Below are 85,544 nucleotides of genomic sequence, written 5' to 3'. Positions count from 1 at the left end.
TTACCGCTCGACTTGCATGTGTTAAGCACGCCGCCAGCGTTCGTCCTGAGCCAGGATCAAACTCTCCGTAAAAGACTCTCGATCAACAGCCGAAACTGCAAATCAGTCATAAACATAAAGAGTCAAATCACTAGCAAAAAAACTCAACTAGCATTTCAAACAACACCCGACAACAACCACCACAAGCGGATGGCTGATACATCGAATGCTTTCACCAAAATAAATTCGGCACTGACATTCATCGACACACTGTTGAGTTCTCAAAGAACACGCACACACTCTCACCCCACGAACACGCAGTCCGTCGGCCTCGAGGGCAACTGTTCCAGCGTATCCCAGCTTGGTCTCGGACACAAGGCCCGACTCTTGGGGGACACAACCTGCCGAGCCACACGTCCAACCTCGTTCACCCAGTCCGTGAAGACCGGGTCGGTGTCCGTCGCTCTGACTCGACAAAAGTTACGCCACCAACCACACCAACGCAAATCGGCAGGTCGACCGACGGTCTTGGGGCATTTACGCAGCTCGACCTCGTAGCGTCACGTCATCGGTCCCGCCTCGCGCTGCAACAGCCGCATGTGATGACAGCCACAGCCCGATCTGCCTCTCCTGCAACAGCGTTCACCGCCGAAATGCGTTCCGGCCCAGAGCATCTACATGGTCCGGCACCGGTATTTCTTCCGCGAGATCCTCGGCAGGTTCGGCGTCACCGAGCGCCTCCCACACCGGGACGACGCCCGCCCACACGTCGCTCTGTCGAATGTCGCGGTCGTCGTCGACGGGTCCACCGGTCCGCGATTTCACCGACGCCTCGTACATCGGAAGCGCCAGTACCGCGGTCGCAGCAAGCTCCTTCCTCGTATGCGAACGCAGATGCGCGCTCCTTCCGGGGACCACCTGATCGACTATCGCGTCCAGCGCCCGAATCCGTTCATCGGCGTCCTCCACTCTGCGGGGCCGGCCGACCACGACGGCACTTCGGTAATTCATCGAATGGTGGAATGCCGATCGAGCAAGGACGAGTCCGTCGACGACGGTCGTAGTGACGCAGATGTCCTGCTCGGGAGCATCGATCATGCTGCGTGATGCCACTGACCCGTGGAGATACAGCGTGCCCTCCCTGTCCGGACCGTTGGGATCCACGCCGAACACCGTCGGTACGACGCGAGGCAATCCAGCCACGACCACGCCGACATGACAGATGCGCGCCGAGCGTAGGACGTCGAGCAACGTTGCCCGTTCGAGGCTGGCACGGTTGCTACCCCGCATCACCACGGTTCGCGCTGTCGGGGAAAGAGGCACGTCGTCGACTGTCATGATTCACAGGATGCGGGACAAGTGGCCTTCTGTCATGGTCCAATCAAGGCAAACTTGTTCAGGCCACTTTGTCGAGAAAGCCAAGGGATACCGAAGCTCCATGCTCCCGATCTCTCTGTCGATCACCATCGACCGCGCCGACTCTCGGACGCTTCCCGTCCAATTGGCCGATCGCATCCGATCCGCGATCGACGACGGAGAGCTGCAACCCGATTCTCGATTACCCAGTACCCGAGCACTTTCCGTCGATCTGGGCATTGCGCGTGCGGTCGTGGAGAAGGCTTACGAACAGCTCGTCGCGGAAGGATGGCTCGATCCCCGGCGCGGTTCGGGCAACTATGTCCGACGTATTCCCCGCGCAGGTCGGTCGGTGGCGGTGTCGCCGAGTGCACAAGCACCACCACGAACTCCCCCGCGCATATCGCTCCGTCCGGGAATCCCGTGGACTCCACCCTCGGCGTCGGATGCCTGGAAGCGTGCATGGCGCGACGTCGGCAGCACACCGCCTCCGGGCGACTATCCCGATTCTGCCGGCACGCTCGAGCTCAGAACTCGCGTCGCCGAGCTTCTGCGCCGCGCACGCGGTCTTCACACCACCCCGGCGTCGATCGTGATCACGACGGGCAGCATCCATGGTCTCGATCTCGCCCTGGGTGCGCTTTCGGTTGCCGAGTCGATCGAACATGTTCTGGCACTGGAGAATCCGGGCTACAAGTCCGCTGCTGCGCTTGCGACGCACCGCGGATGGTCGGTACACGACGTTTCCGTCGACGGAGCCGGCCTGATCGTCGAACAGCTCGGCTCGGCTCCCCCGCGGACACCAGCGGTGTACGTCACGCCGTCGCACCAGTACCCGACCGGGGCCTTCATGCCCATCGGTCGCCGGCGCGCCTTGGCAGACTGGGCCCGCGACAACGATTCGATGATCATCGAGGATGACTACGACTCCGAATTCCGTTACGGTGCAGCACCTTTACCCACTGTGGCCGAATTGGCACCCGACCGAACCGTCTACCTCGGCACCGTCTCCAAGACCCTCGGTGCCGGGATACGTCTCGGCTGGATGGTGGCACCCCGGTCGATGGTCGACCGCATCTCGGCAACGCGCCGCGCAATCGGCGATCTTCCATCGGTTCCCGTTCAGCAGGCAATGACGTCGATGCTGCGGGACGGCGAATGGGACAGAGCCGTTCGAACGGCGCGACGGCTCTATCGCACCCGCGACCGCATGGTCGCCGCAGCGCTGGCCAGGTTCGGCGAGCTCCGGGGAGTAGGAGCCGGACTGCACACGGTGCTGGTACTCGATTCCGACGCAGCCCGTACCGTCGCTTTGTCCTGCGCCACGAAGGGTGTGGACGTACCGACGCTCGAGCACTCGACCCGCTCGCCCACAGCGCGCGGTGGAATCGTCGTCGGATACGGCTCCGTCTCCGACGACGAATTGGATTATGCCATCAGCATATTGGTCGAGGCGCTGGAAGCCGCGCTACTCAGCTGACGCGCTCGATGCTGCCACCGAGTGCACTCAGGTTCTCCACGAATCTCGGATAACCGCGATCGATGTGAAACACGTCGTGCACCTCCGTCGTGCCGTCGGCCACCAATCCCGCGAGCACAAGACCCGCTCCGGCTCGGATATCGGAGGACCACACCGGCGCACTGGACAGCTGCGGCACACCGCGAACCACCGCATGGTGTCCATCGGTACGCGCGTCGGCCCCCAGCCTGATCATCTCCTCGACGAACCGGAATCGAGCCTCGAAGACGTTCTCGGTGATCATCGACGTGCCGTCGGCGACGGTGGCAAGCCCGATGGCCATCGGCTGCAGGTCGGTCGGGAACCCTGGATACGGAAGCGTCGCGAAATTGACCGCCCGCGGCCGCTCGCGCTGAACGACGCGGAAGCCGTCCGGCTCGCTGGTGACCTCGGCACCGGCAGATCTCAGCTTGTCCAACACCAACGACAGGTGCTTGGGGTTGACACCACGGACTCGCACATCCCCACGCGTCATGGCAGCGGCGATTCCCCAGGTCGCGGCCACGATGCGATCGCCGATCACCCGATGGGTCGTCGGCTTCAGCGCGCTCACACCACGGATGGTCAAGGTCGACGTGCCGGCACCGCGGACGTCGGCACCCATCTCGTTGAGCATGTTGCACACGTCGACGATGTCCGGCTCACGCGCGGCGTTGTCGATGACCGTCTCCCCGGTGGCCAGGACTGCGGCCATCAGGATGTTCTCGGTGGCACCGACGGACGGAAAAGCCAGTCTGATGTTCGCGCCGCGCAATTCGTCTGCTTCGGCGACGACACACCCGTGCTGAATCTCGCTGCGCGCCCCGAGCAATTGAAGACCCGACTGGTGCATGTCGAGGGGACGCGACCCGATCGCGTCACCACCCGGCAGTGCCACAACTGCTCGCTTGCACCGCGCAACCAGCGGTCCCAACACGCAGACCGACGCGCGGAACTGGCGGACTGCCGCGAAATCGGCGTGATACTTCGGCATGGCAGGCGTGGTGATGTGAACGACCGATCCCTCCAACTCGACCTCACAGCCGAGCCCGCGCAACACCTCTGCCATCAGTGGCACGTCCAGGATGTCGGGGCAATTGGTGATCGTGCTCGTACCCTCTGCCAGCAGCGCCGCCGCCATCAATTTGAGGACGCTGTTCTTCGCACCACCGACCGCCACCTCACCGACGAGGCGATTACCACCGTTGACCAAAAAGCGTTCACTCACGTCGACAGCGTAGCCAGCGGGACCGGCCGACACCCGCGCGGTACCGTAGCGCGCATGGCCGTCCACCTCACCCGCATCTATACGAGAACCGGCGACGACGGGACCACCGGGCTGAGCGATTTCTCGAGGGTGTCCAAGAACGACGAACGACTGATTGCCTACGCTGACTGCGACGAGACCAACGCCAGCCTCGGTGTGGTTCTCGCACTGGGCAACCCGCCCGAATCGGTCCACTCGGTGATCCGCACGATCCAGAGCGATCTTTTCGACGCGGGCGCCGATCTGTCGACTCCGGTCGTCGAGAATCCGCAGTACCCGCCACTGCGCATCGATCAGAGCTACGTGGACCGCCTCGAAGGGTGGTGCGACGAGTTCAACGAGGATCTTCCTGCACTGACGTCGTTCATCCTGCCCGGCGGAACGCCGCTGGGAGCGCTGCTTCACGTATCGCGAACGGTGGCCCGACGCGCGGAGCGGTCGGCGTGGGCTGCTGTGCACGCAAGCCCGGAGACAACGAGTGCCTTGCCTGCGAAATACCTCAACCGACTCTCGGACCTACTGTTCATTCTGAGCCGCTACGCCAACCCCGAAGGCGACGTCCAGTGGGTCCCCGGATCGAGCCGCACGCCGGGTGAACCGGCTACCGACGAGAGCTGATCAGGCCGCAGGCCTGCGGCGACGCGAGCGGCCGGAGGGCCGAGACTCGACCCAGGACAGGAAAGCGGTCAACGCACTTCTGTCCAGGGCGATCTCGAAATATTTTCCGTTGTCGGACAGTTCCAACACCGCGATGTCGGGAGTCATGATGTCGAACTCGGTGTCCCGTGGGGCTCGTCGATCACCCACGTGAATGTCCTGCCGACCCAGGCGGTGATCAGGGCCGGGGCGAAGACTAGACAGCTTGAAGAAGACGAGCGTGTTGTCGCCGTACCGGATGATGCCGTGACGCCAACCTGCGCCGCCGTCCGACGGCAACACCCGCATGATCGCCGCGGTTCCACCGCGGCGAAGAACCATCAGACGGTACGCGAAAGCCGCGACGAGCCCTGCGAGCAGCACAACCAGAATGATCAGAACAATCAATCCGTAGTGCATCGCAGGTCTCGTCGCGGCTTCTCGTGAACCTAGGACCGCTCGACAGCGCGGATACGACCCTTGGCCACCGCAATGGCCTCGACGTCGTCGCCGTTCTCTGCCACTACAGCCCGTGCCGCCTCGACATCGATGTCGTCGGCGAAATCGGCCGATTCTGCCAGCACGGTGACCGTCTTGCCCGTCACCGACAGGAATCCACCGTGGACGGCCGCGATGAGCTTCTCGCCGTCCGTGGTCGTGATCGACACCGTGCCACCCTCGATCAACTGACCGAGGACGGGCTCGTGGCCCAGCATGATGCCGATCTCACCTTCGGTGGTCTGGGCGCTGACGATGGTCGCGGTACCGGACCACAGCTTTTGCTCCACAGCGACCAGGGAGACCTCCATGCCGCTCTTCTCGGAAGAAGTCACGTCGGTCTACTTTCCGGCCATCTTCTTCGCGGCTGCCTCGACATCGTCGAGACCACCACAGCTGTTGAAGGCCTGCTCGGGAAGGTGGTCGTACTCACCCTTGGTGACCTTGTCGAATGCCTCGATGGTGTCGGAGAGCGACACGACCGAACCGGCCTCGCCGGTGAACTTCTCGGCAACGATGAAGTTCTGGCCGAGGAACTTCTGGAGGCGACGTGCGCGGCCGACCAGAACCTTGTCCTCTTCCTGAAGCTCGTCCATACCGAGGATGGCGATGATGTCCTGCAGTTCCTTGTACTTCTGCAGGATCCGCTTGACCTCGTTGGCGACGCGGAAGTGCTCCGCGCCGACGATGCCGGGCTCGAGGATGCGTGAGGTGGAGCTCAGCGGGTCCACAGCGGGGTAGATACCCATCTGCGAAATCGGACGCGAGAGCTCGGTGGTCGCATCGAGGTGCGCGAACGTCGTGGCCGGGGCCGGGTCGGTGTAGTCGTCGGCGGGAACGTAGATCGCCTGCAGCGAGGTGATCGAGCGTCCACGGGTCGAGGTGATGCGCTCCTGGAGCTCACCCATCTCGTCCGCCAGCGTGGGCTGGTAACCGACGGCCGACGGCATGCGACCGAGAAGGGTCGACACCTCCGAACCGGCCTGGGTGAAGCGGAAGATGTTGTCGATGAACAGAAGAACGTCCTGTCCCTGAACATCGCGGAAGTACTCCGCCATGGTCAGCGCCGACAACGCCACGCGCATACGCGTGCCGGGCGGCTCGTCCATCTGGCCGAAGACGAGGGCGGTGTCCTGGAGGACGCCCATCTCTTCCATCTCGAGGTGAAGGTCGGTGCCCTCACGGGTGCGCTCGCCGACTCCTGCGAACACCGAGGTGCCGGAGAACTCGCGTGCGATACGAGTGATCATTTCCTGGATCAGAACGGTCTTGCCGACGCCGGCACCACCGAACAATCCGATCTTTCCGCCCTTGACGTACGGGGTCAGAAGGTCGATGACCTTGATGCCGGTCTCGAGGATCTCTGTCTTGCCCTCGAGCTGATCGAAGGCTGGTGGCTTCCTGTGGATGCCCCACTGCTCGCCGTCGCGGCCGAGTCCGGGGGTGTCCAGGCAGTCACCGAGGGCGTTGAACACGTGGCCCTTGACGACGTCACCGACGGGAACCGAGATCGGCTTGCCCGAATCGACGACTGCAGTGCCGCGGACGAGTCCGTCGGTGGGCTGCATCGAGATGGTGCGAACCAAGTTGTCGCCGAGGTGCTGTGCGACCTCGAGCGTCAGGGTCTTGGCCACGGTCGGCAGAGTGATCTCTGCGTTGAGGGCGTTGAACAGTGCGGGAATCGAGCCGCGCGGGAACTCGACGTCCACAACGGGGCCGATGACCCGAACGACACGGCCGGACTGTGTGTCCGCTCCGCTCGCGTTCTCTTGGGCTACTGCTGCGGTCATTGCTTAGTCACTTCCTGCGCTGTCGGCCAACGCGTTGGCGCCACCGACGATTTCGCTGATTTCCTGGGTGATCTGGGCCTGCCGAGCCTGGTTGGCCTGGCGGCTCAGGGTCTCGACCAATTCGTTCGCGTTGTCCGTCGCTGCCTTCATGGCGGTACGACGCGCCGCGGACTCCGACGCTGCTGCGTCTAGCAACGACGCGTAGATCCTGGTGCTGATGTACTTGGGCAGCAGCGCCGAGAGCAGAGTTCCTGCTTCCGGCTCGAACTCGTACTGTGCCTGCACATCTGCGTTCGGCGAGTCGCTCAGCGCATCTGCTCCCATCTCGAATTCCTCGTCGGTGTACGAGATTTCGAGCGGTGCCATACGGCGAACTTCGGGCTTCTGCGTGAGCATCGACACGAAGCGGGTGTAGACGATGTGCAACTCGTCCACGCCCTCGACGGTGCCTTCACCGTTGGGAGCGTCGACCTCGGTGCCCGAGCCGGCCATGAACAGCTCGACCAGGTGCCTGCTCGCCTTGGCCGCGTCGGCATAGCCGGGCTCCTGTGAGAAGCCCGTCCAGGCACCCTTCACATCCCGCTCGCGGAATGTGTAGTAGCCCAGGCCTTTTGCGCCGAGGACGTAGATGACCGGATCCTTGCCCTCGGAACGGAGCAGCTGGAACAGCTCCTCCGTTTCCTTGAGCACGTTGGAGTTGTAGCCGCCGCACATACCGCGGTCACTGGTCACGACCAGAACCGCAGCACGCTTGGGCTCGGGTCGCTCGTTGAGCAGCGGGTGATCGAGCGAGCTCGATGCACTCGCCAACGCGGAGAGCACCTTGGTGATCTCTTCCGCATACGGCTTCGATGCGGCAACGCGGGCCTGAGCCTTGGTGATTCGCGATGTCGCGATCAACTCTTGTGCTTTGGTGATCTTCTTGGTCGAGTTGACCGACTTGATGCGGGAGCGAAGCTCGAGAATGCTTGCCATCTAGCTGTTCACGCTCCCTTCTGTACTCGTCTTGTCACCTGTCATCGCCGGCCTACTTGCTGACTGTCTTGCGGGTGACGTTGACCTGCTCCTGGCTGACCTCATCGGCGTTCAGAGTGTCGGCCTCCGCTTCGTTGACGACGCGGTTGCCGTCCGAATCGACGAATCCGGCCTTGAACTTCTCCGTCGCCTCGGTCAGTGCCTTCTGGTTGTCCTCGTCGAGGGCCTTGCCGCCGGCAATGCTGTCGTAGACGCCGCCGGCGTTGCGGTGCAGATCCTCGAGCAGCTCGGTCTCGAAGCGACGGACGTCGCCGACGGGCACCGAGTCGTACGTACCCTGGCCTGCGAGCCAGATCGAGACGATCTGATCTTCGACCGCAACCGGGGCGTACTGATCCTGCTTGAGCAGTTCGACCAGACGAGCGCCGCGCTCGAGCTGTGCCTTGGAGGCCGCGTCGAGGTCGGAAGCGAACGCCGAGAAGGCTTCCAGCTCGCGGAACTGAGCGAGCTCGAGGCGAAGAGATCCGGAGACCTTCTTCATGCCCTTGGTCTGTGCCGCGCCGCCGACTCGGGACACCGAGATGCCGACGTTGATCGCGGGACGGACGCCCTTGTTGAACAGGTCCGATTCCAGGAAGACCTGGCCGTCGGTGATGGAGATGACGTTGGTCGGGATGTACGCCGAGACGTCGTTGGCCTTGGTCTCGATGATCGGCAGAGCCGTCAACGATCCGCCACCGAGCTCGTCGGACAGCTTCGCCGAACGCTCCAGCAGACGGGAGTGCAAGTAGAAGACGTCACCGGGGTATGCCTCGCGGCCCGGCGGGCGACGCAGCAGCAGCGAGATGGCGCGGTACGCCTCGGCCTGCTTGGTCAGGTCGTCGAACACGATGAGGACGTGCTTGCCCTGGTACATCCAGTGCTGGCCGATGGCCGAGCCGGTGTACGGGGCGAGCCACTTGAAGCCGGCCGAATCGGACGCGGGAGCCGCGACGATGGTCGTGTATTCGAGTGCGCCCTGCTCTTCGAGTGCAGCCTTGACGCCTGCGATCGTGGAGCCCTTCTGGCCGATGGCGACGTAGATGCAGCGAACCTGCTTCTTCTCGTCACCGCTCTCCCAGTTGGCCTTCTGGTTCAGGATCGCGTCGATGCAGACCGCGGTCTTGCCGGTCTTGCGGTCGCCGATGATGAGCTGACGCTGGCCGCGGCCGATCGGGGTCATGGCGTCGATCGCCTTGATGCCGGTCTGCAGCGGCTCCTCGACGGGCTGACGCTCGAGCACCGAGGCAGCCTGCAGTTCGAGGGCGCGGGTCTCGGAGGACTCGATGTCGCCGAGGCCGTCGATGGGCTTGCCCAGAGGATCGACGACACGGCCGAGGTAGCCGTCGCCCACGGGGACCGACAGCACGTCTCCGGTGCGCTTGACTTCCTGGCCTTCTTCGATGTGCTCGTAGTCACCGAGGATGACGGCACCGATCTCGGTGGCATCCAGGTTCAGCGCGACACCGAGGACTCCGCCGGGGAATTCCAGCAGTTCGTTGGACATCGCCGACGGCAATCCGGACACGTGAGCGATTCCGTCGCTCGTGTCCGTAACCGTGCCGACCTCCTCGCGGGAAGACTCCGGTGAGTAGCTCGCGGTGAAGTTATCGATCGCGCTACGGATCTCGTCGGAGGAGATCGTCAGCTCCGCCATAGTGTTTCCTGCTCTTCCTTCAAATGATCGCGGGGTGAAATGTCTCGAAAGTCGAGACGCTTCTTCTCGTTACTGTGTCCGTGTCGGACTATTTGAGCGTCTTTCGCAATGCAGCGAGGCGGCCTGCCCCGCTACCGTCGATGACCTCGTCGCCGATACGAACGACAAGTCCGCTGAGCAGTTCGGTATCGACCTCGACATGCACCGTGACCTGCTTGCCGTACGTGCGGGTCAAGGTGGCCGTCAGCTTCTCGAGCTGACTGTCGCTCAGTGGTGCTGCGCTCCGGACGTGTGCCACCGCGCGGTCGCGCTGTTCGGCGGCCAGATCGGCCAGACCGTTGAGTACGTCGGCGGGGGCCGCCTTCCGCGGACGCGTCACAGCCTGCACTGCGAGCGCCTCGGTGACCGCGGTGACCTTGCCGTAGAGCAGACGACCGAGCAGTTCGCGCTTGGCCTGCGAAGGCTTCGAGCGATCCGACAGGGCCTGCTCGAGCTGCGGGTTGGCAGCGATGATCCGTCCGAGCCGGAACAGTTCGTCCTCGACCGTGTCCAACTGATCCTGATCGGCCGCGGCGCGAAGCAGAGCTTCACGACCCAGCTCGACCAGCGAGTTCAGCAGGTCACGGGCGTTGGACCAGCTTTCGCCTGCCGCGGCCTTGACGATCGTCGCCGTTGCACTCGACACCTGGCCGGAGAAGACCTCTCCGGCCAGATCGCTTCGCCGAACGCCCTCGACCGACGAATCGGCAAGAGCGGTACGCAACGTGCGCTGCGCGTCGAGAGTCTCGACGACGGCGAACAACTCGGCACCGGTCTGAGCAGCGACGGCTGTTGCCTCGCCTGCCGACGCGGACCCCAGAGCTTCGTGGGCGACCGACCGCGTGCGGGCGAGTGCCTCACGAGAAGTTGCGTACATGGTTCGACTCACTTTCCGGATGCGGAGTCCGCGGTGACGGAATCCAACTCGTTGAGGAAGCGATCGATCGAACTGGAACGCTTCGCGTCGTCGGACAGCTGCTCTCCGATGACCTTCTCGGCGAGTTCGACGGCCGTGCGTCCGAGGTCGCCACGAAGTTCGGTGACGATCTGCTGACGCTGAGCAACGAGCTGATTGTGACCTGCAGCCACGATCCGGTCGCTTTCTTCCTGCGCCTTTTCCTTCATCTCGGCGAGAATCGCCTGCCCCTGGGTGCGCGCTTCCTCACGGATCTGCGCGGCCTCGGAACGGGCGTCGGCCAGCTGAGCGTGGTACTGCTCGAGTGCAGCCTTGGCTTCTGCCTGTGCCTCTTCGGCCTTCTTGATTCCGCCTTCGATGAGCTCGGAACGCTCAGCGAGAACCTTGGTGAAGCGCGGCACCACGTACTTCCAGAATAGGAAGCCGATTGCCGCGACACAGACGATCGACCAAACGATGTCGTAGGTTGCGGGCAGAAGAGGGTTGTATTCCTCCCCCTCCGCCGCCAGCAACGTAATCGCGTTTGTCATCGCGCTCTCAGAGAATGAAGCCGGCGACGAGGCCGATCAGGGCGAGGGACTCGGTGAATGCGATGCCGAGGAACATGGTGGTACGGAGCTGACCGGCCAGCTCGGGCTGACGAGCGGTCGCTTCCATGTTCTTGGCGACGACCAGGCCGAGGCCGATGCCACCGCCGATCGCTGCGAGGCCGTAGCCGATGGCGCCGTATCCGCTTGCGGTGATTTCCTGCGCCTGGGCCAGAACTTCAAGGCTCATTGGGTTTTCCGTTCCCTTTCTTCGGTCCACATCCGGGTGTCGGAAGTGGCGGTGTAGCTGGTTCGGTCAGTTGGTCGGTCAGTGCGAGTCGGCGTGCAGCGACAGATCGATGTAGATCGCCGTGAGCAGCGCGAAAATGTAGGCCTGGAGGAAGATCACCAGCATCTCGAACATCGTGAACAAGAAGCCCATGATGAGCGAGGGTGCAGCGAAGATCTTCAGCCCGGCCGACGCCTCGAAGAGGAAGAACTGGGTCGCGCTGAAGAACAGCACGAGCATGATGTGGCCGGCCAGCATGTTGGCGAGCAGACGCACCGTCAGAGTGAACGGACGGAGTACGAAGTTCGAGACGAACTCCAGCGGGATCAGCAGCACGTGCATCGCGGGAGGAATGCCCGGGATGACGATGGTGCCCTTGACGAACTTTCCGACTCCGAACTTCTTGACACCTGCGTAGATGAACGCGACGTACGCGACCGCGGCAAGCACGATCGGTAGACCGATGCGGGCATTCGACGAGATGTTCAGAAACGGAATGACGGCGCTCGCGTTCACCGCGAACACAGTGAAGAAGATGGTCATGATGACGGGCAGGAACCGACGACCCTGTTCTTTACCGAGCACATCTTCTGCGACGTGGATCCGAACGAAATCGAGAGCGATCTCTCCGACGTTCTGAAGACCACGCGGAACGATCTTCGGGCTGCGGAGGGCAACCACCATGAAGATGATCAGAATCGCCGACATCAGGATGCGGATGAGCATCAGCCTGTCGAGCTCGAACGGGGTCCCCTCGAACAGCACCGCGGGAGGAAAGAAATCGGATAGTGACGGCGGACTGTATTCCGCAGCCAGGGTGGTGACGCTCAGCGGTCTCTCCCGTGTTCGGGCCGCAGCCGGGTAGCGACTGCGGTTCGATCGGACAATGACGATCTATCAAGTCGACGAAAATCGGCTCGCAATCGTCAGAGGCTGAGGCCCGGTCTTCATCGGCCAAGCGTCTGTCGGGTGTCGGCGACTCACGTCGACTCGGCAACTCTCAGGGCGGAACCTTACGTTGCCGAAGTCGATGACTCCGGGCCTACTGTAAGGAAGCTCACGCTGACTGCTACCTGCGGGGGTCGAGTCCGGGGAAAAAGTCTCTTTCGTCCCGGTCTTGCCCGCCGCTTGATGCAAACTTTATCAACAGAACTACGACGTTGTGTAGGCGGCCCTCAGCTTAACCGATTACGACAGGCTGTCGTACTACCGATCGTCGGTCTCGTCCTCGGCGGGGACGCTGTCCACGTAGGCCACCTTGGTCTTGACGACCCCGAAGACCTCCGCACCGAGAACGACGACGAGTGCTCCCAGAATGGTCAGTCCCAACGAGTAACGGTTGTAGAAGTCGGCATCCTTGAGTGCGACCAGCACGATCAGGGCGATCACCATCTTCACCAACCAACCGCCCAACAACAGGGCTCCGACCGCCGAGGCCGGGAAACGCGTGGTCAGAGCAACCGACAACGCCGTCGTGATGACGAAGCCTCCGCCGATGGCCACACCGATGATCGATCCCCACAGGCCGGGCGTTCCGGCCGCGGCCACGGATATACCCACACTCACCACGGTCAGCACCACCAGTCCGATGAGTCCGTATCGGACTGCGGCGCGCAGCGGCGCGAATTGATCGGGCATGGACTGCGGAGTGAAGGTCACAGTTGTCGAGGGTACCCAGCACGCGACCGCGAACAGCCGACGGGATCAACCGCCTCGTCGAGCGCTTCGTACCCGCGACCCATGCGATCGATCCACCCTCAGTGTCGGTACAGCGGTGACGACCAGCGCGAACACCAGGCCGGCCGCGACCAGGAGCACCACGATTCGCCGATCCAACAGGGACGACCCCACCGCCCCGAAAGCGAGGACACCGACCCACAGATAGATCACCAGCACCACCCGGCGGTGCGAATGTCCGATCTGGAGCAGCCGATGATGCAGATGCATCTTGTCGGGACTGAAGGGACTCCGCCCTGCTCGGGTGCGGCGGATGACAGCCAGCAGCAGGTCGAGGATCGGAATGAGCATCACCGCCCCGACCAGCAGCAGCGGCGACAGCAAACCCAACAGATCTCGTGGACCGTATGCCGTCAGCGGGATCCGCCCCGAGGCGCTCGTCGAGATCGTGGCCAGCGTCAGCCCGATGAGCATGGAGCCCGAATCTCCCATGAAGATGCGCGCGGGCTGAAAATTGTGCGGCAGGAACCCCAGGCACGCGCCCGCCAGCGCCGCTGCGATCAGCGCCGGTGGGTAGACGCCGACGTCGCCTCCCTGCTCTTGCAGCAACCCCACCGAGAAGATGCAGATGGCCACCGAGGAAATGAGCCCGAGACCGGCCGCCAGACCGTCGAGACCGTCGACGAAGTTCATCGCATTGACGATCACGACGGTGATCAGAACCGTCACCAATCCGGCTTGCAGTTGATCGAGAACCAGGGTGCTGCCCGGCTGACCGGGCTCGCCTCCCCACGGCTGATACAAGACGACCCAACTGACACCCATGATCACCAGCACGCCCGCTGCCGTCACCTGGCCGACGAACTTGGTGAGGGCGTCCAGACCCCATCGGTCGTCGATGACGCCGACGAGCACGATCACGAAGCCCGCGACCAGCGCGGCCGGGATGTCGCGGTTGTAGGCGACATCGAATCCACGTGCCAGAGCGGGCAGCTGCGACGCGAACAGCAGCGCAGCCAGCATGCCCACGTAGATGCCCACTCCCCCGAGCCTCGGGGTCGCCTGTACGTGGACGTCACGATCACGTGGAACGGCGACGGCCCCGAACTTGACGGCGGCTACGCGGACCCCGCCGGTGGCGAAGAACGTGACCACTGCGGCAGTGAGAAAGACCAGCAGCAGTTCGCGAATCGGAACACCTGCACCCAGGTTCGACTGAGCCAGCATTTCGACGCTCATGCGGCGCGGACAGGCATGTCAGGACGCTCCCGGGACCAGGCTTTCGGCGGTGACACCGAGAACCTCGGCAATCTTCTCGGTGGGGATTGCACCGACCCGCAGAATTCGAGCTCGATCGCTCGTCAGATCGATGATGGTCGACGCCACCGCGTGATCGGCCGGTCCCCCGTCCAGATAGACAGCGGCCGAGCCGCCCAGTTGTTCTCGTGCCTCCGTCACGGTGGTGGCGGGTGGACTGCCGGAGATGTTGGCGCTGGACACCGCGAGTGGGCCGACCTCGCGCAACAGCTCGAGTGCAACCGGGTGCAGCGGCATCCGCAACATGACGGTGCCCTGGGCGTCGCCCAGATCCCAGGCCAGGGATGGAGCCTGCTGCACGACGATGCTCAGTGCGCCGGGCCAGAAGGCACGAATGAGATCTCGGGTGCGTGGTCGGACGCTCTGGACCAGTCCGTCGATGGTGTTCCACGATCCGACGAGCACGGGCACGGGCATGTCGCGTCCCCTACCCTTCGCGCGGAGCAGATCCGTGACGGCGCTGCCGTCGAATGCATCGGCGGCGATCCCGTACAGGGTGTCGGTAGGCATCACGACGAGTCGGCCGGACTTGAGGGCACCGCGGGCAGCGGTCAATCCGGCAGCGCGCGCGTCGGCTTCACGGCAGTCGTAGACGGTACTCACGGCACCTATCCTTCCACCTTCGATAACGAAGTGATGTCAGGTGTCGCCCGCCTGCCGTTCCCGTCGTCAGGCCGAGGCCGGGTGTGCCCGTGCGGCGACGACGAACCGGGGCCTACCCGCCAGATCCGGATGCGCGGTGACCTCGGTGAACACTCGTCGCCTGGACAGCAACGCCGCAACCTCGCTGCCATTGGAGTCGTCGTGTTCGATCGCGACGCCACCGCCGATCCGAAGCCAGCGGGCGATGTTGGCGATCATCGGTTCGATGACCGACAGTCCGTCCGCACCGCCGAACAGCGCCATGTGTGGATCGTGGTCGATCACCTCGGGATCGAGTTCTGCCCCCTCCGGGATGTAGGGCGGGTTGGCGACGATCATGTCGACTGCACCGTCGAGCTCGGTCAACAGGTCACGGGCCGTGACGTCGCCGTGGTGCAGTGTGATCGGGGTATCACCGAGGCCACTGCGCAGATCGGCATTGCGCCGGGCCCACGCCAATGCCGACGGGTCGAGTTCGACGGCATGGACGACGGCGTCGGGCCGAGCGTTTGCGATCGCCAGTGCCAATGCCCCCGAGCCCGTGCACAGATCGAGAATCACCGGCGGGTGGTGGTCGACGTTTTCGAGGAACGCCAGAGCCCAGGCCAACAACAATTCGGTTTCCGGTCGGGGCACGAACACGCCGGGTCCTACTTCGACGTCGATGTTGCCCAGCGACGTGGTTCCCGTGATGTATTGCAGCGGAATGCGTTTCGCGCGTTGCTCGACGGTTCGGAAGTACGCCTCGACGAGCTCGGGTTCCACGAGCGGCACCAGACCGAGACGGCCGCGATCGACTCCGACGAGGTGTGCGGCGAGCAGCTCCGCATCGACCCGTGGGCTCGGCACACCGGCAGCATCGAGCATCGATGTTGCTTCGAGGATGGCCAGACGTAGCGGCTTTCGGCTCACTCGTACAGACTGCCACGAGGCTCCGACAGCCCGGTCACAAGCGCCCCAGCAACTCCGACTTCTTGGCGTGGAACTCGTCGTCGGTCAGGAAGCCTTTCGCGTGCAGACCCGCCAGCGCCTCGATCGCCGCCGTGATGTCGGAGATGTCAACACCCGACGAGTTGCTCCGGAGCGATTGGTTCGAGGAGGGTTCCGAGGACGACGCGTACGCGTGGGGCGGCGAGGCGGATTGCGGTGCCGGCTGGTTCTGCGAGTTCGTTCCACTCGACTGCTGGTCGACGCGAGGCAGGCTGCCGGCGGTGAACGTGCCGTACTGGCTGGTGAACTCCAGCGAGCCCGGTCCACCGCCCTGCTGTTGCTGAACCCCGCCGATGGAGTGATCGAGAGTGTCGTACACGGCCAGTTCGCCGCCGACCGACACGGCGAGGCGTCGAGAACCCGGGAACACGGCGTACTGCGAGCCGTTCTGACCACCGCTCGAGCTCGGCGTACCGAGATCCGACGGCCACCACGAGCCGCCGCCGAACGAGTTGCCACCGAACGAGCCGCTGCCGGTCTCTCTGGGTGGGTACACCTGATGCTGCGAGAGCACGGCAGACAGATCGCGGCAGAGGCCGTCGACCCGGCTCTTGAGTCCGTGATCGAACATGTTGCCTACCATGGTCATTCCGCCGCGCATCCATTGCCCACTGCCGCCGAGCTCGGGAATGTTGAACTGCGCCATGCTGCCGCGGCCGTTGTTGACGGCGTCGAGCATGGTGCGGACGGCGTCGGTCGAGACGCCGTAGCGCGCCGACAGCTCGGACACGGCGTTCTCGCCTGCGGGGGTCAGGGCCTGGTTCATCTCTGGTGTGCCTCTCGGGCGCTGTTACGGGGTCGAACCTGGCCGCCAGGGTAACTTACCGATCCGTGAATCAGCCCGGCGAAATCTGTAAAGCTTTGCGCCGCAGTTACTCTGCTTGCATGCGCGCATCGCGGTCTGCCTTGGCGAGCGCGTCGAGCAACGCATCCATTTCCCCGTCGAGCAGAGCGTCGAGGTTGTGTGCCTTGAAGCCGATGCGGTGATCGGTGATGCGGTTCTCGGGGTAGTTGTAGGTTCTGATCCGCTCCGAGCGGTCGACGGTACGCACCTGGCTGGCTCGACCGGCCGAGGCCTCTTCGTTGGCCGCTTCCTCCGCGGCCGCCTGTAGGCGAGCGGCGAGAACCTGCATCGCGCGCGCCTTGTTCTGCAGCTGCGAGCGCTCGTTCTGGCAGGTGACCACGATGCCCGTGGGCAGGTGCGTGAGCCGGACTGCGGAGTCGGTGGTGTTGACGCCCTGTCCACCCTTGCCCGACGAGCGGTACACGTCGATACGCAAGTCGGACTCGTCGATCTGTACCTCTTCGACCTCGTCCGGTTCGGGGTACACCAGGATGCCTGCCGCAGAGGTGTGTACACGCCCCTGCGATTCGGTCACCGGTACCCGTTGGACGCGGTGGACTCCGCCCTCGAACTTCAGCCGTGCCCAGACGCCGTCGAGGGGATCCTTGGTCTTGATCGACAACGTCGCGTCCTTGTACCCGCCAAGGTCGGAGACGTTCGCGTCGAGCACCTCCACGCGCCACCCGCGGCGTTCGGCGTAGCGCACGTACATCCGCGCGAGATCGGCCGCGAAGAGCGCCGACTCCTCGCCGCCCTCACCCGACTTGACCTCCATCACGATGTCGTCGCCGTCGTGCGGATCGCGCGGTGCCAGCAGGTCGGTCAGAGTCTGCTCGAGCTGCAGCACCGTCGCTTCGAGGTCGGGAATCTCGGCCGCGAACGACGAATCGTCGGCCGCCAACTCCCGTGCGGCTTCGAGGTCGTCCTGCGCGGAGGTCAGCTTGGTGTGCGCGGACATGATGGGGGCCAGTTCGGCGAATCTCTTGCCCGCTCTGCGGGCCGCGGACGGATCGTTGTGCAGAGCCGGGTCGGCGAGTTGCTGCTCGAGTCCGGAGTGTTCGGCGAGGATGTCGTCGATGGCCGAAGGCTTGTCTGTTCTCGCCATGGTGGTGACTCACTCTCGAACGCGGGTGCAACTGAATGTGGACACAAAAAAGCCGACGCCCGCCCTGTGATGCACAGGACGGGCGTCGGCGAAACAGCTAGCTGTCTGCGTCGGCCTTCTTGCCGGCGCGCTTGCCGTAGCGAGCCTCGAAGCGAGCGACGCGGCCGCCGGTGTCGAGAATCTTCTGCTTGCCGGTGTAGAAGGGGTGGCACTGCGAGCAGACCTCGACGCTGATGCGCTCTTTGTCGGTGGTGCTTCGGGTCTCGAAAGTATTGCCGCAACCACAGACGACTGTCGTCAGTGTGTAGTCGGGGTGAATTCCTGCCTTCATGGTGTCCTTACCGTTCTCTCTAGTGGTCGCCGGGTCGTCTTCGCCGATCGAAGACGTGAACCGGAACCGGACTCGGCCGTTGATTATGCCAGAGCGTGCATCTGACCTGCTAATCGCCGGTACTTCTGTGCCGACAGATCCTTACAACGCGCGCACCTGTCGGCTTGTTCCCCGGACGCGACGTCCGGGGAACAACCGTCAGTCGTTCGCCCCGCCCGGCGCAGTCTTGGAGACTTCCATCAGGAACTCGAGGTTGTTCTTGCTCTTCTTCAAACGGTCGACCAGCAGGTCGATGGCCTGATGCGAGTCCAGTCCGGACAACACGCGCCGCAGCTTGTGCACGACGGCAGCCTCGTCGGGAGCAAGGAGCAGCTCGTCGTGGCGGGTGCTCGACGGGTTGATGTCCACTGCCGGGAACACGCGGCGTTCGGCGATCTTGCGATCGAGCTTGAGCTCGGCGTTACCGGTGCCCTTGAACTCCTCGAAGATCACTGTGTCACCGGTGGATCCGGTTTCGACCATTGCGGTGGCGATGATCGTCAACGATCCGCCGTGCTCGATGTTTCGAGCCGCACCGAGGAATCGCTTCGGCGGGTACAGCGCGGTCGAGTCGACACCACCGGACAGGATTCGGCCCGATGCGGGCGAGCTGTTGTTGTACGCACGTCCCAGACGAGTGATCGAGTCGAGCAGAACCACCACGTCCTGGCCGGCCTCGACCAGACGCTTGGCCCGCTCGATCGCCAACTCGGCCACCGCGGTGTGGTCGCCCGGCGGCCGGTCGAACGTCGAGGCGATGACCTCGCCCTTGACGGAGCGCTGCATGTCCGTCACTTCCTCGGGACGCTCGTCGACGAGGATGACCATCAGGTAGCACTCGGGGTTGTTGATCGCGATCGCGTTGGCGATGGCCTGCAGAACGCTCGTCTTACCTGCCTTGGGCGGGCTGACGATGAGTGCGCGCTGGCCCTTGCCGATCGGCATCACCAGGTCGATGATGCGCGTGGTCAGGATGTTCTGCTGCGTCTCGAGGCGCAGTCGCTGATTGGGGTACAGCGGGGTGAGCTTGCCGAATTCCGGACGCTTGCGCGCGGCCTCGACCTCTCCCCCGTTGACGGTGTCCAGTCGCACGAGCGGATTGAACTTCTGCCGCTGGCTCGACTGCTCGCCTTCGCGTGCCACGCGAACCGCACCGGTGACCGCGTCACCGCGTCGAAGGCCGTTCTTGCGGACGAGGTTCATCGAAACGTAGACGTCGTTCGGTCCGGCCAGGTAGCCGGAGGTCCGGACGAACGCGTAGTTGTCGAGAACGTCGAGGATGCCGGCTACCGGCTGAAGAACGTCGTCCTCGCGGATCTCGGTGTCGCGCTCGCGGCCACCGCCACCGTCGTTGCCGTCGCCACGGTCGCGACCGCGACGGCGTTCGCGGAACCGACGTCCCCGACGTCCGCGGCCTTCGCCGTCGTCGTCCTGGTTGTTGTCGCGGTTGTCGCGCGGGCCGTTGTTGCGATCCTCGTTGCGGTTGTCGTTGCGACCGTCGCCCTGATTGCGATTGCGCCCGCCCTGATTGCGCCCGCCGCCGTCACGGTTGGAATTGTCCCGATCACCCTGATTGCGGTTTCCGTTGTCTCGGTTGCCGTTCTCGCGGTTGGAGCCGTCCCGGTCGCCTTGATTCCGGCTTCCGGAGTCACGGTTGGCGTTGTCGCGGTTGCCGTCGGCGTCACGCGGTTCGCGCTCCGACCCGTCCTGGCGGTTGCGTTCGCCGCGACTACGACGGGGGCGCTCGGTGGCGGCGTTGTCCCCGGTCTCGTCCGGCTTCTCGGCCTGCGGCGCTGCTGCAGCCGAATCGGCGGCCGCGGGAGCGGATCCGGCCGAATCGTTGCTGTCGTCGAGTGGCAGTTGATCGGGGGCACCTGCGCGGCGACCCGCGGCCCGACGGCCGCGGGTGCGGCGACCCGTCTCGGGGGCGGAATCGGCAGCATCGCCCGATTGCGTCGCGGGTGCGTCCGCGGACGGCGCTTCGGGAGTCGACTGCTTCGGTGCCGCCTCCACTGCAGGCCGATCTTCGACGGCAGGCGCGGATGCAGCGGCACGACGCGACCTCGGTGCGTCGGACTTCGGTGCATCGGATTTCGGCGCGTCCGACTTGGCCGGTGCACTGCCCGACTGACGCTCGGAGATCGCAGCGATCAGATCGCCCTTGCGCATGCCGGAAATGCTCTTGATGCCCAGTTCACCAGCGAGGCTGCGCAGCTCGGTGAGAACCATTCCGGACAGGCCTGCACGTCGGCGTGACGTTTCGGGCGCAGAGATAAGTTCCGTATCGGTCACGGAGGTCCTTTCCTTCCCTCGCTCGCTCGATGCGCAGCCGAGGGTTCGTTCCGCAGTTCGGCGTTCTGCCGAACTCGGATATTGCCGTTCATGTTCGACGCACTCCGTCGACGACACCATCGATCCTCGACCGCAGAGAACCACGGGGAGGATCGAGTCAGGAGCGTCACATCACTCGGACGTTTGAATCCCCCGAATACAGCGACCTGATTGCCCTGACGAAACCGGCGTCTGAAGCGCACGATGTACGGACAGGGTTCACCATAGCGCCGTTGTCCCCACTCGGCAAGAACCCTACTCGGTGTTCGTCACGCGACGGTGACTCCGTCGGCCACGTCGAGGTCGAGCACTCGCCACCCCTCGGCCGACGCGGCCTCGCGCAGATCGGCCGGAAACTCGTCGGTGCACAGCGCCATGACCGTCGGGCCCGCGCCGGACACCACGGCTGCGATGGACCGCGCGCGCAAGGTGGCGATCCAGCGCGTGGTGTCGGGCAGCGCCTGAGCACGCTGACCTTGATGCAGCAGGTCCTCCGTCGCGGACATCAACAGATCCGGACGCTCGGTCAGCGCCACCACCGCGAGTGCACTTCGGCTGACATTGAAGGCCGCGTCGCGATGGGGCACCAACTCGGGCAACAGTCCCCGGGTGTGCGACGTCGACGAGCGCTCGGACGGTACGAGCACGACGACCTTGATGCTCGGGTGCACCTCGAGCCGAACGGCCGCGTACTTGCGCGCCGTCACACTGGCATTGGGCGGTTCGCTCCACGACACGACCGCACCGCCGAGGCAACTCGCGGACGCGTTGTCGGGATGACCCTCGAATTCCGACGACAGCTGGACGAGCTGGCCCTCCGACAGCGCGAGCGACCGATCCACCTTCGCAGCGAGCGCATTGGCAGCCGCCAGGCCCCCGACCACAGCCGACGCCGAGGATCCGAGCCCCCTCGAATGGGGAATTACGTTGCGGCAGTGCACATCCAGGCCGTCGGCCCACACTCCGGCCGCTTCGAGTCCCCGCTCGATGGCGCGCACCACCAGATGCGTCGGGCCCCACGGCACGTCCGCCGAACCCTCACCGTCGACGTGAATCCGAAGTCCCGACGCGGTGGTCTTGACCTCGATCTCGTCGTACAGCCCCAAAGCGATTCCGAGACTGTCGAATCCGGGCCCGATGTTGGCACTCGACGCCGGGACGCGCGCGGTGACCGTCAGCCCGATGGGCAGTGTCGTCGTCATGGCCGGAGATTCCGTCAACTCAGGCCAGCTCGAGCGCAGCCGCGACAGCGACGGGATCAACCGAAATCGGCTCTACAACAGGCATTCCCGACAGCGCAGTGTCGGGATCCTTGAGGCCGTTTCCGGTGACCGTGCACACGACGGTCAGGCCCGGCTCCAGCCAGCCTTCCTTTCGAGCTGCCAGGAGTCCGGCGACACTGGCCGCGGAGGCGGGCTCGACGAACACACCTTCGGTCTTCGCGATCAACCGGTACGCCTCGAGGATCTCCTCGTCGGTCGCTGCGCGGAATGCTCCGTTCGACTCTTCCTTGGCATTGACGGCACCGTTCCAGGACGCGGGCGAACCGATCCGGATTGCGGTGGCGATCGTTTCCGGATCCTTCACCGGCGCACCGTGAACCAGAGGAGCCGCGCCCGCGGCCTGGACTCCGAGCATCCGCGGCTTGCGCGTGGTGAGACCGTCACGGAAGTACTCCGAGTAGCCACGCCAGTACGCGGTGATGTTTCCCGCGTTGCCGACCGGCAGTGCATGGATGTCCGGTGCGTCGCCGAGGGCGTCGCAGATCTCGAAGGCTGCGGTCTTCTGCCCTTCGATGCGGACGGGGTTGACGGAGTTGACCAAGCCGATGGTCGGGAACTCGGCCGTCGTCTTGCGGGCCAGTTCGAGGCAATCGTCGAAGTTGCCCTGCACCTGGATGATCTTGGCTCCGTGCATGACTGCCTGAGCGAGCTTGCCCATGGCGATCTTGCCCTGCGGAACCAGCACGGCACAGCTCATTCCGGCCTTGGCCGCGTACGCTGCCGCGGAGGCCGAGGTGTTGCCGGTCGAGGCGCAGAGAACGGCTTCCTGGCCTCGGGCGAGCGCGTCGGTGACGGCCATGGTCATCCCTCGGTCCTTGAAGGAACCGGTGGGGTTGAGTCCCTCGACCTTCAGATGCACTGTGCACCCGGTCAGTTCGGACAGGTGCCCGGCAGGCAACAACGGCGTTCCGCCCTCGCGCAGCGTGACGGTCTTCCAGTCCGGGCCGATCGCCAGACGGGAGCGGTATGCCTCGATCAGACCGGGCCAGGGGGTGTGGACGCTCATACGGTGGTGCCTTCCAATCGGAGAACGCTGGCGACGTTGACGACGACGTCGAGCTGCTCGAGGGATGCAACGGTGTCGGACAGTGCGGAATCGGCCGCGAGGTGCGTGACGACGACGAGCCTGGCTCCGTCACCCGAGCCCTGCTGACGCACCGTGGAAATGCTGACGTCGCGCTTGGAGAACTCGGCCGCCACCGTGGCGAGAACGCCCGGCTTGTCCGCGACCTGCATGCTGACGTAGTAGCGAGTGAGGATGTCACCCATGGGGGCCACCTTGAGCTTGGCGTACTTGGATTCGAGTGGGCCCCGTCCGCCGTAGAACTTGTTGCGAGCGGCCATCACCAGGTCGCCGAGTACCGCGGACGCGGTCGGCGCACCGCCTGCACCCTGGCCGTAGAACATCAGGCGGCCGGCCGCCTCTGCTTCGACGACCACGGCGTTGAACGCACCGTTCACCGCTGCCAACGGGTGGTTCAGCGGAACGAGCGCTGGGTAGACCCGAGCCGAAATTCGCTCCTTGCCCTTGGGCGTGACGATTCGCTCGCAGATGGCCAGCAGTTTGATGGTGCAGTCCAGGGATTTCGCGGTCTCGAGATCGTCCGCGGTGATCTTGCTGATGCCCTCGCGGTAGACGTCACCGGCCGTGACCCGCGTGTGGAACGCGATGGACGCCAGGATCGCGGCCTTCGATGCAGCGTCGTAGCCTTCGACGTCGGCGGTCGGGTCGGCCTCGGCGTAGCCCAGACGCCCTGCCTCGGCGAGGGTCTCGGCGTAGTCCGCTCCGGTCTCGTCCATGGCCGAGAGGATGAAGTTGGTGGTGCCGTTGACGATGCCGGCGACCTTGTTCACGCGGTCACCTGCGAGGGACTGCATCAGCGGGCGAACCACGGGAATGGCTCCGGCCACGGCGGCCTCGAAATACAGGTCGGCGCGCGACTTCTCGGCCGCGTCGGCCAGTTCTCCGGTGTACTCGGCCAGCAGGGCCTTGTTGGCCGTGATGACGGACTTACCCTTCTCCAGGGCAGAGAGCACCAGCTTGCGGGGAATGTCGATTCCACCGAGCACCTCGACGACGATGTCGACGTCGTCGCGGCCGACGAGTTCGGCCGGATCGTCGGTGAGCAGCTCGGGCGCAACTCCACGATCACCGTCGACCCGACGCACAGCGATGCCCCGAATCTCGAGTGGCGCACCGATTCTCGCCTCGAAGTCCTCGGCGTTCTCGGTGAGGATTCGAACGACCTCGCTGCCGACGTTTCCGAGTCCGAGTACGGCGACGCCTATCGGCTTCGATGTCATGGCTGAACCTCCAAGCTGAGCAGATCTTCGATGGTTTCCCGCCGCAGGATCAGGCGCGAATGCCCGTCCTTGACCGCAACCACAGCGGGCCGCGTCAGCAGGTTGTAGCGACTGGACATGGAGTAGCAGTAGGCCCCGGTGGCCGCTACCGCGAGCAGGTCACCCGGGCCGACGTCCGCTGGCATCCACGTGTTCTTGATGACGATGTCGCCACTCTCACAATGCTTTCCGACCACCCGAGCCACGAGCGCCTCGGCTTCGCTCGTCCGCGAGACCAGCCGGCAATCGTATTCGGCCTGATACAGCGAGGTTCGGATGTTGTCGCTCATGCCGCCGTCTACGCTGATGTAGCGCCTGCGCGTCGTCTTGTCGACGGTGACGTCCTTGATGGTGCCGACCTCGTAGAGCGTGACGGTGCCCGGTCCGGCGATGGCGCGGCCGGGTTCCACGGCGATCGTCGGGACAGGCAGTCCCACCGCGGCGGATTCCGTCTCGACGATGGCGGTCAACTTCGCCGCGAGTTGCTTCACCGGCGGCGGGTCGTCGGTCGGCACGTACGAAATGCCCATGCCGCCACCGAGATCCAGCGTCGAGATCTGGGAGGTCTTGTCGACGCCGAACTCCGAGACGATGTCTCGGAGCAGCCCGATGACCTTGTGCGCTGCCAGCTCGAAGCCGTCGACCTCGAATATCTGCGAACCGATGTGACTGTGCAGTCCCACGAGGCGAAGGTTGTCGGCAGCGAACACGCGCCGGACGGCGTCGAGCGCCGAGCCGTCGGCGAGCGAGAAGCCGAACTTCTGGTCCTCGTGCGCGGTGGCGATGAACTCGTGCGTATGCGCTTCGACACCGACGGTGATGCGGATCAGCACGTCCTGCACCACGCCGGCCGCTCCGGCGACGTCGTCGAGTCGATCGATCTCGATGTTGGAGTCGAGTACCACATGTTCGACGCCTGCGCGCACGCCCGCCTCGAGCTCAACGACCGATTTGTTGTTGCCGTGCATGGCAATTCGATCGGCCGGGAATCCGGCAGCCAACGCGATGGCCAACTCTCCCCCGGAGCAGATGTCGAGCGAGAGTCCTTCGTCGGCCACCCAACGTGCGATCTCTCCGCACAGGAAAGCCTTGGAGGCGTAGTGAACTCGTTCGGGTGCCCCGAACGCCGCCGCCATTTCACGGCAGCGCGAACGGAAATCGTCTTCGTCGACGACGAACAACGGTGTGCCGTACTGCTCTGCGAGCTCGGTGACCGACACTCCGGCGAGACGGACGGTGCCGTCCTCACCGCGCTCGGCGTTGCGGGGCCACACCTGCTCGGGCAGCGTCGTCATCTCCGACGCGTCGGCCGGGCGATGGGACATCGACTCTTTCGCGGGGGAATCGGCATGTTTGTGTCCTGCCGGATGTGCGCTCACATGCGCTCCGGTGCGCTGACGCCGAGCAGTTCGAGGCCGTTGGCCAGGACCTGCCGGGTCGCGTTCCCCAACGCCAGTCGTGCGGTGTTCACAGGTCCGGGCTCCTCGTCTCCTTGTGGAAGTACTCGACACGCACCGTAGAAGCGGTGGTACGCCCCCGCCAGCTCCTCGAGGTAGCGGGCGATCCGGTGTGGTTCGCGTAGTTCGGCGGCGCTGGCCACCACTCGTGGATACTCGCCGATCGTCCTGATCAACTCGCCTTCCTGCTCGTGGGTGAGCAGGCTCAGATCCGGCTGCTGAGCGCTGATTCCCAGTTCGGCGGCATTGCGTGCGAGCGAGGCAAGGCGGGCGTGGGCGTACTGGACGTAGTACACCGGGTTCTCGTTGCTCGCGCTCGCCCACAGCGCGAGGTCGATGTCGATGCTCGAGTCGACGGACGAACGGATCATCACGTACCGGGATGCATCGACGCCGATGGCTTCGACCAGGTCGTCGAGGGTGATGACGGTTCCGGCACGCTTGCTCATCTTCACGGCCACGCCGTCGCGGACGAGGTTGACCATCTGGCCGATGAGCACCTCGACGGTCTCGGGGTCGTCTCCGAACGCAGCCGCGGCCGCCTTGAGCCGTCCGATGTACCCGTGGTGGTCTGCTCCGAGCATGTAGATGCACAGGTCGAAGCCGCGCTGCCGCTTGTTCTGGAAGTAGGCGATGTCGCCGGCGATGTAGGCGGCGTTGCCGTCGCTCTTGATGACGACGCGATCCTTGTCGTCACCGAAGTCGGTGGACCGCAGCCACCAGGCCCCGTCCTTCTCGTAGAGGCTCCCCGAGGTCTTGAGGTATTCGACCGACTTGTCGACGGCCCCGGACTCGAAGAGCGAGTTCTCGTGGAAGTAGACGTCGAAGTCGACACCGAACTCGTGCAGGTTCGCCTTGATCCGATCGAACATCAGCTCGGTGCCGATGGACCGGAACGCCTCCTCCCTGGCCTCGGTGTCCAGTGCGAGCGCGTCGGGTCGCTCGGCCAGCACGTGCGCTGCGATGTCGGCGATGTACTCACCCGCGTAGCCGTTGTCGGGTGCAGGCTCACCCTTCGCTGCGGCGATGAGCGAGTGAGTGAAGCGCGCGATCTGAGCGCCGTGATCGTTGAAGAAGTACTCGCGGGTGACCTCTGCTCCGTGGGCGGTCAGGATGCGGCCGAGTGCATCGCCGACGGCGGCCCACCGGGTACCACCGAGGTGCACCGGGCCGGTCGGGTTGGCCGAGACGAACTCGAGGTTGACCTTCTTGCCTGCCATCGTGGAACCGTTGCCGAATGCCGCACCTGCGGCGAGTACGCGGGCGACGATCTCGCCCTGCGCTGCGGCGGCCAGCCTGATGTTCAGGAATCCGGGCCCTGCGACGTCGGCATCGGCGATGGCGGCGTCGGCGGCGAGAGCCTCGGCGAGCCAGCCGGCGAAGTCGCGGGGATTGGCTCCGGCCTTCTTCGCGACCTGCAGTGCCACGTTGGTTGCGTAGTCGCCGTGCTCGGGATTTCGGGGACGCTCGACGGTCAGCTTCGCAGGCAGGACGGATGCATCCAGGCCGCGGTCGGCAAGCACCTTCGCGGCGGTCGCGTGAAGCAGTTCGGCAAGATCGGCGGGAGTCACAGGTAGCTATCCTATTGGCTGGTGCGCGGCGTCCTCGCATCCACTGCCCGTCTGCCCGCGAGCAGCCTCGGCCGACGCGGTCCACGCAGGCTCTGAGCACGCTCTCAGGCAGAGAACGTACAGTGAGGACGCTCTGCGCCGACGCTCATCCAATGATGCCGTCACCAGCAGATACGCAGCACCAGCGCAACCGACCACCACCTTTCCTCGACTGAGAGAGCAACTACAGCGATGCCAACGGGTCCCGACAAAGGCAGTCAGAACAAGTCGGCTGCGAAGGCAGACAAAGCCATCAATGCAGCCAACAAGAAGTCAGCTCGCAAGAAGAAGGGCGGTGTGCCCACCGCCACGGGCAGGCAGATTCCCTGGCTGACGGTTGCCGGTGTCGTCGTTGTCGTCGGTCTCGTAGCGGGCCTCGGGATCAATCTGTATCCGAAGTACCAGGACCGAGCCGAGGCGCAGAAGTTCGCACCCAGCGAGGCCAATCAGGATCCGTCGACGGGCATCGAGGGTGTGACCGTGCAGGAGTACCCCGCGGCTCTACACGTCGGGCGCACGCAGCGGGTCGCCTACGACCAGTCGCCGCCGTTCGGTGGACCGCACGATGCCGTGTGGGCCACCTGCACGGGAATCGTCTATCCCGAAGCCATTCGCACCGAGAATGCCGTGCACTCGCTCGAGCACGGTGCCGTCTGGGTCACCTACAACCCCGACGACCTGAACGCGGACCAGATCCAGTCGCTGGCCGATCGCGTCGACGGTGAAACGCAGATGATGATGTCGCCGTACCCCGGCCTCGACTCCCCGGTCTCGCTGCAGTCGTGGGGCCACCAGCTCAAGCTGGACAGCGTGGACGACGAACGCATCGGACAGTTCATCTCTGCACTTCGACTCAACCGCTTCGCCTACCCGGAGGTCGGTGCCAGTTGCGCGTCCGTCCCGAACACCAGCGGTGACGGCTTCGATCCCGACAACCCGCCGCTGTTCGATGCCTCCGCTCCCGGCGCGGACGCGGTGCCGATGGACGGTGCCGGGATCACTCCCGACGCCAGCGAGGCCGGTGGCGCCGGCGGGATGCAGCTGCCCAGCGATCTCCAGATCCCCGCGAACTGATGACCGCACCGACACCGACCGAGAATGCGGAGGCCACCACGTCCGCGACCAAGCCGAGCCAGCGCACCGCGCTGGTGGCCCTCGCGCTGATCGCCGTCCTCGCGATCGGCTTCGCCGTGGGCTTCCTGGTGCAGAGTCCACTGGGCGGCGACGACAGTGCACCGGCCGCGGACTCGGTCGATGTCGGCTTCGCTCAGGACATGACCGTGCACCACAACCAGGCCATCGAGATGGCCGCGGTGGCGCTGACCAACGCCTCCGATCAGGCCGTCAAGAACCTGGCGTTCGACATGCTGACCTCGCAGCAGAACCAGGTGGGACAGATGCAGGGCTGGTTGGCCCTGTGGGATCGCGCACCGATCTCGACCGACGGCTACATGACCTGGATGGCCGAGGACGACTCGCACGGTCACTCGATGGGCGGGATGTCCATGGATCCCGGATCCTCTGATCCCACCCGGGCCATGCCGGGAATGGCCAGTTCGGCCGAACTCGCCGCGCTTCGCCAAGCCACCGGCTCGGACGTCGACGTGATGTTCCTCCAGCTCATGCTGCGCCACCACGAGGGCGGCCTGGCGATGATGGAGTACGCGCAGACGCACGCGCAGTCACCTGCGGTGATCAATCTGGCGAAGTCCATGGTTGCCACCCAGACCAGCGAGTCGACGCTGATGAAGCAGATGCTCGCCGAGAAGGGTGCGCAGCCGCTGCCCGAGGGGTGATTTCGACTCGCGTCCCGGATGCGCTAGTCTTTCGTACAGCCCAACAGGCACACCGGTTCGCCGGTGCGCCCCCGTAGCTCAGGGGATAGAGCGTTCGCCTCCGGAGCGAAAGGCCGCAGGTTCGAATCCTGCCGGGGGCACACATCTTTCACGCAGTTCACTGTCGTACGGTGGCTGCTCGAACGAGACGGTGGACTTCGATGTCCGAGGATCTCCCCCACATCGACACCGTCGTCGACGATCTGTATTCGCTCCCTCCCACCGATTTCGTCTCGCACCGCACCGCATACGTTTCCCGCTTCAAGAAGGCCGGCGACAAAGCCGGTGCCACCCGCATCGGTTCGCTCCGCAAGCCCACGGTCGTGGCGTGGTTGGTGAACACACTCGCTCGGCGAGACGAATCGGCTCTGGCCGAACTGTTCGATCTGGGCGAGCAACTCGAACGAGCCCAGCAGCGCGGCGACGGCCCCCGGCTGCGTGAATTGTCCACTGCTCGAAGCACTTCGATACGCGCCCTGACCGATCGTGCAGTCTCGCTGGGACGCGAGACCGGGACCACCGTCGGCGACAACGCTGCCCGCGAGATCTCCAACACCCTGAACGCAGCGATGGCCGATGCCGAGATACGCGACCGCGTGCGTGCCGGCCGAACCGTAGTGGCCGAAACGTACAGCGGCTTCGGACCTGCGCTGCTCTCCCTCGTTCCCGACCCGCCCGACGAGAATGACGGTGCCGAGTCCGACGAGTCCGACTCGCCGTCTTCGGAGATCGAGGACGACCGTCAGGAAGCGGACGAAGCCGAACGGAACCGGCTGCTCGCCGAACTCGAGTCGGCCGAATCCGATCTCGATGCCGCACGAACCGAAGCCGAGGACGCCCGGGCCGACACCGAACGAACGGCGTCCGAATTACACAGTGCTGCAGCGGAAGTAGAGCGAATCGAGTTTCAGTTGGAGGCCGCAAGGGCCACAGCGCAGGCTGCGCGAGAAGCGAACGAGGCCAGTGTCCTACAGGCGGAGTCGACGGCGGAGGTACTCGAGGCGGCCCGCGCTCGCGTCGCCGAAGCCCAGTCCGCCCTCGAGGAACTGAGCTGACCTACGCTGACGGGGTGACCACACGCTGGCAGGCCGAGAACTCCGCAGACGATTCCGCACGCTACATCGAGCGTTTCGACCGCCTGGCCGAACGCGGTGTGGATCTGCACGGCGAGGCCCGCATGGTCGACGCGGTGGTCTCCCCCGCGTCGAGCATTCTCGACGCAGGATGCGGCACCGGCCGACTCGGCGCGGAGTTGGCCCGACGCGGACACCGGGTGACCGCAGTGGATCTCGATCCGGTTCTGGCCGAGGCAGCGCGCGCACATTCCGAACTCGACGTGCACGTCGCCGATCTGACGACGCTGGATCTCGGCCGGACCTTCGACGCGGCCGTGGCCGCGGGCAACGTACTGGTCTTCATGAAACCCGGAACCGAACGCGCAGCGCTCGAACGCATCTGGGCACACCTGACCGGTGGCGGGGTGTTCGTCGCCGGATTCGCCACCGATCGGGAGTACACCGTCGACATGCTCGACGCGGATCTGGCGGCGGCCGGCTTCGTCCTCGAACACAGATTCGCGACCTGGGATCTGCGGCCCTGGCACGACGACGCGGACTGGGCCGTCACCGTGGCACGCAAGCCCGCTCTGCTGGCCTGATGCGAAACGAATCGAGACCGACCATTGCTGGTCGGCCTCGATCGAACAGAGCGAGCGACGGGATTCGAACCCGTGTGAACGGCTTTGCAGGCCGGTGCCTAGCCACTCGGCCACACCCGCATCACCGATGACGATGCCGTATCGAGTGGGCGCGGCCCACAGTTTCGATCGCCGTGATTCGAACCCCGAGGGTTGGTTCGGACGCCCAGGGGAAGACTGTGCGTCATGAAGGAACACTTGGCCAAGCTGCGAGAATCGTTCTGGTTCATTCCTGCCGTCCTCGGAGTTGTCGCACTCGTGCTCGCGCAGGCACTGGTGAGTCTGGATCGCTACCTGCTGGACACCCGCGTGGATCTGACGGGCTCGCTGCTCTATCACGTGGGTGCCAGCGGTAGCCGCGACATCCTCGGTGCGATCGGCGGGTCGATGCTCGGCGTGGCGGCGACGTCGTTCTCCATCACCATCTCGGTACTCGCCACCGCCAGCTCCTCGTACGGCCCCCGCCTGGTGCGCAACTTCATGGCCGATCGCGGGAACCAGGTGGTGCTCGGCATCTTCGGTGCCACGTTCCTGTACTCGCTGATGGTGCTGCGGTCGATTCGCTCGATCGAATCCGACGGGTCGGTCTTCGTGCCGGACATCGCCGTCAACGTCGCGGTGGCGCTCGCGGTGGTCGACGTGGGTGTGCTCGTCTACTTCATCCATCACATCGCGCAGTCGATCCAGGTGGCGACGCTGTCCGCCCGCGTCCGGGACGAACTGTCCGAGTCCGTCGACGCGCTCTACCCACCCGAGCAGCCCGCCGATGCGGCATCGGCGGAGGGCATCGTCAAGCCGCCCGTCTACACGACGGTGTTGGCCGAGGAGTCCGGGGTGATCATCGACATCGACGAAAACGGCTTGTTGGACATCGCTGCCGACACCGACACGTTGATCGACATTCATCGAGTACCCGGTGACCATGTCGTTGCCGGTGAACCGCTCGCCGACGTCCTGGCAGATCGCTCGGCAGACATCTCGGCGGACGCGATCGGACGAGTTCGAGGGTCGTTCGACATCGGCACCAGTCGAACACCCCGACACGACATCGCTTTCGCCGTCGAGCAGATGACCGAGATGGCGGTACGCGCTCTGTCGACGGGGGTCAACGATCCGTACACGGCACGCAATGCCATCGACGATCTCACGGTCGGGCTCGTCGCAGTCGTCCAGCGCCCCATGCCCTCTCGTGCTCGTCGCGGCTCCGACGGCACCGTGCGGGTGATCACCCGCCGCGTTGCCGTTCCGTCGTTGATCGACCATGCCCTCGATGCCGTGCGGATCTACGGCACCGGCAGCCCCATGGTGGTGCAGGCAGGCATACGTCTGGCCGAACGAGTGGGTCGCGCGGCACAGTCCTCCGAGAACGTCGATGCCGTACTGACCCAGCTGGACCTGCTGGACCGCGCACTGGCATCCGGCGACACCGACACCGCCCGCACAGTCGAAGCCCGAGAGCAGATCTCGCTCGCCCGCGTGGCGATCACGGATCGAGTTCCGCTCGCAGTACCTCGCGTCGTGATTCGGTAGACGCCGGAAGCGGGCACCGTGGGAGGATGGTCGGTATGCCAGCACCGTCCCCGCTTCCCCTCGATCCCATTGCAGAGGCACACCGCCAGTGGACCAAGCACGGCTGGTCCGAGGCCGCCGACGGTATGGCCGCGGTGACGTCGTTGATGCGTGCGCAGCAGATCATGCTGGCACGGGTCGAGGAAGCGTTGAAGCCGACGGGACTGACCTTTTCGCGCTACGAATTGCTGACGTTGTTGACCTTCACCAAGAACGGCGCTCTTCCGATGGCGAAGGCAAGCGCACGTCTGCAGGTGCATCCCACGAGCGTGACCAACGCTGTCGATCGCCTCGAGTCGGTGGGATACGTTCGACGCATCCCGCATCCGAGCGATCGGCGCACCACGCTGGTCGAAATCACCGAGCAGGGACGCACGTTGGCGGTCGAGGCCACCGAGCGCCTGAACTCACTGGTGTTCGCACGCCCCGGGCTGGCGCGTGACAAGTTGATGGCGCTCGTTCGGATCCTGGCGGAACTGCGTTCGGATGCAGGCGATTTCGACAGTGATGACATAACCACATCGTTCTGAGTTCGATGGTGACTCGTCACAAGACAATGGCACACCCGTACCGTTCGTGATCCAATTGCACTGGGAACAGGGCGGAGTCGAGCTGCTGAAGGGCGGGGCGGGGTGCTGGTGTTGGGGGTCGGGGCGGGTGCGCACGGTGCACGCGCAATTCTGACGTATCTGGACAGTCCCCATCGAACCCCCATCGTGTCGCGGACGGTGCGCCGCACGCCCGGGCAGTCGCTGTCCACCACGATCGCCACCGGTGTCGACGCCATCCACTCGATCGCAGCGACTATGTCGCTGCCGGTGCAGTTCTCGGCCATCGCCTATCGAGTTGCCACCGATCCAGGCGCAGTCGCCACCCGAGGTACGGCCCGCACCGCGTCGCTCGTGCCGGAAACTGCTGCGCAAGTGCGGTATCTGCGTTTCATCGGGCTGGTACCCAATCACGGCGTCACCGTGTTGTGCGATATCGGTAGCACCGGCACCACGGTCACCGTCATCGATCTCGCGTCCACTCGCACTCTCATGACGCGGCGCACTGCCACGTTCTGCGGCGACGATCTCGATCACTCGATTCGCAGGCTGCTCTCGTCCAACGGCGTTCGCGTCGGAATCGACGCCAGCCGGTCCATCAAGGAGCAGTTGAGCGTGGACTCCGTCGTCAGCACCACCGATCCGTCCGGTACTGCGCGGCATGTGCTCACTCGGCGCGACTTCGACGATCTGATCGCAGGACCGGTGCGGTATGCGGGCATGCTGGTGGAGCAGACCATCCAATTGTCCGGTGCCAGACCGCAGTCCATCGTCGTGGTGGGCGGCGGTGCGAACATCACCTCGATTGCGCGTTCTCTCGAGCTGCGTACCGGTCTGACGACGCTGGTGCCGTCGATGCCGGAGCTGGTCTCGGCCCGCGGGGCCGCCCTCCTGTCCCCCGACAGGTAGGACGGCACCGAGAGTGGAGCCCGCCGCTACCGGTGCTGGAAGTTCGGCGTCCGCTTCTCGATGAAGGCCGACATACCTTCCTTCTGATCCTCGGTGGCGAAAGTCGAGTGAAACACGCGGCGCTCGAACAGAACACCCTCGCGCAGACTGGACTCGAACGATCGGTTCACCGCTTCCTTCGCCATCTGGGCAACCGGTAGCGACATCTCGGCGATGGTGGTCGCGGTCGCGATGGCGTCGTCGAGCAGATCGGCAACCGGCACGATGCGCGAGACCAGTCCGGCTCGCTCGGCTTCCTCGACCTTCATGTTGCGACCGGTCAAGCACATCTCCATGGCCTTGGCCTTGCCCACCGCTCGCGTCAGGCGCTGCGACCCGCCGATTCCCGGGATGACGCCGAGCTTGATCTCGGGTTGTCCGAATACCGCGGTGTCCGAGGCGATCAGGACATCGCACAGCATCGCGAGTTCGCACCCGCCGCCGAGCGCGTAACCGGAGACCGCTGCGATCAACGGCGTCCGAGCCGACGCAAGTCGATCCCACGCCGCGAAGAAGTCGTCGAGGTACACGTCCATGTAGGACTTGGGCTGCATCTCCTTGATGTCGGCGCCGGCCGCGAAGGCTCGCTCGGAGCCGGTGATCAGGATCGCACCGATGCCGGAGTCGGCGTCGAGTTCTTCGACCACCGAAACCACTTCGCGCATCAGCTCGGAGTTGAGCGCGTTCAGCGCCTTGGGACGATTGAGTGTGATGATGCCGACGCGTCCCCGACGCTCGAGCAGAATCGTCTCGTAGTCACTCACTGGCCTGCTCCGTTCGAGCGCTCGCGGATGTCGTTGATGATGCCGGAGAAGTCGACATCGGTGCCGCCCCCGGATGTTTCCTTGAACCGAGAGTACAACTCGGCCGCCCGTAGGCCGAGGACACCCTCGACACCGTTGTCGCGCAGTGCATTGGCAGCCAGACCCAGGTCCTTGTCCATGAGAGCCGCCGCGAAGCCGGGCTTGTACTCGTTGTTGGCAGGGCTCGTCGGGACCGGTCCTGGCACCGGGCAATTCGTCGTCAGTGCCCAACATTGACCCGACGCAGTCGACGCCACGTCGAACAATGCCTGATTGCTCAGCCCCAGCTTCTCCCCCAGCACGAAGGCCTCACTGATGGCGATCATCGACACTCCGAGAATCATGTTGTTGCAGATCTTGGCGGCCTGGCCGTTGCCTGCTGCACCGCAGTGCACCACCTTGCGACCCATGACGTCGAGAACCTCTGCAGCAGAGGCGAAATCCTCCTCGGAACCGCCGACCATGAAGGTCAGTGTTCCTGCGGCCGCTCCCCCGACTCCGCCGGAAACCGGCGCGTCCAGACTGCGGTGTCCTGCCTCGTGCACCAGCTTGTGGGCGGTGTGCGCATCGGCGACGTCGATGGTCGAGGAATCGATGAACAACGTACCCGGCGCGGCAGCGGGCAGCAGGTCCGCGTACAACCCCAGTACCAGTCTGCCGTTGGGTAGCATCGTGATGACGATGTCGGCATCGGCGACGGCGGCCACGGCCGATTCCATCACGGTGACGCCGTCCTTCGTGGCCTGCTCGAGCGCGGCGGGAACCAGGTCGAAGCCCTGCACCGTGTAGCCGGCCGCCACCAGATTGGCGGCCATCGGTCCACCCATGTGGCCGAGGCCGATGAAGCCGATCGTCTTCTCGCTCATGACTGCTCACCTTCTGTGTGTGCGTTCGACAGGCCCAGCTCCGCGTCCCCGAGGGGCGCGAAGTACCGGTCGACGTCCTCGGGCGTGACGTCTGCCAACGTACGCGGTTGCCATTGCGGATTGCGGTCCTTCTCGACCACCTGTGCTCGGATTCCCTCGACGAGGTCGTGGCTGCTCAGCGACGCGACCGACACGCGGTACTCCTCGTCGAGTACCGACTCCAGCGTCGGCAGCGTCGCGGCGCGCCGCAGCGATCTCAGTGTCACTGCCAGCGACACAGGTGATTTGGACGCGATGTCCTGCGCCGACTTCTGCGCCTCGGGCACAGGGCTGGCGGCCAGAGCGTCCACGATGCCCTGAACGTCGTCGCCGGCGTAGCACTCGTCGATCCATTCCTGCTGACCGACAACTGTGGACTCCGGTGCCGGCTCGCTGAACGTCGCGACGGCCTCTCCGACGCTGACCGTCTCGAGTGCCGAGTAGAAATCCTCCAGCTTGTCGGACGGGATGTAGTGATCGGCGAAGCCGACCGCTATTGCGTCGGCAGCATTCATCCGCGCCGTGGTGAGCGCGAAGTGAGTGCCGATCTGGCCCGGTGCACGCGAGAGCAGGTACGTGCCACCCACATCGGGAACGAATCCGATTCCGACCTCGGGCATCGCGATCTTCGATCGTTCGGTGACGATGCGAGTGTTGGCATGTGCCGAGAGTCCGACGCCTCCGCCCATGACGATGCCGTCCATGATGGCCACGAACGGCTTGGGGAATCGAGCGATCGCGGCGTTGAGGATGTACTCCTCGCGCCAGAAGTCCTTGCTACCGCTGCCGCCGTCCTTGGCGTCGTGGTAGATGGAGACGATATCGCCGCCTGCACACAGTCCGCGCTCACCTGCTCCGGTCAGCAGGACGACGTCCACAGCGTCGTCGGTTGCCCACTGCGCCAACGCCGGTGCGATCTGGCGAACCATTGCATGATCGAGCGCATTGATGGCTTTGGGGCGGTTCAAGGTGATTCGACCTATACCGCCGGAGACCTCGAGGATCACGTCGCTCATGCGGCACCCACGATCGACCGAGCGACGACCACCCGCATGATTTCGTTGGTCCCTTCCAGAATCTGGTGCACCCGAAGGTCACGAACGATCTTCTCGACGCCGTATTCGCTGAGGTAGCCGTAGCCGCCGAGCAGTTGCAGCGCCCCGTTGGCGACCTCGAATCCGGTGTCGGTTCCGAAACGCTTTGCCATGGCGCACATTTCGACCTTGTCCGGCGCGTCGTTCTGCAGCGCGTCGGCGGCCCGCCACAGCAGCGTACGGGCGGCTTCGAGTTCGGTCTTGAAATCGGCGAGTCGAAACTGGAGCGCCTGCGCATCGAGCAACCGCGCCCCGAACGCCTTGCGCTCGGCGAGGTAGGCAACGGCCTTGTCGAGAGCGGACTGCGCGCCGCCGATCGAACATGCCGCGATGTTGATGCGCCCTCCGTTGAGTCCGTTCATCGCGATACGGAACCCGTCGCCCTCGTTGCCGAGCAGGTTCTCGGCCGGGATGCGGACTCCTTCGAGAACGACCTGCCGGGTGGGCTGGGCATTCCAGCCCATCTTCTTCTCGTTGGCTCCGAACGAGAGTCCCGCGGAGTCCTTCGGCACGATGAACGCCGAGATGCCGCGCGGCCCTGGTGCACCGGTGCGCGCCATCACGACGTACACCTCGGATGTGCCTGCGCCGGAGATGAATTGCTTGACGCCGTCCAGCACATATTCGTCACCGTCACGCACAGCTTTGGTGCCGAGCATCGCGGCGTCGGATCCCGCGCCCGGCTCGGTGAGGCAGTAGCTCCCCAGCTGATCCATCGCGCACAGGCCCGGGAGCCAACGCTGCCGTTGCTCGTCGTTGCCGTAGGTGTCGATCATCCACGCGACCATGTTGTGAATGGAGATGTACGCCGCGATGGACGGATCACCGGTGGCCAACTGCTCGAAGATCCGCACCGAATCGACTCTGGTCAGACCCGATCCACCCACATCCTCGCGAATGTAGATGCCGCCCATTCCCAGTCCCGCTGCCTTGCGCAGCACGTCCACCGGGAAGTGTTTCTGCTGATCCCATTCGATGGCATTCGGTGCCAGGAACTCGTCGGCGAATTCGCGAGCGGTGTCGTTGATCGCTCGCTCGTCCTCGTTCAAGGTGAACATCGCCGGATCAGTCCATGTTCGGAATGACGAAGTGATTCTGTGCAACTGCTTCTTTGGTGCCCGACGGCCAGCGCTGGGTGACCGTCTTGGTCTTGGTGTAGAAGCGGATCGAATCGGGTCCGTGCTGGTTCAGATCGCCGAATCCCGAACGCTTCCAACCACCGAACGTGTGGTACGCGATCGGTACCGGGATCGGCACGTTGACTCCGACCATGCCCACCTGGACGCGCGAGCAGAAGTCGCGAGCGGTATCGCCGTCACGGGTGAAGATCGAGACGCCGTTGCCGTACTCGTGCTCGGTGGGCAGGCGCAGCGCGTCCTCGTAGTCCTTGGCGCGGACGACGATCAGAACAGGTCCGAAGATCTCCTCCTTGTAGATCCGCATGTCGGTGGTCACCTTGTCGAACAGTGTTGCACCCGCGAAGAATCCGTTCTCGTGGCCGGCCAGGCTGAAACCGCGCCCGTCCACGACGAGCTCGGCACCCTCGTCCACACCGATCTGGGTGTAGTCGTTGACCCTCTTCAGCGCATCGCTGCCCACGAGCGGCCCGAAGTCCGCGCTCTCGTCGTCGCTGCGGCCGATCTTCAGCTTCGCCACTCGCTCGGTCAGTTTGGCGACCAACGCGTCGGCAGTCTCCTCCCCGACCGGTACCGCGACGGAGATCGCCATGCAACGCTCACCTGCCGAACCGTAGGCGGCACCGAGCAGTGCGTCGGCGACCTCGTCGAGATCGGCGTCGGGCATCACCAGGGCGTGGTTCTTGGCTCCACCGAAGCACTGCGCTCGCTTGCCGTGTTGGGCTGCCGTCTCGTAGATGTACTGCGCGATGGGGGTCGAACCGACGAAGCCGATCGCCTTGACGCGGTCGTCGGTGAGGAGCACGTCGACGGCATCCTTGCCGCCGTTGACGACGTTGAACACACCCGGCGGAAGTCCTGCCTCGAGGAAGAGTTCGGCGAGCTTGAGTGGAACGGACGGGTCACGCTCGGAGGGCTTGAGAATGAACGCGTTTCCGCAGGCGATGGCCGGGCCGGCCTTCCACAGGGGAATCATCGCGGGGAAGTTGAACGGGGTGATTCCGGCTACGACGCCGAGTGGCTGACGCATCGAGTAGACGTCGATTCCGCCGCCCGCACCTTCGGTGTACTCACCCTTGAGCAGGTGTGGGACACCGACGGCGAACTCGACGACCTCGACGCCGCGCTGAATGTCGCCCTTGGCGTCGGCGATGGTCTTACCGTGCTCGGAGGAGAGCAGACGAGCGAGCTCTTCGGTGTCGCGCGTGACCAGCGCGAGGAATTTCATCAACACTCGGGCGCGACGCTGCGGGTTCCAGGTTGCCCATTCACGCTGCGCCTGTTCGGCGTCGGCTATCGCGGCCTCGACCTCGGATACGTCGGCCAGGGGAACCCGGGCCTGAACCTCGCCGGTGTTGGGATCGAAGACATCCCCGAATTTTCCGGAGGTGCCTGCGACATGCTTGCCGCCGATGAAGTGCGTGAGTTCGCGAGCCATGGAATTTGTCCGTCCTCGAGCGTGGAAGTGAAGTACGCCCATCCTATAGTCGGATGTCCACGTAAGTCCAGGAGTGGTCACATCCGGTCGTAGAACTGCCTCAGATCGGCGACGGCACGACTGACCTCGGCCTCGGTGGAGCCGTCGGCGCGGAAGATCCGGCGCAGGATCAACGGATCGAGATCGTCGACCGCCGGAGCGAACGACACCTGGGGAAGTTCCGGGAACGATGCGCGATCGGCGAACCAGTCGTCGGGGTCGAACTCGTCGTCCCCGTCACCGACACCCTCGATCAGTTGATCGAGATCGACGCCACGCAGCGTCAGGATGGTGGCGGCGGACGCGTCGATGTGCTCGGCAGCGATGTACATCAGAGCCGCCGCATGTTTGCAGGGCCAGCCGTCGTCGGGGCAGGTGCAGTCGAAATCGAGCTGCCCCTTGTCGTGCGGCAGCAATACCGACGCCAGTGCCTGCGGAATGGCATTGGAGGCCAGCTCGGCCAGCATGCCGGGGTTCGATCGCACCCTGTCGACGAGCGCGGCAACCTCACCCTGCGTGAGCGGGTCGACGGTGACCGAGGCCGAGAACGGCTCGAGCTGACTGCCCTGCACCTCGCCGTATATCTGCCCGCGCTCGACACCGAGAGTGAGCACCTGCCCTTGGCGCGCATACGTTCTGCCCCGCGCTATCCGACCCGGATCCGCGAGGTCTTCCATGGCCGACACGAAATGCCTGCCCCACCACGTCTGCCCGAATGCACCGCGTTTGTTCCTGGACTCGATGCCGCCCTTGGCTTTTCGCCGTTTCCCGTATTGCGAGAAGTCGACCATCACTCCCCCACCGCGTCCTCGCTGAGGCGGAACAGTTCCTGCAGCTCCGCGGTGTCCATCTCGGTCACCCAGTTCTCGCCGGTGCCCACCGCCAGATTCGCCAGATCCTGCTTGGAGACGAGCATCGAGTCGATCCGTTCCTCGACGGTGCCCACGCACAGCAGTTTTCGCACCTCGACGTTCTTGCGCTGCCCGATACGAAAGGCCCGGTCCGTCGCCTGGTTCTCCACCGCCGGGTTCCACCAACGATCAAGATGAACGACATGATTGGCGGCTGTGAGGTTCAAGCCGGTACCGCCGGCCTTGAGCGAGAGCATCATGATCGGCGGACCGTTCCCGCTCTGGAACTTCTCCACCATCTCGTCGCGCTTGGACTTGCTCACGCCGCCGTGCAGGAACGGCAGGTCGGTCCCGAATCGTTCGGCGAAGTACGGTGCCACGAGCTCACCGAACTCCCGGAACTGGGTGAACAGCAACGCTTTCTCGTTGTCGCCCAGAATCGAGTCGAGCATGTCCTCCACCAGACCGATCTTGCCCGAGCGATGCTGCCCCCTCTTGAGCACCGGTGAGCCGTCGGACAGGAAGTGGGCGGGATGGTTGCACACCTGCTTGAGACGAGTGAGCGCGGACAGCACCGCACCTTTGCGCTTCATACCCTTCGCGTCGGCGATCTGCGCCATCATCTCGTCGACGACCGCCTTGTACAGCGCGGCCTGCTCGGCCGTCAGGTTGGCGCGCACGGTCATCTCGTTCTTCTCGGGCAGATCCGAGATGACCGTCGGATCGGTCTTGACACGACGCAGAATGAACGGCGAGGTGATGGCGCGCAGACGCGAGACCGCGCTCTCGTCGTTCTCGCGCTCGATCGGAACCGAGAATCGCTTCCGAAAGTCCGACGGCCTACCGAGCATGCCCGGATTGGCGAAGTCGAGAATGGACCTCAGCTCGTCCAGACGATTCTCGACCGGTGTTCCGGTGAGTGCCAACTTGTGATCCGCAGGGATCGCGAGCGCCGCCTTGGCCTGCACGGTGCCCGAGTTCTTGATGTGCTGCGCCTCGTCGAGGACCACCCGACGCCACGTCTGCTCGGACAGCTGCGCGCGATCCTTCGCCATCAGCGCGTAGGTGGTGACGATCAGATCGTGCTCTGCGATCGCCCGGTCCAGCTCGTCGCCCTTGGACCGAGCCGGGCCGTGGTGCACCAGAACTCGCAGTGCCGGGGTGAATTTCGCCGCCTCACGTTGCCAGTTGCCGACCACCGACATCGGTGCCACCAGCAGCGTCGGCGTCGAACTCTTCTCGTGCGCGAGCAGTGTCAACACCTGCAACGTCTTGCCGAGCCCCATGTCGTCGGCGAGTACAGCCCCGAGACCGAGCCGACTCATGAACGCGAGCCAATCGAGCCCACGCTGCTGATACGGCCGCAGGGTTGCGTTCACACCGGCCGGTACGGGGATCGTCTCGGGCACCGCACCGGGCTCGAGCAACGTCGCTGCCCATCCGGTGGCTCTGATGTCCTGGACCGGAGCCGGCGGCGGGTCGGCCAGCGTCATCTCGCGCATCAGCGTGCTCAGGGCAGTCCCGTCGCCGTGATGCTCGGCGACGTACTTGGCGGCTCGTGCGAGCTGACCGCCGTCGGCCAGTACCCACTGCCCGCGGAGTCGAACGAGATCGCCCTTCGAGACGGCGAGTCTGTTCATCTCCGCCTCGGTGAGCACCATGTCGCCGAGTTGGAGTTGCCAGTCGTACGACACCAGTTCGTCCATGCCGACCGCCCGATCGGCGGCCGCTTTCGTCACCGCAGGCGAATCGACGCGCAGCCTCATCGACGGATCCAACCTCGTCCAGGCCCGAGGAAGCAGAACCGTCGTTCCGGTGGCCTGCAGCGCCGTCGCACCGTGTTCGACGAGGTCGATGACCACCGACGTCGGAAGCAACAGATCGAGGGTGCCTTCTTGAGACGGCAGATCACGCAGTCTCGGGTACGCCGCCACGGCCTCACCGAGCTTGCGCACGGCGATCGAGAGCAGGGTTGCATCGACCTTACGGCTCATCGGGACCGGCCGCGGCGCTTCACCATCCGCTCGCAGACACACCTGCAGCGTCCAGAACGACTCCGCTGATTCCTCGGAGGAACTGTCGACGACGCCATCGTCGTCATCGGGTTCGAGCAGGCGTAGCACCAGGGACGGCTCGTCGACGGTGAGGCTTGCGCGCCAGTTGTCGAGCAACGTCGACATCTGTTGGGTGCCATCCACGTACGGGTCGTCGCGAATCAGAGCGGACAACAGCGGATGCTCCGAGTCGGGCCTACCCAGAACCGATCTGACGATCGGATCGGTGAGCTCCTCCACCATGTCGTCGAGGATCTTCTTGGGCCGCTCTCCCGCACGCTGCACCGACGGCATCGCGACGGCGAGTTCGCTCAGCCAGGCCCGTTGACGTTCACCCCCGACCAGACGCCACCGTGGCCACCACTGCCCGTCCATCAACTTCAGAGCAGGAACCACACGACCGCCGCGAACCCAGCGTTCGATTCCGCGGGCGACGTGCGCCAGGTACCGGAGATCGCCGGAAATCGAAGCGTGCTCGGACGGCGTACGCAACAGCAGATCGGCACCGTCGTGCGGGGCGAGCGCGATGGCCGGAACCTGCACCGGGGCCTGCGCGGTGGCACTGCGCCCGGGCGCCGGAAACGACACCGCAGCACGGTGCCGGAACGGTCGGGTGAGGACGTGCGCGTGTGTCGGCGGCAGATCGGGTTCGTCGCCGGTGGAGATCTCGTCGTCCCACAGCATCAGCCCGGCACCGGGAGACCAGAGACCGTGCAGCATCGGTCCATCCAACCAGCAAGCACCGACACACCTCGGGTGAGGCACTCCCGAGCACGTCGCTCGGTGAGGCACAGTGGATGCATGATCGCGTACGGCTTCAGCGAATACGGCGGACCCGACACCGAGTACCTTCTCGACCTACCCGTCCCCGAGCCGGGACCGGGGCAGATTCTCGTGGCGGTCCACGCCGCCGGGGTCAATCCTGCGGATTGGAAGGTGCGGGCGGGCAATCGCAAGGACACCGTGCAGATCACCTTGCCCGCGGTTCTGGGTCGGGAAGTATCGGGCACCGTCGTGACGGCCGGCGCGGGTGTGGCCGATTTCTCGGTGGGCGACCATGTGTTCGGGGCCACCGCCTCGGGACACGGAGGGTACGCGCAGTACACGGTGCTCAACGCATCGAGCACTGCCCACAAGCCGGAGGCCGTCTCGTGGGCAGCGGCGGCCACCCTGCCGGTGGCTGCCGGGACCGCATACGACGCGCTGCGCCGACTGGCTGTCGGTGCGGGCGATTCCATCCTGGTGCTCGGTGCGGGTGGCGGCGTGGGTTCGGCCGTTCTGCAACTCGCGCGAGCCGACGGTATCGACGTTCTCGCAGTTGCGAGTACTGGCAAACAGGAGTGGATCGAGAGCCTCGGAGCCGAATTCGTCGCCTCCGGCGGAGACTTCGTCGATTCGATCTCGCGAAAGGTGAACGGCATCGTCGATCTCGTCGGAGGCGAGACCTTGCGCGCCGCGGCGACCGCACTGACGGCGGGGGTATCGATCGTCAGCGTCGCAGACCCGATGCTCGCGGCGCAGTGGGACGGATCCGGAGTCGATCGGGACCGCACGACCGCAGCATTCGCGCGGCTGGCGGACCTGACCGCGTCGGGCGTCATTCGTCCGCGTATCGACCATGCCTTCCCCCTCGAGCGTGCGGGCGAGGCTCTCGCCCTCGTGGAGAACGGACACGTGCTCGGCAAGGTCGTCGTCGAAGTTCGCTGACACCGAGACGGGTGCGGGGATCACTGTCGGTACCTTCCGGCACACTGCTGTCGCGAGGACCGATGACCGAGTACGGAGATCGACGATGGGGCGTGCGTGAGAAAACTGTGGGTCGCGGTACTGCTTGTGCTCGCTGCGGCCGTGATGGCCGTGTTCGGCTCGTGCGAGCGGTCCGTCATCCCCGGTTTCACACCCGCCCAACCCGCTCCCGGCAGTCCCACGCGTACTCAGATCGAGCAGTTGCTCGCCCAGGTTCGCGTGGTCGCGGCCAGGCCCGATGCCCTCGGCTACGAGCGCGGGTGCAAGAGCGGCGAAGGGTGTGTGTTCGGCCCGGCGTGGACCGACGACTACGACGGGCCGGGTGGTCACGACGGCTGCGGTACCCGCGACAACGTCCTGGCGCTGTCGATGACCGAGGTCGAGTTCCGCGCAGGCACCCGCGACTGCGTCGTGCTGTCGGGTTCGCTCGCAGATCCGTACTCCGGTGAGCCGATCCAGTTCACCAAGTCGGACGCCGGAAAGATTCAGATCGATCACGTCTACCCGCTGTCCGCTGCATGGGACATGGGCGCGAACATGTGGCTGCCCGACAAGCGCGTTCGGTTCGCCAACGACGTGGCGTTCAATCTGCTCGCAGTCAACGGAGCGGACAATCAGAGCAAGAGCGACAAGACACCCTCGCAATGGCTGCCACCGAACGCGGCCTACCACTGCTTCTATGCGGGTAAGTATCTGTCGGTCGCTGCGCAGTACGAGTTACCGATCACCCAGGCCGATCAGGGTGTTCTCGCTTCGGTCGCCTCGACGTGCGCGGCGTAACGTCTGAGCGATGGCAACAGCACACCCGCGCAGCGTCCTCGACCGTGAGACGCAGCTCTGCATGTCCTTGTCCGGCCGACCGAGCAACATCGGAACTCGCTTCCACAACTATCTCTACGACGAGCTGGGCCTGAACTTCGTCTACAAGGCGTTCACCACCACCGATCTCGCCGCCGCAGTGGGGGGCGTTCGCGCGCTGGGCATCCGAGGCTGCGCCGTCTCCATGCCGTTCAAGGAAGACGTGATCGAACTGGTCGACGTGATGCACGAGTCGGCAAGCGCCATCGAATCCGTCAACACGATCGTCAACGAGAACGGCGTCCTCCACGCCTACAACACCGACTACCAGGCCGTCGCGAACCTGCTCGCCGCGAGTGGCTTCTCGACCGACTACTCGGTGGCCGTCACCGGCAGCGGCGGGATGGCCAAGGCCGTCGTTGCCGCACTTCGGGATTCGGGCTACACCCGGGGCACCGTCGTCGCCCGCAACGCGAACACCGGCCCTGCCCTCGCCGAGACCTACGGCTACGACTGGTCGGCCGAAGCGGTGGGCGCAGACCTGCTCGTGAACGTGACCCCGGTGGGTATGGCCGGAGGGCCGGACGCCGCTTCGGCACCGTTCACCGAGCAGCAGATCGATGCAGCGAATGCCGTGTTCGACGTCGTCGCCATGCCGTCGGAAACGCCGCTGATCGTTGCCGCTCGGGCGGCGAACAAGGCCGTGATCACCGGCGCTCAGGTCATCGCGCTCCAGGCTGCAGAACAGTTCGTTCTCTACACCGGAGTTCGGCCGTCGGACGAACAGATCGCGCGCGCATCGGAGTTCTCGCGCAGCTGACTCACAGGTGCTGCCACCGGGGCTTGTTGGCATAGGCGTACCGGTAGTACTCCGCGAGTGCGAGCGACGACGCCGCGGCCTCGTCCAGCAGCACCGTTGCGTGCGGGTGCCATTGGATCGCCGACGCCGGGCAGTGCGCCGACAACGGTCCTTCCACGGCCGCCGCCACCGCGTCCGCTTTCGACTGCCCTGTTGCGATCAACAGCAGGTGACGCGCCTCGTCGATGGTGCCCAGCCCCTGGGTCAGTACGTGATGCGGCACGTCCTCGGGCGAATCGAAGAATCGGGCGTTGTCGACGCGAGTCTGTTCGGTCAGCGTCTTCACCCGCGTTCGAGATCTCAGCGACGATCCGGGCTCGTTGAAACCGATGTGCCCGTCTGTGCCGATTCCGAGTATCTGAACATCGATGCCGCCTGCGGCGGCGATCGCCGCGTCGTACCGCTGCGCCTCCACAGCTATGTCGTCCGCTTCGCCGTCGGGCGAGAACACAGCGGTGTCGTCCAGATCGACGTGGTCGACGAAGTTCTCGCGAATGAACGAGAAATAGGACTGCTCTGCTGTTTTCGCCAGTCCGATGTACTCGTCGAGCAGGAAGGCGCGGCATCGCGCGAACGACAGGCCGTCGTCCCGATGCCGTCGCGCCAATTCGCGATACGTGCCCACCGGGGTGGACCCCGTTGCCAGTCCCAGTACAGGAGTGGAGCCGGTTCGTACGACTCGTTCGACGACGTCGGCGGCTATCCGGTCCACTGCGTCGGCCTCGTCGAGGATCACGATCTCCATCTAGCTGTCCTCTCCGATTGCAGTTCCGCCTCTGATCACCCGCAGTGGTTCGAAGGCCGGGTCGACCACCAATACGTCGGCTCGCATGCCTTGTTCGAGGTGACCGACGTCGGAGTCGAGACCGATCGACGCGGCAGGAGTCGACGACGCGGCCAGTACCGCCTCGACCAATGGCACGCCGGCGTTCAGCACGGCGCGGCGTAGCAGGTCCAGGACGGTTGCGGTCCCGCCCGCGATCGGAGCGGTCTCGCTGTCGGTGTCGCGGGACAACCGCGCTACCGAGTGTCGGACGGTCACGTCCAATGGTCCGAGTCGATAGCGACCGTCCGACATTCCGGCCGCGGCCATCGCGTCGGAGACCAGCGCGATGTGTGCACCACCGACGAGATCGAACACCGCGCGGACGGTCTCGTCGGCGAGATGCACTCCGTCGCCTATCAATTCGAGCACCATCGCGTTGCGCGCCGCAGCGGCCAGACACTCGCTCACCGGGCCCGGCGCCCGATGATGCCAGGTAGGCATTCCGTTGAACAGGTGTGTGGCCGTGATCGGACCGTCCCCCAGCGACTCGATTCCGCGTCGGGTGGTGAGCGCATCGGCGTCCGTGTGGCCGATGCTGGGCAGTATCCCGTTCTCTCGCAACATCTCTGCGACAGCGGCGAAGCCGTCGATCTCGGGTGCAAGGGTCATCGACCGCACCGCGCCCCGGCCCGCGCTCAAAATGTCGCGGAGAAGTCCGGGATCGCCGCTGCGCAGCGACGCGGGGTCTTGCGCGCCGCAGCGGTCGACCGACAGGAACGGCCCCTCGAGATGGACTCCGGCGACATCACCGGACTCGTACAGATCGGCCAACAGCGACGTCTGCGTGATCAGCCGTTCCGGCGGTGCCGACACCAGTGATGCGAGCATCGTCGTGGTCCCGCGGGAGCGATGATGCCGTACCGCCGTCATGAGATCGACGGCAGGTGAATCCGGGAAAGAGGCCCCCGCCCCGCCGTGGCAGTGCAGATCGACCAAACCAGGGAGGATCGTCGAATCCGTCTGCGGTACAGCCCGACCGGGCCATGCCGATGCCGGTCCGACCCACGAGATCCGGTCTCCCGTCCATGCGACGACGCCGTCCTCGATCACCTGGTCGCGCGTGACGACCCGCCCTCGGTGCATGGTCGCGGTAGATGCGGTCATGCCCGATCGGGTTCGAGCACTGCGTCGTCCTCACGTCCGGGGGTGCGCAGGTTCCATTTCTTGATGACGAAGCTGAACAAGAAGTAGTAGATCACCGCGTACACCAGGCCGATCGGGATGAGCAGCCACGCTTTGGTTGCGATTCCGTAGTTGAGCAGATAGTCGATGCCGCCGGCGGAGAAGAAGAAACCGTCGTGGATCCCGAGGGCATTGCACAGGGCCATCGACGTTCCGGTCAACACCGCGTGGATGATGTAGAGCGGCCAGGCGACGAACATGAACGAGTATTCGAGCGGCTCGGTGATACCGGTGACGAACGCAGTCAGGCCCGTGGACAACATGATTCCGCCGACGAGCTTCTTCTGTGACGGCTTCGCGTTGCGATAGATCGCGAATGCCGCAGCGGGAAGAGCGAACATCATGATCGGGAAGAATCCGGTCATGAACACTCCCGCGGACGGGTCACCGGCGAAGAACCGATTCAGATCGCCGCGGACCAGTTGACCACCTGCATCCTGGTAGTCACCCACCAGGAACCAGACGACGGAGTTCAGAATGTGGTGCAGCCCAGTGGGAATGAGCATGCGATTGGCGAAGCCGTAGATGCCGCTGCCCACCACACTGTGGTCGGCGACGGTGTTGCCCACCCACTGGAGTGCACTGTAGAAGAGCGGATAGACGAACGACATGATCACGGCGACAACGAGACCGGTGATTGCCGTCATGATCGGTACCAGACGACGGCCACTGAAGAAGCCGAGATAGTCCGGCAGCTTCTGGCGATAGAAACGCTGCCAGAGAATCGCCGAGAGCAATCCGATGACGATGCCTGCCAGGACGCCGTAGTCGATCACGGCGGGGTCACCGTTGGCGTCGACCTCTCCGTCGAGCACGACCGGCGACATGGCCGTGAAGACTCCGTTCATCACCATGTAGCCGACCACAGCTGCGAGCGCGGTCGAACCGTCGGACTTCTTGGCCCAGCCGATGGCGATACCGACTGCGAAGATGAGGGGAAGCCAGGTGAACACTGCCTGACCTGCAGCGGAGATGACCGCGGCGGTGGTCTCCAGTGCGCTGAATCGACCCAGCAGGTCGTCCTGCCCGAGTCTCAGGAGAATTCCGGCGGCGGGCAGAACAGCGATCGGGAGCATGAGGCTGCGACCGAAGCGCTGCAGCCCGGCCAATGATCGAGATTCCTTCTTCGGCTCGGTGTCGACCGAGTCAGTCTTGTTCGGGGTCATGGCGACCTTCTCTTCGAGGGCTGGTCCTTCGGGGGCTTTTCGCTGTTGTGACCGGGTGCCATCAGGGGTACTGTCCGGTCATTACCAGTTGTAGTTTGGCCAGGTGGCAAGCACATGTCAACCCGGACATGTGATCCACCCGACAGATGTACGCCCACAGAAAGCGAGAACCCACATGTCCAAAGCGGACGCGATCGTCGAAGGCCTCGGCGGTGCCGACAACATCGTCGAGATCGAAGCGTGCATCACCCGGCTGCGCACCGAGGTCAAGGATGGGTCGTTGGTGAACGAGGCAGCACTCAAAGCAGCAGGTGCCCACGGCGTCTTCCACAAGGGAACCGCAGTTCAGGTCATCGTCGGCCCCGAAGCGGACACGCTCGCAGAAGACATCGGCGACATCCTGTGAGCGACGCCGGTGCGATCCTCAGCCCTGTTGCCGGCCAGGTGATTTCGCTTGCAGACGTGCCGGACCCGGTGTTCTCGGCGCAGATGGTCGGCTCCGGTGTCGCACTGCGCCCGGCCCCGAACGACGGGTCGGTCGAGGTTCGTTCACCGGTCGCGGGCACGATCCTCAAACTCCATCCACACGCATTCGTCGTCTTCACCGAGAACAAGGCGGGCGTATTGGTGCACATCGGTATCGACACCGTGAAGATGAAGGGCGAAGGCTTCGAACTCTTCGCAGCAGAGGGTGATCGAGTCGAGGCCGGCGATCTCGTCGTCACCTACGATCCGGCGGCGATCGCGGCGGCAGGCTACTCGGATGTCGTTCCCGTGGTTCTGATGGACTCGAAGCCGGATTCGGTGACGAGTGCCAGCATCGACAACACCGTGGCGGTGGGCGACCTGTTGTTCGAGCTGCCCTGATCTCACCGACGCTGCGAGGTGCGTCGCCCGCCTTCGACTTCCATCGACAGTTGATACCGATCGCAGCGGTACCAACTCTCGGTGTGTTCGAGCGGCTCGTCGCCGCTGAAGGAGACGCGGTCGAAGTACAGCACGGGGGCACCGCGCTTGGTGCCGAGCAGGGTGGCGGTATCACTGTCGGCCGCAGTGGCTTTGACGGTCTGCTCGGCCCGGTCGATGGTCAACCCGTAGTGAATCTGAACGGCCTCGTACACGGACTTGCTCAGGTCGTGCTCGATCAGACCGGGCAGCAAGGAAGCCCGGTACCACGCGTCGTCGACGCTGACCGGTTCGGCATCGGCCAACCGAAGACGCTTGACGTGGTAGGTCTGTTCTTCGTCGGCCAGTCCGAGAGCGCGAGTCGTTGCCGCCGAGGGGCTTTCGAGCCGCGCGAACAGCACCACCGTCGTCGGCGTCAATCCTTGCGCCCGCATCTCCTCCGAGAACGACGCCAGGTGCAAACGAGACTGCACGGTGCGACTGGCCACGAACGTGCCCTTGCCACGGACCCGCACCAGGTGTCCGTCGTTGACGAGTTGACCGATGGCCTCGCGAACGGTGATGCGGCTGACGCCGTAGTCCTCCATCAGCTTTCGCTCGCTGGGCATGAGATCGCCGGGTTGCAACTCCTTCGTGCAACGGTGCAACAGAATTGCGCGAAGCTGTTCGTGCTTGGGGACCTGACTGTCCCTCAGATGTACGGGCATCACCACTGCGCAGGCCTTTCCGTCACTCGCCGAACCAGCGGTACGGACTGGTCCGGTCCAACCAAGAGACTACGTCACATCGACGGTGCCCCGACAGCATTCGACCACCGACCCCTGGTGGCGACTCGGCTCGACGGGAAACGACGCGACAGGCGACGGCCCACAGTGCATCATCGTCAGTCGTGACCACCGCCGACGCTGCCGACAGACCGACGCCACTCTCCACCCCCGTCAGCGCTGGAATCGTGGCCTCACTGGTCGGCTTCACCAGCTCGTTCGTCGTTGTACTGACGGGCCTGCGGGCGGTAGGTGCCAGCCCGACCGAGGCGGCCTCCGGTTTGCTGGCACTGTGCGTCACCCAGGCCGTGGGAATGATGTGGCTCGCGCGCAGATACAGACAGCCCATCACTCTGGCGTGGTCGACACCGGGCGCGGCGCTGCTCGCCGGAACCGGCATGGTGGTCGGAGGGTGGCCCGCGGCGGTGGGTGCGTTCGTCACCGTCGGAGTACTGATCGTCCTGACGGGCCTGTGGCCGAGACTCGGCGCACTCGTGTCGACAATTCCGGTGCCACTCGCGCAGGCGATGCTGGCCGGAGTTCTCCTTCCTCTCTGCGCGGCACCGGTGGTCGCCTTCGCCGACTCCCCCGCCCAGGTGGCTCCGGTGGTCCTGGTCTGGCTCGTGGTCCTGCGGTTCAGTGCACGTTGGGCAGTTCCGGCAGCATTCGCCGCGGCGGCGGTGGTGATCGCGGCCGGTCTGGTCGGCGGCGGCATTCCGATCGCGCCGAACGATCTGGTCCCCCGAATCGACTGGACGGTTCCGCACTGGAGCTGGCAGGCCACAATAGGTATCGCGGTGCCGCTGTACATCGTCACGATGGCATCCCAGAACATCCCCGGCGTCACGGTCATGGCGTCGTTCGGGTTCCGCATTCCCTGGCGTGCGTCGATGACCGTCACCGGAACCGGAACCGTCCTGGGCGCATTCGCCGGCGGTCACACGATCAACCTCGCCGCGATCAGCGCTGCGCTGTCGGCGAATCCCAGTGCCCATCCTGACCCGAAGCGGCGATGGATCGCCGCCTTCTCGGCCGGATCGTCCTACCTGGTGCTGGCGCTTCTCTCCACCGCCCTGGCCACCCTGGTCGCTGCCGCTCCCGCAGGTGTGGTGGAAACAGTTGCCGGGCTTGCCCTGTTGGGGACCCTCGCGGCGTCGTTGTTCGGCGCGCTGGAACATGCAGCGGACAGAGAAGCAACGGTTCTGACATTCCTCGTCGCTGCGTCCGGCCTGACATTCGCAGGAATCGGCTCCGCGTTCTGGGCCTTGGTCGTCGGTCTGATGGTCCGAGCGATCCTGCGTCGGCAGTCCCCGGCGACGCCCGCTACCGACGCCACTGGTTAGGGTCACGTTCATGACCGATCGAGTGAGCCCCGCGTCGGACTTGTCACACGCATCGGATTTTCCGGCACTGTGGCCGGTGACGACGAGATGGGACGACAACGACCACTACGGCCACGTCAACAACGTCACCTACTACGCCTATTTCGACACCGCCGTCAACGGTTGGCTGATGGAGACGACCGGTCTCGATATCAGGACACTGCCTGCGATCGGTGTCGTTGCCGAAACCTCGTGCCGATACCTGTCCGAATTGAGCTTTCCGGATCGCCTTCAGGTGGGCCTGGCAGTCGAGAAGCTGGGCACCCGCAGCATCGTGTACTCGCTCGGGTTGTTCCGCGAAGCCGACGACGATGCGTTGGAGCTGGCGGCCAGGGGTCGATTCGTACACGTGTACGTCGATGGGGTCACCCGTAGGCCGGTGGCGATTCCGCCCGAAATCGAGACTGCAGCTCGCACTTTGGTGATCGGGACGGCGTCGGCCTGACCGACTACAGCCCGATCTCGTCGGCCGTACGCAGAGCCCTGCTGACGATGTCGTCGATGAGCGTCGTGGTCGGCCCGCCTGCCACCGCCCGGTTTCGCGAGTCTGCTTCCATCCGGCGCATGACACCTTCGGCGATGATCGAGAGCTTCCACAGCGCCAGTACCTGCCAGAATCCGACATCGGAGACGTCGCGGCCGGTGTGCCCCGCATACGACTCGACGAGTTCGGCCCGAGTGGGAAAGCCCGGCAGAGTCGACGCCATGAAGGGACCGGCGACCCCGTCGTCGGCTTGCGGCCAATAGGCCAGAAGTCCTCCGAGGTCCGCCAAGGGGTCTCCGAGTGTGCACAGCTCCCAGTCGACAACCGCGGCGACACGGCCGTCGTCGCGGGCCGTGATGACGTTGCTGAGGTGGAAGTCTCCGTGCACCAGAGTCACCTCGTGCTGCGATGGAATGCCGGCTGCCAATCGCGTTGCCAGCGAATCGATACCGGGTACGTCGCGAGTGCGCGAGGATTGCCATTGCTTGGTCCACCGGGCCAGTTGGCGAGCAGCGTACGGCTTGTGACTGGCCAGATCGGCCAGACCCGAGGAGTCCAGATCCACGCGATGGATGTCGGACAGCGCGACCGTGAGGCCGAGCCCAACTCGGCGCCTGTGATCGGGGTCGAGTCCTTCGGCTACCGCCACCGAGTCGACGACGATCCCGTCGACGAAACTCATCAGCACGAGTGGGACCTCGGACACCGACGAATCCTCGGTCATCGCAATCATTTTCGGAACCGGAACCGCCGTGTTCTGCAGGCCCGACAGAATTCGATGCTCACGCACCACATCGTGTGCGGACGCCAACAGTTTCCCCAGTGGTGGACGCCGAAGCACCCAGCGACTGCCGCCGGCATCACGAACTGCGTAGGTGAGATTGGACTGACCATTACCGATCCGATGGAAGGTGAGAGGCGAGGTTGCGCCGATTCCCAATCCTGCGATCCAGGTCGATACCGCGTCTTCGTCCAGTCCCACCGCACCCATACAGAACCCTCACTTCGCCGCGCGACACCGTTGTCGACTGCCGTCATCGGAATTCGACCGATAGTAGCGAAGCTGAACCCGCTCGGGTGCCGAGGCACCGAGCGGGGCCGATCAACTTGCGCGCTCGAACGCGGAGATCAGCGCTGGAGTCGCGATCGCCGGAGCAGGAGCGGCTACCTCGTTGCGCTTGACGGCAATTTCGTCCACTTCACCGACCAACAGGGCAACCATCGTCTCCGGCTCGGAGGCCCAGACGGAGGAGATGTTCCGCACTTCGGCAGGTGCGAACAGTCCGCTGGTTGCCAGAGCGTCGATCCATTCGGCGACGGCGTCGGCCGTGGGATCGGGCACGGTCGATCGGTCGAGCGAGTCCGCTTGGAACTCGTTGCAAAAGAACGCGCGGACCATAGCGAGCTGTCCCTGAGACATTGCGGTCATGTTCTTCTCCCTCGAGTTGTCGGCGTCCGTAGGTGTCGAATACCCGATTCCAACGGGTTGTGACGGGTACCACGGTCCGTTTCCAGATCGTTATCGATTTGGCTGTAACGGTCGATTGCGGGTTTCCGATGCGGCTGAAACTACGCCCTTTTGGTCGGTCTCGCCCAGGGTGAACTGGACTCTGTGACTATCGTCACACACTTGGACCCATCCGATCAACGTCTTGCAACGAAGTCATAGTTTGGTTTACGAAATGCTGTGACAGGAAACAAGTTATCGACAAAACGCCAGGTCGGAGGGCATTCACACCATTCGGACCGACGTCCGACTGCAGCAACTCGAACTCAGCATGCCTCCGCTACACGAGCTGCAAGAAGGCACGCAGTTCTGTATCGGGCCAGTTTTCGATCTCTTGCCCCGACTTGTGGCCGATTTGCCGACATGCAGAATTTGACGAAGTGAGCATCCTGCCGCTCACTTTTCGATACCCCTCAGGCCGCTGCGTGATCGAAACGTTATTACGAAAACAATCAGCTCGTTCCCAACTTCCTCACATCCGATGTTCAGCCGAGTCGGGCACCGTGGCCGCATGCCAACACCGAGCCTCGGTTCCGGACCGATCCAAGCGTCCCGTCACGCCGAAACCGACGCCGAGACGCCCGCGGTGTCGTCCAGTGCCCCCACCCGTCCGCGGCGGCGCGCCGTGGTCGCTCGCTCGGCCGTGTCCGCTGCCTCTGCCGTCCTGTTGCTGTTGATCCTGATGTGGGCACCGCAGGTCGCACCCTCGACGTCCGTCGAATCGACCCCTGCCACGGCACTGGCCACTCACGTGCTCGATGCGATCGATGTGACCGCGGTGTTGATCGCCGTCGCCGCACTCGCCGTCGTGGCGCTGATACGAAAGCTGCCGTTCGGGATCGGGGTGGTGATCGCCTGCACCATCGGTGCCGTCGTCAGCAGTGCGCTCGCTCGCGAGGTCCTGGGAGCGTCGATGCCGTCGGCAGATCTTCCGAACGGTCAACTCGTCGCGGTGGCCTCTCTACTCGGAGCAGCGTCCATGGTGGCGTCCGCAGCGTGGCGGCCCGTGGTCCTCGGCCTGGGCACCGTCGCAACGCTCGCGGTCGCGGCGGCTGCTCTTTTCGTCGGTTCCGCGTCCGTGACCGGGATCGTGAGCGCAGCGTCGATCGTGTTCGTGTGGTGGCCGGCGTGCTCGATCGTCATGCTCTACTCGCCCGTCGCAGCTGCCCGCGAAGCTCGCAACCCGCTCGACACGGCCGCTCTGGCCGTTCAACGCAAAATGGGGCGCTCCCGTTGACGAACAACCGGAAGCGCCCCATCTGACTGCTGACTGCTCGTGACTAGAGGGCCTTGAGCTCCTCGGTCACCTCGGACACCGACTTCTTCGCGTCACCGAACAGCATCGAGGTGCCCTCGGCGAAGAACAACGGGTTCTCGATGCCGGCGAACCCGGACGACATCGACCGCTTCAGAACGATGACCGACTTCGACTGATCGACGTTCAGGATCGGCATCCCGTGAATCGGGCTCGACGGATCGTTGCGCGCCGCCGGGTTGGTCACGTCGTTCGCACCGATGACCAACGTGACGTCGGTACGGGAGAATTCGTCGTTGATGTCGTCCATTTCCTTCATCGCGTCGTACGCGACATCGGCCTCGGCGAGCAGCACGTTCATGTGCCCGGGCATGCGACCGGCCACGGGGTGAATGGCGTACTTGACCTCGACGCCCTTCGACTCCAGTAGCTTGGCCATGTCCTTGACCGCATGCTGCGCCTGCGCAACCGCGAGTCCGTATCCGGGTACGACGATGACCTGGTTGGCGTAGGCCATCTGGATCGCCGCATCCGCCGCGGACGTGGCCTTCGCGGTTCCGCCGCCTGCACCCGCAGGCCCGGCAGCCGCGTCGCCGCCACCGAATCCGCCGGCGACGATCGCCGGGATGGAACGGTTCATGGCCTTGGCCATGAGGTTGGTCAGAATCGTGCCGGACGCGCCGACGATCATGCCTGCGACGATCATCGCTGTGTTGTTGAGCGCCAGACCTGCCGCCGCAGCGGACAGACCGGTCAGAGCGTTGAGCAACGAAATGACGACCGGCATGTCCGCGCCGCCGATGGGCAGCACGACCGTCAGACCCAGAATTCCGGCGAGTACGAGAACCGCGACGATCCACCACTGCGACACCCCGCCGCCCGGAGTGGCGTTGATTCCGATGACCACCGCAGCCGCCACGGCACCGATCAGCAGCAGAGCGTTGAGCGGCTGCTGCAACTTGCCGATGGTGATGGGCGAACCGGGCAGGGTCTCCTGCAGCTTGAGGAACGCGATCAGCGATCCCCAGAACGAGATCGACCCGATGATCGCCGCGAACAGCGACCCGATGACGATGTGGACCGTCGGCGATTCACCGTGCTTGAAGTTCGAGAATCCCGATGTGTCGAGGAACTCGGCCCAGGCGATCAGTGCAACCGTTCCACCGCCGACGCCGTTGAACAGAGCCACCAACTGCGGCATTGCCGTCATCTTGACCCGACGTGCGGGAGGGATACCGAGAGCGACGCCGACGACCAGGCCGACGACGATGAGAATCCAGTTGCCGGTGTCACGGATGGAGATCAGCGTCGCCACCACTGCGATGAACATGCCGACGGCTGCGATCTGATTGCCGCGGACAGCGGTCTTCGGGCCCGTCAGACCCATCAGACCGTAGATGAACATCGCGAACGCGACGATGTAGAGGATGTTGACGAGATTGTCCATCAGGAGTCAGCGCCCTTCTCGGCCTTGGCAGGGACAGGCTTGGACTTGAACATGCCGAGCATGCGGTCGGTGACGACGAATCCACCGATCACGTTGACCGTTCCGAAGACCAGCGCCACGAACAGGATCACCTGCAATCCGATGGACGGATCGTCCACCTTGCCCAGGACGACCAACGCGCCGAGCACGACGATGCCGTGGATGGCATTGGTGCCCGACATCAACGGGGTGTGCAAGGTGTTGGGCACCTTGGAGATCACCGCGAAGCCGACGAACCCGGACAACACCAGGATCGCGATGTTCGCGAGCAGCGGGGTGTACATCAGTTCTCCTTCTCACGTGTCACGCAGGCACCGGCGAGAACCTCGTCCGAGAAGTCGGGGGCGAGCTTGCCGTCGACCAGCATGAGTTCGAGCAATGCCGAGATGTTCTTCGAGTACAGCTCGCTGGCGTGCTCGGGCATCGAGGCAGGCAGGTTCAACGGCGAGCAGATGGTCACGTCGTGCTTGACGACGGTCTCTCCGGGCTCGGTGAGCTCACAGTTGCCGCCGGTCTCACCGGCGAGGTCGACCACGACGCTGCCGGGCTTCATGCCCTCGACGGCTGCGGCCGTGACCAGTCGCGGGGCGGGGCGTCCGGGCACCAACGCGGTGGTGATGACCACGTCGAATCCCTTGATGGCCTCCTCGAGAGCCTTCTGCTGTTGCACCCGCTCGTCCTCGGTCAGCTCACGCGCGTACCCGCCCTCACCTGCGGCGTCGATCCCGAGATCGAGCCACTGCGCCCCGACGGAGCGAACCTGGTCCGCCACCTCCGGGCGCACGTCGTACCCGGTGGGCCGGCCGCCGAGACGCTTCGCGGTGGCAAGCGCCTGCAGACCTGCCACGCCCACACCCAGCACCAGCACGGTGGCAGGCTTGACGGTGCCCGCGGCAGTGGTGAGCATCGGGAAAAATCGGGTGGACTCGGACGCGGCCAGCAGGACGGCCTTGTATCCGGCGACATTGGCCTGAGACGACAGTGCGTCCATCACCTGCGCCCGCGAGATCCGCGGGATCGCTTCGACGGCGAAGGCCTGCACTCCGGCCGCCTTCAACGCCCCGATGCTGTTCTCCGCGTTGCGCGGTGCCAGAAATCCGATGAGCGTCGAACCCGACGACAGCTTGGCGATCTCGGCGTCGGACGGCGGCGCGACCTTCACCACGACGTCCGCCGACCATGGATCACCGATGGTCGCTCCGGCGGCGACGTACAGCTCGTCGGGAATCAGAGCGCCCAGACCGGCACCCGATTCGACGACGATCTCGACGCCCTTACCCGTCAGGGAGGCAACGATCTTGGGCACCAGGGCGACGCGACGTTCGCCCTCCCCCGATTCCCGAACCACACCGACCACGGTCGTGGATCCCGAACCCTTCTCAGTGCTCTGCGATGTATCCAAATCTCCGTCTTCCTGCGTTGAATGGTGTCCACTGATCGGCCAACGGCCCCGAGCTTGCGACGAGTGGACGAACCCATGCGACAAAGGCACAAGGTCCCTGATAGTAGCCAGAGGAAACAGACCACGGGTAACTCGGAACACAGTCCGATTCGTTCTGAATCGAGTCCGTTCGGCATTCCGCAGTTACAGGGCGGGCAATTGTGATGCACGCCATACAGGTCTATCGGTGATGATCGGACCCTACAGTGACAACCGTGGAATCTTGCATCTTCTGTGCCATCGTCGCCGGCGACGCCCCCGCACACCGCGTGTTCGAGAACGACCACGCGATGGCCTTTCTCGACATCCGGCCGGTCAGTCGCGGACACCTGCTCGTCGTCCCGCGCGAGCACGCCACCGATCTGAACTCGACCCATCCGGACGCGGCCGCCGACGTATTTCGCGTCGGTCACACGCTGGCGCGCGCGGTGCGCCACTCGGATCTGCGCGCCGACGGAGCCAACCTCGTGATCAACGACGGCAAGGCCGCGTTTCAGACGGTTTTCCACCTGCACTTGCACGTGGTGCCTCGCTGGCATCGGGACCGGCTGCGGTTCGCTACCGGGTTCGTGACGCGCCGCCTGCGTGAGCCCGAGCATGTCGCGGACGCCGTTCGCGTCGGGCTGGCCCGGCTGAACGGCGAATCGACGGCGTGAGACTGTTCCTGTCGTCGTATCGATTCGGGGGCCACTCGGCTGCTTTCGTCGAGCTGACCGGGCCGCCGTCCGATCTCGCGGTGATCGCGAACGCGTCGGACGCGTGGCCCGCCGCCGCTCGCGAGTCCTCGCTTCGCAGTGAGTTCGGTCCGCTGCGCGCTCTCGGGTATCGGCCGGCGGAGCTGGATCTGCGCGAGTACGTGGGTCGGCCCGCGGCATTCGAGCGCGAGCTCGAAGGATTCGGTGCGGTGTGGGTGCGCGGGGGCAACACCTTCGTCCTGCGCGCTCAGCTCGCCCGCTCGGGTGCGGACGAGGTTCTGGCCGACCGAGTTCGGCGAGGATCGATCGCGTACGGCGGATACAGTGCGGGTGCCTGTGTGGCCGCACCGTCGTTGATCGGAGTCGAGGACGCGGACGACCCGGGCGAGGTTCGGCACGCCACCGGTGTCGATCCGGTGTGGACCGGGTTGGGTCTGGTGGATTTCTCCATTGTCCCGCACCTGAATTCCGTTCTCGACGAGCAGAATTCGGGGCATGCGACGGTGCAGCGCCTTCGCCGGGCCGGCATGGACTGTCACGGGTTGACCGACGACCAGGCCATCGTCGTCGACGCGTCGGGGACGCGTGTGCTCGGTAGTTGACCGTCGGTCAGCCCAGGCGGGCAAGTGGAGCGAGTCGATCCAGCGAGGACCACGCCAGCGAGCACCGCCTTGCGGTCATTTCGTCCGCGTCGAGCACCAGCATGTCGAACAACTGCCGAGGGGCCTGATGCCACGAGTGGGCAATCTGCGCGATGGTGGCTCGATCGAACAATCCGGACTGGGTCAACGCCTGAACCCATTCGTCGACCTCGCCTCGGTGAAGGCGCTCGATGGTGTCGTATTCGATTCCGCCCCCGAGGAATTCGTACGAGAACATCGCGGCCACGTAGTTCCAGGAGTCACTTCCGGGATCGATCATGGTGCAGCCTCCTTGTCGACTCGCACCACATGGGGTGCGAGATTCGCTGCGCTGGACGCTAGCGTGGCGAACTACAAATTTGCGTGTCGACGACGCATCGATCTGGTAACGCCTGAGGCTGGTGTTACTGATGTGACTCGCTTCCGGAAAAGGCCCACCCACCTCGAACAGGGTGGGTAAAGTCCGCATTCGTGGGCACCCGAGCCGTTGCAGCGTCGATCGCAGCGATCGCGTGCGGGCTGGTGGGATGCTCGAACACGCCGGGAACCGAGGCCGATCCGAATTCGCCCGAGGCCGATCCGAATTCGCCCGAGACGGCCGAACAGCCCGTCACCGAAGAACTCTTCGTCGGCGAATGCGGGTCGATGGACAACACGGAAGTGCAGAGACTCACGGCCGTATCCGACCTGACGGTGGTGTCCGAGAACGCCGTTCGGTGTCGATGGGAATCCGCGACCGGCGCGTACGCGATGTTCACCTGGTATCGCGGCAGCCCCATCGACCGAGAGAGATCCGTGGCCGAAGCCGTCGGCCGCACCATCGAGCGCATCGATGTTGACGGTCACCCGGGATTCACCGCCGCGGCGTCGGGAGCGTCGTGCGAGGCCGGGGTCGAGAACGGGGACGGCTTCTTACACTGGTCCGTCAACTACGTGATCGACGGGCCCCGCGATTCCTGCGACGTCGTCGAGGATCTGGCACGAACCACGATGTCGAAGGCGAAGTAGCCCCATGAGGACGTTCCCCTCCACCGAGTCCAACCGTCGCATCCTCGCCGCTGTCCTCGTCACTGCGGCCGTCGGTACGGGATGCACCACCACCGTGGCCGGTACGGCGGTACCTGCTCGATCGGCCGACAGCGGAGAGTTCGAGAAGCTTCTCGAGGAGTGTATCGCCGTCCCGGATCCCACCATCGCCGACACAGTGGGTGCCGACCTCGTCGATCAGTACTTCTACGGTGCAGTGTGCATGTGGACGGGCATCGGTGCCGCCGGGCTCATCGACGTGACCTTCGCCTGGTTCGAGGACGATGCGCTCTCTCGCGAGCGAGAGCTGGCCGATCGGCTCGGCTACGCGACCGAGAACGTCCCTGTTGCCGGCACGCCGGCATTCCTGTCACGACGACCGGCCGACCCGTCGTCGTGCGGAATCAGCGCGGCGTATTCGGGCGTCATCACCTGGTGGGTGCAATACCGAGGCACCAGTCCGATCGACCCGTGCGCCGCCGCCACCGAGCTCGCGGAATCGACGCTTCGACGCAACCAGTGACCGCGCGTCGACCGACCCCGACTCCGCCTCACGCGAGGCCGTGACAGACTCGAGTGTCGACGGTCACATTTTCGACGTGAGGAGACCGAGATGTCCGTGACGACCGATGCAGATGCCCGCCTGAGTGCGCTCGAATCCCTTCTTTCACCCGGCTCGGTGGTCACCGACCCGGACATCACCGAGGGCTATCGACGCGACTGGGCGAAGGATCCCGACGCGGGCACCCCGCTGGCCGTCGTGCGCGCACAGTCCACCGAGGACGTTCGTGCCGTGATGCGGTGGGCCACCGAGCACGCCGTGGCGGTCGTCCCACGCGGCGCGGGATCGGGTCTGTCCGGTGGAGCCACCGCCGTGGACGGCGGAATCGTGCTCACCACCGAGTTGATGCGAGAGATCACCGTCGATCCGGTGACCCGCGTCGCCGTCGTACAACCCGGACTGCTCAACGCGGAGGTCAAGAAGGCCGTCGCCGAACACGGCCTCTGGTACCCACCCGATCCGTCCTCGTTCGAGATGTGTTCCATCGGAGGCAATGCGGCCACCAACGCGGGCGGACTGTGCTGTGTGAAGTACGGCGTCACCACCGATTACGTTCTCGGTCTCGAGGTCGTCCTGGCCGACGGTACCGCCGTCCGGCTCGGCGGGCCACGACTGAAAGACGTTGCGGGCCTGTCCCTTGCGAAGCTGTTCGTCGGCTCCGAGGGAACGCTGGGCATCATCACCGAGATCACTCTTCGATTGATTCCGGCGCAACCTCCCGCCAGTACGGTGGTCGCCTCGTTCGCGTCGGTGCACGACGCAACCGCCGCAATTCTGGCCATCACCCGGACACTGCGCCCGTCGATGCTCGAGTTCATGGACCGAGCTTCCATCGGTGCCGTCGAAGATGCCATGAACATGGGGCTCGATCGCGAGGCGGCGGCGATGCTCATTGCTCGGTCCGACTCCCCCGGTGCCGACCGAGGCCGCGAGATCGAGATCATGGCGGCCGCGTGCACCGAGGCCGGTGCCTCGGATGTGTTCACCACCGACGACCCCGACGAGGGCGAGGCCTTCGCTGCCGCGCGGCGGTTCGCCATTCCCGCTGTCGAGCGACTCGGCAGCCTGCTCCTCGAGGACGTCGGGGTTCCGCTGCCCGCACTTCCGGCCCTCGTCGACGGAATCGCCGAGCTGTCCACGAAATACGACGTGCTGGTGGCGGTCATCGCCCACGCCGGTGACGGCAACACTCACCCGCTGATCGTTTTCGACCCCGAGGACGCCGACATGACACGTCGCGCCAACATCGCATTCGGCGCGATCATGGATCTGGCAATCTCGTTGGGCGGCACCATCACCGGCGAACACGGTGTCGGTCGCCTCAAGAAGGCGTGGCTGCCCGATCAGGTCGGTGAGGACGTCATGGAACTGACCCGCCGAATCAAGACCGCTCTCGATCCGGCGGGCATCCTCAACCCCGGTGCCGTGCTGTGATCACCCGTCGACGGTGAATCCGTCCGCCACCGTCAGCACCTCGTCGAGGATTTCCAGTCCTTGACGAATCTCGTCCTCGGACGTCGTCAGCGGAGGGGCGATCTGGAGGCGATTGCCTGCGACGAACGGCCACAGTCCACGTGACTTCGCCGCGGCGGTCACCGTGCCCATCGCCGCCGCGTCCTTGCCCGACGCGGCGAAGGCAACCAGTGGCTCTCGGGTCGTTCCGTCCTTGACCAGTTCGACGGCCCAGAAGAATCCCTTACCGCGTACCTCGCCCACACTCGGATGCGATTCGGCCAGCTTGGACAGGCCCGCACCGAGTACGTCCTCGCCGACGTGACGCACGTGAGGAAGGATCTTGTCGCGCTCGAACACTCCGATGGAAGCCACGCCCGCGGCGCACCCGAGCACGTGACCGGAATAGGTCAAGCCGCCCGGGTACGGCTTGTGGTCGAACTGCGAGGCGATCTTCTCCGAGATCACGACCCCGCCGAGGGGCACGTATCCGGAGTTGACGCCTTTGGCGAACGTGATGAGATCCGGTGTCACATCCCAGGCCTGGCAGGCGAACCATTCGCCGATGCGCCCGAACCCGACCATGACCTCGTCGGCGATGTAGACGATCCTGTACTTGTCGCACAGCGCTCGAACGCCGGCCAGATAGCCGGGCGGCGGGATCAGCACACCGTTGGTGCCGATGACCGATTCGAGGATCAGTCCGGCGATGTTCTGCGCACCTTCGAGCACGATGACCTGCTCGAGGTGTGCCAGCGCTGCGGCCGTCTCGTCCTCGGGAGTCGTTGTGCCCCAGGGTGAGCGGTACGGGTACGGCCCGAAGAAACGTACGACGTCGACGTTGGTCGGCTCGGTGCCCCATCGGCGCGGCTCGCCCGTGAGACCGATCGCAACTCCGGTTCCACCGTGGTACGAGCGATACGCGGCAAGCATCTTCGTACGCCCGGTGTGCTGTCGCGCCAACCGCACCGCATGCTCGACGGCTTCCGCCCCACCGGTCGTGAAGAACACTCGGTTCAGATCACCCGGCGCACGTTCGGCGATCAACGTGGCGAGTTCACTGCGCTTGTTGTTGGCCACGGTCGGGGAGATGGTCGTCAGAACCTGAGCCTGTTCGACGATGGCGGCGACCACGTCGGGGTGTTGATGACCGAGATTGACGTTGACCAACTGCGACGAGAAGTCGAGGTATCGGTTGCCCTTGTCGTCCCAGAACCACGACCCCTCCGCTCCCTCGACGGTGATCGGGTTCAGTTCGGCCTGCGCCGCCCAGGAGTAGAACACGTGATCCATCTACTTGCCGCCTTCCTCCAGTGTGACCTCCATCGGAGCGTACGACTCTCCGGTGACGTCCACTCCGTCGGCCTTCAACAAATCGAGCGCCTGCGTGACGTACTCGTTGGTGTACGCCTCGGCATCGGGATCGGCGGTCAGCACCGTCGATCCTTCGGCATTCTCGGTGCTCTTGGCGATGTCGACGGTCTGCTGCCAGGCCGCCTCGTCGATCATGCCGATGCCATCCGCGGACGGCCAGATCAGTTTGTTGACCTCGTTGACCTGCCAGAGCTGGTGACTCGCGCCGAGTGTGGAGCCTGCAGCGACGGTGATGTCGCGGCACGTTTCGACGTTGTCGCGGCAGAAGATCCAGCCCTTCAACGATGCCGCCAGGAATTTGACGGTCTGCTCCTGGTAGGCCTCGTCCGAGAGCTTGTCGGTGTTGGCCCAGATCGCGTCCTGCAGCATCGCGACGCCGTCGTCGTTCCAGTTCAGCGTGGTGAAATCGTCTGCGGTGTAGAGAGCTCCGGTTGCCGGGTTCACGGTCTCGAGCAACTGAGCGTACTCGTTGTACGACATCGCCTGGGCTGCAGCGATATCACCGGACAACAGGCCGTTCATGTCGAACTGCTGCTGCACCAGCGTCACGTCCGCCGGGCTCACTCCCGCTTTCGTCATTCCGGCGAACAATTCGAACTCGTTTCCGTAGCCCCAGTTTCCGACGGTCTTGCCTCGGAGGTCCGCGGGTGAGGCGATGTTCTGATCCTCGAACGAGACCTGCAGGGTGCCCGACTTCTGATAGATCTGAGCCACGTCGGTGATGCCGGCTCCGGCCTCGCGGGATGCGAGCGCCTTCGGTACCCACGCGATGGCGTAGTCGGCCTGCCCCTGGGCAAGCACGGTTTGCGGGACGATATCCGTTCCACCGTCCAGGATTTCGACGTCCAACCCCTGTTCCGCATAGAAACCCTGATCGACGGCGGCGAGGTAGCCGGCGAACTGGCCCTGCTTGAACCACTGCAATTGCAGCTTGATCGTGGTGTCTCCGTCGGCACCGGTGTCGGTGTCTGTCGTGGTGGTACTGCACGCCGCGGCGACCACTGCAAGCGCCATCACGGCGGCGAGAAGAGATCGGGGGGTTCGGGTGATCTTCACGTTCATCTCCTAGGTACGACGCCGGGACACGAGCTTCTCGAGCAGCAGAACAACCAGAAAGAAGAGCAAACCGACTGCGATGGCACCCATCACGTAGGCCCATGCCCGGGGGTAGGCCGTGTTCGCCGCGGCGGAGGTGATCCGCGACCCCAAACCGTTCTGCAGTCCACCGAAGTACTCGCAGATGATGGCAGCAATGACAGCATTGGGAGCGGCAACCCGCAACCCGGTGAAGATGTGTGGAACGGCGGACGGGAGGCGGACGATTCGGGTGAACTGCCAACCACCGACGGCATACGACGTCATGAGGTCGTGGTGCACGGCCGAGACCTGACGCAGTCCCTTCGCCGCACTGACGAAGACCGGGAAGAACACGACGATGGTGACCACGAGGCGGCGCGGTAGATCGGTGGTCGAGGAGAACATCGAGTTGAACACCGGCGCGAGAGCGACGATGGGAACGGCTGCGGCACCTGCTGCCAACGGGGTGAGCAGTTCGTCGACGATCCGCAGGCGAACTGCTGCCATTGCTGCCAGGAGACCGAGGACCGAGCCTGCGATCAACCCCACCAGAGCGTTGGTTCCCGTTGCCAGACTTGCCGATCCGATGTTTCCGAGGTTTCGCACGAATTGCTCGGCGATGGCGCTCGGCGACGGCAGCAGGAACGACGGAACCCCCGCGACGACCGTGAGCAACTGCCACAGTGCGAGCGCCGCCGCCCCGAACACCACCGGTGGCAGCCAGAGCTTCATCGCAGATCCGCACTTCGAACCGAACGGCCGTGCAGTGCATCCCGAACCGCGGTGATGGACGAGAAGAACTCCGCCGATTCGCGCGGATCGTCGTTCGTGTCGAATCTGTCGATCGTGAGTGTGTCGACGATCCGCCCCGGCCGAGCGGACATCACCACCACCCGATCGGACAGGTAGACCGCTTCGGGAATCGAGTGGGTCACGAACACCACTGCTGCGCTCGACTCCTCGGCGATGCGCAGTAGGTCGTTCTGCATCTTCTCGCGGGTCATCTCGTCCAGGGCACCGAACGGTTCGTCCATCAGCAGCAGTCCCGGCGTTCGGGCCAGCGCCCGCGCGATCGCCACTCGTTGCTGCATCCCACCGGACAGCTGGCTGGGAAACTTGTCGGCGAAATCGGTGAGTCCGACGAGGTCCAGTAGTTCGCGAACCCGTTCTGCGCGTTCCTTCTTGGGAACCTTGTGGAGTTCGAGCGGCAATGCGACATTGGATTGCACTGTGCGCCACTCGAGCAGCCCGGCCTGCTGAAAGGCGATGCCGTACTTCTGATCGACGCGGGCTCGGCGAGCAGTCAGACCGAACACCGAGGCAGTACCGGACGTGGGTTGCTCGAGATCGGCAACGATACGGAGCAACGTCGACTTACCGCACCCCGAAGGCCCGATCAGCGAGACGAATTCGCCGGGGGCGATCGCGAGCGATACGTCCTCCAACGCAGTCACTCCCCCGTCGAACGTCTTTCCGACGCCCTCGACGAGTACCGCATGCTCGGTCATGACCGATCCTTTCGACCCGGCGAGCGACCGGCGTACCGACCCAGTGCGATGTCGAGCAGTGACACCAACCCGGTCACCACCAGTCCGAGCACCGCTGCGCCGAGAACGGCTGCGTAAAGGCGGGATGCGTCTCCTGTTGCCTGCTGCGAGAACACGATGATCTGCCTGCCGATACCGCCGGTCGTTCCGGTGGAGATCTCGGCGACCACGGCACCGATCACGGCAGCGGCCGCGGCCAGACGCAGCGCCGGAATCAGATGAGGAACCGAGGCGGGTAGGCGTAGTCGAACGAGTGTGGTCCACCATCCGGACGCGTAACTGTGCATCAGGTCCAACGCTGCCCGATCGGGTGCACGCAGGCCGCGCAGCATCCCCACCGCCACCGGGAAGAACGCAAGATACGACGCGATGACGGTGATGCTCATCCACGGCTGCCAGGCGTAACCGCCGATCGCGATTTTTCCGCCCCACCCTGCGACGAGCGGTGCCAACGCGATCAGTGGAACCGTCTGCGAGACGATCACATACGGCAGCACGGAGCGCTCGACCCACACGAATCGTTGCATCGCCACCGCCAGCACCAGCCCGACCACCGTCCCCAGCGCGAACCCGAGTACCGCGAGCCCGAAGGTGAACAGGCCACTGGACACGATCGCCGCACCGACACTGCGAGCCCCCGCGACGTTCACCTCCGGCTCGGTCAGCGCTGCCAACACCGACCACACGTGCGGTAGCGCTCCGTCGTCGGTGCGGGGCAGCACCCGCACGCCGGCGATACTCACCCCGTTGTCGGGGACGAGCACTTTCACCAACTCCCAGAACACCAGCAGCACGCCGACGGCCCCCACTGCCATCAACGGACGCCGCGCTCCTCGATGCGCACCGGCGGGAGCAGGCGTCACCACCGAGGCCTGATCGAGAACACCCGTCACGACGTCGCCGTCACGCTCGGGCGGATCTGCGGAATTATGCTCTCCCCGTACGCTTCCAGCGTCGCTGCCTTGGCATCGTGTTGCAGGTACACCGAGAACTGATCGACACCGAGAGCCTCGAGATCTTTCAGCTTCGCGATGTGATCGGCCGGGGAGCCGAGCAGACAGAACCTGTCGATCACCTCGTCCGGAACGAACTCTGCGTGCGAATTGCCTGCGCGGCCGTGCTCGTTGTAGTCGTACCCTTCACGCGCCGCGATGTAGTCGGTGAGTGCCGGTGGAACACCGCTGCCGTCGCCGCCGTACCGCGAGACGATATCGGCGACGTGATTGCCCACCATCCCGCCGAACCAACGACACTGATCTCGGGCGTGTTCGAGCCCTGCGTCGGTACCGTCGGTGACGTAGGCGGGAGCGGCGACGCAGATCGAGATCGAATCCGGATCGCGACCCGCCTGCTCGGCCGCAGCGCGGACCCGGCCGATCGTCCACGCTGCGATATCGGGATCGGCCAGCTGCAGAATGAACCCGTCCGCCACCTGTCCGGTGAGCTCGAGGGCTTTGGGGCCGTACGCCGCTACCCACACCTCGAGTCGGGACCGCTCCGCCCACGGAAACTGCACTGTCGTCTCCCCGATCCGGGCACTTCGCCCATTGGCCAAGCTACGGATCACCTCGATCGATTCCCGCAGCGTGGCAAGGGTTGTCGGCTTCCCACCGAGGGCGCGGACGGCCGAATCACCGCGGCCGATGCCGCAGACGGTCCGATTGCCGAACATGTCGTTGAGCGTCGCGAACGTCGATGCCGTCACCGTCCAGTCGCGGGTGGCGGGATTGGTGACCATCGGACCGACGGTCACCCGCCTCGTCGCGGCCAGAATCTGGCTGTAGATGACGTACGGTTCCTGCCACAGCAGATGCGAATCGAACGTCCACACGTGCGAGAAGCCATGTGTCTCCGCCTGTCTGGCCAGGTCGACCACACGGGACGCCGGCGGATTGCACTGGAGCACTACCCCGATGTCCATGGCTCAGATCAGATTCTGCGACAGGTCGCGCCGGACGAATCGGCCGTGTCCCGCAGTGCCGGAATAGGATCCACCGTCGACGATGATCCGGCCACGCGAGATCACGGTGTCGACATGGCCGTCGATCTCGAAACCCTCGTACGCCGAATAGTCCATGTTCATGTGGTGGGTCTTGTCGACGCCGATGCTGGTGTGTCCGTTCGGGTCGTAGATCACGATGTCCGCGTCGGCACCGGGGGTGATGACGCCTTTCCTCGGATACATCCCGAACATCCTGGCCGGGGTGGTACAGCAGACGTCGACCCACTTCTCGAGCGTGATCTTGCCGCTCTTGACACCCTGGAACATCAGATCGATGCGGTGTTCCACCGAGCCGATCCCGTTGGGAATCTTCGAGAAATCACCGATACCCATCTCCTTCTGATCCTTCATGCAGAAGGGGCAGTGATCGGTACTGACGGTCGACACGTCTCCGGTGCGCAGGTATCGCCACAACTCGTCCTGATGCCCCTCCGCTCGCGACCGCAACGGCGTCGAGCAGACCCACTTGGCACCCTCGAAGCCCGGAGCGCCGAGCTGTTCCTCTAGCGACAGATACAGGTACTGCGGACATGTCTCGGCAAAGACGTTCTGTCCGTTGCCCCGGGCCTGCGCGATCTGTTCCAGGGCCTGCTTGGCAGAGACGTGTACGACGTAGAGCGGTGCACCGGTGACGTCGGCCAACATTATCGCTCGATGCGTCGCCTCCTCCTCGAGCTGCCACGGCCGTGACGTGCCGTGGAAGTACGGGGCCGTGTCTCCACGGGCGATCGACTGAGCAACGAGAACATCGATCGCGATGCCGTTCTCCGCATGCATCATCAGCAGTGCACCCGTTTCGGCGGCGGACTGCATGGCGCGCAGGATCTTGCCGTCGTCGGAGTAGAACACACCCGGGTAGGCCATGAAGAGTTTGAAACTGGTGACGCCCTCGGATACCAACTCGCTCATGGCTTTCAAGGAATCATCGGTCACGTCGCCGATGATCTGATGGAATCCGTAGTCGACGGCACACTGCCCCGCGGCCTTCTCGTGCCATTGCGCCAGAGTGTCCTGGACGCGCTGACCGGGAGTCTGAATCGCGAAGTCCACGATCGTCGTCGTGCCACCCCACGCCGCTGCGCGCGTTCCGGTTTCGAAGGTGTCGGAGGCGAACGTACCGCCGAAGGGCATCTCCATGTGAGTGTGCCCGTCGACCCCACCCGGGATCACGTATTTTCCGGTCGCGTCGACGACCACGTCCGCCGAGGTCTTCAGGTCCGCGGCCAGGGAGACCGATCCGGGTGCCAGTACCGCGACGATGCTCTCGCCGTCGATGAGCACATCCAATTCCTGTGCGCCGGTAGTGGATACCACGGTCCCGCCGTGCACGAAGGTGGTGGCCATCAGGGTTGCACCAACGGGCCGTATGCGTCGGGTCTACGGTCACGATAGAAGGCCCACCGGTCACGTACCACCTTGATCAAATCCATGTCCAGGTCGCGCACGATTATTTCGGATTCGGAATCCGACGCCACCTCGCCGACGAATTTGCCTTCGGGGTCCACGAAGTAACTGGTTCCGTAGAAGTCGTCGTCACCGTATTCGGATTCGATTCCGACTCGATTGATCGCGCCCACGTAGTACTCGTTCGCGACGGCGGATGCGGGCTGTTCGAGCTTCCACAGGTAGTTCGACAGGCCCCGCGAGGTGGCCGAGGGATTGAAGACGATCTCGGCACCGGCGAGGCCCAACGCCCGCCAACCCTCGGGAAAGTGCCTGTCGTAGCAGATGTACACACCGATTCGGCCGACCGCGGTGTCGAACACCGGCCACCCCAGGTTTCCTGGGCGAAAGTAGAACTTCTCCCAGAATCCGTTCACGTGGGGAATGTGGTGTTTTCGATACTTGCCGAGATAGGTGCCGTCCGCATCGACGACGGCAGCGGTGTTGTACAGAAGTCCGGGTTGTTCCTGCTCGTAGACGGGCAGAATCATCACGATGCCGAGTTCCTTCGCCAATGCGGCGAAACGGTCGACGGTCGGCCCGGGTACCGATTCTGCGTACTCGTAGAATTTCGCATCCTGCAATTGACAGAAGTACGGACCGTAGAAAAGTTCTTGGAAACAAACGACTTTCGCGCCCTGCTCGGCGGCGGACCGAGCAAACCCCTCGTGCGCCGCGATCATCGATTCTTTGTCACCGGTCCACTTGCTTTGGACCAGAGCAGCTCGAACTGTGGACATCATTGGCACTCCATCTCTCGCTGGCTTGCACCCTCAAGATATTTTGCGCCGTGTTACGGGATCGTTCGTGCGGTTTCGTACGTATTAATCGTCCGAACTGTTCACGAGTGCGGAAGCAGTGCACGCACGGCGTCGATGGAGTCCGCGGTGGCAAGGTTCTTGTCGGGTCGATACCGGAGTACTCGCGCGAATCGCAGTGCAACACCGCCCGGATAGCGTGGGCTGACCTGCACGCCGTCGAGTTCGATTTCGACGATCAGCTCGGGTCGCAGGTACACGGTGCGCTCGTCACGCTCGCGCTCGTGTTTCGGGAATTCGTCGGTCTGCCATTGCAACAGAACGTCGGTCAGGCCTTTGAAGGTCTTACCGACCATGATCGGGTCACCGCCGTCGGGATCGCGAGCTCCGAGGTGCAGGTTGGACAGGTAACCGGTGCGACGCCCGTATCCCCACTCGGCTCCGAGCACGACGAGGTCGAGGGTGTGCTCGGGTTTGACCTTCTGCCAGCTCTTTCCGCGGCGGCCTGCGGCGTACGGAGCGCCGAGCGCTTTGAGCATGATTCCTTCGTGCCCGGCGTCGAGTGCCGCGTCGAAATGGGCTGCTGCCGCGTACGCGTCGGGCCTGACGACACAGGGAATTCGGTGTCCCGGTGCCACCCGGTCCAGTGCAGACAGACGCTGCTCCAATGGGGCATCGAGCAGGTCGACACCGTCGAGGTGCAGGCAGTCGAAGAAGTAGGGCTGCAGCAGTAGCTCGTGTGCACTCTCGGCACCGAACCGACTCATCGTTTCCTGGAACGGTCGCGGGCGGCCGCTGTCTTCGAGCGCGAGGGTCTCACCGTCCAGGACCACGGAGTCGCACGGCAGCGCGAGAACCAGATCCACCAGCTCGGGCACACTCGCAGTGATGTCGCGCAGAGTGCGCGTGTAGATGCTCACGTCGGTTCCGGAGCGGTGCACCTGAATTCGCGCGCCGTCGAGCTTGTATTCGACGGTGACATCGCCGGAGAGCTGTTCCCATGCGCCCCGCAGAGACTCCGCGGGCGAGGCCAGCATCGGCCGGACCGGGCGACCCACCTCGAGCCGAAATGCGTCCAGCGCTTCGACGCCACCGGTGATGGCAGCGATCGCAGTGGCAGGCAACCTCCCCGAAAGCATGAATGCGCGACGCACCGAGGCCTGCGGCAGATTCGTCGCGGCGGCGACAGCGTCGACCATGATTCCTTCGAGCGCGCCCTGACGCAGCTCACCGGTGACGAGCCGGATCAGAAACCGACGCTCCTCGGCTGTGCTTCGGGAGAACAGGTCCGTCAGCAGCGCCACCCGGCGAGCAGCAGAACCGGCCCCCGACGTCGCCGCGACCGACGATATCGCCTCGTCCACCTCGGCAACCGTCAGTGTCGAATCCGCGGCAGCCGCGACGTCGAGATCGGCCAGCGTGCGCCAGCCGACACCTATCCGACCCTGCGGCAACTCCCCCGAGAGCCACGAGACAGCAGGCTCGATGTCACCGGCTGCCGCTTCGGCCAGGAGCGCGCTCAGCTGCTCGATCTTGACCTTGCGCGAGCGCGTCGCTGCCACGGCACGGGAGGTTTCGACGATCCTGGACATCAACACACACCGAACATAACCGCCCCCACCGACAGCGTGCTGACATCCAATTGTTACCGCTGTGACTCGAGTGACCGGTGTTGTTGCTGTTACGTTCGATTCATGTCAGCAACGTCCGTGCGACACAACGCACGGGCGACGTGTCAGCTGAATCCCAGAACGCGGTCGCCCCACGCAGCGCGCATGTCGCCGTCGGGGTCGTCGACGAGAGTGTCGGATGCATCGATCACCAGCGTCCAGCGCGTCTTCTCGGTGTACGGAGCCCAATGCTTGGACGCATCCAACGCAGCGGGGACGCCGTACCGCGCGAAAGCGAGCCAGCGTCTCTGCATCCGCGCAGACACCGCCATTGCCGGCTTACGGCCACCGAGCCAGAAGGTGGGGTCTCGGTTGAGCGTTCCGAAATTGCCGAAGACGTACGGCAGTTCGGTCGCGTGGCCGGCTCCCACTCGTGCGGCCTTGAGCATCGGTGTCGCATGATCGAATCGGTACATCCATGTCGGCGAGTGCCTGCTGTGCCCGTCGGCGATCCACACGCTCGGCATGAGGAATCCCGCGTCGCGCGATATGGCTTGTGCCCCGGCCGGTTTGTCTCGGTCCGGGTACGCCGCCATGATCTCGGCCACTCGATAAGCAGGCAGATCCGCGTGGTCGTGAGCGATGGCGCGGAACATCTCGGAGACCGTGTCGGAGGTGATCGGCATCAACGGAGACTTCATGAATCGAAAGATCGAGGGCTCGTCGTGGTTGGTGCCGATGATCAACGGGATCTTGTGCGAGAGACCCTTCTGGAAGGCCGCCACGGGATAGCGCGGAACGATATCTCCGTCGACGACCGGCGAAAGACCAAGTGTCCCAGGCACTGTCGTCGGGATCTCGTAGCAGAGTGTGTCACCGGCGGTGACCAGCCTCGTGAAATGCATGTCCAAGAGTTCACCGATGTCCGCCGGCTCGACGCCTACCAACTCCAGGAACCTCGAGGCCACCGCGGCTCCGCGTTCGGGGCCGTACACCGAGGTCGCAGGCGCGCTCTGCACGATCGCTCTCTGGAACAGACCCTCGGCCTTCGGCGAGGTCATCAACGTGGTGACCGACGCTCCCCCGGAGGATTCGCCGAACACCGTCACCTGATCGGGATCGCCGCCGAACGCCGAGATGCACTCGCGGACCCACTGCAGTGCGGCAATCTGATCTCGCAGTCCCAGATTGGTCTCGAAGGTGTGCTCGTCGGTGGAGAACGACGACAGGTCGAGGAACCCGAACGCACCGAGACGAAAGTTGATGGTCACCACCACCACATCGCCGTTCTCGCTGAGGTTCCTCCCGTCGTACACCCGCTGTGCCGACGATCCGAGCGAGTAGGCGCCGCCGTGGATCCAGACCAGCACCGGCCGCAGTTCTGCCTCGGGACGGGGAGCCCAGACGTTGAGCGTGAGACAGTCCTCGGAAATCGACAGCGACGGATCGATCGGCACCGGACTGTCGCGGCCCTGCGGAGCCATCGCACCGAACTCGAGGCCGTCGAGCACTCCCGCCCAGGGCTGCAACGGTCGCGGCGCGCGGAACCGGAGCTTGCCCACCGGAGGCGTCGCGTAGGGAATACCCCGCCAGGCCACGATCGGCGACGTATCGGCATCGACCGGATAGCCGAGAACCTCGCCGTAGGGCGTGCTCACGAGCAGGGTCGAATCGGACGCAGCGGAGTCGGACGCGGTGACCATGGAACCTCCCGTTCGGTCGTTGCCCAACGTACCAACATCAACCGTCCCCTCGGCGACGTTACTCACAGCGTCGACGCCCGCGAGCGAAGGAACCGGCGATGAAGAGAATCGGATGTGTCGCAGTGGCAGTCGTCGGAGCATGCATGCTCGGAGGGTGCGGTGCGAGCGGTGAAGGCGACGGTCCGATGGCAACCGTGATCACCGACCGCCCCACCCCGGTCGCCACGGCTCCCTCAGTGCCCTCTGCCACGTCGGCATCACCGTCCACCACATCGATCGCCACGCCGACGTCCACCACGGTGGCGCCGACGAGTCCTGCTGCAGCCCAGGCAAAGCCGCAGGACTACGCAGGCAAGGCACCCGGTTGGTACTACTTCTCGAGCCCCAGCGGAAAATTCGAGTGCGGTATCGCCGTCCTCGAATCCTCGATCGCCGGATGCCACGGATCACTCCCCGATTCGGCACCCGAGGTTCCCGGCAGCGGAGCGTCGGGGACGGCGGTGAAACCGAATGCCGTACAGCTGATCGCCGGGTCCCCGGCGAAGTTCGAGAGCCTCGGCGATCCCAAGTTCCACCGTTTCGACGGGCCTGCGACGGCCTTGCCGTACGGCGAAGTTCTCACCGTGCCCGGAAGTGGTTCCACCAACGGCCTGCAGTGCAGCGTCGACGAGAAGACCGGGGTCACGTGCTCCGATCAGGTCGGCCACGGTTTCACCGTCTCGAACGAGGATTTCGACCTTCGCTGACGGTCTCGTTCGCGCGGCAAATTACCAGGCGTAATGTCCGGGGACGGTACGACAATCCCTGCCGTACGGTCTCCCCAGCGGCCGACGCCCGTGCGCGCGGCCGGAAGGTGCATCACACATGAATCAGACCTCGGACCGCCACACAGCGAAGGTCATCGGCGTCAGCATCGCCGCTGCTGTAGGCGGGTTCCTGTTCGGCTTCGACAGCTCGGTCATCAACGGCGCTGTCGACTCGATCGAAGATCATTTCCTCCTCGGCTCGTTCACCACCGGCTTCGTGGTGGCGATCGCCCTCATCGGGTGCGCAGTGGGTGCCTGGTTCGCCGGCAGCCTCGCAGATCGTTGGGGACGCAAGAAGGTCATGCTGCTGGGCTCGGCCCTGTTCGTCGTTTCCTCGATCGGCTCGGGATTGGCGTTCAGCGTCCCCGACCTGATGCTCTGGCGAGTGCTCGGCGGACTCGGAATCGGCATCGCTTCGGTGATCGCACCGGCGTACATCGCCGAGATCGCTCCCGCCAAATGGCGCGGTTCCTTGGCCTCGCTTCAGCAATTGGCCATCACCATCGGCATTTTCGCTGCTCTGCTGTCCGACGCTCTTCTCGCCGGTGCCGCCGACGGCGCGTCCAACGACCTGTGGTTCGGCATCGAGGCATGGCGCTGGATGTTCCTGGTCGGCGTGATTCCCGCTCTCGTGTACGGGTTGCTGGCAACCCTGATCCCGGAGTCTCCGCGTTACCTCGTCGGTCAGCATCTCGACGAGGAAGCGGCCCGCGTACTCGCCGAGATCACCGGTGAGCTGCACCCGGACGAGCGCGTCCACGAGATCAGGCTGACGCTGCGCAAGGAATCACGCTCGTCGTTCGCCGATATTCGCGGGCCGAAGTTCGGCCTGCAACCCATCGTCTGGGTGGGCATCACGATGGCCGTGCTGCAACAGCTGGTCGGCATCAATGCGATCTTCTACTACTCGACGACGCTGTGGCGTTCGGTCGGCTTCTCCGAGGATCAATCGTTCACCACCTCCGTGATCACCGCTGTGATCAACGTGGTCATGACGTTCGTGGCGATCCTGTTCGTGGACCGAATCGGTAGGCGCAAACTGCTGATGGGGGGTTCGATCGGCATGTTCGTCGGGCTCGTCATGGCGTCGGTGGCATTCTCGCAGGCGACCGGCAGCGGCGACGCCGTCACGTTGCCCGCTCCGTGGGGTGCGATCGCGTTGGTCGGGGCCAATCTGTTCGTCATCTTCTTCGCCTCCACATGGGGACCGATCATGTGGGTCATGCTCGGTGAGATGTTCCCCAACCGCATGCGTGCTATGGCGCTCGGCATCGGCACGGCAGCTAACTGGATGGCCAACTTCGCTGTCACGCTTGCCTTCCCGCCGCTGACGTCGTCCGTGGGGCTGTGGGCGATCTACGCAGGATTCGCTCTGTTCGCCGCGCTCTCGTTCTTCTTCGTCAAGGCCAAGATCAGGGAGACCAAGGGCATGGAACTCGAGGACATGCTGGGCTGACGCCGGACCGCAGATGCAGGGGCGGCACCAGCGCCACCGGGTGAGCGGTGTTACTGTCGCTTTCGTTCTGACACGGGGTGTGTCCGCCGATGCGGATGCTGAGATCAAACCCGCCGAACCTGATGCAGGTAATGCTGACGAAGGGATGTCAAGGCGATGACGCCTGTTGTATCTGCGGACCCGGTCCGCTTCACCGATCTACTGTGGGATGCGTCCGAGAACATCCGACGCGCGATCGACGACCTCGAGTTTCTCCGGCTTCTCGGAGCCGGAACACTTCCGCTCGATGCGTTCCGTCGGTATCTCGAGCAGGATTCGCTCTATCTCGGTGGGTACGTCAAGTCGCTGTCACTACTGGCTGCACACGCACCGAACCCGATCGCCGGAGCGTTCTGGGCGAGCGCCGCCGCCAGCGCGATGGACGAGGCCGCCTCGCACGAAGAGATGCTGACCGGTGGAGCGCTGCCCGCGTCGACCCGGACACCCGAGCCTTCACCGGCATGCCTCGGTTACACCTCCTACCTCACCGCGATTGCGGCAACCGAACCGTATCCTGTTGCAGCAGCGGCTGTTCTGCCGTGCTTCTGGATCTACGCCGACGTGGGCCGCTCACTCGCCGGTGCCGCGAGAGCGGTTCTCGATCGCGATCCCGACCACCCGTACGCGCGGTGGGTAGCCGCGTACGACGCACCCGAATTCCATGCGATCGTCGACGCCGCAAGGACATTCGTGGACGACGCGGCGGCTGCCGCGACTCCGGTACAGCGAGAGCAGATGATCGACGCCTTCGTCGTGGCATCGCGGTACGAATTGATGTTCTGGGACAGCGCTTTGCATCCCACTCCGTGGCCCCTGGCCGAGAGTGCGGTGCACGCATGAGAACCGCTCGGATCCTCGCCGCGTTGGCGGCGGCCGTCGTTGCCACGACCGGACTGGTGGGCTGCTCGCAGTCGACGGACTCCGACACCATTCGATTCGCGTTGGACTGGACGCCGAACACCAACCACACCGGCCTCTACGTGGCGCTGCAGGAAGGCTACTTCGCCGACGCCGGTCTGGACGTGGAGATTCTGCCGTACAACAACACCGCGGCGGACACTCTCGTCGATGCCGGAAACGCCGAATTCGGTATCAGTACACAGAGTTCGGGTGTGTTCGCCACCTCGGCGGGCGCGCAGATCGTCTCGGTCCTCGCGCCGCTCCAACATTGGGCGACCGGCATCGGAGTCCGCGCAGATCGAGACGACATACCGAGCCCGAAGGCGCTCGACGGCAAGGTCTACGCCGGCTTCGGCGAATCCGGTGAGCAAGCCGGACTCCAGCAGGTCATCGAGAACGACGGTGGCACAGGCGAATACGAGACCGTCGTCCTGGGAACCTCGGCGTACGAGGCGGTGTATTCGGGGACCGCGGACTTCACCGTCTCCTATTTCGCGTGGGAAGGCATCGAAGCCGAGCACAGCGGAACCCCGATGAAGTACTTCGACTACACCGACTACGGCTTTCCCGACGCCTACGCCATCACGATCAGCGGCAACGAGCCCTGGCTCGCAGCCCATCCAGACCAGGCCGAGAAGTTCGTCCAGGCTCTTCAGCGCGGCTACCAACTCGCCGCCGACGATCCGGACAAGGCCGCACAGGATCTGATCGACGCCAATCCGGGAACGTTCACCGACGAATCGCTGGTCTTCGAGAGCCAGGAGATGCTCGCGGCGAAGTACATGAAGGACTCGTCCGGCGAAGTAGGACGACAGAGTATCGACAAGTGGACGGCGTACTCCAAGTTCCTGTACGACAGTGGCGTGTTGGCCGATCAGAACGGCGCGCCTCTGACCGCGGAGCCGGATTGGTCGACCTACTTCACCAATGACTACCTCGGCGATCGATGAGACGGTGGCCGCTGATCGAGGTTCCTTCTCGCTCAGCGGTATCCGAGCCTCGCTGCGTTGGGCGTGGCCGGCGCTGACCGTCGTCGTTCTGATCATCGCCGCCTGGCAGATCTACGTCGAGATCAGTGGCATCCGCCCGCAGGTGCTGCCGTCCCCCGGCCGCGTGGTGGTCCAGGGTTGGGCGCAACGCGATGCGATCGCCGAGAACGCAGCGGCAACCCTGCAGGTGACCCTCGTCGGGTTCGCGGTCTCCTTGTCCCTGGCCTGGTTGCTGGCCATCGCGGTGGACTTCTCGCCGTGGCTGCGTCGCGCGTTCGTTCCCCTCTTCGTCGTATCGCAGACGCTTCCGATCATCGCGATCGCGCCACTGTTGATCATCTGGTTCGGCTTCGGGCTGCTTCCGAAGATCCTGGTGATCGCTTTGGCGACGTTCTTCCCGATGGCCATCGGACTCATCGAGGGTTTCGCGGCGGCCGATCGAGACGCGCGATCGCTGCTGGCCAGCATGGGTGCCTCGCGCTGGCAACAGTTTCGATACGTGCGGCTACCGTCGGCGCTACCCCGGTTCTTCACCTCCCTGCGCATCGGAATCACCTACGCCGTGGTCGGCGCGATCTTTGCCGAATATGCCGGGGCCAGTGCCGGACTCGGCATCTACATGAGCCAACAGAAGAACTCGTTTCGTACCGATCTGGTTCTCGCCGCGGTTGCCGTGACGGCCGTGATCAGCGTGGTCCTGTTCGTCTCCACCTTCCTGGTGGAGCGGTTCGTTGCGCCTTGGGCGCGCCACGGGTCGGTTGGTCTTCATGTCTGACCCCGACACCTGCATCGACGTTCACGATCTCACCAAGTCATTCGGCGACAAGCCCGTACTCGACGGCGTGTCGTTCAGTGCTGGCCCCGGCGAGTTCCTGTCGATCATCGGCCCGAGCGGTTCCGGTAAGAGCACGGTGTTCAACATGCTGGCCGGACTCGACAAGCCCGACTCCGGCACGGTTCGAGTACCGCCGTGCGCCTACATGCCGCAGAAGGATCTCCTGTTTCCATGGCGTTCGGTGCTGGACAACACAACCCTCGGGCTCGAAGTGCAGGGCGTTGCCAAGAAGGAGGCGCGGGCGCGGGCGCGCGAGCTGTTCCCGGTGTTCGGCTTGGACGGGTACGAGTCGGCCAGACCGTCCGAACTCTCCGGCGGCATGCGCCAGCGGGCGGCGCTGCTGCGCACGGTGGTGCAGGGACGATCGGTACTACTGCTCGACGAACCCTTCGGGGCACTGGACTCGTTGACTCGAAGCGATATGCAGGCCTGGTTGCAGCAGGTCTGGTCGGAGTTTCGGTGGACGGTCCTGATGATCACGCACGACATCCGCGAAGCGGTCTATCTCTCCGATCGCGTGATCGTCCTCTCCCCCAGACCGGCACACGTTCGACGGCAGATCGAGGTGGCTCTGCCACGTCCGCGCGGGCTCGAGATCGTCACGACGCCGCAGTTCGCGGCGGTCGAGAAGCAGTTGATGGACGTTCTGCTCAGCACGCCGACGCCCTGACCGATACCCGCTGGCGAGTTCGGTCGACGCTGGGCTCAGTCGACGCAGGGAATGCCGCCGTCGCTGTGCACACCCGCGTCGGGGGCTGCCGCCGGATCCAGGGACGGATCCGGTGCGGCGACCTCGATCGGGGGCGGCGTCGTTGCGGGATCAGCTGCCGCGGTGGTCGGCGGTGCCTGCACAGGTACGTCGCCGATCAGCCGGGCTGCCTCGGCCCGGACGGCGTCGACGTCGACGAGATTGACGTCCTGCCCGTCGATCGTGTCGTAGCCGGTGATCGGGAGCGTGTAGAAATCGATGTCTCCCTGCATCACTGCACCGGCTCCGCCTGCAAGCTTCACCGGATCCAAGGACGCGTCGATCACGACGTCGTTCTTGGTACCCGCGACGAGCGCCCGGAGTTCGCCGATGTTCGCCATGACACCGGATGTGCTGAGCTTGGCCATCACTCCTGCCACGAAGGCCTGCTGTCGTTTGGTTCGATCGAGATCGCCGTTGTCGAGGCCGTGGCGTTGCCGCACGAAGGACAGCGCTTGCGAAGCGCTCAGTTCCTGCGCGCCCGCGGCGAAGTCCGCCCCCGAATAGTTGTCGTGTACCGGATTGTTCAGGCACACCTGAATCGGCCCGACGGCTGTCGCGACGTCGTAGAAGCCCAGCAGGTTCACCTCGGCGAAATGATCGATCGGCACGTCGAGCAGGTCACGAACCGCGGTCAACGTCGATCGCCGACCCGCGTCGCGTGCTCGACGCTCACGTTCGGCCGAATCGGTGACGCCCTCGTCGAGCAACTGCGTATCGGCGTCGGCTTTGGCAAGTCCGTACGCCTCCTTGATCTTTCGCTTGCCGTATCCGGGAACGTCGACGTAGTCGTCGCGAGGTATCGACAGCGCAGTCGCCCTCCCTCCGTCGGCCGGAAGGTGCACCAGCAGCAGTGTGTTGGTGTTGTAACCGCCGACGTCGCTGTCGCCCGCATGCAGCGCATCGGTGACGAACTCGGCAGGCAGGTCGTTGCCGTCCATGTCCTTGCGGCTGTCGAGACCGATCAACAGAATGTTGGTGTCCTCGCCGTTGCCGCCCGGATCATTGTTCGCGATGCCGTCGAGCGCGTCCGAGGTGGTCAGCCCCGTGGTGGCTTCGCGGTACACCGCGAAGCCGATTCCACTCACCGCGATCGAGGCAACTGCCGCAGTGGCGACGACAATTCGGCCGATTCGGAGCGCGAGACCGCGGTTGCGCGACGGCGTCCTGATGCGATGGCGCCCTGATCCACGTTCACCGCGGGTGGTGTCGTTACCTGGGCCGTTCGAGAGCACCTCGCCAGGCTACTCGGCGCTCACCTGGTGGTTGCTCCACCCAATCGCAACGCAAGATCGTCGACGGCGGAGAACGCCGCCTCGAGATTGGCTCGTGCCTGCGGAATCTGCGGTGCGAGCGCCGGCACCCGCTCGGCGAGCGTCAAGTCGACCGGGACGAAGTGGACGTCCATCCCCAGCGCAACTCCGAGCACCTGTCGCAGTTGCGCGGTGGTGTGGTCGGAGGATGCGTTGTCGGTACCGGGGGTGTAGTCGTTTCCCCGACTGGTCACCACGACCACGGGCTTGCCGACGAGAGGTGCCGTGTCACTGTCGAACGGAACAGTGACACCCGGAACGTGTACGTAGTCGATCCATGCCTTCAGGGTCGACGGGATCGACCAGTTGTACATCGGCGCGCCGATCAGCACCGCGTCGGCCGAGATCAGTTCCTCGATCAGTTCGACCTGCAACGCCTCGGCGGACGGCTCCACGATTTCGTCGGCGGTTCGCAGGCGAGGTGCCCAGTGCAGCGCCGAGGTGGGTAGGTGGGGCAACGGACTCGAATGCAGGTCTCGATGGATCACCGAGTGGTCGGTGCCGATGCCATGCCAGGCGTCCGAGAAGCGGGCCGTCACCCGACGGCTTATCGAACGATCCGGGTCGGCGGACGAATCGAGGTGCAACAACTGTGGCACTGGAACACTCCTCACATGCTGGGTGCTCCGAGCCTATGCGTACCGACGCCTGCGCCCACTCCTATCCTGGACGAATGGACTTCCGATTCGTCATGCCTGCTCTCGAGTCGCGATCGGCCAACTCGTTGGCGGCAGTCGTTCACGAGCGAACCGGAGCGGACGTCGACCTCAGAATCGGCGGTTCGGAGGTTCGACTCGACGACGCATCACGCAGTGCGGTCTTGGAACTTCTGACCCAACTCTCGACCGGCCGGGCGGTGGCCATCGGAACCGTGGACGAGTTGCTGACCACTTCGCAAGCTGCCGAGGTCCTCGGTGTCTCCGACACCTATGTCAGACGGTTGGCCGACGCGGGCGACCTATCGATCGAAATGCGCGGCACGCACCGACGATTCAGGCTCGAAGACCTTCTGCGACAGCGTGATCGATTCCGGTGAGAGTACGCGTTGCCGTCACCCTGCCTCGCGTTCGATGTGCTGGGACTGGACGGTCATGAGATCGCGAAACGCCTGCCCGGCAGCCAGCCACAGTTGTTCGGAGTCGATGTAGTCCACCCCTCTGATTTCGACATCGCCCAGGTACGCGCCGACGTCGACCGACAACATTCCGATGACCGAAGAGACGTCGGCATCGAGATAGGTGGATTGGGTGTTCTGCAGCTCGCGGAACTGAGCAGAGAAGAACTCGGCCGGGATTCTCCGATCGACGAACTGGGCGATGAGGAACAGAAAACGGGACGCATGGGCTGTGCCCGTCCGGAAGGAATGTTCCATGGTGAAAACCTCTCCCCACGGTCGACAGCACCCCTCGCACTGTCGACCGTTGAGCTCGCTGGTACCCGAATTTCGATGCGCGGACGAACTCTCGAACATCGATTCGACCCAGGGGCTAAAGCAGGGAGCTCGTCCTACCAGCGCTAGGTTAATCGGACCTTTGTCCCGTTTTTGCCGGACAGGCCAATTTGGTGAGCAATCACAACAGAGCAGCCGTGCGCTGTGGTTTCCTACTGAAACGATCCCAACGGAGCTCGATCCGGAGTGTCCAGCTGCCAGAACTGCCAACCGTCGCGCTCCTCGACGTCCCCACTGATATGCGTGGCTACCGCACTGGCTGCGACGGAAGGATTGTCGAACCGTCGACCCTCCATCGGCCCTGCGGTGATCTCGAGCCGTTGCGTCTCGGGGTCGTAGCGGCCGCTCAGCCGATAGCCCTCGCAGTCGGCAACGACGCGTACTCGGTTGTCCACAACTTCCTCTTCGACGGCCGCCTTGGCCGATTTACGAGGCGTCTTCACCCGTGGAGTACGAACCCACGTCTGTTCGGGTCCCAGATCGACCGTTGTGTCCAAGGTTGCACTCAGACCGAGCAGGTCCCAACGCTCACTGCCGTGCAGCACTCTGTCCACCGCGATTGCATGATGCCCAGTCCTGGTACGGAGGGGCGAGTCCTGGACCCACAGGTCTACTTCTCCGCGAATATCGGTGGCCATCTCCTCGGACGAGACCATGTAGAAGCGCGGCTCTTCGTTCGCGAGATCGACGAACACCCAGTACGAGGATCCAGTGTCGTCACTCTCGAGCGATTCGTCCTGCCTGCGGGCTTTCCAGTCACCCGTCACCTTGGATCGCACTCGGACTATGCACGAGGAACTACCGTCCATGGACCAGACCTGCACGGGGTTACGCCGCGACGTCGTCAGCCGCTCTGCGCGACCACCGCGCTGAGCGACGGTTCGAATGAATGCCTTGATTCCCCGGTCGGATGTGTCTTCCACGGATTGCCACCTTCAGCCTCGAGAGCGCCCCGTACTTATGAAGAGCGGTGTTGCGACGGGTAGCGCTCGCACGACTCGGTTTCTCTCACCCTACTGCGTCGATGCGTGCTCGAGTAACCGCAGAACACTCCGCGGGACGAGTGCCGGTTACGGTGGTGACACCGAACTCGGCGAGGAGGTACCACCATGACTGTCGAGATCACCCATGACAGTGCCGACCATCGATTCGAGATCCATGTCGATTCCGAGTTGGCGGGCTACTCGGAGTACCTGGAATCGGACAGTTCCAGAACGTTTCATCACACTGTGACGCTTCCGCAGTTTCGCGGCCGAGGACTTGCCGCTGCGCTCACCGAATTCGCTCTCGACGACACCAGCACGCAGGGACTCCGCGTTGTCCCTACGTGCTGGTTCGTTCGCGACTTCATAGCAGCCGCGGGTGATCGCTACTTACATCTGGTGGAGACCTGACTGTCACCGGCTGGACGACATCACCCCGATGCCGATCTCGGAGTCCGATTCGCAGTCGTTCGAGGCCACCGCCCCCATGGCCTCACTCTCACGTGAATCCGATTCTGCGACAACTGCTTCGGCAGCTCTTTCTTCCGCCACCCGACGCCGTTCGTAATTCTGCACACCACGCGCGACGCGTTGTCGGTGTTCGTTCAGGATCTGTTCGTAGTGGTACATCTGTTCTCCTACAACAAAAGTGGACGCCGGACACAGGGCATTGTTGTGCGGCGAAGTATTGGTCAGATTGCGAAATTGGGTCAACCGATTAGCACCGATTGGGCCGAAGGCCTACTCAGAGAGCATGATCGGCGACCATGGCAAACCGCGTGCAGACAACTCGACGGCGTGCGTAATTCATTTCTGCTGCCATTGTCCACCTCCACGGTCTCTGCGATGTGCCTGTGTCACGATCATGCACGGCCGCCGCCCCGAACTCCACCGATTAAATTCGACGCTAGAGGCGCACGCGTTGTGGTCCACGAATCAGGTTGGCATAGCGGCTATTTGGCAACCAGTAGGCATTGCGGACGACATAGGCCGACGCAACGAACCGACACACCGTGTACTGCCCGATGAAACTCCCGTCTACTGCCACCGGAGTCGAGGTCGAGAGTCCCAGCTCGCAAACGCGCGCGCGTTCGCGCTCCCGTCTGCAGTCTGCACTCGCGTCACGCACCGGCACCCGAGTTCAGCCCCGGAGTTCAGCCCTGGGTGTCCGCAAATGCGCGCGCCTTTGTCGGGTGCACGGGAAATGGCGGGTGTCCGGGATGCGATTCTGCGCACGGATGACAACTGCGCGCGCGTTTGCCCCCCCTGTGGGTGTGAGCTCATCCGGTCGGGTGGAGGCTGAGGCCCGCGTCGATGGTGGTCGACATTCCGCAAATGCGCGCGCGTTCGTCAGCTGCGCGGGGATTGGTGGGTGTCCCGGTTGCGATTGTGTGCGCGGATGACAACTGCGCGCGCGTTTGCCCCCTGCGGGTGCGAGCTCATCGGGTCGGGTGGAGGCTGATGCCGGCTGCGCTGGTGGTCGGTGGTGGTCGGGTCGAGATCGGGTAGGCGCTCGCTGCTGTGCGGTGCTCGCCATTCTGCAAATGCGCGCGCGTTCGTCGGGTGCGCGGGGATTGGTGGGTGTCCGGGGTGCGATTGTGTGCGCGGATGGCGAATGCGCGCGCGTTTGCCTCCTCATGACGGAGTCCGCATTCGCCTCGCGCGTCGGCATCCGGCCTGCGATCCTCGTGTCCCGCACGTGCGCGCGCGTTCGTTGGGTGTGCGGGGATTGGTGGGTGTCCGGGCTGCGATTGTGTGCGCGTATGGCGATTGCGCACGCGTTCGCCCTCGGAGGGGATGGGGGTGGCGTGAGGTGGGTGTGGTGTGGTTTCGAAATGCAGAACACCCCCGGACCGGGTGGTCTGGGGGTGTTCTGGGAAATTGTGTTCGGCGGTGTCCTACTCTCCCACACCCTGTCGAGTGCAGTACCATCGGCGCTGGAGGGCTTAGCTTCCGGGTTCGGAATGGGACCGGGCGTTTCC

Annotated in this window: 86 protein-coding genes, 2 tRNA genes, 2 rRNA genes and 1 riboswitch; of the genes, 31 read left to right on the top strand and 59 right to left on the bottom strand. The window is 64.5% G+C overall.

Features of this window, described 5'->3' with window-relative positions; all coding sequences use genetic code 11:
• Together CH274_RS24345 and CH274_RS24340 are read right to left on the bottom strand one after the other, a co-directional pair.
• Positions 1-72, bottom strand: a 16S ribosomal RNA gene (locus tag CH274_RS24345); the annotation flags it as partial.
• Positions 73-621: 549 nt separating this feature from the next.
• A complete protein-coding gene (locus CH274_RS24340) occupies positions 622-1,317 on the bottom strand; it encodes a pyridoxamine 5'-phosphate oxidase family protein (RefSeq protein WP_094659209.1) in 696 nt (231 codons plus the stop codon).
• A 100-nt stretch (positions 1,318-1,417) separates the two neighbouring features.
• On the opposite strand from CH274_RS24340, the gene pdxR reads away from it, so the two are divergent.
• Positions 1,418-2,815, top strand: a complete 1,398-nt coding sequence (gene pdxR / locus CH274_RS24335) for a MocR-like pyridoxine biosynthesis transcription factor PdxR (RefSeq protein ID WP_094659208.1) — start codon at positions 1,418-1,420, stop codon at positions 2,813-2,815.
• Here pdxR and murA read toward each other — a convergent pair.
• Positions 2,808-4,061: a UDP-N-acetylglucosamine 1-carboxyvinyltransferase gene (murA, locus tag CH274_RS24330; protein WP_032393537.1), complete on the bottom strand. Its 1,254-nt coding sequence runs from the start codon at positions 4,059-4,061 to the stop codon at positions 2,808-2,810. The two genes, pdxR and murA, sit on opposite strands and share 8 nt — an antisense overlap.
• A 54-nt stretch (positions 4,062-4,115) precedes the next feature.
• On the opposite strand from murA, the gene CH274_RS24325 reads away from it, so the two are divergent.
• The gene (locus CH274_RS24325) at positions 4,116-4,718 is read left to right on the top strand and encodes a cob(I)yrinic acid a,c-diamide adenosyltransferase (protein WP_094632236.1); all 603 of its coding nucleotides are present in this window, start codon (positions 4,116-4,118) and stop codon (positions 4,716-4,718) included.
• On the opposite strand, the gene CH274_RS24320 is transcribed toward CH274_RS24325, so the two are convergent.
• The 22 genes from CH274_RS24320 to argS all read right to left on the bottom strand — a co-directional run bounded on the left by CH274_RS24320 (position 4,719) and on the right by argS (position 27,396).
• A complete protein-coding gene (locus tag CH274_RS24320; protein WP_094647098.1) occupies positions 4,719-5,156 on the bottom strand; it encodes a DUF2550 domain-containing protein in 438 nt (145 codons plus the stop codon).
• Positions 5,157-5,185: 29 nt separating this feature from the next.
• The gene (locus CH274_RS24315; protein WP_032393525.1) at positions 5,186-5,545 is read right to left on the bottom strand and encodes a F0F1 ATP synthase subunit epsilon; all 360 of its coding nucleotides are present in this window, start codon (positions 5,543-5,545) and stop codon (positions 5,186-5,188) included.
• A gap of 30 nt (positions 5,546-5,575) precedes the next feature.
• On the bottom strand, positions 5,576-7,024 hold the full coding sequence (atpD, locus tag CH274_RS24310; protein ID WP_027497899.1) for a F0F1 ATP synthase subunit beta: 1,449 nt from the start codon (positions 7,022-7,024) through the stop codon (positions 5,576-5,578).
• A 3-nt stretch (positions 7,025-7,027) separates the two neighbouring features.
• Complete coding sequence (locus CH274_RS24305) at positions 7,028-7,999, bottom strand: F0F1 ATP synthase subunit gamma (protein WP_045194485.1); 972 nt, start codon at positions 7,997-7,999, stop codon at positions 7,028-7,030.
• Positions 8,000-8,051: 52 nt separating this feature from the next.
• Entirely contained in the window at positions 8,052-9,695 is a 1,644-nt protein-coding gene (gene atpA / locus CH274_RS24300) for a F0F1 ATP synthase subunit alpha (RefSeq protein WP_032393523.1), read from the bottom strand.
• 88 nt (positions 9,696-9,783) lie between these two features.
• The gene (locus CH274_RS24295; protein ID WP_032393522.1) at positions 9,784-10,611 is read right to left on the bottom strand and encodes a F0F1 ATP synthase subunit delta; all 828 of its coding nucleotides are present in this window, start codon (positions 10,609-10,611) and stop codon (positions 9,784-9,786) included.
• Positions 10,612-10,619: 8 nt separating this feature from the next.
• Entirely contained in the window at positions 10,620-11,180 is a 561-nt protein-coding gene (locus CH274_RS24290) for a F0F1 ATP synthase subunit B (RefSeq protein ID WP_032393521.1), read from the bottom strand.
• 7 nt (positions 11,181-11,187) lie between these two features.
• Positions 11,188-11,427 carry an ATP synthase F0 subunit C gene (locus CH274_RS24285; protein WP_008715092.1) on the bottom strand — a complete coding sequence of 80 codons (240 nt, stop codon included), beginning with the start codon at positions 11,425-11,427 and terminating at the stop codon, positions 11,188-11,190.
• 78 nt (positions 11,428-11,505) lie between these two features.
• The gene (atpB, locus tag CH274_RS24280) at positions 11,506-12,231 is read right to left on the bottom strand and encodes a F0F1 ATP synthase subunit A (protein WP_032393520.1); all 726 of its coding nucleotides are present in this window, start codon (positions 12,229-12,231) and stop codon (positions 11,506-11,508) included.
• A gap of 441 nt (positions 12,232-12,672) precedes the next feature.
• The gene (locus CH274_RS24270; protein WP_179275854.1) at positions 12,673-13,104 is read right to left on the bottom strand and encodes a hypothetical protein; all 432 of its coding nucleotides are present in this window, start codon (positions 13,102-13,104) and stop codon (positions 12,673-12,675) included.
• 66 nt (positions 13,105-13,170) lie between these two features.
• Positions 13,171-14,382: a glycosyltransferase family 4 protein gene (locus CH274_RS24265; RefSeq protein WP_045194478.1), complete on the bottom strand. Its 1,212-nt coding sequence runs from the start codon at positions 14,380-14,382 to the stop codon at positions 13,171-13,173.
• A gap of 18 nt (positions 14,383-14,400) precedes the next feature.
• Positions 14,401-15,063 (bottom strand): L-threonylcarbamoyladenylate synthase, encoded by a 663-nt coding sequence (locus CH274_RS24260; protein ID WP_045194476.1) that lies wholly within the window; start codon positions 15,061-15,063, stop codon positions 14,401-14,403.
• A gap of 66 nt (positions 15,064-15,129) precedes the next feature.
• Positions 15,130-16,014, bottom strand: coding sequence for a peptide chain release factor N(5)-glutamine methyltransferase (prmC, locus tag CH274_RS24255; RefSeq protein WP_094659206.1), 885 nt, complete (start codon positions 16,012-16,014; stop codon positions 15,130-15,132).
• 34 nt (positions 16,015-16,048) lie between these two features.
• Positions 16,049-16,858 carry an SHOCT domain-containing protein gene (locus CH274_RS24250; protein ID WP_094659205.1) on the bottom strand — a complete coding sequence of 270 codons (810 nt, stop codon included), beginning with the start codon at positions 16,856-16,858 and terminating at the stop codon, positions 16,049-16,051.
• A gap of 106 nt (positions 16,859-16,964) precedes the next feature.
• Positions 16,965-18,041 carry a peptide chain release factor 1 gene (prfA, locus tag CH274_RS24245; protein ID WP_032393514.1) on the bottom strand — a complete coding sequence of 359 codons (1,077 nt, stop codon included), beginning with the start codon at positions 18,039-18,041 and terminating at the stop codon, positions 16,965-16,967.
• 97 nt (positions 18,042-18,138) lie between these two features.
• Positions 18,139-18,372 carry a 50S ribosomal protein L31 gene (gene rpmE / locus CH274_RS24240; RefSeq protein ID WP_008715081.1) on the bottom strand — a complete coding sequence of 78 codons (234 nt, stop codon included), beginning with the start codon at positions 18,370-18,372 and terminating at the stop codon, positions 18,139-18,141.
• A 198-nt stretch (positions 18,373-18,570) separates the two neighbouring features.
• Positions 18,571-20,640 (bottom strand): transcription termination factor Rho, encoded by a 2,070-nt coding sequence (gene rho / locus CH274_RS24235; RefSeq protein WP_045194467.1) that lies wholly within the window; start codon positions 20,638-20,640, stop codon positions 18,571-18,573.
• A gap of 371 nt (positions 20,641-21,011) precedes the next feature.
• Positions 21,012-21,944, bottom strand: coding sequence for a homoserine kinase (gene thrB, locus CH274_RS24230; RefSeq protein ID WP_045194465.1), 933 nt, complete (start codon positions 21,942-21,944; stop codon positions 21,012-21,014).
• A gap of 19 nt (positions 21,945-21,963) precedes the next feature.
• Positions 21,964-23,031, bottom strand: coding sequence for a threonine synthase (thrC, locus tag CH274_RS24225; protein WP_027497914.1), 1,068 nt, complete (start codon positions 23,029-23,031; stop codon positions 21,964-21,966).
• On the bottom strand, positions 23,028-24,329 hold the full coding sequence (locus CH274_RS24220) for a homoserine dehydrogenase (RefSeq protein WP_094659204.1): 1,302 nt from the start codon (positions 24,327-24,329) through the stop codon (positions 23,028-23,030). The genes thrC and CH274_RS24220 overlap by 4 nt, the downstream gene beginning before the upstream one ends.
• Positions 24,326-25,747, bottom strand: a complete 1,422-nt coding sequence (gene lysA / locus CH274_RS24215; RefSeq protein WP_094659203.1) for a diaminopimelate decarboxylase — start codon at positions 25,745-25,747, stop codon at positions 24,326-24,328. Before lysA ends, CH274_RS24220 begins: the two co-directional genes overlap by 4 nt.
• On the bottom strand, positions 25,744-27,396 hold the full coding sequence (argS, locus tag CH274_RS24210) for an arginine--tRNA ligase (RefSeq protein ID WP_045194459.1): 1,653 nt from the start codon (positions 27,394-27,396) through the stop codon (positions 25,744-25,746). Before argS ends, lysA begins: the two co-directional genes overlap by 4 nt.
• Before the next feature lie 231 nt (positions 27,397-27,627).
• Between argS and CH274_RS24205 the strand changes: the two genes are divergently transcribed.
• The 5 genes from CH274_RS24205 (at position 27,628) to CH274_RS24185 (ending at position 30,927) form a co-directional block, all read left to right on the top strand.
• A complete protein-coding gene (locus CH274_RS24205) occupies positions 27,628-28,509 on the top strand; it encodes a DUF3105 domain-containing protein (protein WP_032393508.1) in 882 nt (293 codons plus the stop codon).
• A complete protein-coding gene (locus CH274_RS24200) occupies positions 28,509-29,231 on the top strand; it encodes a DUF305 domain-containing protein (RefSeq protein WP_045194457.1) in 723 nt (240 codons plus the stop codon). The genes CH274_RS24205 and CH274_RS24200 overlap by 1 nt, the downstream gene beginning before the upstream one ends.
• 67 nt (positions 29,232-29,298) lie before the next feature.
• Positions 29,299-29,371: transfer RNA gene (locus tag CH274_RS24195), tRNA-Arg, on the top strand.
• 60 nt (positions 29,372-29,431) lie between these two features.
• Entirely contained in the window at positions 29,432-30,325 is an 894-nt protein-coding gene (locus CH274_RS24190) for a hypothetical protein (RefSeq protein WP_094659202.1), read from the top strand.
• A 14-nt stretch (positions 30,326-30,339) separates the two neighbouring features.
• On the top strand, positions 30,340-30,927 hold the full coding sequence (locus CH274_RS24185; protein WP_094632252.1) for a class I SAM-dependent DNA methyltransferase: 588 nt from the start codon (positions 30,340-30,342) through the stop codon (positions 30,925-30,927).
• A 49-nt stretch (positions 30,928-30,976) separates the two neighbouring features.
• Here the strand turns inward: CH274_RS24185 and CH274_RS24180 are convergent.
• Positions 30,977-31,047: transfer RNA gene (locus CH274_RS24180), tRNA-Cys, on the bottom strand.
• A 105-nt stretch (positions 31,048-31,152) separates the two neighbouring features.
• Here CH274_RS24180 and CH274_RS24175 point away from each other — a divergent pair.
• From CH274_RS24175 to CH274_RS24165, 3 genes are all read left to right on the top strand, one after another.
• Entirely contained in the window at positions 31,153-32,496 is a 1,344-nt protein-coding gene (locus tag CH274_RS24175) for a DUF2254 domain-containing protein (RefSeq protein ID WP_094632254.1), read from the top strand.
• 35 nt (positions 32,497-32,531) lie between these two features.
• Complete coding sequence (locus tag CH274_RS24170; protein ID WP_032393535.1) at positions 32,532-33,065, top strand: MarR family winged helix-turn-helix transcriptional regulator; 534 nt, start codon at positions 32,532-32,534, stop codon at positions 33,063-33,065.
• Between the two features lie 102 nt (positions 33,066-33,167).
• On the top strand, positions 33,168-33,992 hold the full coding sequence (locus CH274_RS24165; protein ID WP_094659201.1) for a hypothetical protein: 825 nt from the start codon (positions 33,168-33,170) through the stop codon (positions 33,990-33,992).
• Between the two features lie 26 nt (positions 33,993-34,018).
• On the opposite strand, the gene CH274_RS24160 is transcribed toward CH274_RS24165, so the two are convergent.
• The 7 genes from CH274_RS24160 to CH274_RS24130 all read right to left on the bottom strand — a co-directional run bounded on the left by CH274_RS24160 (position 34,019) and on the right by CH274_RS24130 (position 43,071).
• Complete coding sequence (locus CH274_RS24160) at positions 34,019-34,795, bottom strand: enoyl-CoA hydratase (RefSeq protein WP_045194450.1); 777 nt, start codon at positions 34,793-34,795, stop codon at positions 34,019-34,021.
• On the bottom strand, positions 34,792-35,700 hold the full coding sequence (mmsB, locus tag CH274_RS24155) for a 3-hydroxyisobutyrate dehydrogenase (protein WP_045194448.1): 909 nt from the start codon (positions 35,698-35,700) through the stop codon (positions 34,792-34,794). Before mmsB ends, CH274_RS24160 begins: the two co-directional genes overlap by 4 nt.
• Entirely contained in the window at positions 35,697-36,755 is a 1,059-nt protein-coding gene (locus tag CH274_RS24150; RefSeq protein ID WP_094659200.1) for an enoyl-CoA hydratase/isomerase family protein, read from the bottom strand. The genes mmsB and CH274_RS24150 overlap by 4 nt, the downstream gene beginning before the upstream one ends.
• On the bottom strand, positions 36,752-37,891 hold the full coding sequence (locus CH274_RS24145; protein WP_032393500.1) for an isobutyryl-CoA dehydrogenase: 1,140 nt from the start codon (positions 37,889-37,891) through the stop codon (positions 36,752-36,754). The genes CH274_RS24150 and CH274_RS24145 overlap by 4 nt, the downstream gene beginning before the upstream one ends.
• Positions 37,892-37,898: 7 nt before the next feature.
• Positions 37,899-39,407, bottom strand: coding sequence for a CoA-acylating methylmalonate-semialdehyde dehydrogenase (locus tag CH274_RS24140; protein ID WP_094659199.1), 1,509 nt, complete (start codon positions 39,405-39,407; stop codon positions 37,899-37,901).
• A 77-nt stretch (positions 39,408-39,484) separates the two neighbouring features.
• Entirely contained in the window at positions 39,485-40,237 is a 753-nt protein-coding gene (locus tag CH274_RS24135; RefSeq protein ID WP_094659198.1) for an SWIM zinc finger family protein, read from the bottom strand.
• Entirely contained in the window at positions 40,237-43,071 is a 2,835-nt protein-coding gene (locus tag CH274_RS24130) for a DEAD/DEAH box helicase (RefSeq protein ID WP_045194440.1), read from the bottom strand. Before CH274_RS24130 ends, CH274_RS24135 begins: the two co-directional genes overlap by 1 nt.
• 81 nt (positions 43,072-43,152) lie before the next feature.
• Between CH274_RS24130 and CH274_RS24125 the strand changes: the two genes are divergently transcribed.
• From CH274_RS24125 to CH274_RS24115, 3 genes are all read left to right on the top strand, one after another.
• Complete coding sequence (locus CH274_RS24125) at positions 43,153-44,058, top strand: NADP-dependent oxidoreductase (RefSeq protein ID WP_094659197.1); 906 nt, start codon at positions 43,153-43,155, stop codon at positions 44,056-44,058.
• 96 nt (positions 44,059-44,154) lie between these two features.
• Positions 44,155-44,877, top strand: a complete 723-nt coding sequence (locus CH274_RS24120; RefSeq protein ID WP_256993684.1) for an HNH endonuclease family protein — start codon at positions 44,155-44,157, stop codon at positions 44,875-44,877.
• Positions 44,878-44,887: 10 nt separating this feature from the next.
• Positions 44,888-45,715 (top strand): shikimate 5-dehydrogenase, encoded by an 828-nt coding sequence (locus CH274_RS24115; RefSeq protein WP_094659196.1) that lies wholly within the window; start codon positions 44,888-44,890, stop codon positions 45,713-45,715.
• Position 45,716: 1 nt separating this feature from the next.
• Here CH274_RS24115 and nagB read toward each other — a convergent pair whose 3' ends face one another.
• Genes nagB through CH274_RS24100 form a run of 3 tightly spaced genes read right to left on the bottom strand, consistent with a single transcriptional unit; the run spans position 45,717 to position 48,928 of the window.
• Entirely contained in the window at positions 45,717-46,499 is a 783-nt protein-coding gene (gene nagB, locus CH274_RS24110) for a glucosamine-6-phosphate deaminase (RefSeq protein WP_094647083.1), read from the bottom strand.
• Positions 46,500-47,684, bottom strand: a complete 1,185-nt coding sequence (locus CH274_RS24105) for an N-acetylglucosamine-6-phosphate deacetylase (protein ID WP_179275852.1) — start codon at positions 47,682-47,684, stop codon at positions 46,500-46,502.
• Positions 47,681-48,928 (bottom strand): PTS transporter subunit EIIC, encoded by a 1,248-nt coding sequence (locus CH274_RS24100; protein ID WP_094659195.1) that lies wholly within the window; start codon positions 48,926-48,928, stop codon positions 47,681-47,683. The genes CH274_RS24105 and CH274_RS24100 overlap by 4 nt, the downstream gene beginning before the upstream one ends.
• A 175-nt stretch (positions 48,929-49,103) precedes the next feature.
• Between CH274_RS24100 and CH274_RS24095 the strand changes: the two genes are divergently transcribed.
• Together CH274_RS24095 and CH274_RS24090 are read left to right on the top strand one after the other, a co-directional pair.
• Positions 49,104-49,334, top strand: coding sequence for a glucose PTS transporter subunit EIIB (locus tag CH274_RS24095; RefSeq protein ID WP_032393491.1), 231 nt, complete (start codon positions 49,104-49,106; stop codon positions 49,332-49,334).
• The gene (locus tag CH274_RS24090) at positions 49,331-49,795 is read left to right on the top strand and encodes a PTS sugar transporter subunit IIA (protein ID WP_094632266.1); all 465 of its coding nucleotides are present in this window, start codon (positions 49,331-49,333) and stop codon (positions 49,793-49,795) included. The genes CH274_RS24095 and CH274_RS24090 overlap by 4 nt, the downstream gene beginning before the upstream one ends.
• 2 nt (positions 49,796-49,797) lie before the next feature.
• On the opposite strand, the gene CH274_RS24085 is transcribed toward CH274_RS24090, so the two are convergent.
• Positions 49,798-50,544: a GntR family transcriptional regulator gene (locus CH274_RS24085; RefSeq protein ID WP_032393533.1), complete on the bottom strand. Its 747-nt coding sequence runs from the start codon at positions 50,542-50,544 to the stop codon at positions 49,798-49,800.
• 179 nt (positions 50,545-50,723) lie between these two features.
• Here CH274_RS24085 and CH274_RS24080 point away from each other — a divergent pair, with 179 nt between their 5' ends.
• Together CH274_RS24080 and CH274_RS24075 are read left to right on the top strand one after the other, a co-directional pair.
• Positions 50,724-51,941 (top strand): benzoate/H(+) symporter BenE family transporter, encoded by a 1,218-nt coding sequence (locus tag CH274_RS24080; protein WP_094659194.1) that lies wholly within the window; start codon positions 50,724-50,726, stop codon positions 51,939-51,941.
• Positions 51,942-51,951: 10 nt separating this feature from the next.
• Entirely contained in the window at positions 51,952-52,425 is a 474-nt protein-coding gene (locus CH274_RS24075) for an acyl-CoA thioesterase (protein ID WP_045194423.1), read from the top strand.
• 4 nt (positions 52,426-52,429) lie between these two features.
• On the opposite strand, the gene CH274_RS24070 is transcribed toward CH274_RS24075, so the two are convergent.
• Both CH274_RS24070 and CH274_RS24065 read right to left on the bottom strand, forming a co-directional pair.
• Complete coding sequence (locus tag CH274_RS24070; protein ID WP_094659193.1) at positions 52,430-53,455, bottom strand: phosphotransferase family protein; 1,026 nt, start codon at positions 53,453-53,455, stop codon at positions 52,430-52,432.
• 111 nt (positions 53,456-53,566) lie between these two features.
• Complete coding sequence (locus CH274_RS24065) at positions 53,567-53,893, bottom strand: hypothetical protein (RefSeq protein ID WP_052049157.1); 327 nt, start codon at positions 53,891-53,893, stop codon at positions 53,567-53,569.
• Positions 53,894-54,482: 589 nt separating this feature from the next.
• Here CH274_RS24065 and CH274_RS24060 point away from each other — a divergent pair.
• Positions 54,483-55,208 (top strand): hypothetical protein, encoded by a 726-nt coding sequence (locus CH274_RS24060; RefSeq protein WP_094632272.1) that lies wholly within the window; start codon positions 54,483-54,485, stop codon positions 55,206-55,208.
• A 43-nt stretch (positions 55,209-55,251) separates the two neighbouring features.
• On the opposite strand, the gene CH274_RS24055 is transcribed toward CH274_RS24060, so the two are convergent.
• The 3 genes from CH274_RS24055 to CH274_RS24045 are packed head-to-tail and all read right to left on the bottom strand — an operon-like array spanning position 55,252 to position 58,114.
• Positions 55,252-56,673 (bottom strand): NAD(P)(+) transhydrogenase (Re/Si-specific) subunit beta, encoded by a 1,422-nt coding sequence (locus CH274_RS24055; RefSeq protein WP_032393486.1) that lies wholly within the window; start codon positions 56,671-56,673, stop codon positions 55,252-55,254.
• The gene (locus tag CH274_RS24050) at positions 56,673-56,996 is read right to left on the bottom strand and encodes an NAD(P) transhydrogenase subunit alpha (protein WP_032393485.1); all 324 of its coding nucleotides are present in this window, start codon (positions 56,994-56,996) and stop codon (positions 56,673-56,675) included. The genes CH274_RS24055 and CH274_RS24050 overlap by 1 nt, the downstream gene beginning before the upstream one ends.
• The gene (locus tag CH274_RS24045; RefSeq protein WP_045194417.1) at positions 56,996-58,114 is read right to left on the bottom strand and encodes a Re/Si-specific NAD(P)(+) transhydrogenase subunit alpha; all 1,119 of its coding nucleotides are present in this window, start codon (positions 58,112-58,114) and stop codon (positions 56,996-56,998) included. Before CH274_RS24045 ends, CH274_RS24050 begins: the two co-directional genes overlap by 1 nt.
• Positions 58,115-58,368: 254 nt before the next feature.
• On the opposite strand from CH274_RS24045, the gene CH274_RS24040 reads away from it, so the two are divergent.
• A complete protein-coding gene (locus CH274_RS24040) occupies positions 58,369-58,809 on the top strand; it encodes an HIT family protein (protein ID WP_032393483.1) in 441 nt (146 codons plus the stop codon).
• Positions 58,806-59,450, top strand: a complete 645-nt coding sequence (locus CH274_RS24035; protein ID WP_094659192.1) for a Type 1 glutamine amidotransferase-like domain-containing protein — start codon at positions 58,806-58,808, stop codon at positions 59,448-59,450. Before CH274_RS24040 ends, CH274_RS24035 begins: the two co-directional genes overlap by 4 nt.
• Before the next feature lie 7 nt (positions 59,451-59,457).
• On the opposite strand, the gene CH274_RS24030 is transcribed toward CH274_RS24035, so the two are convergent.
• Positions 59,458-59,769 (bottom strand): hypothetical protein, encoded by a 312-nt coding sequence (locus tag CH274_RS24030; protein ID WP_094659191.1) that lies wholly within the window; start codon positions 59,767-59,769, stop codon positions 59,458-59,460.
• Between the two features lie 191 nt (positions 59,770-59,960).
• Between CH274_RS24030 and CH274_RS24025 the strand changes: the two genes are divergently transcribed.
• The 3 genes from CH274_RS24025 (at position 59,961) to CH274_RS24015 (ending at position 62,511) form a co-directional block, all read left to right on the top strand.
• A complete protein-coding gene (locus CH274_RS24025) occupies positions 59,961-60,497 on the top strand; it encodes a DUF3558 domain-containing protein (protein ID WP_094659190.1) in 537 nt (178 codons plus the stop codon).
• A 4-nt stretch (positions 60,498-60,501) separates the two neighbouring features.
• Positions 60,502-61,038: a DUF3558 domain-containing protein gene (locus CH274_RS24020; protein WP_094659189.1), complete on the top strand. Its 537-nt coding sequence runs from the start codon at positions 60,502-60,504 to the stop codon at positions 61,036-61,038.
• A 90-nt stretch (positions 61,039-61,128) separates the two neighbouring features.
• Positions 61,129-62,511, top strand: a complete 1,383-nt coding sequence (locus CH274_RS24015) for an FAD-binding oxidoreductase (RefSeq protein ID WP_094659188.1) — start codon at positions 61,129-61,131, stop codon at positions 62,509-62,511.
• Here CH274_RS24015 and CH274_RS24010 read toward each other — a convergent pair whose 3' ends face one another.
• The 10 genes from CH274_RS24010 to CH274_RS23965 form a co-directional block, all read right to left on the bottom strand.
• On the bottom strand, positions 62,512-63,822 hold the full coding sequence (locus CH274_RS24010) for an aspartate aminotransferase family protein (protein ID WP_094659187.1): 1,311 nt from the start codon (positions 63,820-63,822) through the stop codon (positions 62,512-62,514).
• Entirely contained in the window at positions 63,823-64,965 is a 1,143-nt protein-coding gene (locus tag CH274_RS24005; RefSeq protein WP_256993683.1) for an ABC transporter substrate-binding protein, read from the bottom strand.
• 3 nt (positions 64,966-64,968) lie between these two features.
• The gene (locus CH274_RS24000; RefSeq protein WP_045194405.1) at positions 64,969-65,712 is read right to left on the bottom strand and encodes an ABC transporter permease; all 744 of its coding nucleotides are present in this window, start codon (positions 65,710-65,712) and stop codon (positions 64,969-64,971) included.
• Positions 65,709-66,488: an ABC transporter ATP-binding protein gene (locus CH274_RS23995; protein ID WP_032393475.1), complete on the bottom strand. Its 780-nt coding sequence runs from the start codon at positions 66,486-66,488 to the stop codon at positions 65,709-65,711. The genes CH274_RS24000 and CH274_RS23995 overlap by 4 nt, the downstream gene beginning before the upstream one ends.
• On the bottom strand, positions 66,485-67,420 hold the full coding sequence (locus CH274_RS23990; protein ID WP_094659186.1) for an ABC transporter permease: 936 nt from the start codon (positions 67,418-67,420) through the stop codon (positions 66,485-66,487). The genes CH274_RS23995 and CH274_RS23990 overlap by 4 nt, the downstream gene beginning before the upstream one ends.
• The gene (locus tag CH274_RS23985) at positions 67,417-68,448 is read right to left on the bottom strand and encodes a TIGR03842 family LLM class F420-dependent oxidoreductase (RefSeq protein ID WP_094659185.1); all 1,032 of its coding nucleotides are present in this window, start codon (positions 68,446-68,448) and stop codon (positions 67,417-67,419) included. The genes CH274_RS23990 and CH274_RS23985 overlap by 4 nt, the downstream gene beginning before the upstream one ends.
• Before the next feature lie 3 nt (positions 68,449-68,451).
• On the bottom strand, positions 68,452-69,873 hold the full coding sequence (gene hydA, locus CH274_RS23980) for a dihydropyrimidinase (protein ID WP_094659184.1): 1,422 nt from the start codon (positions 69,871-69,873) through the stop codon (positions 68,452-68,454).
• The gene (locus CH274_RS23975) at positions 69,873-70,712 is read right to left on the bottom strand and encodes a nitrilase-related carbon-nitrogen hydrolase (protein WP_197914655.1); all 840 of its coding nucleotides are present in this window, start codon (positions 70,710-70,712) and stop codon (positions 69,873-69,875) included. The genes hydA and CH274_RS23975 overlap by 1 nt, the downstream gene beginning before the upstream one ends.
• A 101-nt stretch (positions 70,713-70,813) precedes the next feature.
• Entirely contained in the window at positions 70,814-72,328 is a 1,515-nt protein-coding gene (locus CH274_RS23970) for an ATP-dependent DNA ligase (RefSeq protein WP_094659183.1), read from the bottom strand.
• A gap of 137 nt (positions 72,329-72,465) precedes the next feature.
• Complete coding sequence (locus CH274_RS23965) at positions 72,466-74,043, bottom strand: carboxylesterase/lipase family protein (protein ID WP_094659182.1); 1,578 nt, start codon at positions 74,041-74,043, stop codon at positions 72,466-72,468.
• Positions 74,044-74,141: 98 nt separating this feature from the next.
• On the opposite strand from CH274_RS23965, the gene CH274_RS29815 reads away from it, so the two are divergent.
• From CH274_RS29815 to CH274_RS23935, 6 genes are all read left to right on the top strand, one after another.
• Complete coding sequence (locus CH274_RS29815; RefSeq protein ID WP_045194396.1) at positions 74,142-74,789, top strand: hypothetical protein; 648 nt, start codon at positions 74,142-74,144, stop codon at positions 74,787-74,789.
• A 118-nt stretch (positions 74,790-74,907) separates the two neighbouring features.
• Entirely contained in the window at positions 74,908-76,305 is a 1,398-nt protein-coding gene (locus CH274_RS23955) for a sugar porter family MFS transporter (RefSeq protein ID WP_094659181.1), read from the top strand.
• Between the two features lie 63 nt (positions 76,306-76,368).
• A riboswitch (TPP riboswitch) is annotated at positions 76,369-76,468 on the top strand.
• Complete coding sequence (locus CH274_RS23950) at positions 76,462-77,184, top strand: TenA family protein (protein WP_094659210.1); 723 nt, start codon at positions 76,462-76,464, stop codon at positions 77,182-77,184. Its footprint overlaps the riboswitch before it by 7 nt.
• Positions 77,181-78,194: an ABC transporter substrate-binding protein gene (locus CH274_RS23945; RefSeq protein WP_094659180.1), complete on the top strand. Its 1,014-nt coding sequence runs from the start codon at positions 77,181-77,183 to the stop codon at positions 78,192-78,194. Before CH274_RS23950 ends, CH274_RS23945 begins: the two co-directional genes overlap by 4 nt.
• Positions 78,172-79,008 carry an ABC transporter permease gene (locus CH274_RS23940; protein WP_032393464.1) on the top strand — a complete coding sequence of 279 codons (837 nt, stop codon included), beginning with the start codon at positions 78,172-78,174 and terminating at the stop codon, positions 79,006-79,008. Before CH274_RS23945 ends, CH274_RS23940 begins: the two co-directional genes overlap by 23 nt.
• Complete coding sequence (locus tag CH274_RS23935) at positions 79,001-79,738, top strand: ABC transporter ATP-binding protein (RefSeq protein WP_094659179.1); 738 nt, start codon at positions 79,001-79,003, stop codon at positions 79,736-79,738. Before CH274_RS23940 ends, CH274_RS23935 begins: the two co-directional genes overlap by 8 nt.
• A 35-nt stretch (positions 79,739-79,773) precedes the next feature.
• Here CH274_RS23935 and CH274_RS23930 read toward each other — a convergent pair whose 3' ends face one another.
• Together CH274_RS23930 and CH274_RS23925 are read right to left on the bottom strand one after the other, a co-directional pair.
• Positions 79,774-81,051 (bottom strand): LCP family protein, encoded by a 1,278-nt coding sequence (locus tag CH274_RS23930; RefSeq protein ID WP_094659178.1) that lies wholly within the window; start codon positions 81,049-81,051, stop codon positions 79,774-79,776.
• 20 nt (positions 81,052-81,071) lie between these two features.
• Positions 81,072-81,728: an FMN-dependent NADH-azoreductase gene (locus CH274_RS23925; RefSeq protein WP_045194383.1), complete on the bottom strand. Its 657-nt coding sequence runs from the start codon at positions 81,726-81,728 to the stop codon at positions 81,072-81,074.
• A gap of 74 nt (positions 81,729-81,802) precedes the next feature.
• On the opposite strand from CH274_RS23925, the gene CH274_RS23920 reads away from it, so the two are divergent.
• On the top strand, positions 81,803-82,165 hold the full coding sequence (locus tag CH274_RS23920) for a helix-turn-helix domain-containing protein (RefSeq protein WP_032393460.1): 363 nt from the start codon (positions 81,803-81,805) through the stop codon (positions 82,163-82,165).
• A 15-nt stretch (positions 82,166-82,180) separates the two neighbouring features.
• Here CH274_RS23920 and CH274_RS23915 read toward each other — a convergent pair whose 3' ends face one another.
• A complete protein-coding gene (locus tag CH274_RS23915) occupies positions 82,181-82,501 on the bottom strand; it encodes a hypothetical protein (protein ID WP_032393530.1) in 321 nt (106 codons plus the stop codon).
• A 230-nt stretch (positions 82,502-82,731) separates the two neighbouring features.
• On the bottom strand, positions 82,732-83,502 hold the full coding sequence (locus CH274_RS23910; RefSeq protein WP_045194378.1) for a hypothetical protein: 771 nt from the start codon (positions 83,500-83,502) through the stop codon (positions 82,732-82,734).
• A 186-nt stretch (positions 83,503-83,688) separates the two neighbouring features.
• Between CH274_RS23910 and CH274_RS23905 the strand changes: the two genes are divergently transcribed.
• On the top strand, positions 83,689-83,973 hold the full coding sequence (locus CH274_RS23905) for a GNAT family N-acetyltransferase (RefSeq protein ID WP_032393458.1): 285 nt from the start codon (positions 83,689-83,691) through the stop codon (positions 83,971-83,973).
• Between the two features lie 3 nt (positions 83,974-83,976).
• On the opposite strand, the gene CH274_RS23900 is transcribed toward CH274_RS23905, so the two are convergent.
• Together CH274_RS23900 and rrf are read right to left on the bottom strand one after the other, a co-directional pair.
• Positions 83,977-84,192 carry a hypothetical protein gene (locus CH274_RS23900; protein WP_094632303.1) on the bottom strand — a complete coding sequence of 72 codons (216 nt, stop codon included), beginning with the start codon at positions 84,190-84,192 and terminating at the stop codon, positions 83,977-83,979.
• Between the two features lie 1,255 nt (positions 84,193-85,447).
• Positions 85,448-85,544, bottom strand: a 5S ribosomal RNA gene (gene rrf / locus CH274_RS23895); the annotation flags it as partial.

This window comes from Rhodococcus sp. 06-418-5, assembly GCF_002258285.1.
GTDB lineage: Bacteria > Actinomycetota > Actinomycetes > Mycobacteriales > Mycobacteriaceae > Rhodococcoides.
This window is presented reverse-complemented; position numbering and strand designations above follow the sequence as displayed.

Excerpts from the sequence above, each read along its gene's own strand:
- CH274_RS23950 (WP_094659210.1), top strand. The coding sequence starts at position 76,462 with ATGACGCCTGTTGTATCTGCGGACCCGGTCCGCTTCACCGATCTACTG.
- CH274_RS24285 (WP_008715092.1), bottom strand. The coding sequence starts at position 11,427 with ATGAGCCTTGAAGTTCTGGCCCAGGCGCAGGAAATCACCGCAAGCGGA.
- CH274_RS24125 (WP_094659197.1), top strand. The coding sequence starts at position 43,153 with ATGATCGCGTACGGCTTCAGCGAATACGGCGGACCCGACACCGAGTAC.
- CH274_RS24020 (WP_094659189.1), top strand. The coding sequence starts at position 60,502 with ATGAGGACGTTCCCCTCCACCGAGTCCAACCGTCGCATCCTCGCCGCT.
- CH274_RS24115 (WP_094659196.1), top strand. The coding sequence starts at position 44,888 with ATGGCAACAGCACACCCGCGCAGCGTCCTCGACCGTGAGACGCAGCTC.
- hydA (WP_094659184.1), bottom strand. The coding sequence starts at position 69,873 with ATGGCCACCACCTTCGTGCACGGCGGGACCGTGGTATCCACTACCGGC.
- CH274_RS23915 (WP_032393530.1), bottom strand. The coding sequence starts at position 82,501 with ATGGAACATTCCTTCCGGACGGGCACAGCCCATGCGTCCCGTTTTCTG.
- CH274_RS23985 (WP_094659185.1), bottom strand. The coding sequence starts at position 68,448 with ATGGACATCGGGGTAGTGCTCCAGTGCAATCCGCCGGCGTCCCGTGTG.
- CH274_RS24055 (WP_032393486.1), bottom strand. The coding sequence starts at position 56,673 with ATGGACAATCTCGTCAACATCCTCTACATCGTCGCGTTCGCGATGTTC.
- atpA (WP_032393523.1), bottom strand. The coding sequence starts at position 9,695 with ATGGCGGAGCTGACGATCTCCTCCGACGAGATCCGTAGCGCGATCGAT.
- CH274_RS24305 (WP_045194485.1), bottom strand. The coding sequence starts at position 7,999 with ATGGCAAGCATTCTCGAGCTTCGCTCCCGCATCAAGTCGGTCAACTCG.
- CH274_RS23940 (WP_032393464.1), top strand. The coding sequence starts at position 78,172 with ATGACTACCTCGGCGATCGATGAGACGGTGGCCGCTGATCGAGGTTCC.
- CH274_RS24070 (WP_094659193.1), bottom strand. The coding sequence starts at position 53,455 with ATGGGTGCGGTGGGACTGGACGAAGACGCGGTATCGACCTGGATCGCA.
- prfA (WP_032393514.1), bottom strand. The coding sequence starts at position 18,041 with ATGGCGAGAACAGACAAGCCTTCGGCCATCGACGACATCCTCGCCGAA.
- CH274_RS24175 (WP_094632254.1), top strand. The coding sequence starts at position 31,153 with ATGAAGGAACACTTGGCCAAGCTGCGAGAATCGTTCTGGTTCATTCCT.
- CH274_RS24130 (WP_045194440.1), bottom strand. The coding sequence starts at position 43,071 with ATGCTGCACGGTCTCTGGTCTCCCGGTGCCGGGCTGATGCTGTGGGAC.
- CH274_RS24095 (WP_032393491.1), top strand. The coding sequence starts at position 49,104 with ATGTCCAAAGCGGACGCGATCGTCGAAGGCCTCGGCGGTGCCGACAAC.
- CH274_RS24075 (WP_045194423.1), top strand. The coding sequence starts at position 51,952 with ATGACCGATCGAGTGAGCCCCGCGTCGGACTTGTCACACGCATCGGAT.
- CH274_RS24170 (WP_032393535.1), top strand. The coding sequence starts at position 32,532 with ATGCCAGCACCGTCCCCGCTTCCCCTCGATCCCATTGCAGAGGCACAC.
- CH274_RS23935 (WP_094659179.1), top strand. The coding sequence starts at position 79,001 with ATGTCTGACCCCGACACCTGCATCGACGTTCACGATCTCACCAAGTCA.
- CH274_RS23975 (WP_197914655.1), bottom strand. The coding sequence starts at position 70,712 with ATGTCCACAGTTCGAGCTGCTCTGGTCCAAAGCAAGTGGACCGGTGAC.
- CH274_RS24220 (WP_094659204.1), bottom strand. The coding sequence starts at position 24,329 with ATGACATCGAAGCCGATAGGCGTCGCCGTACTCGGACTCGGAAACGTC.
- CH274_RS24100 (WP_094659195.1), bottom strand. The coding sequence starts at position 48,928 with ATGACCCCGAACAAGACTGACTCGGTCGACACCGAGCCGAAGAAGGAA.
- CH274_RS24340 (WP_094659209.1), bottom strand. The coding sequence starts at position 1,317 with ATGACAGTCGACGACGTGCCTCTTTCCCCGACAGCGCGAACCGTGGTG.
- CH274_RS23905 (WP_032393458.1), top strand. The coding sequence starts at position 83,689 with ATGACTGTCGAGATCACCCATGACAGTGCCGACCATCGATTCGAGATC.
- thrB (WP_045194465.1), bottom strand. The coding sequence starts at position 21,944 with ATGACGACGACACTGCCCATCGGGCTGACGGTCACCGCGCGCGTCCCG.
- CH274_RS24145 (WP_032393500.1), bottom strand. The coding sequence starts at position 37,891 with ATGTTCACCTTGAACGAGGACGAGCGAGCGATCAACGACACCGCTCGC.
- CH274_RS24050 (WP_032393485.1), bottom strand. The coding sequence starts at position 56,996 with ATGTACACCCCGCTGCTCGCGAACATCGCGATCCTGGTGTTGTCCGGG.
- CH274_RS24250 (WP_094659205.1), bottom strand. The coding sequence starts at position 16,858 with ATGAACCAGGCCCTGACCCCCGCAGGCGAGAACGCCGTGTCCGAGCTG.
- CH274_RS24005 (WP_256993683.1), bottom strand. The coding sequence starts at position 64,965 with ATGAACGTGAAGATCACCCGAACCCCCCGATCTCTTCTCGCCGCCGTG.
- rho (WP_045194467.1), bottom strand. The coding sequence starts at position 20,640 with ATGGTTCTCACCGAGCTGCGCAGCCTCGCTGGTGAACTGGGCATCAAG.
- CH274_RS24320 (WP_094647098.1), bottom strand. The coding sequence starts at position 5,156 with ATGCACTACGGATTGATTGTTCTGATCATTCTGGTTGTGCTGCTCGCA.
- CH274_RS24295 (WP_032393522.1), bottom strand. The coding sequence starts at position 10,611 with ATGTACGCAACTTCTCGTGAGGCACTCGCCCGCACGCGGTCGGTCGCC.
- pdxR (WP_094659208.1), top strand. The coding sequence starts at position 1,418 with ATGCTCCCGATCTCTCTGTCGATCACCATCGACCGCGCCGACTCTCGG.
- CH274_RS23900 (WP_094632303.1), bottom strand. The coding sequence starts at position 84,192 with ATGTACCACTACGAACAGATCCTGAACGAACACCGACAACGCGTCGCG.
- CH274_RS24135 (WP_094659198.1), bottom strand. The coding sequence starts at position 40,237 with ATGGTCGACTTCTCGCAATACGGGAAACGGCGAAAAGCCAAGGGCGGC.
- CH274_RS24065 (WP_052049157.1), bottom strand. The coding sequence starts at position 53,893 with ATGACCGCAATGTCTCAGGGACAGCTCGCTATGGTCCGCGCGTTCTTT.
- CH274_RS24190 (WP_094659202.1), top strand. The coding sequence starts at position 29,432 with ATGTCCGAGGATCTCCCCCACATCGACACCGTCGTCGACGATCTGTAT.
- CH274_RS24315 (WP_032393525.1), bottom strand. The coding sequence starts at position 5,545 with ATGGAGGTCTCCCTGGTCGCTGTGGAGCAAAAGCTGTGGTCCGGTACC.
- CH274_RS23965 (WP_094659182.1), bottom strand. The coding sequence starts at position 74,043 with ATGGTCACCGCGTCCGACTCCGCTGCGTCCGATTCGACCCTGCTCGTG.
- CH274_RS23955 (WP_094659181.1), top strand. The coding sequence starts at position 74,908 with ATGAATCAGACCTCGGACCGCCACACAGCGAAGGTCATCGGCGTCAGC.
- rpmE (WP_008715081.1), bottom strand. The coding sequence starts at position 18,372 with ATGAAGGCAGGAATTCACCCCGACTACACACTGACGACAGTCGTCTGT.
- CH274_RS24290 (WP_032393521.1), bottom strand. The coding sequence starts at position 11,180 with ATGACAAACGCGATTACGTTGCTGGCGGCGGAGGGGGAGGAATACAAC.
- CH274_RS24150 (WP_094659200.1), bottom strand. The coding sequence starts at position 36,755 with ATGAGCGACGTGATCCTCGAGGTCTCCGGCGGTATAGGTCGAATCACC.
- CH274_RS24200 (WP_045194457.1), top strand. The coding sequence starts at position 28,509 with ATGACCGCACCGACACCGACCGAGAATGCGGAGGCCACCACGTCCGCG.
- CH274_RS23920 (WP_032393460.1), top strand. The coding sequence starts at position 81,803 with ATGGACTTCCGATTCGTCATGCCTGCTCTCGAGTCGCGATCGGCCAAC.
- CH274_RS29815 (WP_045194396.1), top strand. The coding sequence starts at position 74,142 with ATGAAGAGAATCGGATGTGTCGCAGTGGCAGTCGTCGGAGCATGCATG.
- CH274_RS24010 (WP_094659187.1), bottom strand. The coding sequence starts at position 63,822 with ATGGATCACGTGTTCTACTCCTGGGCGGCGCAGGCCGAACTGAACCCG.
- CH274_RS24205 (WP_032393508.1), top strand. The coding sequence starts at position 27,628 with ATGCCAACGGGTCCCGACAAAGGCAGTCAGAACAAGTCGGCTGCGAAG.
- CH274_RS24030 (WP_094659191.1), bottom strand. The coding sequence starts at position 59,769 with ATGATCGATCCCGGAAGTGACTCCTGGAACTACGTGGCCGCGATGTTC.
- nagB (WP_094647083.1), bottom strand. The coding sequence starts at position 46,499 with ATGGAGATCGTGATCCTCGACGAGGCCGACGCAGTGGACCGGATAGCC.
- thrC (WP_027497914.1), bottom strand. The coding sequence starts at position 23,031 with ATGAGCGTCCACACCCCCTGGCCCGGTCTGATCGAGGCATACCGCTCC.
- CH274_RS24000 (WP_045194405.1), bottom strand. The coding sequence starts at position 65,712 with ATGAAGCTCTGGCTGCCACCGGTGGTGTTCGGGGCGGCGGCGCTCGCA.
- CH274_RS24265 (WP_045194478.1), bottom strand. The coding sequence starts at position 14,382 with ATGAGCGTCGAAATGCTGGCTCAGTCGAACCTGGGTGCAGGTGTTCCG.
- CH274_RS23995 (WP_032393475.1), bottom strand. The coding sequence starts at position 66,488 with ATGACCGAGCATGCGGTACTCGTCGAGGGCGTCGGAAAGACGTTCGAC.
- CH274_RS24015 (WP_094659188.1), top strand. The coding sequence starts at position 61,129 with ATGTCCGTGACGACCGATGCAGATGCCCGCCTGAGTGCGCTCGAATCC.
- atpD (WP_027497899.1), bottom strand. The coding sequence starts at position 7,024 with ATGACCGCAGCAGTAGCCCAAGAGAACGCGAGCGGAGCGGACACACAG.
- mmsB (WP_045194448.1), bottom strand. The coding sequence starts at position 35,700 with ATGAGCGAGAAGACGATCGGCTTCATCGGCCTCGGCCACATGGGTGGA.
- CH274_RS24140 (WP_094659199.1), bottom strand. The coding sequence starts at position 39,407 with ATGGCTCGCGAACTCACGCACTTCATCGGCGGCAAGCATGTCGCAGGC.
- CH274_RS24105 (WP_179275852.1), bottom strand. The coding sequence starts at position 47,684 with ATGACCGCATCTACCGCGACCATGCACCGAGGGCGGGTCGTCACGCGC.
- CH274_RS24270 (WP_179275854.1), bottom strand. The coding sequence starts at position 13,104 with ATGCCCGATCAATTCGCGCCGCTGCGCGCCGCAGTCCGATACGGACTC.
- CH274_RS23945 (WP_094659180.1), top strand. The coding sequence starts at position 77,181 with ATGAGAACCGCTCGGATCCTCGCCGCGTTGGCGGCGGCCGTCGTTGCC.
- CH274_RS24060 (WP_094632272.1), top strand. The coding sequence starts at position 54,483 with ATGCCAACACCGAGCCTCGGTTCCGGACCGATCCAAGCGTCCCGTCAC.
- CH274_RS24325 (WP_094632236.1), top strand. The coding sequence starts at position 4,116 with ATGGCCGTCCACCTCACCCGCATCTATACGAGAACCGGCGACGACGGG.